This window comes from Ancylobacter sp. TS-1, assembly GCF_009223885.1.
In the GTDB taxonomy this organism is placed as follows: domain Bacteria; phylum Pseudomonadota; class Alphaproteobacteria; order Rhizobiales; family Xanthobacteraceae; genus Ancylobacter.
This window is the reverse complement of record NZ_CP045144.1, coordinates 2,499,401-2,610,269: the sequence shown is the minus strand read 5'-3', so window position 1 is coordinate 2,610,269 and position 110,869 is coordinate 2,499,401. Positions and strand designations below refer to the sequence as shown.

General features: G+C 69.1%; 106 protein-coding genes and 3 tRNA genes (1 of these 109 only partly in view). 33 read left to right on the top strand and 76 right to left on the bottom strand.

Annotated elements, in window-relative coordinates:
- Together GBB76_RS12300 and GBB76_RS12295 are read left to right on the top strand one after the other, a co-directional pair.
- Positions 1-784, top strand: the 3' portion of a protein-coding gene (locus GBB76_RS12300) for a site-specific integrase (protein ID WP_152303566.1). The gene continues 446 nt to the left of window position 1, outside the view; only the last 784 of its 1,230 coding nucleotides appear in the window; the start codon falls outside the window, past its left edge; its stop codon occupies positions 782-784.
- Positions 785-879: 95 nt separating this feature from the next.
- A complete protein-coding gene (locus GBB76_RS12295) occupies positions 880-1,071 on the top strand; it encodes a hypothetical protein (RefSeq protein WP_152303565.1) in 192 nt (63 codons plus the stop codon).
- Positions 1,072-1,411: 340 nt separating this feature from the next.
- Here GBB76_RS12295 and GBB76_RS12290 read toward each other — a convergent pair whose 3' ends face one another.
- On the bottom strand, positions 1,412-1,960 hold the full coding sequence (locus tag GBB76_RS12290) for a hypothetical protein (protein WP_152303564.1): 549 nt from the start codon (positions 1,958-1,960) through the stop codon (positions 1,412-1,414).
- Between the two features lie 58 nt (positions 1,961-2,018).
- Positions 2,019-2,795: a hypothetical protein gene (locus tag GBB76_RS12285; protein ID WP_152303563.1), complete on the bottom strand. Its 777-nt coding sequence runs from the start codon at positions 2,793-2,795 to the stop codon at positions 2,019-2,021.
- 109 nt (positions 2,796-2,904) lie between these two features.
- Here GBB76_RS12285 and GBB76_RS12280 point away from each other — a divergent pair, with 109 nt between their 5' ends.
- Positions 2,905-3,129 carry a helix-turn-helix domain-containing protein gene (locus tag GBB76_RS12280; protein ID WP_152303562.1) on the top strand — a complete coding sequence of 75 codons (225 nt, stop codon included), beginning with the start codon at positions 2,905-2,907 and terminating at the stop codon, positions 3,127-3,129.
- A gap of 210 nt (positions 3,130-3,339) precedes the next feature.
- Here GBB76_RS12280 and GBB76_RS12275 read toward each other — a convergent pair whose 3' ends face one another.
- The 13 genes from GBB76_RS12275 to GBB76_RS12215 form a co-directional block, all read right to left on the bottom strand.
- Entirely contained in the window at positions 3,340-6,336 is a 2,997-nt protein-coding gene (locus tag GBB76_RS12275; protein ID WP_152303561.1) for a type I restriction endonuclease subunit R, read from the bottom strand.
- A complete protein-coding gene (locus GBB76_RS12270) occupies positions 6,323-7,681 on the bottom strand; it encodes a restriction endonuclease subunit S (RefSeq protein WP_152303560.1) in 1,359 nt (452 codons plus the stop codon). Before GBB76_RS12270 ends, GBB76_RS12275 begins: the two co-directional genes overlap by 14 nt.
- Positions 7,678-10,044, bottom strand: a complete 2,367-nt coding sequence (locus GBB76_RS18850; protein WP_152303559.1) for a class I SAM-dependent DNA methyltransferase — start codon at positions 10,042-10,044, stop codon at positions 7,678-7,680. Before GBB76_RS18850 ends, GBB76_RS12270 begins: the two co-directional genes overlap by 4 nt.
- Before the next feature lie 551 nt (positions 10,045-10,595).
- A tRNA-Gly gene (locus GBB76_RS12260) sits at positions 10,596-10,670 on the bottom strand.
- Positions 10,671-10,849: 179 nt separating this feature from the next.
- On the bottom strand, positions 10,850-11,743 hold the full coding sequence (locus GBB76_RS12255) for a Pnap_2097 family protein (RefSeq protein ID WP_246668907.1): 894 nt from the start codon (positions 11,741-11,743) through the stop codon (positions 10,850-10,852).
- Positions 11,740-13,005, bottom strand: coding sequence for an MSMEG_0569 family flavin-dependent oxidoreductase (locus tag GBB76_RS12250; RefSeq protein ID WP_152303558.1), 1,266 nt, complete (start codon positions 13,003-13,005; stop codon positions 11,740-11,742). The genes GBB76_RS12255 and GBB76_RS12250 overlap by 4 nt, the downstream gene beginning before the upstream one ends.
- A gap of 16 nt (positions 13,006-13,021) precedes the next feature.
- Positions 13,022-13,309 (bottom strand): MSMEG_0570 family nitrogen starvation response protein, encoded by a 288-nt coding sequence (locus GBB76_RS12245; RefSeq protein WP_152303557.1) that lies wholly within the window; start codon positions 13,307-13,309, stop codon positions 13,022-13,024.
- Positions 13,302-14,471: an MSMEG_0565 family glycosyltransferase gene (locus GBB76_RS12240; RefSeq protein ID WP_152303556.1), complete on the bottom strand. Its 1,170-nt coding sequence runs from the start codon at positions 14,469-14,471 to the stop codon at positions 13,302-13,304. The genes GBB76_RS12245 and GBB76_RS12240 overlap by 8 nt, the downstream gene beginning before the upstream one ends.
- A complete protein-coding gene (locus GBB76_RS12235) occupies positions 14,468-15,493 on the bottom strand; it encodes a sll0787 family AIR synthase-like protein (RefSeq protein WP_152303555.1) in 1,026 nt (341 codons plus the stop codon). The genes GBB76_RS12240 and GBB76_RS12235 overlap by 4 nt, the downstream gene beginning before the upstream one ends.
- 1 nt (position 15,494) lies before the next feature.
- Complete coding sequence (locus GBB76_RS12230; RefSeq protein ID WP_202911094.1) at positions 15,495-16,040, bottom strand: MSMEG_0567/Sll0786 family nitrogen starvation N-acetyltransferase; 546 nt, start codon at positions 16,038-16,040, stop codon at positions 15,495-15,497.
- Complete coding sequence (locus GBB76_RS12225; protein ID WP_152304862.1) at positions 16,037-17,179, bottom strand: MSMEG_0568 family radical SAM protein; 1,143 nt, start codon at positions 17,177-17,179, stop codon at positions 16,037-16,039. Before GBB76_RS12225 ends, GBB76_RS12230 begins: the two co-directional genes overlap by 4 nt.
- Positions 17,097-18,158, bottom strand: a complete 1,062-nt coding sequence (locus GBB76_RS12220; RefSeq protein WP_152303554.1) for a Nit6803 family nitrilase — start codon at positions 18,156-18,158, stop codon at positions 17,097-17,099. Before GBB76_RS12220 ends, GBB76_RS12225 begins: the two co-directional genes overlap by 83 nt.
- A 160-nt stretch (positions 18,159-18,318) precedes the next feature.
- Complete coding sequence (locus GBB76_RS12215) at positions 18,319-18,801, bottom strand: MSMEG_0572/Sll0783 family nitrogen starvation response protein (protein ID WP_152303553.1); 483 nt, start codon at positions 18,799-18,801, stop codon at positions 18,319-18,321.
- 375 nt (positions 18,802-19,176) lie between these two features.
- Here GBB76_RS12215 and GBB76_RS12210 point away from each other — a divergent pair, with 375 nt between their 5' ends.
- Complete coding sequence (locus GBB76_RS12210; RefSeq protein WP_152303552.1) at positions 19,177-20,562, top strand: PLP-dependent aminotransferase family protein; 1,386 nt, start codon at positions 19,177-19,179, stop codon at positions 20,560-20,562.
- Positions 20,563-20,666: 104 nt separating this feature from the next.
- Here GBB76_RS12210 and GBB76_RS12205 read toward each other — a convergent pair whose 3' ends face one another.
- Entirely contained in the window at positions 20,667-21,725 is a 1,059-nt protein-coding gene (locus GBB76_RS12205) for a low specificity L-threonine aldolase (RefSeq protein WP_152303551.1), read from the bottom strand.
- A gap of 166 nt (positions 21,726-21,891) precedes the next feature.
- Between GBB76_RS12205 and GBB76_RS12200 the strand changes: the two genes are divergently transcribed.
- Positions 21,892-23,466, top strand: a complete 1,575-nt coding sequence (locus GBB76_RS12200; RefSeq protein ID WP_152303550.1) for a bifunctional aminoglycoside phosphotransferase/ATP-binding protein — start codon at positions 21,892-21,894, stop codon at positions 23,464-23,466.
- 29 nt (positions 23,467-23,495) lie between these two features.
- Here the strand turns inward: GBB76_RS12200 and GBB76_RS12195 are convergent, their stop codons facing one another.
- Together GBB76_RS12195 and rutR are read right to left on the bottom strand one after the other, a co-directional pair.
- A complete protein-coding gene (locus tag GBB76_RS12195) occupies positions 23,496-24,170 on the bottom strand; it encodes a DsbA family protein (protein ID WP_152303549.1) in 675 nt (224 codons plus the stop codon).
- Between the two features lie 36 nt (positions 24,171-24,206).
- The gene (rutR, locus tag GBB76_RS12190) at positions 24,207-24,884 is read right to left on the bottom strand and encodes an HTH-type transcriptional regulator RutR (protein WP_371717116.1); all 678 of its coding nucleotides are present in this window, start codon (positions 24,882-24,884) and stop codon (positions 24,207-24,209) included.
- Positions 24,885-25,086: 202 nt separating this feature from the next.
- On the opposite strand from rutR, the gene GBB76_RS12185 reads away from it, so the two are divergent.
- Positions 25,087-25,563 carry a cytochrome b gene (locus GBB76_RS12185; protein ID WP_152303547.1) on the top strand — a complete coding sequence of 159 codons (477 nt, stop codon included), beginning with the start codon at positions 25,087-25,089 and terminating at the stop codon, positions 25,561-25,563.
- A gap of 28 nt (positions 25,564-25,591) precedes the next feature.
- Positions 25,592-26,608 (top strand): esterase-like activity of phytase family protein, encoded by a 1,017-nt coding sequence (locus GBB76_RS12180; protein WP_152303546.1) that lies wholly within the window; start codon positions 25,592-25,594, stop codon positions 26,606-26,608.
- Between the two features lie 27 nt (positions 26,609-26,635).
- Here GBB76_RS12180 and GBB76_RS12175 read toward each other — a convergent pair whose 3' ends face one another.
- Positions 26,636-27,208 (bottom strand): queuosine precursor transporter, encoded by a 573-nt coding sequence (locus GBB76_RS12175; protein WP_371717115.1) that lies wholly within the window; start codon positions 27,206-27,208, stop codon positions 26,636-26,638.
- A gap of 62 nt (positions 27,209-27,270) precedes the next feature.
- The gene (rpmB, locus tag GBB76_RS12170) at positions 27,271-27,567 is read right to left on the bottom strand and encodes a 50S ribosomal protein L28 (protein WP_152303544.1); all 297 of its coding nucleotides are present in this window, start codon (positions 27,565-27,567) and stop codon (positions 27,271-27,273) included.
- Between the two features lie 253 nt (positions 27,568-27,820).
- Between rpmB and GBB76_RS12165 the strand changes: the two genes are divergently transcribed.
- The 6 genes from GBB76_RS12165 (at position 27,821) to GBB76_RS12140 (ending at position 35,098) form a co-directional block, all read left to right on the top strand.
- Positions 27,821-28,675, top strand: a complete 855-nt coding sequence (locus GBB76_RS12165; protein ID WP_246668906.1) for a DUF3108 domain-containing protein — start codon at positions 27,821-27,823, stop codon at positions 28,673-28,675.
- Between the two features lie 105 nt (positions 28,676-28,780).
- Positions 28,781-32,251: a helicase-related protein gene (locus GBB76_RS12160; RefSeq protein ID WP_152303543.1), complete on the top strand. Its 3,471-nt coding sequence runs from the start codon at positions 28,781-28,783 to the stop codon at positions 32,249-32,251.
- Positions 32,252-32,269: 18 nt separating this feature from the next.
- Positions 32,270-32,605, top strand: a complete 336-nt coding sequence (locus GBB76_RS12155) for an RNA-binding S4 domain-containing protein (protein WP_152303542.1) — start codon at positions 32,270-32,272, stop codon at positions 32,603-32,605.
- 101 nt (positions 32,606-32,706) lie between these two features.
- Positions 32,707-33,042, top strand: coding sequence for a ferredoxin FdxA (gene fdxA / locus GBB76_RS12150; protein ID WP_152303541.1), 336 nt, complete (start codon positions 32,707-32,709; stop codon positions 33,040-33,042).
- A 386-nt stretch (positions 33,043-33,428) separates the two neighbouring features.
- Positions 33,429-34,037 (top strand): CarD family transcriptional regulator, encoded by a 609-nt coding sequence (locus GBB76_RS12145; protein WP_152303540.1) that lies wholly within the window; start codon positions 33,429-33,431, stop codon positions 34,035-34,037.
- 182 nt (positions 34,038-34,219) lie between these two features.
- Positions 34,220-35,098 carry an RNA polymerase factor sigma-32 gene (locus GBB76_RS12140; RefSeq protein WP_152303539.1) on the top strand — a complete coding sequence of 293 codons (879 nt, stop codon included), beginning with the start codon at positions 34,220-34,222 and terminating at the stop codon, positions 35,096-35,098.
- Between the two features lie 55 nt (positions 35,099-35,153).
- Here the strand turns inward: GBB76_RS12140 and GBB76_RS12135 are convergent, their stop codons facing one another.
- Both GBB76_RS12135 and GBB76_RS12130 read right to left on the bottom strand, forming a co-directional pair.
- Positions 35,154-36,605 carry a M48 family metalloprotease gene (locus tag GBB76_RS12135; RefSeq protein ID WP_152303538.1) on the bottom strand — a complete coding sequence of 484 codons (1,452 nt, stop codon included), beginning with the start codon at positions 36,603-36,605 and terminating at the stop codon, positions 35,154-35,156.
- Between the two features lie 101 nt (positions 36,606-36,706).
- Positions 36,707-37,600, bottom strand: a complete 894-nt coding sequence (locus GBB76_RS12130; RefSeq protein WP_152303537.1) for a thermonuclease family protein — start codon at positions 37,598-37,600, stop codon at positions 36,707-36,709.
- Positions 37,601-37,889: 289 nt separating this feature from the next.
- Between GBB76_RS12130 and GBB76_RS12125 the strand changes: the two genes are divergently transcribed.
- From GBB76_RS12125 to GBB76_RS12100, 6 genes are all read left to right on the top strand, one after another.
- Positions 37,890-37,966, top strand: a tRNA-Arg gene (locus GBB76_RS12125).
- 311 nt (positions 37,967-38,277) lie between these two features.
- Positions 38,278-39,246 carry a tripartite tricarboxylate transporter substrate binding protein gene (locus tag GBB76_RS12120; RefSeq protein WP_152303536.1) on the top strand — a complete coding sequence of 323 codons (969 nt, stop codon included), beginning with the start codon at positions 38,278-38,280 and terminating at the stop codon, positions 39,244-39,246.
- Between the two features lie 35 nt (positions 39,247-39,281).
- Positions 39,282-39,734, top strand: a complete 453-nt coding sequence (locus GBB76_RS12115) for a tripartite tricarboxylate transporter TctB family protein (protein WP_152303535.1) — start codon at positions 39,282-39,284, stop codon at positions 39,732-39,734.
- Positions 39,735-39,765: 31 nt separating this feature from the next.
- Complete coding sequence (locus GBB76_RS12110; RefSeq protein ID WP_152303534.1) at positions 39,766-41,274, top strand: tripartite tricarboxylate transporter permease; 1,509 nt, start codon at positions 39,766-39,768, stop codon at positions 41,272-41,274.
- A 101-nt stretch (positions 41,275-41,375) separates the two neighbouring features.
- The gene (locus tag GBB76_RS12105; protein WP_162375575.1) at positions 41,376-42,269 is read left to right on the top strand and encodes an aminopeptidase; all 894 of its coding nucleotides are present in this window, start codon (positions 41,376-41,378) and stop codon (positions 42,267-42,269) included.
- A 58-nt stretch (positions 42,270-42,327) separates the two neighbouring features.
- Positions 42,328-43,092 (top strand): GntR family transcriptional regulator, encoded by a 765-nt coding sequence (locus GBB76_RS12100; RefSeq protein WP_152303532.1) that lies wholly within the window; start codon positions 42,328-42,330, stop codon positions 43,090-43,092.
- Between the two features lie 170 nt (positions 43,093-43,262).
- Here the strand turns inward: GBB76_RS12100 and GBB76_RS12095 are convergent, their stop codons facing one another.
- A complete protein-coding gene (locus GBB76_RS12095) occupies positions 43,263-45,608 on the bottom strand; it encodes a bifunctional diguanylate cyclase/phosphodiesterase (protein WP_152303531.1) in 2,346 nt (781 codons plus the stop codon).
- 422 nt (positions 45,609-46,030) lie between these two features.
- Between GBB76_RS12095 and GBB76_RS12090 the strand changes: the two genes are divergently transcribed.
- A tRNA-Ser gene (locus tag GBB76_RS12090) sits at positions 46,031-46,120 on the top strand.
- A gap of 182 nt (positions 46,121-46,302) precedes the next feature.
- Here the strand turns inward: GBB76_RS12090 and GBB76_RS12085 are convergent.
- The 4 genes from GBB76_RS12085 to GBB76_RS12070 form a co-directional block, all read right to left on the bottom strand.
- Positions 46,303-46,827: a phenolic acid decarboxylase gene (locus GBB76_RS12085; RefSeq protein WP_152303530.1), complete on the bottom strand. Its 525-nt coding sequence runs from the start codon at positions 46,825-46,827 to the stop codon at positions 46,303-46,305.
- 96 nt (positions 46,828-46,923) lie between these two features.
- On the bottom strand, positions 46,924-47,406 hold the full coding sequence (locus GBB76_RS12080) for a cupin domain-containing protein (protein ID WP_152303529.1): 483 nt from the start codon (positions 47,404-47,406) through the stop codon (positions 46,924-46,926).
- 52 nt (positions 47,407-47,458) lie between these two features.
- Positions 47,459-49,261 (bottom strand): CocE/NonD family hydrolase, encoded by a 1,803-nt coding sequence (locus GBB76_RS12075; protein WP_152303528.1) that lies wholly within the window; start codon positions 49,259-49,261, stop codon positions 47,459-47,461.
- A gap of 37 nt (positions 49,262-49,298) precedes the next feature.
- Complete coding sequence (locus tag GBB76_RS12070; protein WP_152303527.1) at positions 49,299-50,906, bottom strand: thiamine pyrophosphate-binding protein; 1,608 nt, start codon at positions 50,904-50,906, stop codon at positions 49,299-49,301.
- A gap of 322 nt (positions 50,907-51,228) precedes the next feature.
- On the opposite strand from GBB76_RS12070, the gene GBB76_RS12065 reads away from it, so the two are divergent.
- Together GBB76_RS12065 and GBB76_RS12060 are read left to right on the top strand one after the other, a co-directional pair.
- Positions 51,229-52,182, top strand: coding sequence for an AraC family transcriptional regulator (locus GBB76_RS12065; protein WP_152304860.1), 954 nt, complete (start codon positions 51,229-51,231; stop codon positions 52,180-52,182).
- A 78-nt stretch (positions 52,183-52,260) separates the two neighbouring features.
- Positions 52,261-53,010, top strand: a complete 750-nt coding sequence (locus GBB76_RS12060) for an SDR family NAD(P)-dependent oxidoreductase (RefSeq protein WP_152303526.1) — start codon at positions 52,261-52,263, stop codon at positions 53,008-53,010.
- Here GBB76_RS12060 and GBB76_RS12055 read toward each other — a convergent pair.
- A complete protein-coding gene (locus tag GBB76_RS12055; RefSeq protein ID WP_152303525.1) occupies positions 53,007-53,789 on the bottom strand; it encodes an alpha/beta fold hydrolase in 783 nt (260 codons plus the stop codon). The genes GBB76_RS12060 and GBB76_RS12055 overlap by 4 nt on opposite strands.
- Before the next feature lie 186 nt (positions 53,790-53,975).
- Here GBB76_RS12055 and GBB76_RS12050 point away from each other — a divergent pair, with 186 nt between their 5' ends.
- Both GBB76_RS12050 and GBB76_RS12045 read left to right on the top strand, forming a co-directional pair.
- A complete protein-coding gene (locus tag GBB76_RS12050) occupies positions 53,976-54,542 on the top strand; it encodes a sigma-70 family RNA polymerase sigma factor (RefSeq protein WP_152303524.1) in 567 nt (188 codons plus the stop codon).
- Positions 54,539-55,201 (top strand): NrsF family protein, encoded by a 663-nt coding sequence (locus GBB76_RS12045; protein WP_152303523.1) that lies wholly within the window; start codon positions 54,539-54,541, stop codon positions 55,199-55,201. The genes GBB76_RS12050 and GBB76_RS12045 overlap by 4 nt, the downstream gene beginning before the upstream one ends.
- A 34-nt stretch (positions 55,202-55,235) precedes the next feature.
- On the opposite strand, the gene GBB76_RS12040 is transcribed toward GBB76_RS12045, so the two are convergent.
- Genes GBB76_RS12040 through GBB76_RS12000 form a run of 9 tightly spaced genes read right to left on the bottom strand, consistent with a single transcriptional unit; the run spans position 55,236 to position 63,966 of the window.
- Positions 55,236-56,384: an NAD(P)/FAD-dependent oxidoreductase gene (locus GBB76_RS12040; RefSeq protein WP_152303522.1), complete on the bottom strand. Its 1,149-nt coding sequence runs from the start codon at positions 56,382-56,384 to the stop codon at positions 55,236-55,238.
- A complete protein-coding gene (locus tag GBB76_RS12035) occupies positions 56,381-56,785 on the bottom strand; it encodes a RidA family protein (protein ID WP_152303521.1) in 405 nt (134 codons plus the stop codon). The genes GBB76_RS12040 and GBB76_RS12035 overlap by 4 nt, the downstream gene beginning before the upstream one ends.
- Positions 56,786-56,787: 2 nt before the next feature.
- Positions 56,788-58,239, bottom strand: coding sequence for an FAD/NAD(P)-binding protein (locus GBB76_RS12030; protein ID WP_152303520.1), 1,452 nt, complete (start codon positions 58,237-58,239; stop codon positions 56,788-56,790).
- Entirely contained in the window at positions 58,239-58,559 is a 321-nt protein-coding gene (locus tag GBB76_RS12025) for a 2Fe-2S iron-sulfur cluster-binding protein (RefSeq protein ID WP_152303519.1), read from the bottom strand. The genes GBB76_RS12030 and GBB76_RS12025 overlap by 1 nt, the downstream gene beginning before the upstream one ends.
- A 7-nt stretch (positions 58,560-58,566) precedes the next feature.
- Positions 58,567-59,391 carry an ABC transporter ATP-binding protein gene (locus tag GBB76_RS12020; RefSeq protein WP_152303518.1) on the bottom strand — a complete coding sequence of 275 codons (825 nt, stop codon included), beginning with the start codon at positions 59,389-59,391 and terminating at the stop codon, positions 58,567-58,569.
- On the bottom strand, positions 59,391-60,323 hold the full coding sequence (locus tag GBB76_RS12015) for an ABC transporter permease (RefSeq protein WP_202911092.1): 933 nt from the start codon (positions 60,321-60,323) through the stop codon (positions 59,391-59,393). Before GBB76_RS12015 ends, GBB76_RS12020 begins: the two co-directional genes overlap by 1 nt.
- Positions 60,320-61,570 carry a DUF1116 domain-containing protein gene (locus GBB76_RS12010; RefSeq protein ID WP_202911091.1) on the bottom strand — a complete coding sequence of 417 codons (1,251 nt, stop codon included), beginning with the start codon at positions 61,568-61,570 and terminating at the stop codon, positions 60,320-60,322. Before GBB76_RS12010 ends, GBB76_RS12015 begins: the two co-directional genes overlap by 4 nt.
- On the bottom strand, positions 61,567-62,823 hold the full coding sequence (locus GBB76_RS12005; protein ID WP_202911090.1) for an NAD(P)/FAD-dependent oxidoreductase: 1,257 nt from the start codon (positions 62,821-62,823) through the stop codon (positions 61,567-61,569). The genes GBB76_RS12010 and GBB76_RS12005 overlap by 4 nt, the downstream gene beginning before the upstream one ends.
- A gap of 60 nt (positions 62,824-62,883) precedes the next feature.
- A complete protein-coding gene (locus GBB76_RS12000; RefSeq protein WP_152303516.1) occupies positions 62,884-63,966 on the bottom strand; it encodes an ABC transporter substrate-binding protein in 1,083 nt (360 codons plus the stop codon).
- Between the two features lie 231 nt (positions 63,967-64,197).
- On the opposite strand from GBB76_RS12000, the gene GBB76_RS11995 reads away from it, so the two are divergent.
- On the top strand, positions 64,198-64,791 hold the full coding sequence (locus tag GBB76_RS11995) for a TetR/AcrR family transcriptional regulator (protein WP_152303515.1): 594 nt from the start codon (positions 64,198-64,200) through the stop codon (positions 64,789-64,791).
- A gap of 36 nt (positions 64,792-64,827) precedes the next feature.
- Here the strand turns inward: GBB76_RS11995 and GBB76_RS11990 are convergent, their stop codons facing one another.
- The 4 genes from GBB76_RS11990 to GBB76_RS11975 all read right to left on the bottom strand — a co-directional run bounded on the left by GBB76_RS11990 (position 64,828) and on the right by GBB76_RS11975 (position 67,435).
- Positions 64,828-65,316: a DoxX family protein gene (locus tag GBB76_RS11990; RefSeq protein ID WP_152304857.1), complete on the bottom strand. Its 489-nt coding sequence runs from the start codon at positions 65,314-65,316 to the stop codon at positions 64,828-64,830.
- Positions 65,317-65,321: 5 nt separating this feature from the next.
- The gene (locus GBB76_RS11985) at positions 65,322-66,137 is read right to left on the bottom strand and encodes a DNA-binding domain-containing protein (protein WP_152303514.1); all 816 of its coding nucleotides are present in this window, start codon (positions 66,135-66,137) and stop codon (positions 65,322-65,324) included.
- On the bottom strand, positions 66,127-67,041 hold the full coding sequence (locus tag GBB76_RS11980) for a DUF692 domain-containing protein (protein ID WP_152303513.1): 915 nt from the start codon (positions 67,039-67,041) through the stop codon (positions 66,127-66,129). Before GBB76_RS11980 ends, GBB76_RS11985 begins: the two co-directional genes overlap by 11 nt.
- Positions 67,042-67,129: 88 nt before the next feature.
- Positions 67,130-67,435: a DUF2282 domain-containing protein gene (locus GBB76_RS11975; protein WP_152303512.1), complete on the bottom strand. Its 306-nt coding sequence runs from the start codon at positions 67,433-67,435 to the stop codon at positions 67,130-67,132.
- A gap of 288 nt (positions 67,436-67,723) precedes the next feature.
- Here GBB76_RS11975 and GBB76_RS11970 point away from each other — a divergent pair, with 288 nt between their 5' ends.
- Positions 67,724-68,299: a sigma-70 family RNA polymerase sigma factor gene (locus tag GBB76_RS11970; RefSeq protein ID WP_152303511.1), complete on the top strand. Its 576-nt coding sequence runs from the start codon at positions 67,724-67,726 to the stop codon at positions 68,297-68,299.
- A complete protein-coding gene (locus tag GBB76_RS11965) occupies positions 68,289-68,924 on the top strand; it encodes an NrsF family protein (RefSeq protein WP_152303510.1) in 636 nt (211 codons plus the stop codon). Before GBB76_RS11970 ends, GBB76_RS11965 begins: the two co-directional genes overlap by 11 nt.
- 27 nt (positions 68,925-68,951) lie before the next feature.
- On the opposite strand, the gene GBB76_RS11960 is transcribed toward GBB76_RS11965, so the two are convergent.
- The gene (locus tag GBB76_RS11960; RefSeq protein WP_152303509.1) at positions 68,952-69,758 is read right to left on the bottom strand and encodes an SDR family oxidoreductase; all 807 of its coding nucleotides are present in this window, start codon (positions 69,756-69,758) and stop codon (positions 68,952-68,954) included.
- Positions 69,755-70,477, bottom strand: coding sequence for a glutathione S-transferase family protein (locus GBB76_RS11955; RefSeq protein ID WP_152303508.1), 723 nt, complete (start codon positions 70,475-70,477; stop codon positions 69,755-69,757). Before GBB76_RS11955 ends, GBB76_RS11960 begins: the two co-directional genes overlap by 4 nt.
- Before the next feature lie 56 nt (positions 70,478-70,533).
- Here GBB76_RS11955 and GBB76_RS11950 point away from each other — a divergent pair, with 56 nt between their 5' ends.
- Positions 70,534-71,181, top strand: coding sequence for a TetR/AcrR family transcriptional regulator (locus GBB76_RS11950; RefSeq protein ID WP_371716942.1), 648 nt, complete (start codon positions 70,534-70,536; stop codon positions 71,179-71,181).
- Between the two features lie 30 nt (positions 71,182-71,211).
- On the opposite strand, the gene GBB76_RS11945 is transcribed toward GBB76_RS11950, so the two are convergent.
- From GBB76_RS11945 to GBB76_RS11850, 20 genes are all read right to left on the bottom strand, one after another.
- On the bottom strand, positions 71,212-71,943 hold the full coding sequence (locus GBB76_RS11945; RefSeq protein WP_152303507.1) for a DUF1028 domain-containing protein: 732 nt from the start codon (positions 71,941-71,943) through the stop codon (positions 71,212-71,214).
- A 13-nt stretch (positions 71,944-71,956) separates the two neighbouring features.
- Positions 71,957-72,655 (bottom strand): ABC transporter ATP-binding protein, encoded by a 699-nt coding sequence (locus tag GBB76_RS11940; protein ID WP_152303506.1) that lies wholly within the window; start codon positions 72,653-72,655, stop codon positions 71,957-71,959.
- Entirely contained in the window at positions 72,652-74,499 is a 1,848-nt protein-coding gene (locus GBB76_RS11935) for an ATP-binding cassette domain-containing protein (RefSeq protein ID WP_152303505.1), read from the bottom strand. The genes GBB76_RS11940 and GBB76_RS11935 overlap by 4 nt, the downstream gene beginning before the upstream one ends.
- Entirely contained in the window at positions 74,492-75,328 is an 837-nt protein-coding gene (locus GBB76_RS11930) for a branched-chain amino acid ABC transporter permease (protein ID WP_152303504.1), read from the bottom strand. The genes GBB76_RS11935 and GBB76_RS11930 overlap by 8 nt, the downstream gene beginning before the upstream one ends.
- A gap of 105 nt (positions 75,329-75,433) precedes the next feature.
- Positions 75,434-76,609 carry a substrate-binding protein gene (locus GBB76_RS11925; protein WP_371716941.1) on the bottom strand — a complete coding sequence of 392 codons (1,176 nt, stop codon included), beginning with the start codon at positions 76,607-76,609 and terminating at the stop codon, positions 75,434-75,436.
- A 51-nt stretch (positions 76,610-76,660) separates the two neighbouring features.
- Positions 76,661-77,491, bottom strand: a complete 831-nt coding sequence (locus tag GBB76_RS11920) for a nitrilase family protein (RefSeq protein WP_246669124.1) — start codon at positions 77,489-77,491, stop codon at positions 76,661-76,663.
- Positions 77,492-77,760: 269 nt separating this feature from the next.
- Entirely contained in the window at positions 77,761-78,372 is a 612-nt protein-coding gene (locus GBB76_RS11915; protein ID WP_152303502.1) for an ANTAR domain-containing response regulator, read from the bottom strand.
- Positions 78,373-78,420: 48 nt separating this feature from the next.
- Positions 78,421-79,578 (bottom strand): transporter substrate-binding domain-containing protein, encoded by a 1,158-nt coding sequence (locus tag GBB76_RS11910; protein ID WP_256366626.1) that lies wholly within the window; start codon positions 79,576-79,578, stop codon positions 78,421-78,423.
- A 118-nt stretch (positions 79,579-79,696) separates the two neighbouring features.
- The gene (locus tag GBB76_RS11905; RefSeq protein ID WP_152303500.1) at positions 79,697-80,695 is read right to left on the bottom strand and encodes a YncE family protein; all 999 of its coding nucleotides are present in this window, start codon (positions 80,693-80,695) and stop codon (positions 79,697-79,699) included.
- Positions 80,692-81,231 carry an SRPBCC family protein gene (locus GBB76_RS11900; protein WP_152303499.1) on the bottom strand — a complete coding sequence of 180 codons (540 nt, stop codon included), beginning with the start codon at positions 81,229-81,231 and terminating at the stop codon, positions 80,692-80,694. Before GBB76_RS11900 ends, GBB76_RS11905 begins: the two co-directional genes overlap by 4 nt.
- A 14-nt stretch (positions 81,232-81,245) precedes the next feature.
- The gene (locus GBB76_RS11895) at positions 81,246-82,265 is read right to left on the bottom strand and encodes a vWA domain-containing protein (RefSeq protein ID WP_152303498.1); all 1,020 of its coding nucleotides are present in this window, start codon (positions 82,263-82,265) and stop codon (positions 81,246-81,248) included.
- The gene (locus GBB76_RS11890) at positions 82,262-82,822 is read right to left on the bottom strand and encodes a hypothetical protein (RefSeq protein ID WP_152303497.1); all 561 of its coding nucleotides are present in this window, start codon (positions 82,820-82,822) and stop codon (positions 82,262-82,264) included. The genes GBB76_RS11895 and GBB76_RS11890 overlap by 4 nt, the downstream gene beginning before the upstream one ends.
- Entirely contained in the window at positions 82,819-83,916 is a 1,098-nt protein-coding gene (locus GBB76_RS11885; protein ID WP_152303496.1) for a vWA domain-containing protein, read from the bottom strand. The genes GBB76_RS11890 and GBB76_RS11885 overlap by 4 nt, the downstream gene beginning before the upstream one ends.
- The gene (locus tag GBB76_RS11880; protein WP_152303495.1) at positions 83,913-84,833 is read right to left on the bottom strand and encodes a nonribosomal peptide synthetase MxaA; all 921 of its coding nucleotides are present in this window, start codon (positions 84,831-84,833) and stop codon (positions 83,913-83,915) included. The genes GBB76_RS11885 and GBB76_RS11880 overlap by 4 nt, the downstream gene beginning before the upstream one ends.
- Entirely contained in the window at positions 84,834-85,748 is a 915-nt protein-coding gene (locus GBB76_RS11875; RefSeq protein ID WP_246668905.1) for a DUF58 domain-containing protein, read from the bottom strand.
- Positions 85,745-86,776, bottom strand: coding sequence for a MoxR family ATPase (locus GBB76_RS11870; protein ID WP_152303494.1), 1,032 nt, complete (start codon positions 86,774-86,776; stop codon positions 85,745-85,747). Before GBB76_RS11870 ends, GBB76_RS11875 begins: the two co-directional genes overlap by 4 nt.
- A gap of 252 nt (positions 86,777-87,028) precedes the next feature.
- Complete coding sequence (locus GBB76_RS11865) at positions 87,029-87,346, bottom strand: methanol dehydrogenase [cytochrome c] subunit (RefSeq protein WP_152303493.1); 318 nt, start codon at positions 87,344-87,346, stop codon at positions 87,029-87,031.
- A gap of 45 nt (positions 87,347-87,391) precedes the next feature.
- Positions 87,392-88,000 (bottom strand): cytochrome c(L), periplasmic, encoded by a 609-nt coding sequence (moxG, locus tag GBB76_RS11860; protein ID WP_152303492.1) that lies wholly within the window; start codon positions 87,998-88,000, stop codon positions 87,392-87,394.
- Positions 88,001-88,096: 96 nt separating this feature from the next.
- Positions 88,097-88,990, bottom strand: a complete 894-nt coding sequence (gene moxJ, locus GBB76_RS11855; protein ID WP_152303491.1) for a methanol oxidation system protein MoxJ — start codon at positions 88,988-88,990, stop codon at positions 88,097-88,099.
- A 164-nt stretch (positions 88,991-89,154) separates the two neighbouring features.
- Complete coding sequence (locus GBB76_RS11850; protein ID WP_152303490.1) at positions 89,155-91,056, bottom strand: methanol/ethanol family PQQ-dependent dehydrogenase; 1,902 nt, start codon at positions 91,054-91,056, stop codon at positions 89,155-89,157.
- 462 nt (positions 91,057-91,518) lie between these two features.
- On the opposite strand from GBB76_RS11850, the gene GBB76_RS11845 reads away from it, so the two are divergent.
- The 3 genes from GBB76_RS11845 to GBB76_RS11835 are packed head-to-tail and all read left to right on the top strand — an operon-like array spanning position 91,519 to position 94,240.
- Positions 91,519-92,112 carry a hypothetical protein gene (locus GBB76_RS11845; RefSeq protein ID WP_202911089.1) on the top strand — a complete coding sequence of 198 codons (594 nt, stop codon included), beginning with the start codon at positions 91,519-91,521 and terminating at the stop codon, positions 92,110-92,112.
- On the top strand, positions 92,109-93,581 hold the full coding sequence (locus tag GBB76_RS11840) for an ATP-binding protein (protein ID WP_152303489.1): 1,473 nt from the start codon (positions 92,109-92,111) through the stop codon (positions 93,579-93,581). The genes GBB76_RS11845 and GBB76_RS11840 overlap by 4 nt, the downstream gene beginning before the upstream one ends.
- Entirely contained in the window at positions 93,578-94,240 is a 663-nt protein-coding gene (locus GBB76_RS11835; RefSeq protein WP_152303488.1) for a response regulator transcription factor, read from the top strand. The genes GBB76_RS11840 and GBB76_RS11835 overlap by 4 nt, the downstream gene beginning before the upstream one ends.
- Positions 94,241-94,242: 2 nt before the next feature.
- On the opposite strand, the gene GBB76_RS11830 is transcribed toward GBB76_RS11835, so the two are convergent.
- The 7 genes from GBB76_RS11830 to GBB76_RS11800 all read right to left on the bottom strand — a co-directional run bounded on the left by GBB76_RS11830 (position 94,243) and on the right by GBB76_RS11800 (position 100,968).
- The gene (locus GBB76_RS11830; RefSeq protein ID WP_152303487.1) at positions 94,243-94,998 is read right to left on the bottom strand and encodes a sulfite exporter TauE/SafE family protein; all 756 of its coding nucleotides are present in this window, start codon (positions 94,996-94,998) and stop codon (positions 94,243-94,245) included.
- A gap of 36 nt (positions 94,999-95,034) precedes the next feature.
- Positions 95,035-95,802: an SDR family NAD(P)-dependent oxidoreductase gene (locus GBB76_RS11825; protein WP_152303486.1), complete on the bottom strand. Its 768-nt coding sequence runs from the start codon at positions 95,800-95,802 to the stop codon at positions 95,035-95,037.
- Positions 95,799-97,172: an MmgE/PrpD family protein gene (locus tag GBB76_RS11820; protein ID WP_152303485.1), complete on the bottom strand. Its 1,374-nt coding sequence runs from the start codon at positions 97,170-97,172 to the stop codon at positions 95,799-95,801. The genes GBB76_RS11825 and GBB76_RS11820 overlap by 4 nt, the downstream gene beginning before the upstream one ends.
- Complete coding sequence (locus GBB76_RS11815; protein ID WP_152303484.1) at positions 97,169-98,665, bottom strand: tripartite tricarboxylate transporter permease; 1,497 nt, start codon at positions 98,663-98,665, stop codon at positions 97,169-97,171. The genes GBB76_RS11820 and GBB76_RS11815 overlap by 4 nt, the downstream gene beginning before the upstream one ends.
- Positions 98,662-99,156, bottom strand: coding sequence for a tripartite tricarboxylate transporter TctB family protein (locus GBB76_RS11810; RefSeq protein ID WP_152303483.1), 495 nt, complete (start codon positions 99,154-99,156; stop codon positions 98,662-98,664). The genes GBB76_RS11815 and GBB76_RS11810 overlap by 4 nt, the downstream gene beginning before the upstream one ends.
- A gap of 78 nt (positions 99,157-99,234) precedes the next feature.
- Positions 99,235-100,194, bottom strand: coding sequence for a tripartite tricarboxylate transporter substrate binding protein (locus tag GBB76_RS11805; RefSeq protein ID WP_152303482.1), 960 nt, complete (start codon positions 100,192-100,194; stop codon positions 99,235-99,237).
- Positions 100,195-100,260: 66 nt separating this feature from the next.
- Positions 100,261-100,968 (bottom strand): FCD domain-containing protein, encoded by a 708-nt coding sequence (locus GBB76_RS11800; protein ID WP_152303481.1) that lies wholly within the window; start codon positions 100,966-100,968, stop codon positions 100,261-100,263.
- A 199-nt stretch (positions 100,969-101,167) separates the two neighbouring features.
- Between GBB76_RS11800 and GBB76_RS11795 the strand changes: the two genes are divergently transcribed.
- Together GBB76_RS11795 and GBB76_RS11790 are read left to right on the top strand one after the other, a co-directional pair.
- On the top strand, positions 101,168-103,513 hold the full coding sequence (locus tag GBB76_RS11795; protein WP_152303480.1) for a Tex family protein: 2,346 nt from the start codon (positions 101,168-101,170) through the stop codon (positions 103,511-103,513).
- Positions 103,514-103,581: 68 nt separating this feature from the next.
- On the top strand, positions 103,582-103,974 hold the full coding sequence (locus tag GBB76_RS11790; protein WP_152303479.1) for a GFA family protein: 393 nt from the start codon (positions 103,582-103,584) through the stop codon (positions 103,972-103,974).
- A gap of 18 nt (positions 103,975-103,992) precedes the next feature.
- Here the strand turns inward: GBB76_RS11790 and GBB76_RS11785 are convergent, their stop codons facing one another.
- The 6 genes from GBB76_RS11785 to GBB76_RS11760 all read right to left on the bottom strand — a co-directional run bounded on the left by GBB76_RS11785 (position 103,993) and on the right by GBB76_RS11760 (position 110,777).
- Positions 103,993-105,555 carry a PLP-dependent aminotransferase family protein gene (locus tag GBB76_RS11785; protein WP_246668904.1) on the bottom strand — a complete coding sequence of 521 codons (1,563 nt, stop codon included), beginning with the start codon at positions 105,553-105,555 and terminating at the stop codon, positions 103,993-103,995.
- A 93-nt stretch (positions 105,556-105,648) separates the two neighbouring features.
- Entirely contained in the window at positions 105,649-106,479 is an 831-nt protein-coding gene (locus GBB76_RS11780) for an ABC transporter permease (protein ID WP_152303477.1), read from the bottom strand.
- The gene (locus GBB76_RS11775; RefSeq protein ID WP_152303476.1) at positions 106,479-107,339 is read right to left on the bottom strand and encodes an ABC transporter permease; all 861 of its coding nucleotides are present in this window, start codon (positions 107,337-107,339) and stop codon (positions 106,479-106,481) included. The genes GBB76_RS11780 and GBB76_RS11775 overlap by 1 nt, the downstream gene beginning before the upstream one ends.
- Positions 107,336-108,406: an ABC transporter ATP-binding protein gene (locus GBB76_RS11770; protein ID WP_152303475.1), complete on the bottom strand. Its 1,071-nt coding sequence runs from the start codon at positions 108,404-108,406 to the stop codon at positions 107,336-107,338. Before GBB76_RS11770 ends, GBB76_RS11775 begins: the two co-directional genes overlap by 4 nt.
- Positions 108,407-108,493: 87 nt before the next feature.
- On the bottom strand, positions 108,494-109,711 hold the full coding sequence (locus tag GBB76_RS11765) for a PotD/PotF family extracellular solute-binding protein (protein ID WP_152303474.1): 1,218 nt from the start codon (positions 109,709-109,711) through the stop codon (positions 108,494-108,496).
- Between the two features lie 124 nt (positions 109,712-109,835).
- Positions 109,836-110,777 carry an aminotransferase class IV gene (locus tag GBB76_RS11760; protein WP_152303473.1) on the bottom strand — a complete coding sequence of 314 codons (942 nt, stop codon included), beginning with the start codon at positions 110,775-110,777 and terminating at the stop codon, positions 109,836-109,838.
- Positions 110,778-110,869 lie beyond the last annotated feature (92 nt).

Sequence of the window (110,869 nt, the reverse complement as noted above, 5' to 3'; positions counted from 1 at the left end):
TCGTACCTGGCATCGCAGCGTCGTCGAGCAGTGCGGACAGTACACAGCGAACCGGGCGAAGTCGCACCTGCAATCCGCGCTGGCGCTCGCCGAAGAAGACTTCCGTGTCCGTGCGCCGTCGATGCCGACCGGGCTTGGCCGACAGCGTCATAAGGCCAAGAAGGCAATCCTCACCTCAGACGATATCCGTACCCTGATCGCCGCGGCGCGGGAGGACTCCGAGTGCGGGATCTTCTACGCCTTCCCCTTCCTCGCTGGAACTCGGCCGTCCGAGCAGTTGGGCCTGCTGTGGTCTGAGGTCGACTTCGACAAGAACATCATCAGGATCCGCCGCGTTCAGGAGCGCGATGGCAGCCTCACGGAGATGACGAAGACCGAGGCGGGCACGCGGGACATTCCCATGAGCGCCGTGCTCCGCGAGATGCTGCTGGCTTGGCGCCTTCGTTGCCCGCGGCTCGGCCACGAACTGCACCGCGTATTCCCCGGCCCCGGCAGGCTCCAGCCATGGCCGCTGCCTCGTCTCGGCGGTGGTGGGGCGATGCTCTACCAGAACTACCGCGTTCGCTACTGGGTGCCGGCCTTCGCGAAGCTCGGACTGCCCTACGTCACGCCGCATTCGGCACGGCACTCGTTTATCTCCACCTTGCAGGCCCAAGGCATCGAGGTTGGTCTGGTGGCGCAGATTGCCGGCCATGCAAATCCCAACGTGACGCTTGGCTATTACACCCAGGCCGTTCGCGGCGGGTCGGCCGCCATTGCTGCTCTGGAGCAGGTCTATGGTTAGGCTGATAGCACCTGTTATAGCGTTGATATTATTGCAGATAATTGTGTGGGGCGTGCAGGCATGTTGTGATTTTCTGTTCGAAGTGGGAGGATCTCATGCGCTATCTCGCCGTCATCGACAACGCTACCGGCGCCACCGTCCTCATGACACCTGAGGAGGCCGAGGCGCTTACCGCCATCGACGCCCACGAGATAACCTGGGCGATAGAAGAGTGCGGCGTGTGTCACTCCCTCGATCACACGATTCTCGACACCCGCTCGGAACAAGACATCCTCGCGGTCGGGTGATCGGTCTGCTTCGTGGCTGCTGGCTGCGGGAGGGCGTTACCGGCGCCCGCCGTGGCCCGCAGCTATGTATGTAGCCGCACGCCCACGCGGCGCCGCGCGCGTATGCGCCCTGGGCTGCCGTCCGCCTGCCACTGGGCATAGGCAGCCGGCGGTGCGGAATCGTTCACATCCCCCTTCAACGGGTCCCCTGCCCATGCCTGTCGGGGAACTCCAGCCCTCCGACATATTTCGGGGGTATCTGCCCCACTTGGAGCCGAACGGACGGTCAAGGGCTGTGATACCTTTCATGCCACCCTTAAGACATTGGGACGGCATCCACCGGGTCTGAGGTCGATGAGCCTCAGTCGATCCGATACTCGACCGAGCTTCCGGCGATACCGATGACGGTCAGGCTGCGGCCCTCAATGCTCACGCTCTCACCGGGGCGCAGTGCGATTCCGAGAGGTCGTGACGCCGTCGCATAGCTCGTTGTCGGGCGCGGCCCGACATAGGAGTAGGATGTCGACGTCGCGTTGCCCGACACCGGCGTGCCGCCGACCATGCCAGACACCCGCGTCTCCGAGGTCTGCGGGATCATCATCGGGGTCTGGTTCATCGTTGTGGCATTGCTCTCGACGGAGACGTCGGAGCGCTCGAACACCGCCCGCCCGTCCTGGTTGCCCAGGTAGCGGACGCTGACCTTTCCGGCGTTGGTGGTGCGGCCGAAGATGTCGGCCTGCCCGAAGGCGTTTGGCAGCGGCTTGGTAACGCGGAAATCCATCACTGTGTCGCCGGGACCGGCCATCCGGGCAGCACCAGCGCTTATTCCGCTCAGCTCGACCTTCTTGTCGATCGGCGAGCACGCCCCGACCATCACCGCCAGAATGGAAACAATTGCAGTCGAGTGCATTTTTCACCTATCCATTTGAAATAATACAATAAAATCACGCCGATATCGGCACCGACAATTATCCGCGTACACTCGCGGCATCGCCTTCCAGCTCGAAAAGCAGTTGCACCAGCGTGTCAGGTGATGGGGAACTGACGGGGTAGCCGCGTACGAAGTCGCTGGGCCAACGGTTACATGTTGCGCGGCCCGCCTTCACGAGTGATGTCGGGCTCGACGGGTGAAACAGCAGGAGAAACACGACGTGAGCGGTTCTGAACGCCCATAGGTCGGCATCGGGTACGACAGCGCGGAGCCGCGCGGCGCATTCTGCGATGAAGGCTTCGCGCTCGATACGTGGGAAGTGTTGGTAGATAAGGAGCGACTTTCCGGCGGCATAGAAGGCGGCGACCTCGTCGAGATAAAGGAACTTGGACGAGCCCTTGCGACCCTTACGCAAAGCCACTTCAAGGCCGTTGTCCGGGTCGAAGAAGATCAACTCGGCGGTAGCAAGCGCCGCCTTGCAGGCGACCATATAGGTCGCGCGGTCGCGCACGTTGTCGCTCAGCACCGTATTGAAATAGGTCGCGCCGGGTACGGCCCCACTTGCCTCAATAGATTCCAGCCGGCGCCGGTCCGGCTCGGCGGCCACGTGGGCCAGTATGTCGAATAGATTCGGGTCGAAAGCCCGGTGACGCTCGGGTTGCTGCAGGTAGGCAAGCTTGCCGCCGTCGGTGCGTCCGTCGGGTGCCGTCAGCATCCAGCACACGCCGATCCTGTTCGCTCCGCCCGCCGCTAAGGCGCGCAATAGGGCATACTTCCGGTAGTCGCTGATGTCACCGACGTACTGCTCTTTCATGCCCCGCCGCTCCGGAATCTGACCGAGCGATAGGCATATCGAAATACCCCAATTTGGGGTATCCGAATTTCGGGTTTCTTTGGCGTGCTGGCTCACACGCTGGCGACCCGTGGCTTCGATATATCTCGAACAGTATCAGGCGATCGTTGCGCGGCTGGTTCAGGCCCGGAAAGATGCCGGCCTCACACAGGTTGAGCTGGCTGAGCGTCTCGGCCAGCGGCAGACGTTCGTCTCAAAGTACGAACTGGGCGAGCGCCGGCTCGACGTCGCAGAGTTCATTGAGATTTGCCGGGCGATTGGTACGGAGCCAACGCGACTGCTGACTAGCTATTGATCACCTGCGCCACAGAATAGACATTCGTAGCGCTCCAGAAACCCGACCTTGCGGACGTCGCCCTGTCAAATCGAAGTTGGGTGCCAACGGCCTACCGGACAGCCAGATCGAGGGGGTGGCGCCGCGCATCAGGGCCTTCCATGAGTGTGGCCTCGTCTGTCACATTGCAGAGAAGGCGCCCGTTCAAGTGCTTGAAGCGGATGCCTTGAGCTAACGCGAACTTGCTGCCGATGGGGCGCGCGCGGCCGCAAACAGCCGCTCTTGGAGCCAAGCCTTAAAAGCTCGATCGGTATTGTAAAGGGCATATAATTCTGTGTGATCGGCTAGGCTTCCAAGAAGTTCGTCATCAACTGCCCGATCATGTTCAATCTTTGCATTCTGACTGTCGCTATTTTGTAGTGCATTCCGCACGCGTTCATTAGCGCCAATTTTCGCCGGGAGTTCCTCAAACAAGAAGCGAGTTACACGATCTTGGTCGCGGAAATCCGTTGCCCCGAAACGCTCGTTGAATTCACGAACGACGGAACTCAGCTGATCCATTTCGGGTTCGAGGCGCCCCCCGGCCGCTCCGGTCGGGACGGGTTCGATCTCTGCGTCGACGTCGTTGAGGGCAATTTCCATCGCCGCTTCGATCTCGACTCGGTAGCTGTCCATGTCGATCGTCTCCAACACGTCGAGCGGCCCGTCGTCGCCGTTCGGGCTGGGCAATTTCGGGATAAGCAGCGACAGGAAAGTCGACAGCTTTTCCCATTCCGGCACTGCGTAAGGCAGGATCGCGCCGAGGAAAGCGTAGGTTCGAACGAACGCCTTGGCGGCACCCTTGAACGCGATCTGTTCATCCTCGGTCAGCGCCTCATAGTGCGCCGAACAAGCGTCCAAAATGGGGTCAAGTCGGTCGCGTGGCGCTGCGGCAAGGAACAGCGAAACGACCGTTTCCATGTCTTCGGCAGCATAAACTCGGGCATCGTCGAGCGTCCGTTTCAGGTCGTGAAGTTTGTTCGGATCGGTTTCGCCTGACAGGATCGTGGCGCGATAGAAATCGGAAAATGCTGCCTCGATCACTGCCGGATCGTTGCGGAAGTCGAGCACGATCGGCTCGCTTTTTCCCGGCCGGGCGCGGTTCAACCGTGACAGGGCCTGCACAGCTTTGACGCCCGCCAGCGTCTTGTCGACATACATCGCGAAAAGCTTGGGCTGATCGAAACCGGTCAGATACTTGTCCGCGACGACGAGGAAGCGATACGGATCGGCATCGAACTTGTCCTCAAGATCGCTGCTAGGAAAACCGTTGAACGAAGCCTCGGTCCGCTGCTCGCCGGCATCGTCGACCGCGCCCGAAAACGCGATGATAGCTTTGTAGGGCGACCCGCGTTTGGCGAGTGCGGCGTTGATCGCACGCCAGTAATCGATAGCGCGTTCGATGCCATCGGTGGCCACCATGGCGCGCGCCTCCCCGCTGACCTTCTTGCGGGCAACCACATGGTCGAGGAAATGATCGACGATGATTCCGGCCTTGGTCGCGACGGCATGGTCATGACCTTCGACGTAGCGGCGCAACGTTTTCAGCGTGCGCGACACGTCGACGTCGGGGTCGTCCTCCGCCGTTTTGGCGAGGCGATACCAGCTCGACACCGGCGTGTAATGCGCCAGCACGTCGAGAATGAACCCCTCGTCGACGGCCTGTTTCATCGAATACAAGTGGAAAGGACGGTGCTTGACCTCGCCGTCGTGCTCATAGCGCCCGCCAAACAGCTCCAGCGTCTTGTTCTTGGGCGTCGCCGTGAAGGCGAGATAGCTCGCGTTGTCGAGCATCCGGCGACCTTCGATCACCGCCAGGATCCGATCCTCGGTCGTCGCTTCGTCGTCGATTTCCGCGCCGCCGAGCGCGGTGTTGAGCGCGCCTGCCGCGCGGCCGCCCTGGCTCGAATGCGCCTCGTCGATGACGATAGCGAAGCGGCGGCCTCGAGGGACCGACCCGATATCGTCGAGGATGAAGGGAAACTTCTGGACGGTGGTGACGACGATCTTCTTGCCGCTCTCGATGAAGCCGCGCAGGTCGCCCGATCGCTCGGCATGGCCCATCAGCCGTGCCGTCTGGGCAAAACCACCGATCGTGTCCTTCAGATTCTTGTCGAGCACCTGGCGGTCAGTGACGACAATCACCGTGTCGAACACGGGCACGCCGCCAACTTCCAGCCCGACCAGCTTGTGCACCGTCCAGGCGATCGAGTTCGACTTGCCGGAGCCTGCCGAGTGCTGGATCAGGTAGCGCCGCCCCGCGCCATTCGCGGTCGCGTCAGCGCAGAGCGCGCGCACCACGTCGAGCTGGTGATAGCGCGGAAAGATCGGCTTGCGTGCAACGATACGACCGCGCGCGTCGCGCTCCTCGACGATGCCGGCGAAGTTTTCGATGATGTCCGCCAGGCTGCGCTTGGCGAGCACTTCGCGCCACAGATAGTCGGTGCGGATGCCGTATGGGTTGGGCGGGTTGCCCGCGCCGTCGTTGTGCCCCTTGTTGAAGGGCAGGAACCAACTCTTCTGCCCGGCGAGCGCGGTGCACATCCGCACCTCGCGGTCATCCATCGCGAAGTGGACCGCGCAGCGGGTCGGGCGGAAGATCAGCTCCTTGGGGTCACGGTCGGTCTTGTATTGCGCCTCGGCATGAGCGGCGGTCTGGCCGGTCAACGTGTTCTTCAGCTCAAAGGTGGCGAGCGGCAGCCCGTTGACGAACATCGCAAGATCGAGCGCGCGGCGCGCGGTATCGAGCGAATAGCCTAGCTGGCGCGTGACCGAAAAGCGGTTCTGTGCGAAGCGGACGGAAGCCTGCGGATTACCGGGTGAAGGCAGCGGGAAATACAGCGTCACCGCGTGCGGCCCGTGGCGGACGCCCGAGCGCAGCACGTCGATGATCCCGCGATTGGTGATTTCGTCGCGGACGCGGGCGAGGAAAGCGCGGCGCGGCGGTGTGTCTGCATCGAGCGAAAGCGGCCCGATCAGCTCCGGCTGGGTGGCACGTATGAAGGCGATGAGCTGGATGAGGTCGAGCGCATGGACGCGGTCGAAATCGTCGCGGTGCCCCTCGATATAGTCGTCGGGACCGGCGAAGGGCGCGGGCTCCTCCGCGACGCCGGTAGCGACCGGCGCGCCGGTCAGTGCGGCGACGATCAGTGCCTCCAGCCCGCCCTCGCTCACATCAGTCGACCGCATCGAGCGCATCCTCCATATCTTCGCCGTCGGTCGCGGTGTCGTCGGCGAGGCCGTCGCTTTCGACAACCGGGATCACGGCGTCGCGCACGTCGAGCCGTCCGGTGACGACGGCAGCGATCAGGCTGTCGCGGTATTCGAGGATAAGGTCGATCTGGCTACGCTCCTTTGCGATGGCTTCGTCGAGATCACCGGACGCCGCGGCGAAATGCTCGCACAACCGATCCTGCTGCATCAGCGATGGAATTGCGACCGGTATCGCGGCAATAGCTTCCCATTCCGTTCTGGGCATCTTAGCTCCGACACTGTGACTAGCCACGTAGTCGATGAAGGGCTTTGATCGAAGTAACAGCTCAAGAAAAATTGGCCGAAAAATATCGGGCTTGGAGCGGAGAACAAGGAACTCGGTTCCAGCGAGGCCTACTTCATTCGTCCGCATCACTTTGGCCAAATAGGGACGAAGTTTGCCGAATAATACATCGTCCTTCTCGAACAATTTTCCTGTGAAAGTATCACTAGTCACTGGCGAGCCATCCAGCACTCGCCCGGACCAACTCTCCACACGATCAAGCGTGATGATCGATTCCGACGGTTCGGAAACCGTACCCAATGCGGTGATGTTCCTGACGAACGGCTTGAGACGGTTTACGCGCCAGTCGCCGGGTCGTTGGTCGATCCATGGTAGGTCGCCCGTTATGATAGTTGCTCCATCCAGCCCGCTGCGAAGCAAACCCGTTAGGATCGCTTGCTTTCGCTCGATCAGCGCGGCGATGGTGCGGCGCTTGGCGGCGATGAGGCGGTGGACCTGGGCGGTGTAGGCGTCGAGGAAATCGGCGATCCGCCGCTGCTCCTCGGACGGGGGGGCGGGCGACAGCAACGGCTTGAAATACTGCCAATAGAGACGGTTCCGATCGGGCACGATCCCGCGAGAGGCAAAATCGACCTCGCGCATATAGGCGGTTATTCGGAATAGGTAGGTATAGAAGCGAGGCTCGATATCATCGAGCGGTTGGGCGACGACATAGGCGGGGCTGATTAGCCCATCGCAAGGGGCAATGCCAACCGAGCCCTGCCACATCCGCATGATGTTGTAGGCGATATCGCCCTTAGCGGCCCGCTTGTATTTGGCACGGTCGGCCATCTGTTGCTTGCGCCCGCCCTCCATGTCTCGGACGCGGACACCGGTTCGCAGCGACACCTCTAGGATCGGCAAATCCGGAAACCCCGTTTCGTTGCGCTCCGCAAAGAGCCGTCCATTGCGGACGAAATCCCAATGGGCTGGTACGGTTGGCAACCAATCAACGCCGCTGTCGCGATACTGGGGATAGGGTTTCAGCGCCGCGTTCATGCGTCCGCCTCAACCAGCACGGCGTCGAGCAGCGCCTGGGTCTGGCGTTCCAGCGCGTCGATTTCGGCCTTAATCTCGGCCAGCGGGCGCGGCGGCTTGGGCTTGTAGAAATGCCGCGCAAACGAGATTTCATAGCCGATCTTGGTCTTGTCGCGATCGATCCAGGCGTCGTCCGCGTGCGGCAGCACCTCGCGCGCGAAGAACGCCTCGATCCCGCCCGGCTCGTCGAACGCGACGATCTCGGTGTCCGACAGCGCCTTGTCAGGCTCATAGGCAACGACCGCCGCCTTGCCTTTCACGGTTGCCGCAAACAGCCCGCCGCGCGGATCGGCGGCCTTCTTCGACACCGATTTCACGATCGGTTTGGCATCGGCCGCGCGCCAGCTCATCGCCCGCGCGATCATCCGCACCTCGGCGGGTTTCAGCGCCAGCTTCTCTGACTTGATCGCGGCCGTCACCTTCGCCTCGAACACCGCGTAATCGTCATGCTCAGCATCGCCGATCACCGCCATCAATCGCTCGGCGGCGCGGTGCAGGCGGCGGTCGCGTGCCCAGGTGGCGGGATCGAGCAGCTTCTTCACCGTCTTGCGCGGCAGCTTCGGCGTGGTTTCCTCGGATTCAACGGCGGCGTCCTCGCCCTCCGCGCCCGCCTCGTCCTCACCCTCGGCGGCGTCTTCCACCTCCGCCTCAGGGGGATCGAGATGCGCCTTTAGCCGTTCCGCGACACTGGAGAAATCGTCGAACAGTGTATCGCCGAACTCGGAGTGCAGCGCCTCGCGCAAGGCACGGTGCCCGCTCTGGAAACGCAGCGCATCGACCGCCTCGCGAGTGAAGCGTGAACGCAGCCGCAGCGGTCGCTCGACGACGATCTTCCAGTAACCGAACGCGCTGTTGGACAGTACGATCGACGTGTCGCTCGGCGCCATCGCCCCATAAGCGTCAAGCACCGCCTGGATATGCTCCGGCGTCATCTCGCAATTGCGCTTGCCGAGGTTGCGGCGGAGCGGCCGGAACAGGCCGGTCGCGTCGATCAACTGCACCTTGCCCTTGCGATGCTCGGCCTTGCGGTTGCTGAGCACCCAGACATAGGTGGCGATGCCGGTGTTGTAGAAAATGTTGAGCGGCAGGGCGACGATCGCCTCCAGCCAGTCATTCTCGATAATCCAGCGGCGGACGTTGCTTTCGCCCGATCCCGCCTCGCCGGTAAACAAGGCGGACCCGTTGTGGATGTCGGCAATGCGGCTGCCGAGCGGCGTATCCTTCATCTTGCTAAGCTTGTTGACGAGGAACAGCAACTGCCCGTCCGACACGCGCGGAAACAGGCGCAGGCGCTTGTCCTCGCCATCCAGGCCGGGATGCTCGACGACGAACCGCGGATCGAGCGCCCCGGCCTTGCCACCCATCGCCGCGAGATCGACCTTCCACGTCTTTCCAAATGGCGGGTTGGCCATCATGAAGTCGAAGCGCAGTCCTTGGCGGCCATGCGCGTCGGCGGAGAGGGTGGAACCGGGCGCGATGTTGCGCGCCTCCGCACCCTCGCCCTTGATCAGCAAGTCGGCCTTGCAGATGGCGTAGGTCTCGGGATTGCTCTCCTGGCCGTAGAGATGAATTTGCGCCGCCTTGCCCGCGCTGGCAGCAAGGCGCGCCAGCTTGTCCTCGCCAACCGTCAGCATCCCACCGGTGCCGCAGGCGTCGTCGTAGAGCAGATAGGTGCTGTCGCCGATCCGGTCGGCGACGGGACGGAACACCAGTTCGGCCATCAGCTCGATGATGTCGCGCGGCGTGAAATGCTCGCCCGCTTCCTCATTGTTCTCTTCGTTGAACTTGCGCAGCAGCTCCTCGAACAGCGTGCCCATCGCATGGTTGTCCATCGCGGGCAGGCGGATTCGGCCATCATCATCGCGGACCGCCAGTGGCGACAGGTTCACCCGATCGTCGCAGAACTTCTCGAGCAGGGCGTGGAGAATGCCTGCTTGTTCCAGCTTGTCGATCTGCTTCCGAAAACCGAACTGTTCGACGATTTCGCGGACATTGGCCGAAAAGCCATCGAGATAGCTCTCGAAGTCGGCCCGCTGCGTCGCCGGATTCGGCCTTGACAATAGTTGTTTCAGCGTGAAGGGCGATCCATTGTGGAAAGCCTGTGTCGCCGCCTTGTTCAACGCGGGCTCCTGCGCGGCGGGCGGCAGGTCGAGCGCGTCAAGCTCGGCCTTGCGGGCCAGCACCGCCGCCTTGGTAGGCTCCAGCACGGCATCAAGCCGCCGGATGACGGTCATCGGCAGAATGATGTCGCGATACTTGCCCCGCGTATAGACACCGCGAAGCACATCGTCGGCAATGTTCCAGATGAAGCTACCGATGTTCATTGGAATGCCAGTTGCGCGGCAAGCGTTAGGCTACTCATTTTCATCCATTCTTGACGTGTTGCGTTTGCGCGCAGCTCGTGCGCCGGGTGCATTAGAGCGTGTTCCTCAGGCGAAAGCGACCACCACTAAATGCTCCGGCTCGCACGATAACGCTCAGAAGCTCGCGACATTCTGGGGACATGACGATGTAGCGAACCCACCGCAGGGATTCCCCGATAATGTACATATGCAGGCTCTATCGCGAGGCAGATCTGGCTTGCGACGGCGCCACCATCCACACGCAGACCTTGCCAACGGTCAGCAGCGATCTGGCCTCGGAAGCTGATGGGACGATCGGCCATGCCAACCCCAAGGCCTGTTGTCAGTTGGTCACGTCCAGAAGGCGCCAGCGCGCTCCCGCGACACCACGACTTCAAATCACCTGTGCGCGCTGACCATGTAACCGGCGTGTAACCGCGCGCCTCGCCGGTCGCTGCATCACGCGTGGAATCGCCAAGGCCCAAAACGACAAAAGCCCCGCTGGCGCGAGGCTTTGTGTCTGTTCGGAAAATTGGAGCGGGCGATGGGATTCGAACCCACGACCCCAACCTTGGCAAGGTTGTGCTCTACCCCTGAGCTACACCCGCTCGCTCCGTGTCCGGGGGGCGTCTCGCGCCGATCCCGAACGGGCCGTCTCTATGCCCCAGCCTCGCCGGGAATGCAACGGGCTTTCGCAGCTTTTCTCACAGGCCGATGACGGTCGCTTCCCGCACCGGCTTCGCGACGGGCCGCGCCGGTCGACGGCCTGCGGTGCGGCGGCTTGGATCTAGACCGCGCGCAGGGTGAAGGCCTCGGCCAGCCGGGCGCCGTCGCCGGCGCGCTCCAGCCGGCAATGGTGGGCGAGCGTCCCGTCTTCGCGCCGCGCCGCCAGCCAGCGCACGATCAGCCGCTCGCCGGGGTCGATATTGCCGGAGAAGAACACGTCGCGGCGCCGCGTCGCCGGACGCGCGGCCCGACGCCCGTCGAAATGCCATTCGGCGCGGTCGACGAAGGCGACGAAGCTGGCGAAGTAGAGGAAGCCGGCGCCGTTGAAGTCCTGCACCGGGCAGAGGTCGATCTCGATGGCGGCCGGCCCTCCCGCGCTCCCGCCCGGCCGCAGATCGAAGCCGAGATGATCGGTCCGCCGGCCGGCCCGTAGCGCCGCGGCGAGCCCCGCCAGCCCGTCCTGCGCCGGCGCGTCCGGCGGCGGGAAGCCCTCCAGCGCCACGCGCGCCACCGTGTGGTTGCCCCCGCCCGGCGCCCGCCGCACGAAGGCGGAGACCAGCTCGACGCTGCCCACCGGCCGGCCGGCGAGGCTGAGCGCGTGATGACTGGCGCATTGGGTGCGGGAGACGCGGGCGATGCTCGAGCGGATGGTGAGGCGGTCATTCTCGCCGAGGCCGCCGAATTCGGCGTCGCGGATGGAGAGGGCGGAGAAGGCGGCGTAGACCGGGGCGCCGTCGGCATCGCGGAAATCGGGCACGTCGCGCCCCGCCATGCGCGCCAGCAGCATCCAGTGGCGGTCGCCGAGGTCCTTCAGCAGCCAGCTTTCCGACAGGCCACCGAGCGCGAGCTGCGGCATGCCGAGGCGCACCGTCTCCTCCATGACCGGGGCGGGCGCCGCCGCGTCCCGCAGTAGCTTCTCGGGCGCGAAGGCGGTGTTGGGCAGCGCCATGTTCATGCCGCGCTTCCCCGCTGGGACTGCCGCATCCGCGCGGCGATGTGGTCGACGATGTGCGCGGCGTCGCGCCCCACGCTGCCGAAGCGCCCGGAGCCCCAGGTGTGCAGCCAGGGCAGGCCGACGAAATAGACGCCCGCGCTGCCGGTGACGCCGCGCCGGTGCTGAGGGTGGCCGGCGCCGTTGAAGACCGGCGCGTCGAGCCAGCGGAAATCCGGCCGGAAGCCGATGCACCAGACGATGGCGGCGATGCCGGAGGCGGCGAGGTCGAGCGAAGGGCGCTCGCCCGCCGGCTGCCAGACCGGCTCGTAGACGGAGGGCGGCGGCGCCTCGATGCCTTTCTCGGCGATGAATTTGTCGATGGCGGCGTTGATGCCGTTATAGGTCCGGTCGGCCTCGTCGAGCGCGGCGGTCAGGTTGGTGTCGAAGACGAGGCTGGCGCCGTCATAGTCGCGCAGCACGCCGTAAAGCTCCATGCCCTCCCGCGCGAAGCGGCGCAGGTCGATGTCGCGCCCGCCGTCCCGGCCGGTGACGTAGTGATTGGTGTTGTCGCGCACGCCCTCGCGCAGCGGGTGCTCGTCCACCGGCATGTCGTAATAGCCCATGTCGGCGAGCCAGGTGACGACGTCGCGGCCGCGATAGAAGCGGGCGCAGCGCGGGGCGTTTCCGACGGCGAGGAACACCTTGCGGCCGGCGAGGTGCAGGTCCTCGGCGATCTGGGCGCCGGACTGGCCGGAGCCGACCACCAGCACCGGCCCGTCGGGAAGCTGGCCGGCATTGCGGTACTGCGCCGAATGGATCTGCGCGATGGAGGCCGGCAGCCGCTCGGCCATGCGCGGCACGATCGGCTCGTGATAGCCGCCAGAGGCGACCACCACATGGTCGGCGCTGACATCGCCCGAGGTGGTGGAGACATGGAAGCCGCCCTCCGCGCGCGGCGTGACGCGGCGCACACTCACGCCCTCGCGGATCGGCGGATCGACCTTGGCGCGGAAGGCGTCGAGATAGGCGAGGATCTCCTCTTTCACCATGAAGCCGTGCGGGTCCGGCCCGTCATAGGGATGGCCGGGCAGGTCGCACTGCCAGTTGGGGGTGACGAGGCAGAAATTGTCCCAGCGCTGCGTCGCCCAGGCGTGCATCGCCTTGTTCTTCTCGATTACCAGATGGTCGATGCCCTGCCGGGCGAGATGGTAGCTGGTCGACAGGCCGGCCTGTCCGCCGCCGACGATGACCACCGGGTAGTGCTGGATGCGGTTCTCGTTCATGTCGTGTCTCCGGGGCTCACTCGTCGAAGGCTTCGACGGCGACGCGGGCATTGGAAAGGCTTGAGAAATTGCGAGCCGCCGCCTCGATGCGGGCGAGCTGGCCCATGGCGCGCGAGCAGGGGAAGCCGTAGCGCGCCTCGACGCGCTGGCTGGCGATGGTGAGCGCCTCGCGGCTTTTGCCGAGGAAGTCGGCGAGCGGGTAGCTCTCGCCCGGCGTGAAATAGTCCTTGATGACCAGCGAGGGCGAATAGCAGCCCTCAACCGTGCCGTCGGGCCAGCGGACGGTGAAGCGCATCTCAGGCATGAACGGCCTCCGCGAGGGATTGGTAGATCGGCAGATGCGCCCGGGCGGTGGTCGCCCAGTCGTGGCGGGCGGCGACCCCGGGGCCGAGCGCGGCAAGGCGGGTGGCGTTCTCGGGCTTGAGCGCCAGCATCAGCGCGTCGGCGATGGAGGCGGCGTGGAGCGGGTCGCACCAGACCGTCTCGCGGGCGCCGATATGCTCGGTGAAGGGCGCGATGGCCGAGACGACGGTGGGCACGCCGGACGCCATCGCCTCCAGCGCCACCAGCCCGAAGCCCTCCGTCACCGAGGCGAAGGCGAGCACGTCGGCGAGGCGGTAGAGCGCCGGCATGTCGTCCTGCGCCAGCGGGCCGGTGCGGATCACCGCCTCGGAGGGCAGACCGGAGGCGGCGAGCGCGGCGTCGAAGTCGGCCTGGTAGACATGATGGTCGAGCACCGAGGCGCCGCCGGCGATGACCAGCTGTGCGTGCGGGTGCATGGCGCGGAGCTGCGTGAAGGCTTCCAGTATGCGCCGCGTGTTCTTGCGCGCCTCCACCCCGCCGACGCTGAGCACCACCGGACCGGGCCCAAGGCCGAGCCGGCGCGCCAGCGCGGCCTCGCGCCCGTCCGGGGCCGGCGAGAAGCGGGCGAGGTCGACGCCGTTGCCGACGATGGTGGCCTCGCGCCCGAACATCTCGCCGAGCAGGCGCTGCCAGAGATGGCTGACCACGAAATGCCGGTCGGCGCTGACAATCGCCCGGCGCTGGAGCGCCTCCAGCGCCGGGTCGGCGAAGGTGTCGACATGGTGCACGGTGCGGGCGAAGCCGGCGATCAGGCCGCGTTCGCGCAGCGTGGCCAGCGCGTTGCCGGAAATGCCGTCCTGCGCGTGGAAGACGTCGAAGCGGCGCTGCGCCGGGTTCTCGAAATGGCGGACATAGTCGGCGGCGCGGATGCGCACCATCCCGGTCACGTCCGTGCCGATGGGCGAGGCGGGCACGCTCACCGTTTCGCACAGGCTCGGGCGGAAGAAGCCGGCGCCGCGAGGATCGGGCGCGTGCACCACGGCCTGATGGCCGAGGCGGGTGAGCGCGTCGCCCAACTCCAGCGCGTGGACGACCCCGCCGCGCGGATTGGTGGAATGGGCGAGAATGGCGATGCGCAGGGCGCGATGCGGGGGGCTCTTCATGCCGCATCCTCCGCCGCCGACGCCGGGGCTCCCGCGAGGGGCCGCGCCGGGCCGCAGCCGAGCAGCGGCGCGCGGGCAAAGTCCCAGATCGTCTCGCGCGCCCGACCGCTCACCACCTCGATGCGGCCACCGGCCGTGACCGTGCCGATGGCGGCCGCCGCGATACCGCGCGCCTGGAAGGTAGAAAGAATAGCCGGCACATTATCGCCGCTGGCGGCGAGCAGGTAGCCATAGCTCGGGAAGCTCATCAGCCAGCGCGCCGGGTCGACGCCTTGCGGCGCGGGCACCCGATCGAGGTCGATCGCCAGCCCGACGCCGGAGCATTCCGCCAGCATGGCGCCGGTGCCGACCAGCCCGCCCTGGCTGATGTCCTTGGCGGCGCGGGCCAGCCCGGCTTCGGCGATGAAGGGCAGCAGGTCGAGGTCGCCGCGCAGCCGTGCCGCCGGGGCTTCCACCGCCGCTTCCCAATTGGCGAAGGGTTCGCGGTAGCGCCCGCGCAGGTCAATGGCGGCGACCAGCGTCTCGCCGGGGCGGGCGTCGAAAGAGGTGAGCAGGCGCTTCGCCCGCCCGAGCACGGCGACGGACAACTGGCCGCGGTCGGTCTTGAGGTTGGTGTGGCCGCCGACAATGGGCACGCCGTAGCGGGCCGAGGCGGCGCGCAGTCCCTCCAGCACCGGCGCGGCGCCGGCCTCGCCCTGCGCCCAGAGCGCGTCGACCACGGCGGTCGGGCGCCCGCCCATGGCGGCGATGTCGGAGAGGTTGACCATCACGCCGCACCAGCCGGCGAACCACGGGTCGCCGGCGACGAACTCGTTCATGAAGCCCTCGATGGCGAGCAGCAGGAAGCCGTCGCCATCCGGGATCGCGGCGCAGTCGTCGCCGACGGGCACCGCGTCGGCCCCGCTCAGGCCGAGCCGCGCGGCGGCCACGCCGATATCGGCCTTGGCGGCCATGCCGGTGGAAGCGCGCAGCCTTGCCGCGACGTTCTCGAAGGTGGAGGCGGAGAAAGCGAGCCCGCCCATGTCACGCCGCCCTGCGCAGGGAGGGCGTGCGGAAGCCGGTCTCGGCATCGAGGATCGGAGGGTAGAAGGCGAGGTCGGCCTGCATCAGCAGATGTGGGCGCCCGTGCAGTTCCTTCTCCTCCACCACGTTCCAGTGCAGGCGGCGGAACAGCAGCCCGTTCTGCGCCTGCACATGGGCGAGGAACCGGGTGCAGCCGCGCGCATGGGCGGAGGAGACGGCGAGCCGGATCAGCGCCGCGCCGAGCGCCCCGACCTTGCGGTAGTCCGGCGCCACGGCGAGGCGCGAGCCCCACCAAAGGCCCGGCTCGGCCTCGTGGATGCGCACCGTGCCGACCACGTCGTCGGCCAGCAGGCCGAGCATGGAGACGGCGACGATGGGGATCGCCGTATCGTCGATGCCGTCGCGGTCGTCGCCGTCGAACAGGCCCTGCTCGTCGCAGAACACCTCATGGCGCAGCCGCGCGGCGCCGCGCTTCTCCCAGGTCTGGGTCGCGAACTTCACCTGGAAATCGGCGGCGAGGAAGGGGCGGAAGGTGCCGTACATCATGCGCAGCCCCCCGGTCCGGTCCTGCCGCGCTCATAGGTGGACAGCGCCGAGCAGGCCCCGCATTTGGCGCAGCCGGCCTTCACGTCGATGGATTTCAGCCCGGTGGCGAGCAGCATCCCCGACAGCGGGCCGAGGATGGAATTCATGAAGGTGGGCGAGGGGGTCGGGTGGCTTTCCAGCGGCGTGCCGGAGATCGGCACGAAGGGCACCACGAAGGGATAGACGCCCATCTTCGTCAGCCGGTCGCAGACGGCGAGGATGTCGTCGCGCGTGTCGCCGAGCCCGGCGAGAATATAGGTCGAGACCTGCCCGCGCCCGAACACCGGCACGGCGGCGGCAAACGCCTCGAAATAGCGCTCCACCGAGACCTGCGCCTTGCCGGGCATGATGCGTTGACGCACCTCTTCGGTGCAGGCTTCCAGATGCATGCCGAGCGCGTCGGCGCCGGCCGCGAACATGCGGGAAAACCACGCGTCGTCATCGGGCGGCTCGCACTGCACCTGGATCGGCAGGTTCACCGCCGCCTTCACCGCCGCCGCGCTCTCCGTGAGCAGCGCCGCGCCGCGGTCCTTGCCGGGCGGGGTGCCGGTGGTCATCACCATGTGCTTGACGCCATCCAGCTCGACGGCGGCCTTCGCCACTTCGGCGAGCTGGGCCGGGGTCTTGCGCTCGATGGTGCGGCCGGCGGCGAGCGACTGGCCGATGGCGCAGAACTGGCAGGTCTTGGTGCGGCTCTGGTAGCGGATGCAGGTCTGGAGAACGGTGGTCGCCAGCACGTCGCGCCCGTGCAGCACGGCGATCTTGGAATAGGGAATGCCGTCCGCCGTCGAGAGCCCGTAGAATTTCGGCTGGAGCGGAAACGACACCTCCCCCAGCACCAGCCCGTCGCGGCTGATGCGGCTCCGGCCATAGGCGTCGGGCTTCTCGACCAGATACGGGCTCTCGAAGGCCGGCGCGGTGTGCACCGGCACCATCACCGTCATGCCGTCAATGGTCATCGCCTTGTGGTCGGAGGGACCGGCGCCGCCCCGGCGCGAATCCGCGCCGGCCTTCGGGTCAACCAGCCGCACCCCGTAGGACTGCAACTCGTTGATCAGATGTTCCGTCGGCAGCGGCCGCAATTCGCTCGCGAGATCCATCGGCTTCATCGGAAACGCTCCCTGTCTGGACGGGGAAGGGGACCCCGGCGTGGGTGTGGACGGGCACGGCCGGGCGGGTGTCGTGGTTGAGGCTGAGCAGTTCCGGGCGGGCGTAATGGCCGACCGAATCCATCATCCGCTTGCGCTTGGTGATGAGCGCCATGTCGAGATCGGCGATCAGGATGCCCTCGCCCGAGGTGAGCGGGGGCACGACATGGCTGCCTTCCGGCGAGACGATCGCCGTCATGCAGCCGCCGGTGAGCGCGCGGCGCAGCTTCTCGTCGGGGCAGATGCGCGCGACCTGTTCCTCGGTGAGCCAGCCGGTCGAGTTGACGACGAAGCAGCCCGATTCCAGCGCGTGGTGGCGGATCGTCACCTCGATCTGCTCGGCGAAGATCGGCCCCACCAGCGCGCCGGGGAACTGGGCGACGTGGATTTCCTCGTGCTGGGCCATCAGCGCGTAGCGGGCGAGCGGGTTGTAGTGCTCCCAGCAGGCGAGCGCGCCGACCTTGCCGACGGCGGTGTCGACGGCGCGGATGCCGGCGCCGTCGCCCTGGCCCCAGATCATCCGCTCATGGAAGGTCGGGGTGATCTTGCGGCGCTTGAGAAGCAGCGTGCCGTCGGCGTCGAAGATCAGCTGGGCGTTGTAGAGCGAGCCGTGGTCGCGCTCGTTGACCCCCAGCACCACGACCACGCCGAGCCTTCGGGCGGCGGCGGAGATCGCCTGCGTCACCGGGCCGGGCACGGCGACGGCGTTCTCATAGAGCCGCATATGCTCGGCCCCGGTGAGAACGGGGGGCAGGATGAAGGAGAAATAGGGGTACCAGGGCAGGAAGGTCTCGGGGAACGCCACGAGGCTCGCGCCCTTGCCCGCCGCCTCCTCCAGCGCGGCGAGCACGCGGGTGAGCGTGCCCTCCAGGCTGTCGAGGGACGGGGCGATCTGCACCGCGCCGACGCGGACGATGCGTTTTTCGGTCATTGCGGCCTCCCGGTTAGTTGTCATCCCGGACGGTGGCGCTGCCGCCGATCCGGGATCGCTCTCCCATCGGGGAGCGGCCCCGGCTCTCGCTTCGCTCGGCCGGGATGACGGAAAGACCGTCACCCTCGGGATGACGGCAGAATCTGTCACGGCGCGCCCGTCACAGCGTCCAGGTGTCGAGGATGAAGGCGTTGTCGCGGCGGTGGAGCAGGACGATGTCGAGCACGTCCAGCGGGCTGACCGGGACGATGCCGGGGATCAGCGCGCCCTCGCCATGGCCGTAGAGCGCCTGCAGGGCGAAGCGGCAGGCATAGACCTTGCCGCCGTCGTTCAGGATCTTCTCGATGCGGCCGTTGAAGTTGAGATGGCCGGGGAAGGCCTCGTCGCCGAGCTTGGGAAAGCCGCGCTGCACGCCGAGCGTGACGCCGGGGCCGTAGAGCAGCACAGAGGTCTCGAAGCCCTTCTGGATCAGGCGCGAGGCCTGCAGCAGGTTGACGAGGCCGATCGAGCCCTCGAAGGCGACGGTGTGGAAGGTGACGAGCGCCTTCTCGCCGGGAGCGGCCTTTACGTCCTCGAACTTCTTGTCCTCGTAGTCGACCAGGACGTCGCCCTTCTGGTGGGCCGGCACGGTGATGGTGGCCATGTCGCTCTCCTTGACTGGATGGGTCCGGCGGCGTGCCGGCCCGTGCCAGAGGGAACTGCAATCAATGTGCCAATTGATGGATTGAACAAAGAATCATCAAAACAGTCATTTTACATTCAAGAATACATTCAATCAGGCAGGACCGATTGATTCCGAACTGTTGAAAACAAAGGCGGGCGCTCAAGGAAAGAGCGGGAAAATGCCCGCTCGCTGCGCAGGCGGCAGAAGGCCCTACGTACAAGAGCGTATGCAGCAAATTGTGGACCAGTGGTGACACGCCACCTCTGCAACATTATACAGTCAATCGCGTCGTGCTAGAGAAGGACGGCCCGGCGGGTGCGGTGCGCACGCGGGCCGAAGATGGGACTGAGAAGAATGGCCGACTGGATTCCCGATCTCACCCGCTCCGACAAGCCGCGCTATCTCGCCATCGCCGACCTGATCGCCGAGGACATCCGCGCCGGCCGCCTCGCCATCGGCGACCGGCTGCCGCCGCAGCGCAAGCTGGCGGCGAAGCTCGACATCGACTTCACCACCGTGGCGCGCGGCTATGTCGAGGCGCAGAAGCGCGGCCTCGTCGAATCCCGCGTCGGGCAGGGCACCTTCGTCACCGGCGCGCCCCGCGCCAAGCTGCGTCCGGCGGCCGCCGCCGCGCGCGCGGGCGTCGACCTCTCGATGAACCTGCCGCCCGAGCCGGACGACCCGGCGCTGATCGAGCGCATGCAGGAGGGGCTGGCCGAGGTCGGGCGCGATCTCGTCGGGCTGCTGCGCTACCAGGGCTTCGGCGGCACCCGCGCCGACAAGGACGCCGCCACCGCCTGGCTGAGCCGGCGCGCGCTGGTACCGGCGCAGGAGCGCGTCTTCGTCACGCCGGGCGCGCATCCCGCGCTGCTCGGCATTCTCGGCCTGCTGGCGAAGCAGGGCGACGTGGTGCTGTGCGAGGCGATCACCTATCCCGGCGCGCGCGCCGTCGCCGCCCAGCTCGGCCTGCGCCTCGTCGGCCTGCCGATGGACCGTGACGGCATCGACCCGGACGCCTTCGCGAGCGCCTGCCGCGAGCACGCCCCCAAGGCGCTCTACCTCAACCCGACCCTGCAGAACCCGACCACGCTCACCATTCCCGAGGGACGGCGCGCCGCCATCGCCGCGGTGGCGCGGCGCTTCGGCGTGCCGATCGTCGAGGACGACGCCTATGGCTTTATTCCCGCCCACGGGCCGCCGCCTCTGGCCGCCATCGCGCCGGACCTGACCTGGCACATTGCCGGCCTTGCCAAATGCATCGGCGCCGGCCTGCGCGCCGCCTATGTCGTGGTGCCAGATGCGCGCTCGGGCTACCCCTTCGCGGCGGCGCTGCGCACCGCCTGCGTCATGGCCTCGCCGCTGACCAGCGCGCTCGCCACGCGCTGGATCGAGGACGGCACCGCCGACACGCTGCTGCGCTTCATCCGGGCGGAGACGGCGGCGCGGCAGGCGCTGGCGGCCGAGCTGCTGCCGGCCGGCTCGTTCCGTGCCGATCCGCTGAGCTTCAACCTCTGGGTCGAGCTGCCGGCGCCGTGGACCCGCTCGGCCTTTGTCGGCCACATGCGCACGACCGGCATCGGCGTGGTCGCCAGCGACGCCTTCACGGTGTCCGGGCCGGCGATCGAGGCGGTGCGCGTGTGCCTCGGCGGGCCGGCGAGCCGGGCCCAGATCCGCTCGGCGCTCGACTACATCGCCCACGCGCTGGAAGAATCACCCGAGGTGGTGTCCTCGGTGATGTGACCGCCAGCCGTCATCCCGGACGGCCGCAGGCCGATCCGGGATCGCGTGAAGTCGGCGAGCGATCCCGGCTCTCCGCTACGCTTCGGCCGGGATGACGACGGGAGTTAAGCCAGCTTCGCCGCCGCCTCCACGAGCCGGTCGACGTCCTCCTCGCTGGTCGCGAAGGAGGTGACGAGGCGCACCACGCCCTCGCCCCAGCGGTCGGTGTAGAAGCGGAAGCCCTGCGCCAGCAGGCCGTCGATCATCGGTTGCGGCAGGCGCACGAACAGCATGTTCGCCTCCACCTCGCCCTGCACCGCGACGCCGGCAATGGCGCGCAGGCCGGCATCGAGCCGGGCCGCCATGGCGTTGGCCTGCCGGGCATTGGCGAGCCAGAGGTCGCCTGCGAGATAGGCGTCCATCTGCGCGGCGAGGAAGCGCATCTTGGACGAGAGATGGCCGGCCCGCTTGCGGCGGAAGGCCAGCTCGTCCGCCCATTTGCGGTCGAACAGCACGATGGCCTCGACGCCCAGCGCCCCGTTCTTGGTGGCGCCGAAGGAGAGGATGTCGACCCCCGCCTTCCAGGTCAGCTCGGCCGGGCTCGCCTTGAGCGCGGCAACCGCATTGGCGAAGCGCGAGCCGTCCATGTGCAGGGGCAGGCCGGCCTGCCGGCACACCGCGCCGATGGCCGCGGTCTCGGCGACCGAATAGAGCGTGCCGAGTTCGCTCGCCTGCGTGATCGAGACCACCGATGGCTGCACGCAATGCACGTCGCCCCGGTTGCGCCGCGCCGCCTCGGCGAGCGCATCGGGGTCGATCTTCGCCGCCGCACCTGGCACATGGACGAGCTTCGCCCCGCCGGAGAAGAATTCCGGCGCGCCGCACTCGTCGTTCTCGACATGGCTGTCCGCATGGCAGAGCACGGCGCCCCAGGGCGGGGTGAGCACGGCCAGCGACAGCGCGTTTGCCGCCGTGCCGGTCGAGACGAGGAAGACGGCGACCTCGCGCTCGAACAGGGCGGAGAGCCGGGCCTCGACCCGGGTGGAAATCTCGTCGGCGCCATAGGAGGGCGCGGGTCCGTCATTGGCGGCCGCGAGCGCCGCGAGGATGGCAGGCGAGACGCCGGCCACATTGTCGCTGCCGAAGCCGGGCGGCCGGCGGTTGGGGGGCGTGGGTGCGGTCACGGGAGATCCTGTCGAACCGGAGATGGTTCCCTTTACGGCGAATCCGCGCCCGCTCCCATCCACAAATGCACGGGCACCCGGCCCGATTATGACGCTTTCCCCCGCGTCTTGCCGTATGGCGGCGTCCGGCGGCTGTTGTAGATTGGCGGCACACAGGTGCCGCAGAATGAACGCCGCTGATCATGTCGTCGCCGACCAGGAGCCGGTGTTCCGCCTGCTGGCCGATCCTGCCACCCACGGTCTCGGGGAGGGCGAAGTCCGGCGCATCGACACGCACGGCGCCGCCGTCTTCCTCGCCGGCGCGGACGTGTACAAGGTGAAGCGGGCGGTGCGCTTCTCCTTCATGGATTTCTCCACCCTCGAAAAGCGCCGCCGCGCCTGCGCGCGGGAGCTGGAACTCAACCGCGCCACCGCACCCGATCTCTATCTCGGCCTTGTGCCGGTGGTCCGGCGCGCCGGCGCGCTGCATCTGGGCGACGTCGGGGAGGCAGGGGGCGAGGTGGTGGAATGGGCGGTGCACATGCGCCGCTTCGACGAGGAGGCGACGCTCGACCGGGTGGCGGCGCGCCAGGGGCTCTCCCCGCCCGTGCTCGCCGCACTTGCCGCGACGGTGGAGGGCGCTCACCGGCAGGCCGCGCGGGTGCAGGGGCAGACGGGGCGCGAGCTGCGCGCGGTGGCGCGCAATGTCGTCGCCGGGCTGGAGGAAGCGCCGGACGTGCTGGCGCCGGCCCGGGTCGTCGCGCTCGACGGCGCCTTCGCCGAGGCGTTCGACCGGCTGGAGCCGCTGCTCGCCCGGCGGGCCGCCGCCGGCGAGGTGCGCCGCTGCCATGGCGACCTGCACCTTCGCAACGTCGCCCTGATCGGCGGGCGGCCGGTGCTGTTCGACGCGCTGGAATTCGACGAGGCGCTGGCCACCACCGACCGGCTCTACGACCTCGCTTTCCTGTTGATGGATATCGGCGTGCGCGGCCTCGCCTTCGAGGCCAACTACCTGCTCAACCGCTACCTCATCGCCTGCGGCGACGCCCCGCCCTATGACGGCCTCGCCGCGCTGCCGCTGTTCATCGCCCTGCGGGCGGCGATCCGCGCGCAGGTGGCGGTGGCGGCGCGGGCGCAGCGCACCGGGGCGGCGCGTGCCGAGGCGGCAAGCGAGGCGCGGGCCTATCTCGCCTTCGCCGAGGCGGCGCTGCGCCCCCGCCCGGTGCGGCTGGTGGCGGTCGGCGGACTGTCCGGCTCGGGCAAGAGCACACTGGCCGCGCATCTGGCGCCGCTGGTCGGGCCGGTGCCCGGCGCTGTGCATCTGCGCTCGGATATCGAGCGCAAACGCCTCAACGGCACCCCGGAGACCGAGCGGCTGCCGCCCGAGGCCTATTCGATGGAGGCGACGCAGGTTGTCTACGACACTCTGCGCATGCGCGCCGAGGCGATCCTCGCCATCGGCCACGGGGTGATCGTCGACGCCGTGCACCAGCGCGCCGACGAGCGCGCGGCGATCGCCGAGGTCGCCTGGGAGAGCGGAGTCGACTTCCTCGGCCTGTGGCTGGAGGCCCCGGTGGAGGCGCTGGAGCACCGGGTCAGCGCGCGCCGGGGCGACGCCTCGGACGCGACGGCGGAAGTGGTGCGCTGGCAGGCCGGGCGCGAGATCGGCCCGCTGGACTGGGTGTCGCTCGACACCTCCGGCCCGCGCGAGGCGGTACTGGCCCGTGCCGCGACGCTGCTCGACGTGGAGACGGAGGGTTAGCGCAGGGGATTCGCCGGGGGGGATTCGCGCTAGCGCTCGGCCGCGCGCTCGCGAGCGTCCTTGACCACCTGCTTGAAGCCCTCATAGTCCAGCGCGGCGGCGACCTTGTAGGGGCCGACCAGATAGACCGGCGTGCCCGGCAGGCCGAGCGCCTCGGCCTGCTCGTTGTTGCGGTGGAGCAGGGCGCCGATGTCGGCGGCATGCGCCGTGAGATCCTTCGCCAGCCGCTTGCGGTCGAGGCCCGCCGCACCGAGCGCCTCGCTCATGCGCTCGGTCGAGGCGCGGCCGGGGACCTTCATCAGCACCTTGTGGGCGGCGGCGTACTTGTCCTGGTAGCTGGCGGCGAGGGCGAGCTGGGCGGCCACCACGGAGGATTCCGACAGGATCGGCCAGTCCTTGTAGACGAGACGGATATTGCCGTCGTCGGCGACGAGCTTTTCCAGCACCGGCATCGACTTGCGGCAATAGCCGCAATTGTAGTCGAAGAAGGCGACGATGGTGACGTCACCCTTGGGATTGCCGGCGGTCGGCGCCTGCGGGTCGTTCAGCAGCGCCTCGACATCGAGCGGCTTGGCCTGGCGGCCGGTGTCGGCGGGCATGTCGGGGGTCGCCGCGCGCAGCGGGGTCGGCGCAAGGCCGGCGGCGAGAAGGGCGGCGGCAAGCGACAGGCCGGCGGCGGACAGGAGCAGCGCGCGGCGCTTCATCACGGAAATCCTTGTAGGGGTAGGGGCGGCGAAGGCTCAGTCGCCCTCCCTCACGCGCAGCCCGTCGAGGACGATGCGCTGCACGTTGCGCGTAGCCTCTTCGACAAAGCGGTCGTCGTCCAGCCCCGTCTTGAGCAGCGCGTCGATCTGCGAGGCGAAATCCGCGTAGTGTTGCGTGGTCGCCCAGATCGAGAAGATGAGGTGGTGCGGGTCGATGGGCGCCAGCTTGCCGGCGGCGGTCCAGGCGCGGATGACCTGCGCCTTGGCGTCGACCAGCTCCTTCAGCGAGGTCTCCAGCTCGTGGCGCAGCAGCGGCGCGCCTTGCACCATCTCCAGGCAGAATAGCCGCGAGGCTTCCGGATGGGTGCGCGAGAACAGGATCTTGCGGCGGATATACTCGCCGATGCCCTGGATCGGGTCGGTGTCGAGCTGCAGCTCGCGCAGCGGGTCCAGCCACTGGTCGAGCAGGCGGCTCAGCACGCCGACATAGACCTCCTCCTTGGAGGCGAAATAGTAGAACAGGTTGGTCTTCGAGACGCCGGCGGTGCGGGCGATCTCCTCCACCGTGGTGCCGTGGCGGCCATAACGCGAGAACAGCGAGAGCGCCGCGTCGAGGATGGCGTTGCGCTTGGCTTCGATGCGCTTGAGGCGGGTCGGGGTCTTCGGGCGGCCGAGGCGCGTGGCCTCCGTGCCGGCGGCACCGGGTGCCGGCAGGCGGGCGGCGACAGGCCGCGCCGGGTCGCCCGTGCGGGCCGGCCGGGGTGCGAGCCGACTGGTGGAATCCGCACGCGTCAACGCCTGCTCCCGAACAATTCGACCTTTCATGACATGGCATGGAAACGAAACGCGCCGCAATATGCGTTCTTCCCCGCCATCCGATTCGATCAACCGATTCGACGATCCGAAGGGACGCCCGATGCCGAGCCGCTACGATCGCGTCGCCCGCCTGCTGCACTGGCTCGTGGCTGCTCTGGTGCTGGTCCAGTTCGCGACCGGCTGGAGCTGGGGCGCCTTCGAGCGCGGCTCGCCGCCGCGCTTCTATCTCTTCCGCACCCATCTGTTCGCGGGCTATGCCGTGCTGGCGCTGGCGGTGCTGCGCATCGGCTGGCGGCTGACGCACGCCGCCCCGCCGCTGCCCGAGGGCATGTCCCGCCTCACGGCCCTCGCCGCGCATGCCACGCACGGCCTGCTCTATCTCGCCATCCTTGTGCAGCCGGTTCTCGGGGCGGTCACTACCACCGCCTTCGGCAAGAGCCTGGGCACCGGGCGCGTGCATGTCGCGCTCGCCTATGTCATCGCGGCCCTCGTGGCGCTGCACGTCGCGGCGGCGCTCTGGCACCAGTTCGGGCGGCGGGACGGCCTGCTGCTGCGCATGCTGCCGGCCCGGCGCTGAGATGCGGCTCCTGACCGGAAGATACGACATGGCCCCGCGCCTCGCTCCCAGAATTCCGCCGTGCCTTGCGCTGGGCCTTGCTCTCGGCCTTGCACTGCTCGCCACTCGGGAAGCGGCGGCGCAGCCCGTGCCGGTCGAGATCGCGGCGACCCCCATCGAGCGGTTCGATGCCGGCGGCGCCACGCGCTTCGGGGTGCTGGAGTTCCGCGGGGGGCTGGTGCTGACCTCGCCATCCGCCGAATTCGGCGGCCTCTCAGGGCTGACGGTGGATGCCGACGGGGCCGGCTTTGTCGCCATCACCGATCGCGGTTACTGGCTCACTGGCCAGATTCTCAGCGAGGGCGACCGCCCGACCGGCATCGCCGGGACGCGGCTGGCGCCGATGCTGGCGCAGGGCGGCGGCACGCTGGCCGCGAAAGGGTACGGCGACGTGGAATCGCTGGTGCGCACCAGCGCCGGCTACCTCGTCGGCATCGAGCGCCGGCAGGAGATATGGCTGTTTCCCGGACCGGATCCGGTGAGCGCGGCCGGGCGCCGGCTGATCGCCGACCCGGCGCTGTCCCGGCTCGGCAATAATGAGGGGCCGGAGGCGATGCTGGCCCCGCCCGGTGGCGATCCGGCGGCGGTGATCGTGATCGCCGAGGAGAGCCAGGACGCGCCGGACCGGCTGCCCGGCTTCCTGTTCGGTCCGCTGGCCCGTCCGGTGCCCACCGGCCGCTTCGCCATCGTCCGCACGGATGAGTTCAACGCCACCGACGCGGCGCTGGCGGATGACGGCACGGTCTATCTGCTGGAGCGGCGCTTCGACCTGCTGCGCGGCGTCGCCCTGCGCCTGCGCCGCTTTCCGCTCGCCGCCATCCGCCCGGACGCGCTGGTCGAGGGCGAGGTATTGCTGAGCGTCAACCGGCTCGCCGCCATCGACAACATGGAAGGGCTCGCCCTGCACCGCAACGCGGCGGGCGAGCTGATCCTGACGCTGGTGTCGGACGACAATTTCTCCGCGCTCCAGCGCACGCTGCTGCTGCGCTTCGCGGTGGTCGAATAGGCGTGCGGGAGAGGTGAGGCGCGGGGCTCAGCGCGCCGGGGCGCGGGAGCCGGCGGTGCCGGTCCAGGGCTTCAGCCAGCCCATAAGCGCGCCATAGGGCACCAGCGCCAGAAGGGCGCAGCTAAGCTTCACCAGGAAGTCGAAATAGGCGAGGCCGACCCAGAGCGGCACGGTGATGCCGGTCGAGGCGTAGGTGACGGGGAAGGACATGTCCGCGTCGCCGGCGAAGGCCAGCGTGAAGAACAGCGCGGTGTCGAGCGCCGAGCCGAACAGGCTGCCGGCCAGCGGCGCCTGCCACCAGCTCATGCGGCGCAGCCGGTTGAACACGCCGATATCGAGAAGCTGGCCGAACAGGAAGGCCGTGCCGGAGGCGAGCGCGATGCGCGGGGTCGCCAGATAGATCGACAGCAGCACCGCGAGCGCGAAGCCGCCATAGACCACCTGCCGCGCCACGGCCGGGCCGAAGCGGCGGTTGGTCAGGTCGTTGACGAGAAAGGCCAGCGGGTAGGTAAAGGCACCCCAGGTAAGCACTTCGTGCAGGCCGAAATGCTCGACGGGGTACTGAACCAGCACGTTCGAGGCCGCCACCACCGCCATCATGGAGATAACGGGAACGGCGAGCCTCGCGATCGTGACTTCGGTGCCGGCGATCTTCATCGCGCTCAGGCGGCAGCGGCGGCTTCGTTCGCCTTGAGAAGGGCGCGACGCAGATCGGCGGCCTTCGGCGACAGTTCCTCGGTGCGCGCCTTGATCAGGAACGCGTCGAGGCCGCCGCGATGGTCGACCGTCTTCAGGGCATTGGCGCTCACGCGCAGCTTCACCGACCGCTTCAGCACGTCGCTGGTGAGCGTGACGTTCACCAGGTTCGGCAGAAAACGCCGACGGGTCTTGCGGTTGGAGTGGCTCACGAGATTGCCGGTCAGAACCGCCTTCCCGGTAAGTTCGCACCGACGCGACATCGTGGACTTCCTTGTCTTCGCAGCCGATGCGTCGCAGGACGAAGTGCCCGACGATCCCGCATGCGGCATCCGTGGAAATTAAGAGTGCGCTCCTATAAGGAACGGCCCCCGCCCCGTCAAGGCCGGCCGTGCGCGGCGGACGCTGCGGCAATGCCGGTTTCGTGAGTCGCGCGAGTCACAGTTCCGCCGCCTTCCAAGGTCATCGCAAACACGGATAAATGGCGCCCTTATGAGTGTGTTCGGGCGATTCGGGGTGTCGGCCTCCATGCTGCGGGTCTGCCTCACGGCAGTTTTGGCCCTTGCCGGGGCCGGTACGGCGTTGACGGGCGCACAGGCGGATGGCCGCCTCGAGGCGCGCTACCGCATGTCGATCGGCGGGCTGGAACTCGGCCGCGCCGCGCTCATCATCGAGATCGACGACAAATCCTATGTCGCCTCCGGCAGCGGGCGCCTCACCGGCGTCGCCCAGGCGGTCGCGCCCGGCAAGGGCACGGCCGGGGCGCGCGGCACCATGGAGCACGGGGCACCGGCCCCGCGCAGCTTCGCCATGGAGGCCGAATCCGAGAAGAAGTCCGAGGCGATCCGCATCGTGATGAATGCCGTCGGCGTCACCGACATGCGCGTCGAGCCGCCGGTGAACCCCGCGCTGGACCGGGTGCCGATCAGCGACAAGGACAAGAAGGGCGTGCTCGACCCGATGACGGCGGCGCTGATCGCGGTGCCCGCCGCCGCCGATCCGTTCTCGGCCAAGGCCTGCGACCGGGTGCTCTCGATCTTCGACGGCCGCCAGCGCTACGATCTCGAACTCAGCTTCGAGCGGGTCGAGGAGGTCAAGGCGGAGAAGGGCTATGAGGGCCCCGCCGTGGTGTGCCGCATCGCCTACCGCCCGGTCTCCGGCCATCGCCCCAACCGCAGCGCGGTGAAGTACATGATGAAGAACCGCGACATGTTCGTCTGGCTGGTTCCCGTCGCGGGCACAAAGGTGATGGTGCCGTTCCGCGCCGCCGTGGCCACCGCCATCGGCGTGGCCCGGCTCGACGCGGAGAGTTTCGAGACCGAACCGATGGTGCCCCGGCGCGCCGCTCCCGCCCGGGCGGGCGCTCCCTAGGGCCGGCAGAGATGCCGGTGCGGGCAATCGGCGGGCGGCGTCCCCATATCCGCCTTTCCTGTGCTACAAGGGCCGTCCCCGCCGGCCCGACCAGTTGATCGGCTCATGAACATTGCTACCCCGCCGGGCCATGGGCGCCCGGATGGCCGTCTCGATGCCCGCCCCGTCGCCGGACCGCTGCCTCCCTCGCTGCGCGCGCGCGGGGTCACGGCGGTGCTCGGCCCGACCAATACCGGCAAGACGAGCCTGGCCATCGAGCGCATGCTCGGCCATTCCTCCGGCCTGATCGGCCTGCCGCTGCGCCTGCTGGCGCGCGAGGTCTATGGCAAGCTGGTGGAGCGCGCCGGCGAGCACAATGTGGCGCTGATCACCGGCGAGGAGCGCATCAAGCCGGCCAATCCGCGCTACTGGGTCTCCACCGTCGAAGCGATGCCGCGCGACCTCGACGTCGCCTTCGTGGCGCTGGACGAGATCCAGATCGCCGCCGATCTCGACCGTGGCCATGTCTTCACCGACCGCCTGCTCAACCGGCGCGGGCGCGAGGAGACGCTGCTCCTGGGCGCCGCCACCATGCGCCCGCTGGTGGAGAAACTCATTCCCGGCGCCAGCATTCTGGTGCGCCCGCGCCTGTCCAACCTCACCTTTGCCGGCGAGAAGAAGATCACCCGCCTGCCGCGCCGCTCGGCCATCGTCGCCTTCTCGGCCGACGAGGTCTACGCCATCGCCGAGCTGATCCGCCGCCAGCAGGGCGGGGCGGCGGTGGTGCTGGGCGCGCTCTCCCCGCGCACCCGCAACGCGCAGGTCGCGATGTACCAGAATGGCGACGTCGACTATCTCGTCGCCACCGACGCCATCGGCATGGGCCTCAACCTCGACGTCGATCATGTCGCCTTCGCCGGCGACGTGAAGTTCGACGGCTGGCAGTTCCGCAAGCTGAACCCGGGCGAGATGGCCCAGATCGCCGGCCGCGCCGGGCGCGCCCAGCGCGACGGCACCTTCGGCACGACCGGGCGCTGCCCGTCCTTCGACGCCGAGATGGTGGAGCGGCTGGAGGCGCACAGCTTCGAACCGCACCGCGTGCTGCAATGGCGCAACTCGGCGCTCGACTTCACCTCCATCGAGACGCTGCACCGCTCGCTCGCCATACCGCCGCGCGAGGACGGGCTGACCCGCGCGCCCACCGCCGACGACGTGCTGGTGCTCGAGCGCGTGGGCGGCGACCCCTCCATCCGCCGCCACGCCACCAGCGCGCGGGCGGTCGAACGGCTGTGGGAGGCGTGCCAGCTTCCCGACTACCGCAAGGTGTCGCCGGCCTCCCATTCCGACCTCGTTTCGACCGTCTATGACGATCTGATGCGGCACGGACGGCTTTCGACCGACTGGTTCGCCAAACAAGTGGCCTTGGCGGACCGAGCGGAAGGTGACATAGACACGCTGTCGGGACGTATTGCGCAGATCCGCACCTGGACCTTCGCGGCGAACCGGCCGGACTGGCTCGACGACCCGGAACACTGGCAAGGCGTCACGCGACGTGTGGAAGACAGGCTTTCCGATGCGCTTCACGAGCGGTTGGCCCACCGCTTCGTCGATCGCCGGACCAGCGTGCTGATGAGGCGCCTGCGAGAGAACGCGATGCTCGAAACTGAAATCACCAAGACCGGCGATGTCGTCGTGGAAGGCCATGTGATCGGCCACCTGCTCGGCTTCCAGTTCGCGGCGGACGCTTCCGCCGGCGGCCCCGAGGCGAAGGCGCTGCGCGCCGCCGCGCAGAAGGCGCTGGCCGGCGAGATCGAGGCGCGCGCCGCGCGGCTGTCGGAGGCCGGCGACGATGCCTTCGTGCTCTCCGCCGACGGCACGCTGCGCTGGATCGGCGACCCGGTCGCCAAGCTGATCCCCGGCGAGGAGGTGCTCGCACCCCGCCTCAAGGTCATCGCCGACGAGCATTTGACCGGCACCGCCCGCGACGGCGTGCAGGCCCGTGTCGAGCTGTGGCTGAAGTCGCATGTCGAGAAGCTGCTCGGCGCGCTGCTGGCGCTCGGCAAGGCCGAGGACGTGGCCGGCATCGCGCGCGGCATCGCCTTCCAGATCGTCGAGTCGCTCGGCGTGCTGGAGCGCCACAAGGTGGCCGAGGAGATGAAAAGTCTCCCGCAGGAGGCGCGTGCCGTTCTGCGCAGCCACGGCGTGCGTTTCGGCGCGCACCACATCTATATCCCGACCCTGCTGAAGCCGGCGCCGCGCGCGCTCGCCGCCCAGCTCTGGGCGCTCAAGCATGGCGGTTTGCAGCAGAAGGGGCTCGACGAGCTCCCGCACCTCGCCGCCTCCGGCCGCACCTCGATCCCGGTCGATCCCGAGATCCAGAAGGGGCTCTACCGTGCCGTCGGCTTCCGCGTCGCCGGCGACCGGGCGGTGCGCGTCGACATTCTCGAGCGCCTTGCCGACCTGATACGGCCGGCGCTGGCGTGGCGGCCGGGCGCGGCGGGCGACAAGCCGGCCGGCGCCTTTGACGGCTCCGGCTTCATCGCCACCGTGGCCATGACTTCGCTGGCTGGCTGCGCCGGCGAGGACTTCGCCTCGATCCTGCGCTCGCTCGGCTACCGCATGGAGCGCCGCCCGGCGCCGGTGGAAGCCGCGCCCGCCGAAGCGGTTCCGGTGGAGACGCCGGCCGCCGAGCCGGTGGCGAGCGACGCCGCCGTGGAGGAGGCGCCCGTCTCCGAGGTTTCCGCTTCCGAGACACCTTCGGAGGTTTCTTCCGTGGCTGCGGCCGAGGTGCCGGTGGGCACCGACGTCGCCTTCGACCAGACGGTCGAGCCGGCATTGGAAGACGTGCCCGCTTCCGAGCCGGCGCCCGAGGCGACCCTCGCGGTCGATGTCGCCACCGTCAGCGGCGAGGTGTTCACCGACCCGGTGTTCGACCATACGGTCGAGCCGGCGCTGGAGGAGGCCGCCCCGGAGGCCGCGCTCGATACCGCCGAGACCATTGTCACCGAGGACGGCGCGACCGAACTCGCCGCGACCGAGACCGCCGCTGAGGTTGCGCCTGTCGAGGCCGCGCCCGCCGAGCCGGCGATGATCGAGATCTGGCGGCCCGGCCGTCCGCCCGGGCAGAACCGCCCGGCGCATCAGCATCGCCGGGGCGGCCAGCCGGGCGCGCCCGGCGGTGGACGCGACGGCAACCGGCCCGCCCCGCGCGCCGACGCTCCTCCGGCCGAAGGCGGGCGCCCCGATGCCCGCCGCGACCGTCCCGAGGGCGAGCGCGGCCGCCGGCCGCCGCCGAACGAGAATCGCCGCGACGACAGCCGCCGCGAGCCACGGACCGACCGTCCCGAGGGCGAGGCCGCCGGCCGCCCCCCGCGCCGCGACGACAACCGGAGCGGCAACCGTCCGCGTCCCGAGCGCGGCGAGCGGCAGGAGCGGTTCCAGGGCGGGCATCAGGGCGCACGCCAGGATTCGCGCCATGACTCGCGCCACGAGCCGCGCAACGATACCCGCCGCGACAAGCCGGTGGACCCGGATTCGCCCTTCGCCGCCCTGCTCGCGCTGAAGGCGCGGATGGAGGCGGAGAAGAAGGGCGGCTGAGCCCGTGGCGAGGCCCGCGTGAGCGGCGACGGGCGGGCGGGCGATGCCGCTCCCGCCGGGTCGCCGCCCGGCCGGCAGCGTCTAGACCTCTGGCTCTGGCATGCGCGCTGCGGACGCACCCGCACCGCCGCCGCCGATCTCGTGAAGGCGGGACGGGTGCGCCTGAACGGCGTGCGCGTCACCGCGCCGAGCCAGCCGGTGCGGACCGGCGACGTTCTGACCATTGCTCTCGACGCGCGTGTGCGCCTGTGGCGCGTCACCGGCTTCATCGAACGGCGGGGGGATGCGCAGGCGGCCGGCACTACCTATGTGGAGGTGGAGCCCGACAACGCGCCGGGCAGCCATGCGCACTAGGGGTGCCATGCTTGTTGCGCCCCGTCGGCAGGTGCGCTACGGAGCCTCGCTGACGCCTCGCCGCGCGCCTAATTCACGTGTTTTGCACGGAGACTGGATTAATGACCTACGTAGTCACGGATAATTGCATCAAGTGCAAATACACCGACTGCGTCTCCGTATGCCCGGTGGACTGCTTCTACGAGGGCGAGAATTTCCTGGTCATCCACCCGGACGAGTGCATCGACTGCGGCGTGTGCGAGCCGGAATGCCCGGCCGAGGCGATCAAGCCCGACACCGAGCCGGGGCTCGACAAGTGGCTCACGCTCAACGCCGACTTCGCCAAGGTCTGGCCGAACATCACCGACCGCAAGGACCCGCTGCCCGAGGCCAAGGAATGGGACGGTGTGCCCGACAAGCTACAGTATCTGTCGCCCGAACCGGGTAAGCAGGACTGATAAGGCGCCCCTGCGGAACGCCCAGAATCGAGTACCTCGCCGGCCGCTGCACGATTCAGCGGCGACGGCGCGGCTCGCGCTGCATTGCGGCAGCATTTTGATTCTCACAGGATTTGTGCTATAAGGCCCTTCGTGCAGTCGATTGGGTTTGCCATGGCGCAACGCTCCCGTACCGGAGCGCCCCTCCCGGAATTTATGTCGGGCCTTCGTCTTTCGCGCGGAAATGGCGCGACGGGCTTCCCTGAGTTTTCCGTCGACGGCTGAAGTACGGCTCCCGCACCCGCTGGAGCCGGGGTGTTTCTTTTCCCCCGTGGCCGGGCCGCGGGCGGCAGCGCGCCGAGGGCGACGCGGCGCCGGATGAACCGAGACCCAGGAGCAGGCACAGCATGACGTCGACCAAGAAGCCGTCCAACAATATCCGCCAGGGTTTCAAGACGGGCGAGCACATCGTCTATCCGTCCCACGGTGTCGGACGCATTATGTCGATCGAGGAACAGGAAGTCGCAGGCTTCAAGCTCGAGCTGTTCGTCATCCACTTCGAGAAGGACAAGATGACGCTGCGCGTGCCTGTTCCGAAGATCGTCTCGGTCGGCATGCGCAAGCTCTCCGAGCCCGCCATCCTCAAGAAGGCGCTGGAGACCCTCAAGGGTCGCGCCCGCGTGAAGCGCACCATGTGGAGCCGCCGCGCGCAGGAATATGAGGCCAAGATCAATTCTGGCGATCTCGTCGCCATCTCCGAGGTGGTGCGCGATCTCTACCGTTCCGAGGCGCAGCCCGAGCAGTCCTATTCCGAGCGTCAGCTCTACGAGGCCGCGCTCGACCGCATGGCCCGCGAGCTGGCCGCCGTCGACAACCTGACGGAGACCGAGGCGGTCAAGCTGATCGAGCAGAACCTGCTCAAGGGCCCGCGCCGTAACGGCAAGGCCGATGGCGAGGCCGAAGCGGTCGAGGATGAGGCCGATACCGACACCGCCACCGAGGAAGCTGCCGCCTGAGCGTGCGTCGCCTCCGCGAGATCTGAAAAGGCCCGGCCCTGCGCCGGGCCTTTTTCGTGGCGGGTTCCCTGCGTTGCCGGTGTCCGCGCCGGAACTTTCCGCCCCCTTGCGCGTTTTTCCCGGGTTCGGGTCCGCGCCAGCTGTGCCGCCGCGCGGTTCCCGCCTGTTCGGGGGATTGGCGCATGAGCATCGAGGCCGGTCGCAGTACCCAATTGGCGCGCGCCGCGAGGACGGCGCCGCTTCTGGATCGCACGCAGGAATACGAGCTGGCGCTGCGCTGGTCGCGCGAGGGCGACGAGAAGGCGCTGCATGCGCTGATCCACGCCCACATGCGCCTCGCCATCGCCATCGCCCGCCGCTTCCGCAATTACGGACTGCCCATGTCCGACCTCGTGCAGGAGGGCCATGTCGGCCTGATGGAAGCTGCCTCGCGCTTCGAGACCGCGCGCGAGGTGCGCTTCTCCACCTATGCCACCTGGTGGATCCGCGCCGCCGTGCAGGACTATGTGCTGCGTAACTGGTCCATCGTGCGCGGGGGCACCTCCTCCGGCCAGAAGGCACTGTTCTTCAACCTGCGGCGCCTGCGTGCGCGGCTGGAGCGCGCCGCCGCCGACGCGCCGACCAGCCGCGAGGAAATGCACCGGGTGATCGGCGCCCGGCTCGGCGTCAGCCCGGTGGAGGTGGCACGGATGGATGCGCGCCTCGGCGTTCCCGATCTCTCGCTCAACGCGCCGCTCGCCTTCGACGAGGAGGACGGCGCCGGGCGCATGGACCTGCTGGTGGCGGACGATCCGCTGCCCGACGAGCAGGCGGTGCGGGAGATTGACGGCGAGCGCCGCCGGCGCTGGCTGCTGGGCGCGCTGCGCGGCCTCAACGAGCGCGAATTCCGCATCATCAAGGCGCGTCGGCTCGACGAGGAAAGCGAGACGCTGGAGACCATCGGCGCGCGCCTCGGCATCTCCAAGGAGCGGGTGCGGCAGATCGAGAGCCGCGCCATCGAGAAGCTGCGCATCGCGCTGACCCGCAGCCCCGACGTGCCGATGGGCGCCTTCTCGGCGTGAAATCCGGATCGTCATCCCGGACGGCCGAAGGCCGATCCGGGAACACTCTCCGCCCCTATTCCGCGATGATCTTGTACTGCTCGCCATAGGCGAGCTTGTCGCCGCGATTCAGCCCGTTGAGGACGAGGAAACGTTCCAGCGCTTTGTCCTGTACGTCCATCTTGCCGGCCAGCTTCTCCGTGGTGTCGGTGAGCCCGGCGGTGACGATGCGCAGGCGCAGCGGCTTGACGTTGTCGGCCTCCTCGATGGAGACGCGGCGGAAGGTTTCGGCCGCCGCGCGGAAGGCGCGGTCGAGTTCAGGCGTCAGCTCGCGCGCGGCGAAGATCAGCCGGTAGACGTCGCTGCCGAAGCGGATGGCGAACATGCGGAAGGACCACTGCTCGCCGCGCGCCACCGCCGTCGCGGCCGGGAAGCCGTTGAGCACCAGGCTCTCGACGGTGGAAATTTCCACGCCCTCGATCCAGCCCGACGACAGATATTGCGCCAGGCTCTGGTCGCCGGCGACACGCACCGCGTCGAGGCGCAGCGCCTCGCGCCCGGACCCGCTGGCGCCGAGCACCGCCTGCGAGGTGTTCTCCAGCGTGAAGCCTTCCGGCGCGGTGAAGGTGAAGCCGAGCTTGGGGTGGAAGAAGCGCCGGCCGCGCACGAAGCCTTCCTTCGGGTCGTCGCCATAGACGAGACCGTCGATGGAGACGAGGTAGGGCTTGCGGTCGCGCTCGCCGGGCTTGTCGGGCGCCGCGTATTCGCGCGCATTGGCCATCACGATGGAGATGCGCTCGGGCGTCGCCGGGTGGCTCGACAGGAAGTCCGAGGCTTCCGTGCCGACGCTCTGGTTCATCGAGGTGGAGCGGATCGCCGCCTGCCGGCCCATGGTGGTCAGGAAACGCTCGGCGCCATAGGGATCGAAGCCGGCGCGGGCGCTGATGCCGACGCCGATGGCGTCGGCCTCCAGTTCCTGCCCGCGCGAGAAGCTGGCGAGCGAGATGCGGCTTTTGGCCAGCGCCAGCGCCCCGAGATCGGAATCGTTGACGACGTCGGAGATGACGCGGCTCACCAGCACCGCCTGCTTCATCTGGTCCTCGCGGGTCGCCGCATGGTTGGCGATGACGTGCGCCATCTCATGCGCCAGCACCGAGGCGAGTTCCGAATTGTCGGAGGCGAGGGCGAGCAGGCCGCGCGTCACGTAGAGCGAGCCGTTGGGCAGGGCGAAGGCGTTCACCGCCGGGGAATTGAGGATGGTGACGCGGTAATGCAGGTCCGGCCGCTCCGAGGCGGCGACCAGCCGGGCGACGATCCCCTCGATCTGCTTCTGGAGCTTGGGATCGGAATAGGCCCCGCCATAGGAGGCGACGAGGCGCTCATGTTCCTGCCGCTGCGCCGGGGTCAGCGCCTCCTCGATCCGCGGCGGCGGGGACGGCGCGCGGGCGGTGCCGGGCTCGTTGAGCGCCGCGCAGGCGCCGAGCAGCAGCACGCCGCCGAGCAGTCCGGCGAGGGGCATCGCGCGCATGAGCGCGTGCACAAGCCGGCGCACGAACACGCGCGCGGACGCGCTCGCGCGTGCCTCGCCCTGCGCGGTGCCCCGACAGCCCCTTATGCCCACCGCTCCGATCACTCGTCCCCTGCCTGCCTTGCTCCCGCGTCGCCCGAATCGGCGCCGCCCGTAACCGTTCCGGGTGTCCCGGCCCGCTCCGCTCGTCCGGTCCAGCCGATCTGCTCGGCCCAGACCAGTTCCATCGCCGGTCCGCCGGCCTCGAAGACCGTTCCGCGCAGCGTCACGTGCCGTCCGGCCAGATCCGTCGCCGGCATGCCGGCCGCCTCCAGCGCGGCGTGTCCCGCCTGGGTCAGCCTTCCCGTCATGTCCTGCCGCCAAACCGGGCCGAAATTGAGGTAATGCAGCGTGCGCGTATTTCCAACCGACAGAACGCGACCTTCGACGATTGTGAAGCGTCCCTGACGGGCGCCGATCGCGGCCACGTCTCGCGTGCGCAGCGGCAGTTCGCGCCAGACCCCGCGACGCGCCCGTCGCGCGGTGTCTTCCGCCGCGTACCATCCCGCCATGCAGCCGAGCAGCCCGGCCTCGGGACGGGCGACCGCGAGGCCGCGCGCGAGCAGGCGCTCCTGCAAGGTCGTGGCCTCCCCCGCGCGGCGGACCAGGCTGGGCTGGCGGGCGTAGCGGTCGCGCCCGGCGGCCGGAGCGATCTCGACTTCCCGCCCGACAGCGAGTTCGGTCAGCGCGGCGCGGAGCGCCGGGCCCTGCTGCGTGCCGGCAAGCGAGAGACCCGCGAGGCGCAGCACGCCGCCATCGGAGAGGACGAGGTCGCCGCCCTCGTCGACGGAGGCGACCCGGCCAGCGGGCGCGAACGAATCGGGGCAGCGGGCCGCCGTCGCGGGGCGCGCGTCGCCGGCCGGCGTGGCTGCGCCCGCCGCACCGGCGCCGGGCAGCGACAGGGCAAGGGCGAGAGTTGCAAGGAAGGATGCCGGGACGGGCGCGTAAAGGCGCATGTGATTACGGCGCCGGAAGCCGGGGCTCGACGCAACGGGCAGGACAATCGGCACGCTCACACTTCCCGGCATGATCGTCTCCATCCGCCGACGCCGGAAAACACCATCACGTCCCGGTGGCTCCACCCGGGCGGCTGCGCTCCCGATCGTCGCGATCGATCATCATCGCGGTGGCGCATGATAGCGCAAAGCCGCCGCCCCGCCCACCCGCGCTACGCGCAGCCGTACTTCAGGCGCGCGCGGGGGGCCTTGATCCGGAAAGGCGATTGGGTTCATGTACGCGCGGTCACTCCCGGTAGCTCAGCAGGATAGAGCACAGGTTTCCTAAACCTGGGGTCAGGGGTTCGATTCCCTTCCGGGAGGCCACGGCCTCGCCAGTCGATTTCCAGATCATTCCCAATTGCGTCCCGGCGGGCTGCCTCATACGTGCGGCATCAGCTCCGTTCCCGGCCTGTGCGCCCGCGGGACCGCCCATCGCGCCTGCATGCCCGTACGCCGGGTCTCCCCCGCGCAGGGCTGCGACATGCCGCGCTTGCGATCGACGAAAGCGGCGGGATCTGCCCGCTGTCCGGCCCGCGCGATGCGTGCAGGGTTGACGCGCCGGCTTCAAGGCGCGTACAAGAATTCCTGTATACAAGAATGCAAAGCCCCTTAAGGGGCGCATCTGGGAGAACGCCATGCTCACCAAGATTCCCCATTCTCTGTCTCGCCTTGTCCTGTCGGTTGCCGCGATGTCGGTCCTTTCCTTCGGTCCCGCCAAGGCCGAGGACTATCCGACCCGCGACATCCAGTTCGTCGTCCCCTTCTCGGCCGGCGGCGGCAGCGACGTGCTGGCCCGCAACATCGCCGGCGCCATCAAGGAGCTGAAGCTCCTTCCCGTGAACATCCTGATCGACAACCGGCCCGGCAGCGGCGGCGCCGTCGGCTACAATTTCCTGGCCGGCCGGAAGGGCAATCCCGACTATGTCGGCACGGTCAGCATTGCCTTCTTCACGACGCCGCTGATGGGCGGCTCGCCCGTCAGCTACAAGAACTTCCAGCCGCTCGCCGCTATTGCCCGCGATCCCTACATCATGGCGGTGGCCGCCAATTCGCCGTTCAAGACGATGAAGGATCTCGCGGCGAAGGGAACATTCATAGCCGGCTCACCTGCGGCGGTTTCCGATTCCACCCTGCTGGCCCGGCGCCTCGCCGCCGACATGAAGGCAAAGGTGCAGGTCGTGCCCTTCGACGGCGACGGCGAGGCCCTCAGCGCGCTGCTCGGCGGCCATGTCGACGTCATGTTCGGCAATCTCTCCGAGATCATCGCCCAGGTGAAGGGCGGGTCGATCCGCGCCATCGGCATCACCACGGAGGAACGCATCGCCGCCCTGCCGGATGTGCCGACCTTCAAGGAGCTGGGCTACGACATCCAGCTCGCGCAGCTGCGCGGCATGGTGATGCCGCTCGGCACGCCGCCGGAAACCGTCGCCTACTGGGAGGCGCTTCTGAAGAAGCTCGCGGAGAGCGATTACTGGCGCGAGCACTATCTCGAGCGCTTCTCCGTCCTGCCGGCCTATCTCGACAGCAAGGCGTTCGGCGCCGAGATCGTCAAGATCAACGACCGTTACGAGATCCTGATGCGCGAGCTCGGGGTCATCAAGTAGCACCGCCGGCCGATCAGGCGAACGGGGTCGCGGACATGAATATCAAGCTGCTCGACAATATCGTTTCGGTTGCACTTCTTCTGGCAGGAGGCGGCATATTATTCGCAGCCATCGGCTACGAATACATGCCGGACTCTGTTCCCGGTCCCGGGTTTTTTCCGTTCTGGGTCGGCCTGCTGCTGGTCGGGTGCGTGATCTGCGACCTCGTCGGCCGCTTTCGGCGGCGGGAGTTGGTGACGGACCGCATCGGAGGCGCGGAAATCGCCCGCGTCGGCGCCATCGTCGCCGTGTTCGGCGCGATGTGCCTGGCGGCCGAACATGTGGGGCTCGTCATTCCCACGGCCGCCATGATGGTGCTCGCGGGCTTCATCATGGCGGAGCGGCCGATCACCCCGCGCTTCATCGGCAAGCTGCTCGCCGTGACTGCCGCCACCATAGCCGTCGGCTACTACGTCTTCGCTCATCTCCTGGGGGTGCCGCTCGCCTGAGGCGGCGGCGCGCGGAAGAGGAAGCAGTTCCATGGACACCTTGTCCCTACTCGCGGGCGGCCTGTCGTCCGCCCTCACGCCGACGATGCTGCTCGCCGTCCTGTTCGGCACGGTGGTGGGCCTCGTCATCGGCGTGCTTCCCGGTCTGGGGCCGGCGGCCGGCGTGGCCATTCTCCTCCCGGTGGTCGTCGGCTTCGACGGCACCGCCGCCATGGCGGCGCTGGCCGGCGTCTATTACGGGGCCATGTTCGGCGGTGCCGTCACCTCCATCCTGCTGGGAATTCCCGGCGACGCTCCATCGGTGATGACGGTGATCGACGGCTATCCGCTCGCCCGCAAGGGAATGGCGGGTCCGGCGCTGGGAATGAGCGTGTTCGCCTCGTTCATCGGCGGGCTGATCGGCCTCCTGCTGCTCACCGTGCTCAGCCAGCAGGTCGCTCGCGCCGCCCTGTCCTTCGGGCCGGCGGAAATGACGGCGTTGATGATCCTGGCGCTGTCGCTGGTGACGGTGCTGGGGGGAAACAATGTCTGGAAGGGGTTTGTCGCGCTCGCCCTCGGGCTGTGGATCGGCATGATCGGGCTCGACGCCATTGTCGGCCTGCCGCGTTTCACCTTCGGCAGTTCGCATCTGCTCGACGGCATCGACTTCTCGGTGATCGCCGTCGGCGTGTTCGGTCTCGGCCAGATGTTCGCCTCGCTGACCGGCGATGGCGAGGCCGCCACGCTGCGCGGCTACAGCCTGCGCTCGCTGCTGCCCCGCTGGTCGGACATCGTCGTCAGCAAGTGGGACCTGCTGCGTGGATCGCTGATCGGTTTCGTCGTCGGCATCCTGCCAGGAGTCGGCGCGACGGCGGCGACCATTCTCGCCTATGCCAGCGCCAAGCGCCTCTCGAAGACGCCGGAACGCTTCGGCCACGGCGCTATCGAAGGCGTGGCGGCGCCGGAGGCCGCCAATAACAGCGCTTCCTACGCGGCGATGATCCCGCTCTTCACCCTGGGTATTCCCGGCTCCGCCACCACGGCGGTGCTCATGGGCGGCCTGCTGATGATCGGCCTCCAGCCGGGCCCGCTGCTGTTCCAGCAGAATCCGGAATTCATCTGGACGCTGTTCGGCACCTTCTACATCGGCAATCTGGTGCTGGTGTTCATCACCATCCTGCTGACGCCGCTTCTGGCCGCGACCGTTCTCATCTCGCGGGCGCTGCTCTACCCGATCGTCTTCGCGATCGTGAGCTTCGCGGTGTTCTCGCTCGGGCTGAGCGTGACGGACGTCGCGCTGTCGCTGCTGTTCGGCGTGCTCGGCTACGTGATGCTGCGGCTCGACTATCCCTGCGTGCCGCTGATCCTGGGCGTCGTGCTGGGGCCGATGCTCGAGCGGGGCGTGCGCCGCACGCTGATCGCCTCGCAGGGCGACATGAGCGTCTTCTTCGAGCGCCCCATCACCCTGCTGATCCTCGCGGCGACGGTGGCGCTCCTCGCACTCTCCGCGCTCCGGGCCTTCCGGCAGCGTCGGGAACGACTTCTCAAGGCGGCTACCTAGCGACAAGAAAGGACAAGAACATGGACTCCTGGCAGATGATGCCGACCGCGCAGAGGATTCTCAGCAAATCCCTGGCCCTGAGGCCCGATGAGGTTCTCACGGTGATCACGGATACCGAGGTTCCGCGCAGCGTGACCGAGACGCTGGCCTGCGCGGCGACGGCGCTCGGGGCGACTCCGGTGATCCTCACCATGCTGCCGGCGCCGGTCGGCGGCATGGAGCCGCCGGCACCCATCGCCCATGCGATGGCGGGCTCGCAGGTGATGGTGTTCCAGACCTCGGCCGGCATGATCCACACCGAGGCCGCGCGCAACGCGGTCAAGAACGGCGCGCGTTTCCTCGACATGTGGGGCGTGACCGAATCGATGATGGTGCGCGGCGGGCCGACGGCCGACTTCAGCGAAGTCGGGCGCGTGACCAACGCGGTCTATGACGCGATCGTCGGCGGCGCCGAGATCCGCGTGACCACCGAGAAGGGCACCGACTTCCGGCTCAGCATGAAGGACCGGCCGCTGTTCAAGTTCTCCGGCCAGGCCACCGAGCCCGGCAGCTTCAGCGCCATGCCGGAAGGCGAGGTGACCGTGTGCCCGGAGGAATGGGAAAGCGAGGGCGTGCTCGTCGATCCGGTCGTGCTGGAGCGGCGCGACATCGCCTTTCCGCGCCAGCCGATCAAGGTCGTGGTGGAGAAGGGGCGCATCTGCGCGGTGGAGGGCGGCCGCGAGGCGAAGGCCATCGCCGCCATGCTCGATGAGCATGGCGAGACCTCGCGCAACATCGCCGAGTTCGCCATGGGAACCAACAAATGGTGTCCGCTGGCAGTTACGCTCCGGGATTCGAAGAAATCCTATGGCAGCTTCCACATCGGCATGGGCGACAACCGCTCGTTCGGCGGCAACGTGCTCAGCCCGTTCCACATGGATATGATATTCGAGAATCCGACGGTTACGGTCGATGGCCGCACCGTGCTCGAGAATGGCAAGTATACCGTTATCTGAACCCAACATCGGGGGGCGCCGCCGGGCGCCCTCCGGTCCCTGAAGAAGGACGCACTGCTTGTCTGCGCAAAGGCTTGCGGCCATTGGAGCCGAGACCTCCTCTGCGGCTGACTGGGCCTTCTACGAGCTCTGGCGCCGTATCGTTCGCCGCGATCTGGCGCCTGGAGCCCGTGTTACCGAGGAGACCCTGGCGAAAGAGCTCGATGTGAGCCGGACCCCGCTTCGCGACGCCATTCGCAAGCTGGAGGAATACCGGCTGCTCTCGCGCCACCGGAACCGGACCATCTATGTGGCGCCGATGTCGGTGGCGGAGGTGCTGGAGCTGACCGCGATCCGCGAACAGTTGGAGGCTCTGGTCGTCCGTCTGGCCGCGCAGCGCGCCTCGCAGTGTCCGGGCGATGTCGCCAAGGCGCTGCTCATGGTCGAGCAGATGAGCGCGCTCGAAGGGACCGACTTCGGCGCGGGAACGCTGCTGGAGCTCGGCGACCGATTTCATGAGCAATTGGTGGCGATAAGCGGCATGCCGCGCCTCGGCGCGATGCTCACCAGTCTGCGGTTCAGCATCGAGCGCTACCGCTACCTGCTCAACGAGACCGACGACCGGTCGCGGACGATCGCGGGCGAGCACCGCCGCGTCATCGAGGCCATTGCCGCGGGCGATGCCGATGGCGCCGAGGTTGAAATGCGTGCGCACATCGGCAAGGCCCGCGAGCTCTATGTGAGAAGCGTCGCGCGTCTGCTCGACGAAACGACGTCCGTGGCGCGGCCCGGGAGCGAGCCGGGGCTTTCCGTGGTCCCGGGCGTTCAACCCGGCATCGGCTGAGCGACGCGCAGCAGGCCCGTCGCTTCGCCATCAGCGGCATGGCCTGGCGGACCGATGCGCTCGCCGACGCGTGGCAGGGATCGGTCGATGCCGCCCTTCTCGCTGGGGGATGAGCGCATGTGCCCGCAGGGCGCGTGGATGCGGGAAACTATGTGTCGATCCGAATGTTATTAGCCGGATAAAGAGTCGCGTTGACCGGGCGCGGGGCCCGGGCGCCCAGTCAGGAAACCCTGCACCAGCGGGCAGCCATGGATGGCCAGCCAGGCATATTGCGGCTCGGTCTCCACGCCCTCGGCGACCACCTCGATATCGAGCCGGTGGCAGAGCGAGAGCACCGACTCCACCACTGCCTGGGTGCGCGCGTTGCGGTCGACGTCGAGCGCGAAGCTGCGATCGAGCTTGATCTTGTCGATGGGCAGCCGGTGCAGATAGCCGAGCGAGGAGTAGAAGGTGCCGAAATCGTCGATCGACACCGCGACGCCGAGGTCGTGCAGCCGGTTGATGACGCCGATGGCGGCGTCGTAGCGCTCGATCAGGATGCGCTCGGTGATCTCCACCTGCAGGCGGCCTGCCGGAAAACCGGTGGTCTCCAGCACCTGCCAGACGGCCGAGACGACGTCGCCGATCTCGAACCACGCGGCGGAAAGGTTGACCGACAGCCATGGCTCGCCGGCCCAGTGGCGCGCCTCGGTGCAGGCGCGGGTGAGCACGAAGCGGTCCAGCGCCGCCCACAGGCCGGTCGCCTCGGCGCGGGCGACGAACTCCCCTGGCGGTACCTCGCCCAGCGTGGGATGGGTCCAGCGCACCAGCGCCTCGAAGCCGACGACGGACCGCTCCGTCGTCGTGACCACCGGCTGGTAGACGAGGGTCAGTTCGCCCGCGGCGATGGCGGTGCGCAGCGCGTCGTCATAAAGGCGCTGCTCGGCGCGCTCGCTCTCCATGGCGGGGGTGAAGGCCGCCACCATGTAGCCGGCGCCGTCGCGGGCGGATTCGAGCGCGATGGAGGCCGCCCGGAACAGGCGCGGGCCGTCCGTTCCCTGTTCCGGCCCGTAGGAGATGCCGATGCGCACCGCCATCGGCATGCCCTGCCCGTCGCGCACAAGCGGGGTGGCCATGCGCTCGGCGATGGACTCGGCGATGCGCAGGGCGTGGGCGACGTCCTCGTCGGGCAGGCCGGCCAGATAGACGGCGAAGCTGTCGCCGCCGGTGCGCGCCACGGCGGCATCGGCGGGCGCAATGGCGACGAGCCTCTGCGCCGCCTCCCGCAGCCGGTCGTCGCCGGCCTCGGCGCCGAAGAACTCGTTGACCAGCGCGCTCTGGCTGAGGTCGATCAGCAGCAGCGCGGCGTGCGGGCTCGGGGAGGCGAGATGCGCGTCGATGCGCTGCAGCAGCGCGTGGCGATTCAAAAGGCCGGTCAGCATGTCGTGGGTGAACAGCCATTCGTGCCGCTGGCGCGCCTCCAGCGCCGCCTGCTCGGCCTCCTTCTGCGCCGTGATGTCGAAGGCGATGCCTTCGGCGACCATCTCCTTGTCCTGCGTCAGCCGGTCGCGATGCGTGAGCTGCGAGCGCACCCGCAGCCAGCGGACCTGCCCGTCGGGGCGGATGATGCGGTATTCGTTGTCGAGCGGCTCGGTGCCGCCTTCCGCCGCCTTGGCGATGGCGGCAAGCAGGATCGGGCGGTCCTCCGGGTGCACCAGTTCGAGGAGCCGTCCCGGATGGGCCACGAGTTCCTCGGCCGGGACACCCAGAACGTCGCGCGCCCGCGAGCTCACATATTTGAAGGCAAGCTCGCCATTGGGCCCGACGGCGCGCTGGTAGAGCACGCCGGGCAGATTGTCGCCGATGGTCGACAGTCGCGCCTGGGTGGCGGCGAGCGTCATGCGGGTCCGCCGCTGCTGCTCCTCGAAGATATAGAGCATGCCGAAGAGCAGGGTGGCCAAGGGCGTGGTCAGGGCCAGGAAGACATAGGTGGCGAGAGCATGCTCGCTCAGTGAGGCGATCTGGCGGTAATGGCCCCAATAGGCACCGCCGGCGACGGCGAGCGCCAGCGCCGCGAGAATGAAGGCATGGCCGCTGGCAAAGCGGCGCGTGGGCGAGCGCCACGGGTCGAACCGCCAGCCGAGCCGCCACGCGACCAGTGCGCCGGAGACCGTCGCGCCGCCAATGGCGATCAGGCAATGCGCGGTGACCCCGAACAGAAGCGCGCGCGAGGCGATGGCGATCGCTCCGGCTACGGCGGCGGCCGGGGGGCCGAAGATCGGCCCCACCAGGATCAGCGGCACGATCTTGAGGTCGAGGACCTGGAGCCCGTCCTCCCAGATCGGGAAGAGCAGGCTTGCCGCCGCGGTGCCGCCGGCGAGGACACCGCCGGCCAGGGTCCGCGGCAGCGCCGGCATGGCGCGCAGCATGTTGCCGAACAGCACGAGCAGCAGGGCCGCAAGCGCCAGCAGCAGCAGGTTGCGTTCGAGACCATCGCCGAGCGAATGGAGCGACAGATCATAGACTTCTGCCGACATGGGCACCCCTGCACCAGCTTGCGGCCCACTATCGCCGGTTCCGCAGCGCCAAGACAATCTCCGATGCCGGCTTAGGACTCATTTTCATACACTTCGGACCTCGTGAGCCGGATATACGTTGTTCTCCCTATGCAGACTTTACGTCAGCGGGTTGCCGCCGGGATGCGGGGGACGCCTTCCATCCGTCCGGCCCTGTCCCTCGCCACGTGCCCCTTGCCGCATGCCCGGCATTGGTCCGGCCGCCTGCCGGCCACCGCGTCCGTCATCCGCGGGATGCGCGGCGGAGGCCCTTTCCGGTGCTGGCGGCGCCCGGCTCATCGGGCCGGAATATCCGCCTGTGCGATCAGCGGGACTTGTGCGTGCGGCGCGGCTCGGCTATTGAGCCCCCGCTCCAATGCGCGGCTGACCTCCGCGCCACGCGCGGAGAGGTGCCGGAGTGGTCGATCGGGACGGTCTCGAAAACCGTTGTGCGTGCAAGCGTACCGTGGGTTCGAATCCCACCCTCTCCGCCATCTTCCTCGGAATCGAGTTGAACTCTCTCAAAACTATCGAAGCGCGTCGGCGCGGCCGTGCCCGCTGATGGGCGTTCCGGCCCATCGCGTCGGCGCGAATGCGGAGCCTTCGTCGCGGGACGACGCGGGCAGGCACCGACCCGCCTTGCCGGGAACAGCGGCTCGGATCGGCCGGCCGCCGCTCACCCGACATTGCGGCGCGTGGCGTAGCCCGGCGGGAGATCTTCCGGCGCGCAGGCGATGACCTCCTCATTGTCGCGTCCGCAATCCTCGACGAAGGTGATCTGCGCGAATTCGTCGACGAGGAGGATCGGATAGGTCGGCCCGGCATCGCGGTACTGGCGCATCAGGTCGATCTTCTCGTTCTGGAAGCCGATGATCTTGCTCGGCTCCTCCTCGATCCAGCGCGGGAAGAAGGTCGCGCCATGGGCGAGGTTCTCATTGAGATTATAGGCGACGCTGACGCAGGTGCCGGTCGGCTCGTTCCACGACACCTTGTAGACGCCGTCGGCGAGGCGGACGATGTGGACCTCCTGACCCTTCACCCAGCGCCCGCCGACGAGGCCGCCATGCACGCGGTAGTCGATGGTGCGCTCATTCTTGAAGTACATCTCGTACAGCCAGCCATTGGCATAGGTGTAGATGATGTGCTTGCCGACGAAGGCGGCGATCTCCGCCGGACGCGTGGATTCGAAGGCGTCGGACATGGGTGTCTCCATGGATGTCGCGGCCGTCGTGTCTTCACGGGAGCGCGGCCTGGTGTGTGAACGCAGGGGCCGAGGCCGGCGGCAGCCGGAGGCGCCTTATTCGGTCGGCAGTTCGTGGGGTCCCACCGGCGGGCCGAGGAACTCCACGTGCCACTTCAGCCCGAAGGCATTGAGCGCAACCTGGTCGGGGATGCCGTCATGCATCACGCCGGCCAGCTCGGTGAAGAAGGTCGCCGCATCGAGGGCGGGCGCCATGAGGATATACTGGCGGGCGGGCTTGTCGGTCACGTTGCAGAAGCCGTGCTCGACCCCGCCGGGGATGCTGACCACGTCGCCTGCCTCGGCATAGAAGCGCCGGCCGTCCGCCTCGTAGAGATAGCGGCCCTCGATGACGCGGAAGATCTCCGCTTCGCGGTGGCGATGCCGGGGCGGACCGGCGCCCGGGGCATTGATGGTCTCGATGAAGCAGAACTCGCCCGAGCTCGCCGCCGGCGGCATGCGCACGAACAGGTCGAGCCCGATGGCCGGGATCTTGATCGGAAGCTCGGTCCCGCTTGAGTGGAGGAAGGTGATGGTCATCGGCTGGTCCTCGGTGGAGACGGCGTCAAAAAAGGGTTGGCAAACGCGGCACTCAGGCAATGGCGCCGGAAGCCGCGCGGCGCAGCTCGACATAGCTGTCCGGTCCGTAATGGAGGGTGTTGCGGGCGTAATAGGGCGGCACCTGCATGTCGAACTGCGCGTGCCCGTGGCTCACATCGCTGCGCAGAAGGTCGGTCCGGCTGGCGATGTCGAGGCGCAGGCGCTCGCCCGGCTTCAGCACCACGGGCTGCGGGGTGAGGCTAAAGCGCAGTGTCACCGGCTCGCCCGGCACCAGAGGTTCGGGCCGGTCGATGTCGAGGGCGATTTCCGTGGCGGTGGCGCGCGCCGCGTCGATCCGGCGGCAGGCGGGACGCATCGTTCCCATGGAAAGGATCCGGTAGCCGCCATCGGCGGAGACCAGGCCGGTGCGGGCCACCACGTGGGAATCGATCTCGTTGCAGCTGAAGGAGAGGCTCACCGTGACGGGCCCGGTCAGTTCCATCTCCTCCTCCACCGGCATCTCGAAGGTGAGGCGCTGGCTTTCCACCTCGTCGAAGCCGGCGGGCAGGATGGCGCCGAGAGGCACCGCCGCCCATCGGTTCGTTCCGGCCTCGCCCGGCGTGGGCTCAAGACGGTGCGTCGCGCGATCAGGGCCACTGGAGGCGAGATAGAGGCGCAGCGGAGCGCTGCCGGGCAGCGGCCAGTCCGGCGCGCTGCGATAGTCCCTGACGCCCTCGGTCCAGTAGCGCACCCGTGCCTGCGCCGCGTAGCCGTTGTTCGCGCCGTAGACGAGATGGTCGAAGAAGGCCAGCGCCTCCAGCTGCCAGGCGTAGACCGGCAGGTCATAGGCGGCCGGGCCGATGATGAGCCAGCGTTGGTCTCTCGGCGTGCCGGCATTCTCGAACAGGTCGTAGGCGCCGAACTGGTGCAGGTTGAGATAGCCGGCATTCTGCACGACGACGAACGGCACCTCGATGTCGCCGAGCGCACCGGACGGCCCGGCCGGCAGCACGCTCGTCGCGCGCGTCTTGCCGTCGAGCATGAGGCCGGCGAACCTCTCCCGCGTCTGGCGCGTCGGCACCTGCCGTTGGAACGCCTTCATGATCCGCGCCATGCGCTTCTTCAGCTGCGGCCACCACAGGCGCTTCAGGGGCGAGTTGATAATGTGGCTCGCCAGCGCGCGCAGCAGCGGCGGCACGTGCAGCCGGAACTGCAGGGGCGTGAAGTTCGCCCCCATCCACAGCGCGAAGAAATCGGGCTGCGGCGCGCCGCCGAACATGGCGATGTGGCGGAAGAAATCCGTGCACATCTCGTTGGCGAAGAAGCCCTTCAGCGCCGGCGGGCGAAGGCGGGCGACCTGCGGCTGGGTCAGCCCGTAATAGGAGGTGCCGAACAGCACCACCTGCCCGTCGCACCAGGGCTGGGCGGCGGCCCATTGGATGACCCTGGCGTGGTCCTCCACATCCGTGTCGTTGAGATAGACCGCATCCTCGCCGCCCGAGCGCCCCATGCCGCGCCGGGCGACGATCACATGGGCATAGCCGCGATCGGTGAAGACCGGCGGGCTGCCGGTCTCGTTGTTGCCGGTCGGTGCGCCGGCGGCCTGCAATTCCTTGGAATAGGCGGCAAAGGAGACGATTGCCGGGTAGCGGCCCGGCGCCTTCGGCACATAGACATCAGCCGCAAGGCGGATGGAGGGAGCGACCTCGACCATCTGGTCCGCGAGGATGCGGCAGCCGAGCCCCGATCTCGCGGGCGGACCCGGCGTCCAGCCGGCCAGTTGCACGCCGGACAGCCCGCCCTTCAGCGGGATCAGATTGTCCCAGAAGCCCGGCTTCCCGCTGCTGGCGCTCATGCGTCGCTACCCCTGTACCGGCATATCGTTGCCACGATCAGGGCTCGCGGTCGATGATCAGGAAGCTCGGGCCGGCATGGCCGAGCGCGCGGGCGAGAACATCGCCGACCGTCTGAAGATCGTCGATCGTCTCCACGCGCGCGCCGAACCCCTCGGCGATCTTTTCCATGTCGACAGTCGGATCGCTGAAGTCGAGGCCGACGAAGTGCGTGGTCGCGATGGTCGTTCCCATCACGTTGCACCACAGATCCTTCAGCAGCCGGTATTCGTGGTTCACGAAACAGATGAAGATGGAGGGGATGGCGTATTTCGCCGCCGTCCACAGCGCATGGATGGAGAACAGGCTGCCGCCGTCGCCCACGAAGCAGGCGGCGTGGCGCCCGCTCGCCAGCCCGATGCCGACGCCGAGCGGCATGGCCCAGCCCAGACCGCCGCCGCGCGGCGAGAAGTGGACGTCGCGAAAACCCAGCCGGACAGCCATGTCCTGCACGATGGCATCCTCGGACGAACCTTCGGTGATGATGTGGGTGGAGCGGTCGAGATGGCGCAGCACGGCGAGGATCAGCGCATCGCTCGCCCGGGCTCCCGAGGCGGGGTATTTCGCATCGAGAGCGGCCTCGTCGACCGTCCGCACGGCGGCACACCCGGCGTCGGCGCCGAGCGCCGCCGCCAGCGCGTCCAGCGTTGCCTCGATGTCGCCGAGCACCGCCATGTCGCAGGGAAAATCGAAACCGAGCTGGCTCGCCGCCGGCGCGATCTGGATGACCTGCAGCTCCGGCGGCAACGCCGGGACGCCGTCATAGGTGAAGCTGTCCACCTTTTCGCCGATCAGCAGCAGCGTGTGGTAGCGGCCGAGCGTCTCGTGGATTTTCTTCGTGGAGGGCGGAAGCTGGCCGCGGAAATTCGGATGCAGCGGATCGACCGTGCCCTGCACGTGGAAGGGGGCGGCATAGATGTCGGCGCCGAGCGCGCTGGCGATCCGGCTGATCGCGTCGATGCCGTGCGCCGCGCCCACCGCATAGTCGGCGACGATGGCGAGCTTGCCTTTGGGCACCGCAGCGAGGGCGGCGGCCGCCTCGCCGATGCCGTGCGGCACCGCGTCCTCGATGACGCGGGTCTTTTTGAAGGTCGTGTGCCCGGTCTCCTCCAGCATGAAGTTCATTGGGATGGAGAGGAAGACCGGACCGGTCGGCTGGAGCCGTGCCTGCAGGTAGCCGCGTTGCAGGGCGATGGCGAGATCGTCCGTGCGGGTCACTTCATAGGCGTATTTGGTGGCGGTCTCGGCGAGCTGGACATTGGGCGCGCCCAGCACCGGATTGTGGATGAGGAAGCGCGAATCCTGCTGCCCGTTGATCACCAGCAGCGGGATGCCGGACATGAGCGCGTTGCGCATGTTGAACATGCCGTTGGCGAGGCCTGGATAGGTGTGCAGGCTGACGACGGCCGGCTTGCCCGTGATGAGCGCATAGCCGGCGGCGATGCCGACCGCGCTCGATTCATGCAGGGACAGGACATAGGTGGCTTTTGACGCCGCCACCGCCGCGAGGAAGGTGGTCTCCGTCGTCCCGGGATTGCCGAAGACGAAGGGGATGTCATAGGTCTCAAGAAAATCCTGGATGAGCTCGCCGCCGGTCCGGGTCGTCATGTGTCCCCCCAATCATCGCGACGGCGCCGGTCGGGAGCCGTCTTCGAACCCGATGCCGACGCCAGGGCGCCGTGTCGCCGCAGCGATCCCCGGCATGTGCGGCACACCGACGATATCCCGAAACGCGCGGATGAAATCGTCATTCTTGCCCGATTCGCGCCGGGCCGCTTCACCTGCGAATCCGCCCCGGTGGAGGCCGGTCCTTGCGGCGATGCGGCGCCGCGCCCGGTGGACCGGCGGCCTCCGGCGCCGAAGGGGATGGTCAGAGATCGCCCGGACCATCTATAATCAGAACCATGACATTCATTACGATCTGTCCGGCATGGATCCGCTGAGCGACATCATTGCGCTGCTTCGGCCGCACACGGCCATCTCCAAGCCCATCTCCGGGCGGGGCCGCTGGGGCGTGCGCTACGCGGCGCATGACGCGCCCGGTTTCACCCTCATCCTGAAGGGCGTGTGCTGGATTTCCCTCGAAGGCCGGGAGCCCCTGAAGTTGAGCGCCGGGGACTTCCTGCTCCTGCCCTCCACGCCGGCGTTCACGCTGAGCAGCCACCCCGGAATCGCCTGCGAGCCGCGCCGTCCGATGGACGTTCCGGTCCGGCACGGCGACCCGGAGGACGAGGCGGAATTCGACTCGCTGGGCGGCACCTTCCACATCGAGCCGGCGAACGCGCCGCTGCTGCTCGCGCTGCTTCCGCGCATGGTCCATATCCCCGCCTCCGAGGGCCGGGCCGGGCGGCTGGGCCGCGTGATCGAGCTTATCGGGCAGGAGTGCGCCGAGGAGGAGCCCGGCCGGGAGATGGTGCTCCAGCGCTTGCTTGAGGTGCTGCTGGTGGAGGCGCTGCGCTGGCGTGCCGTCGCCGTCGATGAGGCCCGGGCCGGCCTGCTTAACGGCCTGCGCGATCCGGCCCTTGCCCGGGCGCTGCGGGCCATGCACGCGGATGTGCGGGCCGGCTGGACGGTGGCCGGGCTGGCGAAGCTCGCCGGCCTCTCGCGGTCGGCCTTCGCGGCGCGCTTCGGCGAGGCGCTCGGCTGCGGCGCGATCGAATATCTCGCGCGCTGGCGCATGGCGCTGGCGAAGGACGCGCTGATCCTTGGCGCGAAGAGCCTCGACAGCATCGCCGACGAGATCGGCTACGAATCGGCCAGCGCCTTCAGCACGGCGTTCCGAAAGCGGCTCGGCTGCCCGCCGGGCCTGTATGCGCGCACCGGCGGCGCGGCCGGCATCCGCCCCGCCGGGCGGTCGGTGCCGGAATTGGACAGTTGGGCATAAAATCTGGACAACGGATTATGGTCCGTCCAGAAGCGTCCACCTATCAAGGGGGCATCCGAAACCAGGGGATGCCCTTCCATGCGAACGATCCTGATCACCGGCACGTCGTCCGGCTATGGCCTTGAGACGGCACGTCATTTCCTCGCCAAGGGCTGGAACGTCGTCGCCACCATGCGCACGCCCGACGCGGACCTGCTGCCGGCCTCGCCGCGCCTGCGCATCCTGCCGCTCGACGTGACGCGGGAAGAGAGCATCGCCGCCGCTATCGAAGCCGCTGGCCCGGTCGATGTGCTGGTCAACAATGCCGGCATCGGCGTCGTCGGCGCCTTCGAGGCGACCCCGATGGCCCACATCCGCGCGGTGTTCGACACCAACACCTTCGGCGTCATGGCCATGTGCCAGGCCGTGATCCCGCAGATGCGCGCGCGCGGCTCCGGCGTCATCGTCAACGTGACCTCGACCGTCACGCTGGCGGCGATGCCACTGGCGGCGGCCTACACCGCCAGCAAGCAGGCCATCGAGGGGTTTACCGGCTCGCTCGCGCACGAACTTGGCCATTTCGGCATCCGCGCGAAGCTGGTGGAGCCCGGCTACAGCCCGGCAACCCGCTTCGCGCAGAATTCCGGCGTGCGGATCGAGGATCTCATCCCGCCGGCCTACGCCGATTTCGCGGGCCCGATCTTCGCGGGCTTCGCCAATCCGGCACTGACGACGACCCCCGGCGATGTCGCCGAGGCCGTATGGGCGAGCGTCTACGACACCTCCGGCCGGCTGTGCTTTCCGGCCGGAGACGATGCGGTGGCGCTCGCTCGGACCCGTGCCGCCTAGGCGCCCTGGCCGGCCGCCTCGATCACCAGCGCGGCGATGTCGTCGGGCCGGGAGATCAGCGAGAGATGGCTGGCCGGCAGCTCGACGGTCCTGGCGCCCATGCGCTTGGCCGTGAAGCGCTGGAGATCGGGGTTGATGGTGCGGTCCTCGGTCGAGACGGCGTAGAAGCTCGGCCGGGACCGCCAGGCGGCCTGCGTCACCCTGCCGGCCAGCAGCGGTTTGTTGAAGGGCTGCTGCACGGCATGGAGCACCCGTGCCCGGGCCGCCGGCAGATCGCCGGCGAAGTCGCGCAGGAAAGCCTCCTCGCCCAGCCGCCCCTCGTCGCCGTCGAACACGATGCCGGCGCTTGCCGGTGGCGTCGGATAGGTCTTGGCCAGCGCGGCATAGTCCTCATTGGCATCGGGTGCGCGGGCGGCCACATAGACCAGCGCTGACACGTTCGGATGCACGCCGGTTTCGGTCACCAGCATGCCGCCGAAGGAATGGCCGACCAGCACCGTCGGCCCCTCCTGCCGCGCCAGAACGCGCTGGACCGAGGCCACCGCCTCCGGGAAGTTCGTCAGCGGGTTCTGCACCGAAGTGGTCTTCAGCCCCCTTGCCTGGAGGCGGGCGATCACCTCGCTCCAGCATGAGCCATCCGCGAAGAGGCCGTGGACGAACACGATGTTGCGGGCGGCAACCGGTTTGTCGGTCCCGGCCGCCGCCGCGTGGCGCGAGGCGGCGAGGGAGGCGGCGGCACCGGCGAGGACGGCTTTGGAGAAATTACGACGGTTCATCATGGCGATTGTCCCAGGGTTGTTCGGTCCGGCAGGCTGAACGCCGTGCATCCGGTGGGCGTCCGCTGGGAATTTCGCCCTCACCAGCACGCCCGTTACGCTGGCGGGCGGCCATCGCCGTGCAAACCGCGAAGAAAAAAGAGGCGCCGCCGAGGTAACGGGCATCGAGGCGGGAGCGAAGAGATCGATATGGATGTGCGCGAGGCGACATGGAGCGAGGCGATGCGGGCGGAGCGGCGCGGCGACGCCCTCGCCTATGAGGCGTTCCTGCGCGACTTCGCCGCCTCGATGCGCCGGGTCGTCACGATGCAGCTGCGCCGGCTGGGCTTCGGCCCCGACGAGGCGGAGGACGTGGTGCAGGAAGTGCTGATCGCGGTGCATTCGCGGCGCGGCCAGTGGGACACGGCCCGGCCGCTGCTGCCGTGGCTGAACGCCATCGCGCGCTACAAGACCATCGACGCCCTGCGCCGGCTGCACCGGCAGGCGCGCGGACGGGTGGATCTGTCCGACGAGGAATGGTCGACGATGTTCGTCTCCGGCGAGAGCGAGCGCGCCCGTGAGGCGATGGATGTCGACAGGCTCATCGCCACCCTGCCTGCCGGCCAGCAGGCGGCGGTGCGGGCGGTGGCCATCGAGGGTGTTTCCCATCGCGAGGCCGCGGATCGGCTGGGCACCACCGAAGGCGCCGTGCGCGTGGCGTTCCATCGCTCCCTGAGGAAACTGATGACCGCCGCACGGCAGGAGGACAGGCAATGACACGTGACGCAACGGCCCGCCGGCCTGTGACGGACGATCTGGTGCGCCGGCTCGCGCAGGAGGCCGGCCGCTCGGGTGCCCGGCCCCTCTCTTCCACCCTCGTCATTGCCGCCGTCGCCGTCGCCGCAGTTCCGGTGTCGCTCGCGGTCGTCCTCACGCTGCTCGGTGCCCGGACCGATCTGCCGGCAATCCTCGGCAGCTGGATCTTCCTGTTCAAGGTTGCGGCGATGCTGCTGCTGGCGGGTGGCGGCCTGCTTCTGGTGCGTGCCGCGACGATCCCGGGCTCGGTGCCGAAGCCGGCCCTTGCGCTGGCGCCGGCCCTTCTCTTTCTCGTTGCGAGCGCGCTTGCCGACCGCTCCGGGCTACCGCTCGCCGGGGCCCGTCCGCCCTTCTCCGTGTTTGTCTGCGTCGGCTCCATCGTGATGGCGTCGCTGCCCGCGCTGGCGCTGGTTCTGGTCGGGATGCGACGCGGCATCCCCACCCGTCTGCGCCGCGCCGGCTTCTTCGCCGGCCTTCTCGCGGGCGCTGTCGGCGCGCTCGCCTATACGGTGGCCTGCGTCAATGACGGGGCCGCCTTCGTCGCCCTGTGGTACCTGGTGGCGGTGGTCCTCGTGGCGGGCCTGGGGGCGGCGGCCGGGCCTCGGGCGCTCGCCTGGTGACGCGCCCGTCGACCTAACCGACGAACCCGACCTCTTATCGCTCGGCGGCCTCCATGGTCCGCTTGGCCGCGATATAGGCGTCCGGCCTGTCGAGGCATTCCACGGCGCAGATGCGGCCGGCGCGCTCATGAAGGATGGAGAGGCCGCCAGTGTCGGCGCTGTCCTCCACCACAAGACGGTCGGCGCGCATGGGAAGTCCCGCCATCTGCAGCTTGTGGCCATACTGGTCCGACCAGAACCATGGCAGTTCCTCGGGCGGCGGTTCCTCGTCGGCCAGCACGGCGGCGAGCACCCGCGCCTGCGCCTGCGCGGCGCCGATCGATTCATGGCGGATGCGCCGCCCATAGCGCCGGCTGGGCACGCTGGCGCAGTCGCCAAGGGCGAAGATGTCGGGCGTCGAGGTGGCGTGACTGGCGTCGACGCAGATGCCGTCCGCGCAGGTGAGCCCCGCAGCCTCGGCAAGCCCGGATGCCGGCTCGGCGCCGATGCCGACCAGCACGCAATCGCACGCGATCGCATCGCCCTCGCTCGTGTGCACAGTGCGGACGGCCCCGTCGCCGGCGAGTTCGCTCACCGTGCGCCCGAGACGAATGTCGACGCCGTTGGCGCGGTGCAGCGCCTCGATCCGTGCGGCGAAGTCGGGTGAGGCGGAGCGCGCCAGCACGCGCGCGGCGCGTTCGATGAGCGTGACCTCGCAGCCCCGCTTGCGCGCCGAGGCGGCGACTTCGAGGCCGACATAGCCGGCGCCGACAATCACGAGACGCGCGCCGGGCGCCAGAGCTGTGGACAGTCTTTCGGCATCGACGACGCTGCGCAGATGGAACACGCCGTCCCGCCCGGCACCGGGCACGGCGAGACGGCGCGGCCGGGAGCCGGTGGCGAGGACCAGACGGTCATAGCCGAGGTGCTCGCCACTGCCGAGCATGACGGTGCGCCGGACCGGCTGGATGGCCCGGGCGCCCTCGTGGCGCAGCGAAATCTCGCCCGAATAGAAGCTCTGTGGCCGCAGGGCCGGCGGCCCGGCGCCATCGGCCGCCAGCACGCCCTTCGACAGCGGCGGACGGTGATAGGGCAGCCGCTCCTCGTCGCTCACCAGGGTGATGCTGCCCTCGAAGCGCCGCCGTCGCAGATTGTCGGCGAGTGCCACGCCCGCATGGCCGGCACCGACGATGACGATCCTCATGCGGTGCTCCGCGCCAGGATGAGGTCGATCTCGACGAGAGCACCACGGCCGAGCGTCGCCACGCCGACCGTCGTGCGGGCGGGCATGCGCGCATCGTCGTCGAAATAGCCGTGATAGACCGCGTTCAGCCCGGCATAGTCGCGGTTGAAGTCGCTGAGGAAGATGCGGGCGAACACGGTGTCGGCAAGGCTGTAGCCGGCCGCGCCGACGATCAGCGCCAGATTGCGGAAGGCGAGGTCGGTCTGCGCCTCGATGGTCGGCGGCAGCGGAGCGTCCGGCCGATCGGGGTCGATGGGCAACTGCCCCGTCACATAGAGCATTCCCCCCGCCTCGACCGCATGGGAATAACGGGCGGTGCGCGGGGGTGGGGCGGCGGCGGGAACCTTGATGTAACGCGCCATGATCATGCACTCCCATCGGCTGAGAAACGGAAGGGCACGGTCCCTTCCGTCGATAGCGTCGTCGCGAGCGCGCGGGCGACGAGACGCGCATGGGCGGCGGCTTCCGGCACGCCGGTTGCCTCGCCGACCACGGCGCGCGCCGCCGGGCCTGCGGCCCACAGGCCGGGGACGGGCTCGCCCGACGCGCCGATGACCCGGCCATCGGCGTCGGTGTCCAGGCCGATGCGCAGGGCATCGGGCCGCACCCGTCCGTGCGCCAGCGCATCGACCAGCAGCGGGTTGGTCGATCGGGCGATGTCGCCGTCGGGGCCGGTGCAGTTGACGAGCGCATCGGCGCCGAGGATCCGACGCTCGCCACCACGCGGCGTCCAGTCGAGCGCGAAGCTGTCGCCGTGTCGGCCGACGGCATGGATGCGGCCGGCCGACACGGTCAGCCATCCCTCGCGCCGGCCGCTCTCCATGAGCGCGGCGACCTGCGGCGCGATGCGAAAGCGGTGCACGTCCCAGAAGGAGCGGAGCCGGTGGGCGATCCTGCGCTGTTCGGAAAGCGGCAGGGTTCTCCAGTAGGTCGACAGGTGCCGCCGCAGCGAATCGATGACGATGTGCCAGCTGCGCCCCTGCTGTTCCACCTCCCGCACGCGGGAGCGAACGAGCCGGAGCAGGCCGAGCGCGGTGGCGGGGCGGGGCGCGCCGGCGAAGAGATCGAAGTCCGTATTGAACTCGCCATGGAGGCGCGGAGTCAGCGCCCGCCGCGAAATCGCGTGGATCGGGCCCGTGTGGCCGTTCGCCCGCAGCGAGACGACGACGTCGCAGGTGGTGAGGCCGGTGCCGATGAGGACGACGCGGGCCTCCGGGCGGATCGCCTTTATCGCCGCCCAGTTCCATGGATCCAGAACAAGGTGGTCGAGAGCTTCGGCGCCCTGAATCAGCGGCCAGTGGAAGCGTGGCGAACCATAGGTGAGCGACAGGACGACCCGGTCATAGCGCGCGGGCCCGGCATCGTCGCAACGCACCCGCCAGTCCCTGCCGGTCGGCTCGATCGCCAGCGCTCCCGCGCGCCGGTGGCGGATGGTCGATCCGGACGGATTGGCGGCGGCCGTATCGGCGACGACATCGGCGATGTAGGCGGCGAAGTCCCGGCGCCTGGAATAGTGATCCCCGTTCTCCACGAGGCCGAACGGATCGTCGTTCCACACCCCGCTTTTCCTGAGCCATCGGGTGAAGTGGTCCGGCTCATCGGGAAAGACCGTCATCCGGTCGCTCGGCACGTTGATCCGGTGTTCGGGCTCGCAGGAGCCATAGGCAAGGCCCGCGCCGACGGTCGCGCGGGGCTCGATGATGTCGATCGACAGCGGTTGCCCGGCCGCGCGCGCCAGCTCGATGGCGCAGACCGCGCCGGTGAAGCCGCCGCCGATGATGGCGACGCGAGGGCTCTCCGGGGGCTGTGCGTCCATCAGTACTGGCTTTCGGGAAGAAGGACGGTGAGCCCGTCGAGGCCGGGCCCAAGCACGATCTGGCACCCGAGCCGGCTGTTGGGCGCGAGATCCTCGCGTCCCGTGAGCAGGGCGCGCTCGGAGGCCGATGGCGCGCCCAATCTCGGCTCCCATTCCTCCGCGACGAAGACGTGGCAGGTGGCGCAGCTGCATCCACCACCGCAATCGCCGAGAATGCCAGGCACGCCATTGTCGATGGCGGCCTGCATGAGGCTGGTTCCGTCGGGGGCGTCGACGAAGAAGAGTTCCTCGTCATGGGTGCGGAAGGTGATTCTGGGCATGCGGGGCTCAATCGGTCGGAAGCGTCATGAATCGGGAAAGCGCGGCCAGTTCGGTGGGACTGAATTCGCCCCGCGCCACCTCGGCTTCCAGATGGGTTTCAAGGCGGCGCGCGACCTTCCGCAGCGCGGGATCGGACGGGTCGCGCGGGCGCGGCGTGTCGAGGTCGATGACGCCCGAGATCGAGCCGGGCGATCCGGAGATCAGCACCACCCGGTCCGCCAGCGCGAGCGCCTCGCCCAGATCGTGCGTGACCATCAGGACGGTGGCTCCCGAATCCTGCCAGGTGGTGAGCAGATAGGCCTGCATCATCCGGCGGGTCTGGTGATCGAGCGCGGCGAAAGGCTCGTCGAGCAGCAGCAGGCGCGGCTTGAGCGCGAAGGCCCGGACCAGCGCCACGCGCTGTTTCATGCCGCCCGACAGTTCCGCCGGCACCTTGGCGGCATAGGCGGCCAGGCCGACCTTGCCGAGCAGCCGGCCCGCCTCGGCGCGCGCCGCCCGCCAGCGCAGGCCGGTGTTCCGCAGCGCGAAGGCGACATTGTCGAGCGCGCTCATCCAGGGAAACAGGTTGTAGTCCTGGAACAGCAGCGCCGCGCCGGGCGTCGGTCCGTCGGTTTCGCGGCCGTGCACGAACACATAGCCCTCGCTCGGCGCGTCGAGGCCCGAGGCCATGTTGAGGAGCGTGCTCTTTCCGCAGCCGCTCGGCCCGACCAGAACGGTGAAGCTTCCCTGCGGCACCTTGAGCGAGATGCCGGCCACCGCCGACCGCCCCTGAAAGACCTTGGAGACGGAATCGAACTGAATGGCGGGAACATTGGGGGGAAGGATCACCATCAGCGCCGCTCCCACCACAGCAGCCGGCGCTGGGCCAGCAACAGCAGCCGGTCCATGGCAAAGCCGATGACGCCGATGGTCATGATGCCCACCATGACCAGCTTCATGTTGTACATCTGCTGGCCCATGATGATGAGATAGCCGAGGCCCGAATTGATGCCCGCCATCTCGCCCGCCAGCACGGCCATCCATGCCGCGAAGAAGCTGAGCCGCGTCATGGTGAGCAGGGCCGGCAGGGCGCCGGGAAACAGGACGCTGCGCCAGATCCGCAGGCGCGAGGTTCCCAGATTCTGCGCGACCTTCAGATATTCCTTCGGTACCGCCTCGAAGGCGGAGACCGCCGAGACGGTCATCGAGCCGAAGATGGCCATGAACACCACGAAGATCGCCGCCGGCGCGCCGATGCCGACAATGGCGATGGCGAAGGGAATCCAGGCCACCGGTGACACCGGCGCGATGGTCTGGACGATCGGCAGGGCGAGCCAGCGCAGCGGCGCGAACTCGACGATGAGCGCCGCCAGCAGCAGCGAGCCGACGAGGCCGGCGCCGAGGCCGATGGCGATGCGCGACAGCGTGATGGCCACGGATTCGAAAAGGCCGGTGCGCTGGACGCCGAAGCCGACCGAGGCCGCGCCGCTGAAGAGATACGGTATCGTCTCGCTCGGCGGCGGCAGGATGCGCGGATTGAGGAAGCCCTGCGCCGCCCCGATCTCCCAGAACACGACGAGCAGCGCCCAGGCGCACAGGAAGGAGCCGCCCGCCGACAACCGGCCAAGGACCGCGCGCGACAGAGGCTGCCCGGGCCGGGGGCGAGTGGCGGGGTCGCGCGGGGGAGCGAGAGCCACCGTACCGTGCGGCGCCGTCTCCTTCAGAACGTCATCCGGCACGGTGGACGGACGGGCCGGCGGATCGGCAAGCTTGAGCATGGTCATGCCGTGACGGCCTCCCGCATCGTGTCGAGCCGGGCCACGGCCCGCGTGAAGCAGGCGAGCGGCGCATGGGCGACGCCGACGCCGATCCATCCCGCGGCCCCGTCGCGATGCGCGATGCCGGTATGGATGCGCACGCCCTCGCCCTGAAGGGCGACGCGGCGTGCGTCGAGGCCGAGCCCGACACCGTCGGCGCCGGCCAGAGCCGGGGCGATGGCCGGGTTGCGCCCCGCGAAGAAGCAACGCATCCGCGCGCCGGCGGACTGCGCCTCGCTCCAGGGGCGCTGCATCGTGTGAGCGATCTGAGGCGAGACATGCGCGATGCAACCGCCGAGGCCATATGCCTCCATGATCGCGCTGTCGCCGAGATCGGGATGGGCGTCGTCGAGGCCGAAGGGCGGGAAGAAGCCGCCTTCCGGCCGGTCGGCGGGGGCGTTGAACCATTCGTCGCCCGTCCCGGCGAGCTGAATGCCGCAGCTTACGCCGTTGCGGCTGATCGCCGTGACGATGGCCGAGCCGGCGACGCCCCGCGCACGGTCGAGCCCGAGCTTGGCGGCGGCCATCGCGTAGTTGAGGAAGTGCTGGGGATGATCGGCCAGCCAGCCGCGCGTCGGCCCCGACAGCTCCGGCAGCGCCGCCAGAAAGGCCAGCATGCCGCCAATGTTGCGCTGGTGAACGTCGTCGCCAAGTTCGACGCCGCGCGCGACCACCGGCAGAAGATCGAGCCCGCCCGCCGGCAGGGCCGCCGCGATGGCCTCGGCCACCGCGGTTTCGACATGGCGTAGCCCTTCGGCGACCGTCGCATCGTAGTAGCCGAAGCGCAGCACGTGGCGTCCCTTCTCCGCCAGTGTGGCGAAGGTGCTGGCCCCGCTCACCCGGTCCTCGATCCGGAACAGGCGCTGGCCGGGACGCACCACGCCGGACATCGGCGAAACCGTGCCGAGCGCATGGTTGGACCGCAGCCGGATTCCGCCGTCGAGAACCATGGCCCGACCCGCCTCCATGTCACCGGCCCAGCCTTCATGGACCGCCGCGCCGGCCAGCGCGTTCAGCACCACAACCGGCGGAGCCTCGCCCGGAGCAAAAGGCGGGCCGGCATGGCCAAGCTCGCCCTCCGCGAGGCCGAGCGCCTCGCGCGCGCTCACCAGTTCGCGGACCACCGGCACGCAGGCCCGTATCCGCTCGATGGCCGTGGCATCGGGTCCGCGGGCCGCGTCCGGCATGGCCGCACTGTCCGTCACCGCGCTCATGCCGATGCCGCCGCGTCGACAGGAGGCATTTCGAACGGCGCAAGCACGGCATCGATGGACGCGCCGGCGATCCTGTCCATCCCCGCAATATGGGGAATGACGTCGACCCAGGGCCGCGACGTGCGCGACCAGACATCCACCATGCGGCGGGCGAGGTCGGCGTCGCGGATCAGTATATCCATGGTGCGGCGCAGGCCCTCGTCGCCCGGCGGCTCCGCGAGGTGCTTGGAGAAGGCGTAGAATTCCCGGCTCTCGCGGTCCCGCCAGGCGGGATAGCTCTCCATCCAGTCGCCGGCGAGGAGGCCGTCGGCGAGGACGCGGGAGGATTCGAAGGCGTCCCAGATTCCCTGCGCGCCGGCCGGATGCTTGAAATGGGCGGCGTCGCCGATCAGCGCCCAGCCCGGGCCGGTGTGCTGGCGGTAATAGCCGTCAAGCCGCGTGGTGCCGAGCACGCGGCTCACCTTGGTCGCGCCCTCGAGACGCGCCCACAATTGCGGAACGGACCGGATCTTCTCGAGATAGAACGCTTCGAGGTCGCGGATGCCGGCGCGTTCCGCCACCGGCCCGTTCATGGTGACGACGTGATGGCCGTCATCGGCGGGGAAGTGGGCGCAGACCCAGGGCGGCTCGAAGAAGAAGTCCTGGGTGTTGCGGATCTTCGCTCCGGTCCAGTAGGCGAAGTACAGCATGGTTTCGGTCGGCATCACCTTCGTGCGCGCGGCACCGACCAGGCTGGCGACGGTGGAGCTTACCCCATCGGCGCCGATGACCACTGAGCCAAGGACGGTGATCGGGCCCGCCGGGGTCGTCGCCACCACGCCGCGCACGGGATCGCCCGCAGTGCCGGCGCCGATGAGGCTGTCCACCTGGGTGTTCTCGAACACCGTGGCGCCGGCCTCGCGTGCCCGCTCGAGAAGGATCGCGTCGAGCGTGATCCGCCGCACGCAGATCGCCCAGTCGCGCCCTTCGATCGGCTGGTGGGGGGCGACGAACATGCGCCCCTCATGGTGCCAGGCCGTGTAGAGGGGCGGGGGGCGGTGCGCCATCACCCGGTCGAGGACGCCATAGGCGTCGAGCCGGGCGATGGTGTTGGGATAGATCACATGGGTCGACATGGTGTCGGAAGGAAAGCTTGCGCGGTCGATGAGGGCGACGCGCCATCCGGCCTTGGCGAGGAGAAGGGCGAGCGAGGCACCGGCGGCGCGCGCGCCGACAATGACCGCATCGAATGCGAGACCATTCGCAGGTGTCACAGCTGACATGCTCCGTCTGACAGGAAGGGACCCGGAGCACGCGGCTCCGGGGAACAGGCGTCACGCCGCCGTCGGCTGGAGAGACAGGTCGAGCACCTGATCGGCGAAGTTGTCCTTGAAATAGCCGAGCTCGATCAGGTACTTCATGCCGCCCCGGATGCCGGAGGCGCCGGCGTCGCCGATGATCGGATTGGGCGACTGGCGCTTGAGCGCGATGGCGAGCACCTCGCGCGGCGCGCCATAGATCGGCTGCAGGTCGTCGAGCGCGGAATCGAAGTTGCCGTAGAACTCCCGCGCCGCCGCCTTCAGCACGCCCATGTAGCGCGTGAGCAGCGCGCCCTTGGCGCCGATCGTGCCGCTCAGCGTGTTGATCACGCAGTCGGGCGCCTCGGGACCCCAGACGTCGTTGGAATTGGCGAGATAGATGCCGTTCGCCTGCTTGACGACGCTTTCGGCATAGGGCTGCGCCAGCGTGCAGACATCGACCGCGCCGCTTGTGAGCGCCTCGCCCATGCCCACCATGCTCGGGAAGAAGGTCATCGCGTAGTCGCCATAGGACTTGCCGTTCTGCGACATCGTCCCGTAGCCGACCAGTTCGAGCGTATCGAGCTTGAGCGTGCCAACCCGCAGGCCCTTGCCGGCAGCCGCCACGAACTCGTTGACGTTCTTCACCGACCCCTCGCGGGCGACGAGCTCGATGCCGGCGAGGCCGGACCCGCCAATGATGCGCAGGTCCTTCGTCCCCTCGCCATAGGCCGCCATGGTGGTGGTCCACGGGTTGTGCATGACGTCGATGCCGCCGGCGACAAGGGCCTGAAGATTGTCGGCCGGGCCGTTGAACTGCGTCATCTCCACCGTCAGACCGGCCTCGGCGAACATGTCGCGCTTCTTGGCGAGCAGGAGGTGCGACACGCAGCCGGCCGGCAGGTGGCCGACCTTGAGCACGGCGCCGCCGGCCTCTGCTTCCGCCCTCGTGGTGCTGGCGATCATCGCGGCGCCGGCCGCGCTCACCGCCAGCGTGGCGCAGCCACACGCCAGAAAGCCGCGTCGCGACAGGCCGGCCGGCTGTGCCGCCTCGCCCGCCTTCTCCCGCCCCTCGCAGCAGCCCGAACCTTCGATATGCCCGTGATGAAACAGCTTCATCTGCACCGCTCCCTGTTCTGGCCCTGCGGACCGTTGAGTAGACCGATCAGTCTCCTGCAAGGCACGTGCCAGCAGGAGACCGACCGGTCTACGCAGTTTTCCGCAAGGGTGGCCGCCCGAAAAAGCAGCACGCGCATAGATTTCGGGCGGCGATTGAACGGGGATGGCGCGGAATCAGCGGTAGGCGACGAGCCCGAAAGCCTGATATTCTAACGAAAGGGGACCAGACGCGTGCTCGATCAGCCACATCGCACATCGCCGGAGGCAAAGCTGCTGAACGCGGCCCGGCGCCTGTTCTGCAACGAAGGCATCCATGCCACCGGCGTCGCCCGGATCATCAAGGAAGCCGGGGTCGCGCGCAAAACGCTCTACGACCGCTACGGCTCGAAGGACAATCTGCTGCGCGCGGTGTTCATCGCCGAAGCCGACATGTGGTTCCACTGGTTCGACCACGACATTCCGAACCGGGGCGAGGAGCCGGTCGCGCGCATCCTCGCCTTGTTCGATCTGCTGGAGCGCTGGTTCGCCAGCAGCGACTTCTTCGGCTGCGTCTTCATCAACGCGGTTGCCGAGCACGAGAAGCGTGACGGCTGGATCCGCGACATCGCCATGGCCCATCGCGACCGCATCAATGGGCGCCTGTGCGATCTCGCCATTGCCGCCGGCGCGCGCGACCCCGGTCTGCTCACCGAGAAGATCGGGCTGGTCGTCGACGGCGCCATCGTCAATGCCATGGTCACGGGCGATCCGCGCATCGCCGCCGTCGCGAAGGCGGCGGCGAGGGACATTCTCGCGGGAGCGCTGGAGCCGGCCGCCCGGCCGTGAGCCGGCCGCGCGCGGGGCGACGCGGACGGTGCCTGTTCACCGCCGGGAGACAAGGGCGTCGAGGGAGATGCGTCCCGCGCCGCCGGCCATGACGGCGAGGGCCATCGCCGCCCAGGTGAGGTGGATCGGCCAGCCTTCCGGCACGGTGAGCTGGACCACGGCCGTCATGAGCAGCAGGCCCAGCGCGGCGAAGCGGGTTCCCAGCCCCAGCACCAGCAGAACCGGCAGGACGATCTCGCCGCAGCCCGCCAGGAACGCCGTCAGCATCGGCGCCGGGAAGGGATAGGGGCCGCCGGGCAGGTGCAGCATGAACTCGTCGGTGAAGAGCGTCACCGCGATCTCGTTGAGCTGAAGGAACCCGTCCCATTTCAGCACGCCCGAGCGCCAGAACGGCACGGCGAGCGCGAGGCGCAGGGCGAGCTGGACGAGGGAGGGCGTCGCGAGCCGGCGCACGAGGTCCTCGGCCCGGCCGACGAGGCCGGCGAGGCCGCCGCAGTGGGTCCCGGTCTCCATCGGTCGTTCCATCGCCGTCATGGCAAGTCCTCCAGTTCCAGTGCGGTGAAGGCGCCCGCCTCGATCATCGCGGCGATGGCGGCGCCGATGTCGAAGCCGGGCGCGGCGTCCAGCGCGGCCTGTGCCGCCTCGTCGAGGCGGTGGCCGTCGACGAGGCGACCGAGAAAGGCGGCGGCGCCCGGCGGAAGCTGACGCAGGGCGACGTTGGCATCGGGCCGGGTGATGAGGACATCTTCGGCCATGCCGGCATCGATGGTGCCGTCATGTCCGTCGCCGCGATTGGCGGCGAAGATGGTGCCGCTCGCATAGACCGAGCGGACGATGCGCGTCGCCGGATGGGCGCGGAACGTCAGCCCGGCCAGACGGTCTGCGGGCACGCGCGCGAGGGCGCCGGCATCGAGCGGATCGGCGTCGGCGGCGTGGTAGGCGTCGAGCCAGGCACGCTCGATGCGCGCCACATCCGCCAGCCAGGGTATGTCGCGCGCATGCTCATAGGCCGCGATGAAGGCGGGGAAGTCCCGGCCATACTCGAACAGCAGCGGCGAGGTCGGTGGCGTCTGGCGGACATGGAACCGGGCCATGGCGCGGAAGAACGCGGCGCCGGTGAGCCGCTGCACCGCCGGGTAGATCGCGGCGAGGGCCTCGATCAGGCTGACGGTGACGTTGTTGCGATAGACGTCGTAGCGCCGCCCGGCCGCCTTGCCGCGCGGGCCGGCGACCAGATCCGGCGTGGCGCGGGCGGGATCGGTGAGGGCCGGGGCGAAGCGCGCCGCGAAATCCGCCGGTTCCGCGCCGGCAAACCCTCCGGCGACTTGAATGACATCAGGCGGCATGGCTCGCCCTCCGTCCCGCATGGCGGTCGAGGATCGCCTGCGCCGCCGCGGCCTCCGCCTTCAGCACCGGCCAGTCGGGGATGTTGCTGTCCCATTCGATGAGCGTCGGCACCGGCCCGCCCCGGCCGATGACGATCTCGTAGAGCTTCCAGACCGCATCGGCGACGGGGCCGTCATGGCTGTCGATGAGAAGCCGATCGCCCTCGTCGTCGGCCTGCTCGGCGTGGCCGGCGAGGTGGATCTCCCCGACCGCCTCGAGCGGGAAGTCGGCGAGATAGTCGAGCGCGGCAAAGCCGTGATTGACGGCCGAGACGAACACGTTGTTGACGTCGAGCAGCAGCCCGCAACCCGTGCGCCGGGCGATGGCGCGGATGAACTGCGTCTCGCTCATGGTGGATTCGGGAAAGACGACATAGGTGGAGGGATTCTCGAGCAGCATCGTCCGCCCGATCGCCTCCTGCACCTCGTCGACATGCTCGCAGACCCGGCGCAGCGTCGCCTCCGTATAGGGCAGCGGGAGCAGGTCGTTGAAAAAGGTCGTCTCATGGGTCGACCAGGCGAGATGCTCGGAAACCAGAGCCGGCTCATAACGCTCGACCAGCGCCGCGAACCGGGCGAGATGCGCCGGGTCGAGCGGCTGGGGGCCGCCGATCGACATGCACACGCCGTGCAGCGAGACGGGGTTGTCGCGGCGCATGGCTTCGAGGGCGCGGTGCGGCGGGCCGCCGGCCCCCATGTAGTTCTCGGCGTGCACCTCGAAGAAGCCCTTCGGCGTTCCGTCGGCGAGGATCGCCGCGAGATGCTCGTGCTTGAAGCTGGTGCCGGCCAGACCGGCGACCGCATGTGCCGGAAGGCGGGGAGGAAATGCCGCGGACGCAGCGGCGAAGCGGGGCGTTGCATTCATGGCAAGCTTCCTCGGCAGTTCCCTGCCTTCCGGCAATGGTCGGGTTTTGGAGCGGTGGGCGTGGAATGGCGGGGCCGAAGCGGCGGGATCAGGTCGCCTTCAGCGAGCCGTGCTTGCCGTTCGGCAGGACGATGGAGGTGCAGGTGCCACCCTGGACGAACTTCCACGCATTGCCCTGGAAATCGATCGTCGAGGTGCCCTGGCAGGTGGTGCCGGGACCGGCGGCGCAGTCGTTCTGGCCCTTGAGGGCGACGCCGAAGCACTTCTCCTTGTGGGCGGCGGCAGCGGCCTCGCCTTCGGCCTTGGTCAGCGGGCCGGCGCCCGCCATCGAGGCGAGGGCCGTGACCATGGCGCTGGCGAGGACGGCGGAGCTCACGACGTTTTTCACGGACATTGGATCTCTCCATGCTGGATTTCGAAGTGCCCATATTGGACACGCCAGCACTACGGATCGTGGTCGGGGCCCGTTACAGCGCCGCGCCATGTTTTTTCCGGACGACCCGGCCGCGCCCGCCGGGCCGTCTGGTCATCGACACCCAGAATATATAACAAATGTTCTAGAATCTTGGGATTGCGGGGAGGGCACGCGGGTGAGATCAGTACGCGCACGGGCCGCCGGTGCGAGCCGATGGCGCCGGGCGCGCTGTAACGAATCCGGCGCCGGTTTCGTAAGGGATGGCAGATGACCGCCACGTGTCGGGAGCCCAGCCGGGAGAGCGAATGGGCGACGTGGATGCGTGCGGGCATCGCCGGCGACGGCGCCTCCTATCGACGCTTTCTGGCGGCGGTCACACCGCATATCCGCTCGGTCGCCCGCGCGCGGTGCCGGACGCTCCATGTCGCGGGAAACGAGGTCGAGGACATCGTGCAGGAAGTGCTGCTGACGATCCATCTGAAGCGGGAAACGTGGGACGGTACCCGTCCCATCGGCCCCTGGGTCTCGGCCATCACGCGCAACAAGCTGATCGACATTCTCCGGCGCAATGGCCGACACGCGGCGATCCCGATCGAGGATGTCATGGATGTGCTGCCCGCCGAGGACAACACGCCGGAACTTTCGGCGCGTGATATCGACATGCTGCTCGGGCATCTGAAGGCACAGCAGGAAGAGATCGTCCGGTCCATATCGCTGAATGGCCAGAGCATCCGCGAGACGGCGGCACGCCTCACGATGAGCGAGGGTGCCGTGCGGGTGTCCCTGCATCGCGCGCTCAAGGCGCTGGGCGCCCTCTACCGGAGCAGGTTCCGTGAGGACTGACGATTTCATCCGCACGCTGGCCGCCGATTCGCAACCGCGCTGGCGGTTCGGCCGGGTGCTGCGCGCCGCCACCGTCGCCGGGGTGCTGACCGCAGCGGCGCTGTTCTTCGCGGCCATCGGCTTCCGCCCCGATATCGCGGAGGCGCTGGAGAGTGTGCGCTTCCTGTTCAAGTTCGCGGTGACAATCACGCTGGCGGTCATCGCCACCGTGGCGATGGGGGCCCTCGGCCGGCCCGGGACGCCGGTGGCGGCGCGGCTTCTGCCGCTTGCGCTCGTTGTCGCCCTGCTCGCCGGCGGCGTCGGCCTGGAACTGATCGCGCTGCCGCAGACGCAGTGGATGGCGGACATGATCGGCCATAATGCGCGCTTCTGCCTGACGCTCATTCCCCTGCTCGCCATCGGCCCGCTGGCCTGCTTCATGGCGGCGCTGCGCCGGGGGGCGCCGTCCAATCCGGGCCTCGCGGGCGCGCTGGCCGGCCTCGCCGCGAGCGCCATCGCGGCGAGCTTCTATGCGGCGAACTGCGACGACGACAGCCCGCTCTTCGTGATGCTCTGGTATTCGATCGCCATCGCGATGGTGACAACAGCCGGCTACCTTCTGGGCCGCCGGCTGCTGCGCTGGTGAAGGGCTGGCCCGAGGCGACCCTTCCGGCTACAGCGCCGAGTGATCCTTCACCGCCTCCTCCAGCGCCGGCTTGAGGCCAAGGAAGCGCTCGTCGACGGCGGCCGGATCCTCGCGGTTGAGCGCGATCATCTTTGCGCGCGTCTCGCCGCCCCGGATCACCTCGAAGGCGCCCGCCTCGACCCCGGCGACGATGGCCTCGGCGACATCGGAGGCCGGCTCCCGGGAGAAGCCGAGTTCCGGCCCGGCGCGGTTGGACTTCATCATCGGCGTGTCGGTGCCGCCCGGATAGGCCGTCAGCACATGCACGCCCTCGCCCTTCAGCTCGCGCCGCAGTGACTCGCCGAAGCGGGCGAGGCCGGCCTTCACCGCCGCATAGGTCGCGTAGAACGGCGCGCCGACGAGGGCGATGCCGGAGGCGATATTGACGACCGTCGCCTCGCCGCTGGCGCGCAGTTCGGGCAGGGCCGCGCGCGTCAGCAGGATGGGGGCGAGGAGATCGACATCGATCATGGCCTGAAGGTCGCGCTCGGGCACGTCCTCCAGCCGTCCGGCGCGCACGCCGCCGGCATTGTTGACGAGAATGTCCAGCCCGCCGAGGTGAGCGAGCGCTTCGCGCAGGGTCGTCGCGCGGCCCTCGGCGGCGCCGATGTCGGCGGCCACGCCCAGCACGTCGCCGCCCGTCTCCCGGAGTTCCGCCACGGCGGTGGCCAGCACGTCCGGGCGCCGGCCGGTGACGACCACGCGCGCGCCACGGGCGAGGAAGGCACGGGCGAGCGCAAGGCCGATGCCGCTCGAACCGCCGGTGATCAATATGCGCTTGTTGGCGAGGTTCATCGGTCGTCTCCCTGCGGGGTGGCGGGCGGGTAGTTGGAGGGGAACAGTGCGCGTCGCGTCTCCTCGTCGTTCACCCGCTTGAAGGGGTGGTCGGCGCCGACCGCGCGGGCACGTGCGGCAGCGGGGCGCGCGTCGACGGTCTCGAACAGTCGCTTGAGGTCGGGGTAGGGCGCGAGCGGGTCGTCGGCGCCCTTGCGCACGCGGGAGGCGCGGTCGAGCCAGCCCCAGGCGGAGATGTCCGCGATCGTATAGGTGTCGCCCAGTATGTAGGGCCGTCCCCGCAGATGGTCGTCAAGGACCTGGTAGTGGCGCTCCGCTTCGCGGCGGTAGCGGTTCACGGCATAGTCGAGACCCTCCGGGGCCGCGTGCTGGAAGTGAACCGACTGGCCCGAGAACGGGCCCAGCCCCGAGGCGATGAACATCAGCCAGGACAGGAGTTCCGGCCGGTCCTGCGGCGCGCCGAGAAACGTGCCGGTCTTCTCGGCGAGATAGAGCAGAATGGCGCTGGAATCGAAGACCCGCGCCTCGCGCCCGCCCGGCCCGTCGGTGTCGACGATGGCCGGGACCTTGCCGTTCGGATTGATGGCGCGAAATTCCGGGCTGTGCTGCTCGCCCTTGCTGGTGTCGACGGGAACCAGCTCGTAGGGCAGGCCGGTCTCCTCAAGCAGCAGCGCGACCTTGGCGGGGTTGGGCGTGGGGTGGAAGTAGAAGCGGATCACAAGGGGTTCCTCCCGGCGGCGGGTTGCCGTTTCATTTTTAGTACGACTGTTCTAGAATGCGCGACAACGCCGTTCGTGGCAAGGTGCCATCGGATCGCAGACGCGGGGACGCCATGGCCAGGCCCAGGGAATTCAGCGAGGCCGCCGTGCTCGACGCGGTGGTGCACTGCTTCTGGAGCCGCGGCTACGAGGCGACGTCGATGCGCGAGCTGATGGAACGCACCGGGCTCACCGGGGCGAGCCTCTACAACGCCTTCGGCGACAAGCGCGCGCTGTATCAGAGGGCGCTGGACCATTATGTCGAGGCCAGCATCGGCGACCGGATCCAGCGTTGCGAGGAGATGGCGCCGCTGGACGGGATCGCGGCGTTTTTCGACGAGATCATCGCCCGCTCGATGGCGGACCCGGATCACAAGGGCTGCATGCTGGTGAACGCCGCTCTCGACGTGGCGCCGCACGATCCCGAATTTCAGGAGATTGTCGCCGGCGTGCTGGCGCGTATCGAGGCTTTCTTCCTTGGCCGTGTGCGCCAGGGCCAGGCCGACGGGTCGATCACCTCCGCGCTGGCGGCCGAAGACCTCGCGCGGCATTTGCTCGGCGTTCTGATGGGCATCCGCGTGCTGGCGCGGGTGCGGCCCGAGCGGGCATTGCTGGAAGGCGTCCTCGCGCCCGCGCTGACGCAGCTGCGCGCGGCGGACGCTTAGCCTTTCGGTTCGGCCCTCGCCGAAGGGCGATCAGGCCGGGCCGCTGCCGCCGCCGCCCGGCCGGTCCGGCGGTGCCAGTGCCAGCATGGCGGTGACGGCTTCGGGAGCGGGTCCCGGCGGTTCGCCGCGCTTGGGCATGCCCTCGACGAAGGGCACGAGCTGGAGCCGGGCGATCTCCAATACGCGGCGCAGCTCGCCCACCGGGGCGGCGTGTTCGTCGACGCGCAGGTCGAGCGCGGGATAGTCCTCGGCGCCCTGTAGGCGCAGGCTTGCCGACTGCCGCCCGCGCCGGTCGCCGCCGGCGGCGTCGCCCGCTTCCATCGCCCGCATCAGCCGCTCGTCGAGCGGGGCGCCGGCCGAGGCGCGGAAGGCGCTTGCCATGGCGGCGATCACCTCGGGCCCGGTGAGCATGTTGCCCTGCACGGCGAAACCCTCGCCGGTCTCCTGCCCGCACCATTGCGTGCACGCGGCGCCGGTGAAGGCGCTGGCGCGGCCTGAGGCGTCCACTACGCCGATCTGGCGCAGCTCGCGCGCCGCGTCCTGCGCCAGTACGGCTATCAGCGCCTCGGGCGCGGGCATGCCGCCGGCGATGAGGTCGAGCACACCGAGGGCGAGATAGGGGTTGACCCAGGATTGGGTGGAGACCGCCCCGGTGCCGGCGCGGGTGAAGGGGCACATGGAGCCGACCGCCGGAACGGCGGTGGCGACCGCGACGCCGAGGCGTCCGCTCAAGGGGCAGCGGGCGACGATGGAGAAGGTCATGCGGCGCCCCCCTTCACACGCTCAGATGCTTCAGCACCCGCGCGCGGGCGTCCGGATCGGCGGCGGCGCCGGTCTCGGCGATCTCGCCGCGGTCGAGCACCGCCCAGCGGTCGGCAACGGCCAGCGCGAAGGGCAGATGCTGCTCGACGAGGAGCATGGTGGTGCCGTGGCGCTCGCGCGAAGCGCGGATGACACCGGCGAGGCGGTCGATGACGGAGGGCTGGAGCCCCTCGGTGATCTCGTCGACCAGCAGCAGCTTGGCCCCCGTCGCCAGCGAGCGGGCCATGAGCAGCATCTTCTGCTCGCCGCCCGACAGCGTGCCGGCGCGCTGTTTCAGCCGCTGCAGCAGGAAGGGGAAGGAGGCCTCCACCTCGGCCAGCGCGGCCTCGAAATCCGGCCGGCGCACGGCGAGGCGCAGATTGTCCTCGACGGTCAGGTCCTGGAACAGCGCCTTTTCCTGCGCGACATAGCCGACGCCCAGACGCGCCACGCGGTGCGGGGAGAGCCGCGTCGCCTCGGTGCCGGCGATGGCGACGGTGCCGGCCATCTTGGGCAAAAAGCCCATCATGGCCTTGAGCAGGGTCGACTTGCCCATGCCGTTCTTGCCGAGCACGGCGAGGATCTCTCCTTCCGCTATGGCAAGGCTGACATCCCGCACCACCACGGCGCCGGCATAGCCGCTCGACAGGGATTCGATCTGGAGCGTGTTCATGCCGGCACCTCCTGCGCGGCGGAAGGATCGGAGCCGGGCCGGCCGGTTTCATGGGCGATGCCGGCATGGCCGGAGCCCGCATAGACCTGCTTCACCAGTTCGGAGGCGACGACCTCCTCCACCGAGCCGTCGAGCACGATGCGGCCCTGATGCAGAACGATGACCCGCGAGGAAATCTCGCGCACGAAGTCGAGGTCGTGCTCGACGAGGAGCACGCACAGCCCCTGCTTCCTGGTCAGGTCGATCAGGATGGCGCCGATCTGCATGCGCTCGGTCTTGGTCAGGCCGGCGGTGGGCTCGTCCAGCAGCAGCACGCGCGGCTCCAGCGCCAGCACCATAGAGAGTTCGAGCGCCTGCTTCATGCCGTGCGAGAGCAGATGCGCCGGGGTGGAAAGCTGCCGGTCCAGCCCCGTCGTGGCGATGACGTGCATCGCCGCTTCCGGCAGCGGCAGTTCCCGCGCGCGGCGCCAGAGCGAGGGGCGCGCATGGCGGGCGCGGGCGATCTGCAGGCATTGCGCGACGGTCAGCGTCTCGAACACGTTGGCCATCTGGAACTTGCGGCCGACGCCGAGCGCGACGCAGGCTTCCGGCGGTTTGCGGCCGATGTCGTGGCCGTTGATGACGATGGTGCCGGCCGAGCGCTCGGCGCCGTCGGCGATGCAGCGCATCAGCGTGGTCTTGCCGGCGCCGTTGGGACCGACGAGGCTCACCAGCTCGCCGGCGCGGGCCTCGAAGTCGATCGCCTCCAGCACGTTGAGGCTGCCGAAGCGGCGGGCGACGCCATGCACCGCCAGCGCCGGGCCATCGTCGCCGACCTCCTCGCCCTGCGTCTCGGCGGGGTCGAGCGTCGACAGGCGCACGGCCGCGCGGGGCGCCGGGGCACGCTTGCGCACAAGCCCGATCAGCTTGCGCGGCACGTCGAACAGTACCGGCAGCAGCCCGCGTGGGAAGGCGATGATGACCAGCACGAACAGCGTGCCGATGATGAGCTGCCAGACGAAGGGGTAGTCGCCGGCAAGCTGCGCGCTCTCATAGTCGACGATCAGCGCGCCGAAGACCGGGCCGAGCAGCGTGCCGCGCCCGCCGAGCGCGGTCCAGATGACCAGCTCGGTGCCGAAGACGAAGCCGGCGAGTTCCGGCGCCACCACCATCGCGTAGCCGGCATAGATATAGCCGGCCACCGCGCCGATGACGGCGCAGGCGAGATAGACGAGGATCTTCAGCCGCGAGGTGTCGAGGCCGAGATATTTGCAGCGCTGCTCGTTCTCGCGCACCGCCACCAGCAGGCGGCCGGCGTCGCTCTGCACGACGATGTAGGCCAGCGTCGTCACGCAGACGAGGAATCCGCCGGCCAGCCAGAACCACGCCTCCATGGACAGGTCGAAGCTCGTGAAGCCGGACAGGCCGCTCGACGAGCCGGTGAAGGTGCCGCCGGAATAGAGCAGCTGCGTCGCCACGATGGGCAGCACCAGCGTGATCACCGAGGCATAGAGCGCCGAGGCGCCGTGCCAGAAGGCGAGCCAGCCGACGATGGCGGCGGTGAGCAGCGCGGCGCCGACGCCGAGGGCGAGGGCGAGGACGGCGTTGCCCTCGGTGAAGTCCATATGGGTGAAGACGAGGCCTGCGGCATAGGCGCCGCAGGCGAAGAACACCGACTGACCGAAGGTGAGGATGCCGAGATAGCCCCACAGAAGGTCCACGGTCAGCGCCACCGCCGCATAGAGCAGCGAGCGGGTGAGCACGTTCACCGAATAGGTGTCGAGCACATAGGGGCCAACACCGATGGCGGCCAGGGCGAGGGCGGCGACGGCGAGGATGAGGGACAGGCGGCGCGCTTCAGTCACGGGCGAACCCCTGCGGGCGGATGCGCAGGATGACGGCGGCGAGCACGGCGATGGTCAGCCCGCCCAGCACCGGGCTGAGATAGGTCGCCACCAGAACCTGCGCGCCGCCCAGCACCAGGCAGGCCGCCAGCAGGCTGGCGAGCGAGGCGCCCGAGACCAGCACCAGCATGAAGGCGTTCACCAGCCAGGGCACGCCCATGTTCGGGTCGACGCTCGACAGCGGGGTGATGAGCGCGCCGGCGACGCCGGCCAGCGCCGAGCCGAGGGTGAAGGTGATGAAGCGCACCAGCGCGCTGTTGATGCCGAGCCCGCGCGCGAGGTCCTCGTTCATGATGACCGCGCGGGTTTCGAGGCCGAGGCGGGTGCCCTGCAGCAGCGCGGTGAGCGCGATGCCGAGCGCGGCGGCGATGCCGACCAGCGCGAGGCGATAGGCGGAATAGCTCTCGCCGAACAGGTCCAGCGTGCCTTCCAGCGGGGCCTGCGTGAACTGCACGCCGCGCCCGAAAACGAGGGTGATGACCTGCCCGATGATGATCGACAGGCCCCAGGTGGCGAGAATGGCGTCGAGCGGGCGCGCATAGAGCGGGCGCACCACGAAGCGTTCGATGGCCATGCCGGCGACGCCGCCGAACAGCGCGGCCAGCGGGATGGCCAGCCACGGATTGAGCCCCGCCTGGGTGGCGATGAGCGCGGCATAGCCGCCGAGCGTCATCAGCCCCCCATGGGCGAAGTTGATGATCTTCATGACGCCGAACACGAGCAGCAGCCCGGTCGCCACCGCATAGAGGATGGCGGCGGTCGTCACGATGTCCAGCGTCTGGGCGATCATGCGAGGATCCTTCGGGTCGATAAGGCGACGTTCTGCAGGGCGACGTCACAAAAGACGTGCCATCCCCGGACGTGGCCGGGGATGGCTTGGCGGAGCGTCAGGCGCTCACTTCAGCTTGGGGCACTGCTCGCCGGGATCGACATTCTTGAAGGTGGAGATGATGCCGACCGAGCCGTCGCCCTTGACCTGACCGAGATACATGGTCAGCGGCGCGTGGCGCTGCTTGTTCATGGTGATGGCGCCGCGCGGCCCGTCCACCGTCACCTCGGCCAGCGCCGGGATCACCTTGGCGGCGTCGGTCGTGCCGGCCTTCTCCACCGCCGCCTTGTAGGCGTAGACGGCCTCGTATTCCGGCACGGAGAGGTCGTTCGGGGTCTTCAGGTCCTTGCCGAACTTCTTTTCCATCGCGGCCAGGAAGGCCTTGTTGGCCGGGGTGTCGATATTGGTGAAGTAGGAGCCGGCGATGTAGATGCCCTCGGCATCCGGGCCCATGGACTTGGCCGTGCCCTCATCCACGGCGAGGTTGCCGTAGAGCGACTTGATGCCCGCCGCGCGCAGCTGCTTGGTGAGCGTCACATTCGGCGCGCCGCCGGCGGTGGAGGTGATGATGGCGTCGGGATTGGCCGCCTTCACCTTGGAGAGGATGGCGGTCCAGTCGGTGGCGTCCATCGGGGCGTATTCGTCGCCAACGATCTTGCCGCCGGTCTTCTCGATGTACTCCTTGGTGAAGGCGAGCATGCCGCGACCGAAGGCGTAGTCCGAGCCGATCAGGAAGTAGGTCTTGGCGCCCTTCTCCTTGAAGAAGTCGACGATGGGGGCGACCTGCTGGTCGGGCACCCAGGCGTTGACATACATGAAGGGCGAGCAGGAGCGGCCCTCGTAGAACGAGGTGTAGATGTAGGGGACCTTGCCGCGGTTGACGATCGGCAGGCCGGCATTGCGGGCGGCCGAAGTCTCCATGGAGATCAGCGCGTCGACCTTCTTCTGGAAGATCAGCGAATCGAAGGCCTTCTGCGCGCCAGCGGCGCCGGAGGCGTCGTCGGCGACTTCGAGGACGACCTTCTTGCCGAGGATGCCGCCCTTGGCGTTGATCTCCTCGACGGCGAGTTCGGCCGACTGCACCACCGAGGGGGCGACGACGGAGTTGGCGCCGGACAGGCCGACCGGGATGCCGATGGTGATGGTGTCGGCGGCAAGGGCCGGGCCGGCCAGCAGGCCGGCGGCGACGGTACCGGCCAGAAGCAGCCGGCGGCGTGAAAGACGCATCAGGGACAGGGACATGGCTTTGTTCTCCGGAAGGTTATCGTTGTGTCGCAGGCGGACGCGGCGGGCTCAGTACCAGCCGCGGGTGATGTCGGAGCCGAGCATCTCGGCGTAGACGTCGGTGCGGCGGTCGCGCAGCACCTGGTTGAAGGCGTTCCAGTTGCGGTCGCGCCGCGCGGCGCCGAGGTCGATTTCGGCGGAGACGATTTCCTCGCTGTCGCGGCTGGCGGGGCCGGCGGCGGGCCAGCCGGTGTGGCCGACGATCAGGCTCTGGCCCTCGAAGGGCTGGCCGCGCTCGGTGCCGATGCGGTCGGCGCAGGCGATGTAGAGTGAGTTCGAGTGGGCGGCGGCCATGGCGAGGATGTTGGCCATCGCCTCGCGCCCCTTCGCCTGACCGGGGATCGGCACCCAGTTGGTCGGCACGCACACGATGTCGGCGCCCTGCAGCGCCTGCAGCCGGTACACTTCCGGGAACCAGCCGTCGTAGCAGATGGCGACGCCGATGCGCCCGATGGAGGTCTGGAACACCGGGAAGCCGTTATTGCCCGGCTCGAAGAACAGGTTCTCGTTCCCCCACAGATGCATCTTGCGATAGGTGCCGACATGCCCCTGCGGGCCGATGACCACGGCGCTGTTGTAGAGCGCGTTGCCCTCGCGCTCGGTGATGCCGGCGACGATGATGAGGCCGCGCTCGGCGGCGATCTTCGCCCAGGCGAGGCAGGTCGGGCCGTCGGGAATGGTCTCGGCCAGCGCGAAGGCTTCCTCGCGGGTCTCGAAGACGTAGCCGGTGTTGGCGAGCTCGGGCAGCACGACCAGCCTGGCGCCGTCGTCCGCCGCGCGGGAGATCAGGTCGAGCGTGTGGGCGACATTGGCCGAGGTGTCGCCGAAGCGCGGCTCCATCTGGATGCAGGCGACACGAACAAGACTCGAACTCGGCATCTGGGCACACCCCTCCGGGCGCCGCGGTCGCCCGCGTCGCGAAAACAAAAAGCCCCCGGCAGCGCCTTCCGGCGCCAACGAGGGCTGCACAGCCTGAATGTGAAGCGGCAACGCTGCCGCCAACGCTCCCCATGGAGCACCGCGATGGAAACGCAGCCGGCGGACTGAGTCAAGCCCGATCTGCCGTCGAGAGTGGCAATTAATCCGGTGCCCAGAAAATGGGCGACCGCTCAGCGCTCGCCGTCGCCCTCGCGGCCGAGCTCGGCCAGCATGGCCTGCGCGTTGATGATGGAGCCGGCGACGGTGCCGATCGGCACACGCCGCGCGGTCGCCTGCTTGCGGATGAACTGGTAGGCCTCGTCCTCGCTGATGTTGCGCAGGCCCATCAGCAGCCGGGTCGCCTTCTCGACGTCGCGGCGGGTGCGCAGCGTGTCCTCCAGCTTGGCGATCTTGGCGAGCAGCCGGCTCTCGTAGCCGCGCATGGACAGCGCCAGCACGAGGTTCGACAGCACGCCCGAGGCCCGGATCGGGCGCACCAGCACGCCATGCGCGCTCGAATCGAGCAGAGCCTTCAGGACGGTCGGGTTCTCGTAGTCGACGATGGCGATGTGGGCGATGCTGAGATCCGCCATGCGCCACGGCATCGAGCTTTTCGTGTCGCGGTCGAGCAGGAAGAACACCGCGTCGAGCGGCAGCGGAAGCTGCGTCGGGGGTGGCCAGACGACCTGTACCTGGCAACCGATGCGCTGGAGCTGGCGCACGAGGTCGTCGCCGTCCTGGTCGCGCGGATGCACGACGGCGACGCGCATGTTGCGCAGGTTCTGGATGACCGACGCGTTCACCGGGCCGCCCGCGCGGCCGCCGCCGCCCGCCTCACCTGCCCGGCGGCGCTACGCATGGTCGTACACATGGTCGACGAGATAGGGGTCGGGCTTCACCGGCGCCTTCGACTCCCACACCACGTCGAAGGTGCCGTGCTCGTTCACCACGCCGATGCGCGGGTGCAGATAGGTGTGGTTGTTGTCCGGGTCGATGCGGATGCGCCCCTGCGGCGCGTCGTATTCGGTGCCGAGGGCGGCGTCGACGAGGCGCTGGGTGTCGAGCGAGCCGGCGCGCCGCAGCGCATCGGCGAAGAGGTGGATCTGGAAATAGGCCGCCTCGGCATACATCGTCACCGGCGCGTCGCGGCCGAAGCGGGCGCGGTAGGCGGCCACGAAGCGGCGGTTGGCCGGCGTGTCGACGGTGGAGAAATAGGGGGCGGCGGTGATGTGGCCGACGCACAGTTCTGGGCCGATGGCCGCCACCTCGCCCTCAGCGGTGGTGAGGCTCGCCACCGGCATGGTGTGCGGGTCGAGCCCGGCCTCGCGGAAGATGCGGTAGAAGGCCTGGCCGCCGGTGCCGACCACGGTGGAGAACACCACGTCCGGCGCCTTCCGGCGTATGTCCTCGACCACGCGGCGGATCTGGTCCTCGTGCGGGGTGACCGGCACATAGGCCTCGGCCACCACCTCGCCGCCCTCGCGTCCCACCACGTCGCGCATGATGCGGTTGGATTCGCGGGGGTAGATGTAGTCGGAGCCGACGAGATAGAAGCGCCGTCCATAGCCGGCGAAGAGATAGCGCGCGAGCTGCAGGCTGTTCTGGTTCGGCGCCGCCCCGGTGTAGATCACGTTGGGCGAGTACTCGAAGCCCTCATAGAGGGACGGGTACCAGAGCAGCGCGTTGCGCCGCTCGACCGTGGCCAGGATCGCCTTGCGGCTGGAGGAGGCGCAGCAGCCGAAGATGGTGCTGATGCCGTCTTCGGTGAGCAGGCGCTCGGCATAGCGCCGGTAGAGCTCGGGGCTCGATTCGGGATCGTAGCAGACCGGCTCGATGGCCCGGCCCCGCACGCCGCCGGCGAGGTTGATCTCCTCGATGGCGAGCGCCGTGCCGCGGAAATGCTCGGTCTCGGGCATCTGCATGTGCCCCTTGCGGGAGAACAGCACGCCGATCCGCCAGGTGCCTGACCCGGCACCCGCATTGGCTTCGCTCCTGTCGAGACCCGTCACCGCTTCTATCCGCTGGCCCGCTTGCCGCCGTTTCTGCCCGCCGCCGTGCGATCCGGACATCCCGCGTTTATTGGCGCGGGGGCGGGGAAAACGCAAGCTGCGCCGCCTTGCGGGCCGCTCAGGGCGGGGCGGGCGCGCGCGCCGGCAGGAGGACGAGATTGCGGGGGCCGGCGGCGACCGGGAGCCGGCTGGTGCAGGGCGATGCCGCGCCGATTCCGGCGACGCACAGGCTATCGTCGGCCCAGTTGGCGACGACGAGCCGGCCTTTCGGCGTGACGACGACACCTTCGGGGTAGTCGCCGACGCGCCGCTCGGTGCCGACCGTGCCGGCGGCGCGGTCCAGCAGGGCGAGCTTGCCGCTCTGCTGGTTCGTCACCGCCACCCGCGCGCCGTCGGCCGTCACCGCGACGCCATAGGGCATCAGCCCGATGCGCAGGCGCGCGGTCTCGCGCAGTGCCACCGTGTCGATGATCGACAGGTCGTTGCTCTGCACATTGGCGACGTACAACTCCCGTCCGTCCGGCGACAGCGCCAGCGCGAAGGGCGCGCGGCCGGTGGGCACGGTGGCGAGGCGGGTCAGGGTGGCGATGTCGACGACGCTGATCTGGTCGCTTTCGCGGTCGGCGACATAGGCGCGGCCTGCCGCAAGATCGACCACCAGCCCGGCCGGGGCGCGGCCGATGGCGACGCGGCCCGTCTCGCGCCCGTCGACGGCATCGACGCGGATCAGCGCGTCGGCGCTCCAGTCGCTGACGAGGAGCGCGCGCCCGTCCTCGATGACGGCGATGCCGAACGGCTCGCGGCCGACCGGAAAGCTCGTCTCGACGCGGCGGCCCGCCACATCGAGCCGGCTCACCAGGCCGAGGTCGGGATGCGTCACATAGAGGCGCTTCCCGTCCGCCGAGGCGGCGAGGGCGGCCGGCACGCGTGGCACGGCGACAGTGGCGAGGATCGTCGCCGCGCCGGCATCAATGAGCGTGACGATGCCGGCCTGCTGGGAGACCACCGCCACGATCTCGGGCGCCTCCTGCGCCTCGGCCGGGGCGGCGGCCAGCAGGAGAAGGGCGGCAAGCGTCTTCCGCCACCGCCGCGCCCGCCACCGCCAAGCGGGGGTCACTTGCCCCCCGCCTTCGCCTTGAGCCCTTCCAGGCCCTGCTTGATGAAGTCGGTCATCGCGGCGATGGCGGCCGCGTCGTTCAGTTCCTCGGGCGGCTCGTTGGTGGTGTCGGCGCGGTAGAAGCGCGCGCTCCAGGCGACCTCGCTGCCGCCGCCGGACGGCTTCACCTCGATGGTGGCGGTGTAGAAGCTGACCGGGATCGCCTCCACATTCTCCTTCAGCAGCCGGTAGGAGATGCGTTTGGCGGCGGGGTCGACCTCGTCGAGACCCTCGGTGATCTCGCCCTTGGCGAGTGTAAGGGTGCGCTCGGCGCCGGCGGCGTCGCCCCCGGTAAACGCGACCTTCTTCACCAGCGGGTTCCAGTCGCCGATGCCGCCGAAGCTCGACACCAGCTTCCACACCTGATCGGCCGGCGCCTCGACGACGATGCTCTCATCCGCGCGCTGGGGCGTGGGGCCGTGTGCGGTGGCGGGCAGCAGGCCGGCGAGGGAGCTTGCAAGCAGCAGGCCGGACGCGAGCAGGATTCGTCGAAGCATCGTCTCAGTTTCCTTCATCGGGCAGGAAGCCGCTCGGGCCGGCGACCGGAAAAGGCGCCGATGCCGAACAGCAGGGAAAGGCAGGCGAGCGCCAGCGCCGCCGGCACGGCGGCGGTCTCGACGCGGGTCTCGACCGGCCGCACGCGCGTGTCGGCCTCGACGGCGGCGAGAAAGCCGGCGGGCGGGTCGAGCGGGGCGAAGCCGAGCCCGGTCTGCGCGGCGAGGGCGCGCAGATGCTCCTCGCGCATCGAGCTCAGATGCTCGGTGCCGCCGGCCGGTTCGCCGCCCCAGGGCGCGTTGCGCGGGTTCCAGCCGGCGCGTGTGGGCGCGTCCTCCGGCGGCGGGCCGAGGCGGTTCTCCTGCGGCACGTCCTGCTCGTCATAGAAGCCGATCTCGCGCCCGTCGGCGTCGTATTTCGGGATCGGTGCCGGCGCGGCGCCGCCGATACCGACCAGCAGCCCCGCCACCTTGCCCGGCTCGCCGTCGAAGGGTGGCAGCGCGCCGCCGGCGAGCGGGGGCGCCTCGTGGCCGTCGGTCATGAAGACGAGATCGGCGTCGAGATCGGTGGCGATGGCGAGGCCGGAATGCACGCCGCGCGCGACATAGCTGTCGCCCTCCCACGCCATGCGCCAGTCGAGACTATCGATGGCGCCCTCGATGGCGGCGAAGTTCCCGCACAGCTCCGCCGGCTCGAAGAGCAGGAAGGTGCGGCGCTCGGTGAAGATGCCGAGCCCGACCCGCGAGCGGCAGGGCAGGGCGGCGAGCAGTTCCCGCGCGCCCTGCCGGGCGGCGGCGAGGCGCGTCGCCGGCCGGCCGTCGAGAAACGCGTCGCGCACGTTCATGCTGCCGGTCACGTCCACCACGAGGAGGATGTCGCGGGTGGGGCGGGTGACGGCGACGCGCGGAGCGACCAGCGCGGCGAGCACCGCCAGCAGTGCCGCCGTCAGCAGCCAGAAACGCCAGTCGCGCGCCGGGATGAGCGGGCCGCGGCCAGCCGCATCCTGCGCGGGGGGGCGGGCCGCGAACCGGCTCATGGCAATCCCCTAGGGATGCCCGGCAGGTCGGTCCAGAGCTTCTTGGCGGCCTCTGGCGGCATTTCCTCGCCCTCGACGTCGAGCTGGGGAAAGTCGCGCACCAGCCGCATGGCGATGTCGAGATTGTACTTCGCGTCCCAGAAGCCGGGTTCGATGACGAGGGCGCGCCGGTAGCCCTCCTTGGCGAGCCGCACCAGCGGCACCGCCGGGTCGATCCGGTTGGAGCCGAGATGGTCGATGGCGAGCCGCAGCCGGGCATTGGCCATGTCGTAGAGCGCGGCCACGGCGAGCCGACGGTCGGGGTCGGCGGCAAGCCGGTTCAGCAGCGGCTGGGCCTCGTCGAGCCGGTCGCGCACGGTGAGGAAATGCAGGCGCGCGAAGGTGAGTTCGGCCGGGTCCTGCGGGCTTGTCGCGAGGTCGTGGCCCGACACCAGCGCGGCGATGAGCGCGTTGTCGTGGCGATCGACGAAAAGGCGCGCGGCGAACCAGCCGGCGGCGATGAGGCCCGCCGCAAGGAAGGCGGTGCTGGCGAGGATGACGAGGCGTGCCGGGTTCATGCCGCCCTCCGTTGCGCCGGCGGGGTCGCGGTTTCGCCGGCACGGTTGGCGCCATGCCCGGCCGGCGCGTGCCCGGCGGGCGACAGCCGCCGTTCGGCGAGCTTGGCCGCCATCAGCAGCGCCAGCGCGGCGCCGGCCACCGCGAAGGCGGGGCGGGCGAAGTCGCGGCGCGGGATGCGCTCGACATAGCGGATCGGCCGCGTCTCCTGCCGGTCGATCTCGGCGATGGCATCGGCCACCGCCTGCGGGCTCGTCGCCTCGAAGGCGCGATAGGGCACGCCGAGCGTCTGCAGGAACAGATGCAGGTGGCGTTCGGGGTTGGCCTGCGGCGTGTCCTCGCCCGGCGGGGGCACCTCGAAGATGCTTTTCGCGCCGCGCGAGCGCAGGAACAGCCAGTAGAGATGCACCGGCGTGCGGGTCGCCGCGTCGCGCAGGGCTTCCTGCACCCGCCGGTCGACCAGCGCGGCGCCGTCCGACACCAGCAGCACCGCGCGGGAGGTCTCATCGGTGTCGCCGGCGAAAGTGGAGAAGGCCAGCGCGAGGCCGCGCCCGACATCGGTGAAGGCGAGGCCCGGCCGGTCGATGGCGTCGATGGCGGCCTCGACCACCTCGTGATGGTCGGTCAGCGGCAGCACCGGCATGGGCGAGGTCGAGAAGGCGGCCACCGCCATGCGGTCATGCGGGCGCCGCCCGACGAACTCCGCCAGCAGGCGCCTGGCGGCAGCGGATTTGGATTCCTGGTCGCCGGTCGGGGCGCGGTCGGCGAAGCTGTTGTCCATGCTCGACGAGCGGTCGAGCAGCAGCACCAGATGGGCGCCCGTGCCCTCGCGCTCGATGCCCTGCTCGCGCCGGTGCAGCCCGGCGAGGCCGAGCACGAGGGCGAGCACGGCGACCGCCCCGGCCAGACGCAGGACAAGGGCGACCGCGCGCGAAAGCGGGTCGGCTGGCACCAACTCGAGCGCGGGCAGGCCCCGGCGGGCGAACACGCCGGCAAGCAGCGGCAGCACGGCGAGGACGGCGAGCGCCAGCACGAGCGGGTAATCGACGCCCCAGTTGCGCGTCAGCGCCTCGATCGTGCCGCCGGCCCCGCTCATGCGCTCCCCCGCTCGACCGCCCGCAGGCGCCGGGAAAGCGCGACCAGCGCCTCCGGCGGCAATTCGCGCCGGGCGCCGTCCATGTCGCCGCCGAAGAAGGCGCGGCGGGAGGCGTTGAAGAGCCGTCTCACCTCCGCCTCGGCCGCGTGGAAGGCCGGGTACGCCCGGAAGAAGTCGGGCAGGTCCTCGGCGAAGACACCCTTGCCCGCCGTGGCGTCGAAGGCGCGGTGCAGGGCGCGCAGCGCGCCGCCATAGGCGGCTGGCGACGGATCGGCCGTCGTGCCGAGACTGGTAGGTACCGCCCGCGCGGCCCGGGCGAAGGGGCGCGCCGCGCGTCGCCCGAACGGTCCCCAGCCCATCTGCCAGGCGAGCACGAGAAAGGCGAGGAGCGCGACGGCCAGAGCGGCGAGCAGACGGCGCAGCGTCGTCCCGGTCGGGATCGGGGCCGGCGCAATATCGGGGCGCAGCGCCATTGCCGGCCCCGCGCCGGTGGCGACGATCTCGCGCAGCGGCGACATCAGGAACGACCAGGGCGGCACCTCCACCGGCACCCGGCGCCCCTCGGCGACCGCCGTCAGCGTGAGGCCGGGAAGGCTCATCCGGCGCGGCTCCAGCGGCGCGTAGAAGGTCTGGTAGACGAGATCGAGCGTGTAGCGGCGCACGCCGTCCGCTACCCCCTCGTCGGTGAGCGTCACCCCGCGCAGGTCGAGCCAGTAGTCGAGCGCGCGCGGGGCCGGCAGCGAGGCGGGATCGAGGACGAAGGGCGCGTCGAGCGCGATCTCGGCGGTCAGGGTGACGACATCGCCAATGACATAGCCGAAGGGGCGCGGGGCGTAGAGATCGATGCCGCGCAGCTGCGCGTGCGCCGGCGAGGTCAGCAGGGCGAGCAGCAGGACAAGGCGCGCGAGCCCCCGCATTCACCCCTCCATCAGCCGCTGCGCCAGCGCATCGGCGTCGAGCGCGTCGCCGAGCTCGACGGGGCGCAGGCCGCGCCGGGCGAACAGGGCGGCGAGCGCGCGCCGACGGGCGGCGGCGGCCTCGATCCAGCGCGCGCGCAGGCCGGGGCGCATGACGACGAGGCGGGCGCGGCCGGTTTCGAGGTCGCCGAGCTCGATCAGCCCCCAGCGCGGCAGGCGCTCCTCCACCCCGCCGTCGCGCAGGATTACGGGCACGACATCGTGCCGCCACAGCGCGTCGAGCAGCCGTTCGAGCGCCACGGGCGGCATCAGGAAATCGGAGATCAGGAAGACCAGGCCGCGACGTCCCGGCAGGCGTGCGGCGGCGTCCATCAGCCCTTCGGTGCCAGTGCCGCCGGGGCGGGCGGTGAGCAGGCGCTCGCGCACCTCCTCCTCCAGCCCGCGCCGGCGGGCGAGGGGAAGCGTCACCTCCTCGCGCAGCCGGGCGTCGGCGCCGAACAGGGCGAAGCTGTCGCCCGCGCGCACGGCGGAAAGCGCCACCAGCGCGCACAGATCCGCCACCCGTCCGGCGACGGCGCCGCCGAAGCGCATGGAGCCGGACAGGTCGACCAGCGCCGCCACCGGCACGGTCCGGCGCGGCGCGAACTGGCGCACATGCAGCTCGCCGAACGGGTCGCGCAGCGAGACGCGCAGGTCGATGCGGCGCGGGTCCGGCTGGCGGAGCAGCGGCACATGGCGGCGGAACTGGCCCTCGGCGCCCTCGCCATGGCCCGGATGGGCGCCGGGGAGGATGCCCTCCGGCCGCCAGCGCAGCCGGTAGGCAATCGGCTGCCACTCGGCGCCCGCATTCCCGCCCGCGCCCCGCGCGGCGCCACCCCGGGCGTCCGTCACGGTGTCGTTCAGGGTGTCTTTCATGGCGCCTGCACCTTCTCGAACACCCCCGCAATAAGGGCGGAGACGATGCGCTCGCGGCGCAGCTCGTAGATCGGGTCGATGAAGATGCGGTGCGCCATCACCTCGGGGAACACGGCGCGCAGGTCCTCCGGCACCACCATGTCGCGTCCGTCGAGCCAGGCCCGCACCCGCGCCGCCCGCACGAGATAGCTCACGCCGCGCGGGCTGGCGCCGCCCTGCACCAGCCGGGCGGTGTCCACGCCGTCAATGTCGATGCCGAGCGAGGCCGGCTCGCGCACGCCCGCCCACAGGGCCAGCGTGTAGGCTTCCAGCGTCGGGCTGGTGCGCACGCCGATCTGGATCGCCCGCGCCACCGTGCCGAGCGCCTGCGGGTCGAGCACTCCGGGCTCGACCTCCATCAGCAACGCGTCGACATCGTGGAAGCGCGGATCGAAGACGAGGGAGCGCCGCGCCTCGTCCTGCGCCGGCATGGCGACCTGCACCTCCATGAGGAAGCGGTCGCGCGCGGCGGCGGGCAGTTCGAAGGTCTCCTCGCGCTCGACCCGGTTGCGGTCGGCGAAGACCTGCACATGGGGGAAGCGGTATTCGCGGTTGAAGGCCGACACCGACCGCTCGGCCATGAGCCGCAGAAGCAGCGAGTGCACCTGTGGGCGGGCGCGGTTGATCTCGTTGAAGAAGAAGATGGCGAGTTCCTCGCCCTGCCGCAGCAGCGGGCCGGGGTCGATGCGCGGGCGCCCGTCCTCGCCGAGATGGGCGTGGTAGATGAGGTCGGCGGGCATCAGGTCGATGGTGCCCTCGATCCGCTCGAAGGCGCCGCCGATGGCGCGGGCCATGGCGCGCAGCAGCGTGGTCTTGCCGACGCCGACATCGCCTTCGAGCAGCACATGGCCGCGCGCGAAGGTGGCGATGGTCAGCAGGCGGATGACGCGCTCCTGGCCCAGCACCACCTTGCCGATCTCGCGCTCGAAGCGCAGTGCCTGGGCCCGCCAGTCCGAAAGGGCGAGGTCGGTTTCGCGCGCGAGATGCATCCCGGTTCCCTTCGTGCCGGGCGGCGCTGCGCGGCCGGGCCCGGAAAGGGCGCGGCCCACGCCCCGGGGCGGTCATCCCCGGGGCGTCGGCCGCGCCAGTTGCCCACAACTCGGACGGCTAGCCCGGAGGATCGCGGGGCGGACAGGAGAATGACGTCCGCCCGCAAGTGGGTTCGTGAAAGAGGCGGGTTCCAGCACTCCGGCCTTCCCCGCGCGCGCCGTCGAAGGCGCACGCGGGGGCCGGTGGAACCGTCAGTTCGCGCTCGGGATCTTGCTCACGTCGTAGACGAACTTGCCCGTCTTCTTGAAGTTCGCGATGCGCTGGGCGTTGCGCGCTTCCATCGCCTTGAGCGACTCGGACTGCTTGTTGACTTCCTTCGGGTCGTGCTTGGGATCGTACTTGGAGCCGGCGACCTTTTCGGGGAAGCCGGGCTTGGGTTCCCAGCAATTGCCGGGGGCCTTGCAGTTGGTGCCGTCATAGGCGCTGGCGCCGCCCGCCATGGCGAGGGCGAGAGCCCCCGCGCCGGCGAGGGCAAAGGCGAACTTCACGCTGCGATCGATCATGCTCATGTTACGTCTCCTCGTCGTTTCCACCCGTTCTTCGGCCGATGGGGTTCAGCCCGCCGGCCCGCCACAAGCCGCGGTCAGCTCTTCGGCTGGCTCGATGTGCTTGGCGTTCGCGTCGAAGGGTTTGAAGGCGGCGCGCTGAGTGTCGTTCAGCCACGTCGCTCCCTTCGGATCGTCCTTGTAGAGGTGCCGGACCCAGGACATGACGAGCAGCATCTCGTTCATGTTCAGCGCGCCGTACATCGGGCCCATCTGGCCGTTGGCGCCGCCGAAGACGGTCTCGAACAGGCCCTGATCGGTCTCGTTCTTCGGATAGGTCCAGTAGGAATCGTTGAGGCCCGGCCCGATCTTGCCCTCGCCATAGTGTCCGTGGCAGCCCGAGCACATGGAGAGGAAGAGCTCGTGCGCTTTGGGCAGGCAGGCCTTGTCCTCGTTGTAGATGTTGACGCCGGTCTCGAGGAAGGTCTTCACCGCCTTGGTGTCGCGGCCTTCCTCGGGCGCCTCCGCGAGGTCCAGCGGCTGGCCGGTCACGGTGTTGGTCAGCATGATCGCCGCGCGGGCACCGAACCCCACGACACCTGCTCCGAGGGCTCCGGCGAGAAGGAGGAGCGCCGCCTTCCGGCTGACGCTCATCTTGCTAAAGATCGGCTTGGTCATCGAACCTTGTTCACTTCGCGAGGTCGGGGGCGGTGCCGGCGGCGCCTGGGGCGCGCCGGCGCTCCGCGTCGGGGTTCAGTCGAGGCCGCGATCGGCTCAGGTGTTGGGATCGAGCAGGGGGATGCCTTCCTGCGTCAGGATCTGCTCGATCTGCGGACGGGCCTTCTCGATCGCCGTGTTGATCTCGGCCAGCAGCGCCGGGTCGTTCTTGCGCACGCCGATGGCCTGGTCGTAGTGCATCGGGATCGGATTATCGTTCGGCCGGTCGATGTCCCTGGTGATCACCGTCATGCGCAGCGGCGTCGAGGAGGACTTCACATAGCGCGCGACCTCGGGGGCGAAGGCGATGCCGACATCGGCCTCGCCGCTGGCGACCTCGGTCACGATGCGGTCGCCGGGCACCTGGACCCACTGGTTGCGGCGCGACTTGAAGTTGACCAGCGAGTACATGTAGGCCGCATTGTCCTCGAAGCGCCCGATGCGCTTGAGCATGGTTTCCGCCGGCGAGTAGAAGCGCACGGCAAAGCGCGTCTGGTCCTTGATCTGCTGGTCTTCCCAGTCGCCGGTGGTGATGTTGCGGTCTGCCTTCGTCACCAGCACATAGCCGGTGCGGTAATAGGGCTGGGAGGTGAGCAGGCGCTCGTCGCCGACATCCACGCCCATCACGAGGTCGCAGTTGTTCTTGTCGAGCTGGTCGCGCACCAGATAGATGCCCGGCTGGTCGGAGCGCACGAAGACCGGCTTGCGGCCCATGGCCTGCGCCAGCACGGTGGCGATGCGGTCCTCGAAGCCGGTGGAATCGGCGGCCGAGAACGGCGCCTCGACATTGGACGCGCAGATGCGCAGTTCGTTCGGGTTGCGGCCGCCGGCCTTGTCGGCCTCGACCGTCGCGGCTGTGGCGAGGGAACCCTGGGCAAGGCCAAGGGCGAGAGCGGAGACGGCGAGGCCGGCAAGGATGCTGAGCCGGCTCATGGAAAGCGCCTTCGACATGATGGATCCTCCTGGACCGGATGACGCCGAACCGCTTCGGGTCCGCGTTTGGGGGGAGATCTGGGGAAGTGACGGCGCCGCGGCGCCGTCAGGCCGGTGTCGGTGACGGGACCGCCCGCCGCGTCAGGAGGGGCGCGGCGGGCGGCCGTCAGCCGGGACGGAGGTCAGCCGCCCTGGATCACGGTGGTCGAGTACTCGCCCACATTCGGATCGTCGTAGGGGCCCTTGCCGTCGAGCGAGAACACCATCACGCCGCCACCCATCTGGGTGTAGTGCTGGAGCTGCTTGAAGGCGCCCACCGAGCCGAGGCCGGCGGTCGGGTCGTTGAGGTCGAACACCAGGCCGACGCCCGGCCAGCCGCCGACGCCGTAGTAGATGGCGACGTACTGCGTGCCCTTGTGGGTGTAGGTCATCGGGTGGCCGATCACGCCCGAGGGAAGCTTGAACTTCCAGAGCAGTTCGCCGGTGTCGCTGTCACGCGCCTTGATGAAGCCGTCCAGCGTACCGTAGAACATCACGCCGCCAGCGGTGGCAAGCGTGCCGCCCCAGGCCGCGAAGCGTTCCATCACCTGCCACTTGTACTTGTTGTTGATGGCATCGTAGGCCTTCACCTGACCGAGACCTTCATAGGTCTGGCGGTCACCCTTCGGGCCCGGATACATCCACAGGGTCGCGCCGACGAAGAACTGGCCGGCACGGTAGGGAAGCATGAAGGGCTCCCAGTCCATGCAGATGTGGTTGATACCCATGAAGAAGGACTTGCGCTCCGGATCGTAGGAGTCATGTCCCTGGTTGTGGTAGCCCATGGCCGACGGGCAGATGTCGCGGCCACGATGGTCCATGCGAGTGCCGAATTCCGGGTCGCGCTGCGGCAGGCCGGTCTTGAGGTCGACCTGCTTCACCCAGTTCACCGTCTCGTCGAGCTTGTCGGCCGACACGAGGTCGCCGTTCTCGCGATCGAGCGTGTAGACGATGCCGTTGCGGTCCGGGTGGGTGAGGAGCTTCCTCATCTTGCCGGTCTTGTCCTTCTGCTCGGAGAGCATCATGACGTTGACGCCGGCATAGTCCCACTCGTCGTGCGGGGTCTTCTGGTAGCCGAACTTGGCGTTACCCGTGTCGATGTCGCGACCCCAGATGGTCATCGTCCACTTGTTGTCGCCCGGACGCATCGTCTCGTTCCACGGCGCCGGGTTGCCCGAGCCGTAGTAGAAGAGGTTGGTGCCCGGGTCGAAGGCGTACCAGCCCCAGTTGGTGCCGCCGCCGATCTTCCACGCCTCGCCTTCCCAGGTGGCCTGGCCGAGGCCCTTCTGGCCGTAATGCGGGTTGGCGCTGTTGAAGTCGTCGGCGAGGCGGACCTCGTCATCCGGGCCGGTGGCGAAGGCGCGCCACTTCTGGGTGCCGGTGGCGATGTCGTAGGCGGTCACGTAGCCGCGCACGCCGAGCTCGGCGCCCGAGGAGCCGATCAGCACGGTGTCCTTGACGACGTAGGGCGCGATGGTGAGCGTCGAGCCGACCTTGATGTCGGAGTTCTCGAGCTTCCAGTATTCCTCGCCGGTCTTGGCGTCGAGGGCGACGACATGGCCGTCGAGCTGGGTCTTGATGATCATCGGGCCGACCGTGCCGTTGCCGGGCCAGTAGGCGAGGCCGCGGTTGACGACGTCGCAGCAGGCCACCGCGCGGGCGGTCGGGTTCTGCTTCGGCTTGTGCTGCCACAGGATCTTGCCCGGGTCGTCCAGCCCGACCGCGAAGGTCGTGTTGGGGAACGGCGAGTGAATGTACATCACGCCGTCGACGACGAGGGGAGTGCCCTCGTGGCCGCTCAGGACGCCGGTGGAGAAGGACCAGGCCGGACGCAGCTGCTTGACGTTCTGCTTCGTGACCTGGTTCGCTTCGCTGTAGTTGTTGGCGCTGTAGTTCTTGCCGGTCATCGGCCAGTTGTCGGTGTTCTTCGACAGCTCGACGAGCTTGTCGTTGGCCACCGCCGGCGCCGTGGCGCCGAGACCTACCACCGTCGCCAAGGCGGCGGCGACGGTGAGCGCGGACACCGAAGTGTGCAGTCGGCTCATTGGACGTTCCTCGCGTTTCCTAATCCCAGGACGTTCCGCGTCGCCCTCCGGCTTTCGCCGCAGGAGGCGCAGACTTCTTCGCTCTTCCGGTGCCCCGCATCGGGTGATGGCGTCGCCGATGGCTTTATTTGGGTGCGCCGAGAAGAATTCTTATGTTTCTTTAAGGTTGTAGTTATTCACGCCAATATTGTTCGCCGTGACCGCTTTTGATGTCTGTAGGCAAGATGGAAATTGTGGGCGGGAACTTTTCCCTGTTTGACAAGAGAAGTCGCCGCCGCGAACCGGAAACCTTGTCAGGGAGGCAGAAAACTGTTTTCCTGTCAGCGCCTTGATGCGGTTCGGAGGCGGCGCGGTGCCGTCGGCGCGGCATCGCCGCGCGGCAGTCGCCCGTGCACCTTTCCGGCATCGATGCATGAAGGCATTCGCTCGACGGTCCGCCTTATAAGAAGTTCATAAGTATAGATGAAGCTCGCTCTCAACCCGTTCGCCCGCGCCCTCCCCGGCGCTGCCCTCGCCGTCGCGCTCGCCGTCGCCCTTGCCGGCTGCTCCGATGAGCGGGCGGATGAGCGCGCGCAGGAGACGCGCGAGCGCGTGGCGGCGCCGGCCGGGGACGATCTGGCGAAGCGGAAATGGCTGACGCAGACCGACGACACGGCGCCGGACCTGTGGCTCGCCAGCCGGGAGACGGGCCACGACATCGGCCAGAACGATCCGGCGGTGGCCGGCTGGCGCGGGGTGCTGGCGGATGCTGGCGCGCGCTTCGGGGAGACCGACCGCATGATCGCCAACCGCGCCGTGCAGCTCGAGGGCATGCTGCGCGAGATCCGCATCGAGGAGGGCGCCCGGCAGATTCTGGCGGACTTCTCCGCGCTTGTCCCGAAGGGTGCGCGGGCGGGCTTCAGCGATCTGTGCCAGCACTACTATAATCTGCGTGCGCAGGGTGCCAGCCGCGCGGCGGCACTGGAGCGCCTGCGGGCCGAGGCGCCGGCTGGGGCTCCGGCAGTTTCGCCGGCGGCGGCCGCGACGGGAAGCACGGGCGGAAAGGTCTCGCCATGAGTGCCTTCGTTCCAGCGCCTCCCGGCCCTCCGGCGGCGGGCTTCAGCTTCTGGCACCGGCGCTCGCTGCGCTGGCAGATGATGGCGGCGGTCATCGCCATCAACCTCGGTGCCGCGCTGCTGGCGCTGGTGGTCATCATCGCCAATGCGCGCCGGGCGACCGAGGTCGAGATGAACGCCTCGCTCGTGGTGGCCGAGCGCTTCGTCGAGGAGACGGTGGAGCGCCTCGCCGGCACGCAGGATGCGGCGACCTCGCTGAAGCAGCTGCCGCTGCATGTCAGCGGCCTGCGTCATGTGCGCATCCGCATCGAGGACGCGCAGGGCAATGCCGTCGAACTGGTCCCCTCCTCCGGCGAAGGGGCGGGCGAGGAGGACGAGCACGAGGCCGAGGTGCCGGGCTGGTTCGCCGCCCTCGTCGCCGTCGAGGGCGCGCGACGCGATATTCCGGTGACGGAGAACGGGCTGGTCATCGGCAATGTCCGCCTCGTCGGCGAGGCGTCGGACGAGACCGCCGAGGTCTGGAACGACACGTCCGACCTCGCGCTGCTGGCGCTGGCCGTCAACATCGCCGTGCTCGGCGCCCTCTATCTGGTGCTCGGGCGGCTGCTGATGCCGCTGAGGACGCTCTCCGCCGGCCTGTCCGAGCTGGAGGCGGGGCGTTTTGAGCACCGCCTGCCGCTGCCGAAGGTGCGCGAACTGGCCGTGATCGCCGACCGCTTCAACGCGCTGGGCGCCGCGCTGGACAGTGCCCGCGAGGACAATGCGCGGCTCAACGAGGACATCATCCACATCCAGGATGAGGAGCGCCGCCAGATCGCCGCCGACCTGCATGACGAGCTCGGCCCCTGCCTGTTCGGGCTGCGCGCCAATCTCGAATCGATCGAGCGCCTCGCCGGGCGCACCGAGCCGGAACTCGGCCGGCGTATCGGCGAGCGCGCCGGCACCATGGCCGATATTCTCGACCGCGTGCAGGATCTCAACCGGCGCCTGCTGCGCAAGATACGCCCGATGGCGCTCGGCCATGTGCCGCTGGCGGCACTGATCGCGGACCTCCTCGCCGAGTTCGAGCGCCACTCGCCCGGCCGTACCTTCGCCCTCTCCGCCGACGGGCTCGCCGAACGCTATGGCGACAGCGTGGACATCACGGTCTATCGTTGCATCCAGGAAGCGGTGACGAACGCGCTGCGCCATGGCGGGGCCCGCCACATCGCCGTCTCCCTGCATGTCGATCTGCGCGCGGGCCGGCTCCATCTCGTGGTGGAGGATGACGGGCTCGGCGTGCCGGCGGGTGCGGCGCGCGGCTACGGCCTGCTCGGCATCGAGGAGCGGGTAGGTGCGCTCGGGGGAAGCTGGCGGCTCGTGCCGGCCCGGCCGAGCGGCACCCGCGTCGAGATGAGCGTCCCGCTGCGCGGGGAGGCCGGGGCTCGGCCAGCCGAGAACCGCACCACTGAAAGGACCGCCGCGACATGACCAGCGCGCTCGTCATCGACGACCATCCGATCGTGCTGCAGGGCTGCCGGCGCCTGCTGGAAGATGCCGGCGTCGATCGCGTGCTGGAGGCGAGCACGGTTCTGGCGGGCTACCGCCTGTTCCGCCGCGAGCGGCCCGACGTGGTGATCGTCGACCTGGCGCTGCACGGCAACGGCCTGAGCGGGCTGGTGCTGGTGCGCCGGCTGCGCATGCAGGACGCGCGCACGCCGATCCTCGTCTTCTCCATGCATGGCGATCCCGTCATCGCCAGCCGCGCGCTGGAGGCGGGTGCCAATGGCTATGTGCTGAAGGACACCTCGTCCGGCGCGCTGCTGGAGGCGTTCGACAAGGTGCGGCGCGGCCAGCCCTATATGAGCCACGACCTCGCCATGCAGGTCGCCATGCTCGGCACCCGGAAGGCCACCATGCTGGCCGACATCACCCCGCGCGAGTTGCAGACGCTCTCGCTGCTGGCGGAAGGCAAGGACTACACGCTGATCGCCCATGAGCTGGGCATCAGCTACAAGACGGTCGCCAATACCTGCTCGGCGCTGAAGTCCAAGCTCGGCGCCAACAGCCTGCCGGAACTGGTGCGGCGCTCGATCCAGTTCCTCTCCAGTTCGCCGGTCGGCGGGGGCGGGCGCATCCGCCCGCTCTGAGTTCAGCCGGGCATCGCCCGCAGCCCCTGCACGATCAGGATCACCCCGCCAATCGACACGATGACGTCGAGAATGCGGATATGGGCGCGGTTGGAGAGGGTTCCGAGCAGCTTCTTCGCCAGAAACACGCCGGGCGTGGCGGAGACGCCGATGAGCAGCGCCATGATCCAGGACGCCAGCGGCAATGAGCCCGCCGCCTGGAACACGGCGACCTTCACCACGCTGAGGACCAGCGAGATACCGGCATCGGTGGCGATGACCGCGGCGCCGTTCAGCCCTGTTGCCAGCAGGATCGAGAGCAGCACGACGCCGGTTCCCGCCGTGCCGCCCATCAGGAAGCCGAAGCCGGCGCCCGCCGCCATCAGTCCCCGCGTCGACAGGTGCCTGCGCAGTCTCATGAGCGCGTGCCGGGTGGGGACGGTGATCAGCAGCACCGCGCCGATGATCACCGAGATGATCCCGCCCGACAGCATCGTGTAGCCCCAGGCGCCCAGCGCCGAGGCGGGCAGGGCGAGCGCAACCACGATCAGCGCCCGTCGCAGGTCGAGATCGCGGCGGAAGGCGACCAGCCGCGAGGCGTTGGAGAAGATGGAGGAAACGCCGATCACCGGCACCACCGCCTCCGGCCCGACGATGGGCAGCAGGATGGGTGGCAGGAGCAGCCCAGGTCCATAGCCGGTGACGCCGCCCAGCGCGCCGGCAAAGAAGGACATCAGCGCCACCAGCGCATACTGCGTCAGCGTGACGTCAGCCAACATGGCGTGCTCCCGGGAGGACCGGCGGCGCGGCCCGCCTCAAGGCAGGAAGGCGCCGCCGTTCACATGGACGGTCTGGCCGGTCACGAATCGCGCGGCCGGCCCGGCAAGATAGGCCACCATCGAGGCGACGTCCTCGGCGCTGCCCTCCACGCCGGACAGCGTGCGGTTGCGGGTGTGGTGGGCGGGGTTCTTCTCGGCCCCGGCATGGCTGCGGTCGGTGGCGATGCGTCCGGGCGAGACCAGATTGACCGTGATGCCGCGCGGCGCAAGCTCCACCGCCAGCGCCTTGGTCAGCCCGTCCAGCCCGGCCTTGGCGGCGACCACATGGGCGCGGTTGGGCGCGCCGGTATAGGCGGTCAGCCCGCCTATGTTGACGATGGTGCCGGCCGGCGAGGCGGAAAGATGCGGAATGGCGGCCCGCGTCAGCAGGAAGGCGCCGTCGAGACAGATACCGAGGATCTCGTGCCACTCGGCGAAGCTCATCGCCTCCACCGGCTTCTCGCGCCGCACGGAGGCGTTGTTGACCAGTATGTCGAGCCGGCCGAAGCGTTCCAGCGCGTGGTCGACGATGATGTCGGCGGAGGATTCGCGCGCCACGTCGGCGAGGACCACGCTCGCCTCGACGCCGGCCGCTTCCACCTCGCGGGCGACCGCCTCCGCGCTCTCCCGGTCGCTGCGGGCGACGATGACGACCGAGGTTCCGGCTCCGGCCAGCGCCAGCGCGATGGCGCGCCCGATATTGCGCGAGGCGCCGGTGACGATGGCGACCGGGCGGGAATGGGGTTCGCGGGAGGGTGTGTTCATGCGCCGGCTCCCAGGGTGACGGTGGCCGCTCCGGCGGCGATGCGGTCGATGGCGGTCCGCAGCGCCTCGGCGGTCGCCGCGTCGCCACCGCCGAAGATCACATTGGCGGTGAACTTGGCCACCAGCTCGGCGTCGGAGAGCGGCTCGCGGGCGCCGCCGCGCATGTGCGGCTGGCGGATCTCGCGCACCGAGCCGTCCTTCAGCGTCGCCCGCAAATGGCCGGTGAAGTTGCTCGGATACTCGTCCTTGGGGTCGATCTCGTAGGAGATGCGGGCGGCCAACGCCCGCACATCCGCGCGCTCGGTCTGGTCGTTGCCGAACTGGCGCAGCCCGGCGGCGCCGTCGAGGAAGCCGACCGCCATGCAGTAGGGGGTGGAGAATTTCGCGGCGTAGCCGTTCGGCACCGCCTGCTTGGCGGCGAGCGGCTCCCACAGCCGGTGCACCGTGCCCTCGCCGACCTTGCACACCAGGCTGACGATATCGTCGGCCGCCACGCCCTGGCGGGCGAGGGCGATGGCGCAGTCGATGAAGGGCTGGGTCATGGTCCCGCAGGCATAGGGCTTGAAGGCGATGGTCGGCATGATCCAGTTCTCGCCGAGCCCGTCGAGCAGGGGAGCGAAATTCGCCGTCTTCGAGGGCGCGAAGGCGCGGAAGAAGCCGTGGTCGCCCTCGAACACCGTGCCCGGGCCCTTGAAGCCGGCCTCGGCGAGCAGCGCCGCGCGCAGCCCCGCCTGCGCCGCCGCGCCCGGATGCAGCCGCTTGGTCCAGGAACCGTCGGACAGATACTCGATGATGCCGGAGGCCAGGCTGCCGGCGGTGCCGAGCGCATGGGCGGTGCGCGCGCGATCGAGCCCGATGGCGACGCTCACGGCGGCGGCGGCGGCGAGCGCGCCGATCACCCCCGTGGGGTGGAAGCCGGCCTTGTGGATCGCCTGCGGCGTGACCAGGCTGAGCCGGCTCATGAGCTCGGCGCCAATGCCGAGGGCGCGCATCACCGCCGCGCCATTCAGCTTGCGGTGCTGGGCGATGGCGAGCGTCGCCGGCACCAGCACGGCGCCGGCATGTACCGGGCCGCCCTCGAAGGTGTCGTCATAGTCCTCGCCATGCGCCGCCGTGCCGTTGATCAGGGCGGCGTCGTAGAGCGAATAGCCCTGCGCGTGGCCGATGGCGGTGCAGGGGCCGGTGCCCGCCGCGCTGGCGAGCGCGGCGCGGGTGTAGGGCTCATGCCGCGCCGAGTAGGCGAGGCCGACGATATCCAGCAGCAGGCGCCGGCTCACCGCGTCGGCCGCCGGCGGCGGGACGGCGCTTTCGGCGAAGGCGGCGAGGCGGTCCGCGACGGTCGGGCCGGAGAGGGGGCTGTGCTGGTTCACTGGTGGGCTTCCTGCAGCTTGGTCCGGCGCGCATCGCGATATTCGCGGGCCAGGGAGAAGGCGATGAAGAACAAGGCGGCGCCGAGCAGCCCGAACGCGATCGGGTCCTCGACGAAGATGTGGAAGTCGCCGCCCGAGAGCACCAGCGAGCGGCGGTAGCTGGATTCGACCATGTGCCCGAGCACGACGCCGAGGATCATCGGCAGTACCGGGAAGCGGGCGATACGCATGAAGTAGCCGACAAGCCCGAGCGCGAGCGCGAGGCCGAGGTCGAACGAACTGTTGTTGAGCGTGTACAGGCCCGAGAGAATGAGCGCGAAGATGAAGCCCGAGCGGTAGGGACGCGGGCGGTTCACCAGCCACACGCAGGCCGGCAGGATGATCACGCCGATGCCGATCTGGGCGATGATGGCGATCAGCGAGCCGACATAGAGGCTGTCGATGACCTGCGGGTTCTGCTCGAACAGGCGCGGGCCGGGCAGCAGGCCGTGCATCAGCAGCCCGCCGAGCAGCACGGCGGTGGAGTTGGAACTCGGTATGCCGAAGCTGAGCAGCGGGATCAGCGCGGTGGAGGCCACCGTGTTGTTGGCGGTCTCCGGCGCGGCGATGCCTTCCTCGGAGCCCTTGCCGAACTTCTCCGGGGTCTTCGACCAGCGCCGGGCCTCGTTGTAGGACATGAAGGCGGCGACCGAGCCGCCGCCGCCCGGCGTCAGCCCCTCGAACAGGCCGAGGATGCAGCCGATGATCTGCGAGCGGCGCAGCCGGCGCATCATCTCCCAGCCCGGCAGGCGGATGCGGATCGAGTTGCCGAGCTGGGTGACGGAGGTGGAGCCGGACTGGCTCATCAGCTCGGTGAGCGCGAACAGCCCGACCATCACCACCACCGGCTCGACGCCGCCGAGCAGGTCCGGCACATCGAAGGTGAAGCGGGTGACGCCGGAGATCGGGTCGGTGCCGACGGTGGCGATCATCAGGCCGATGACGGCGGCGGCGAGGCCCTTGAGCAGCGAATCCCCGCCCATGGAGGCGATGACGCTGAGGCCGAGTATGCCGAGCGCGAAATAGGAGGTCGGCTTGAAGGCGAGCGCCAGCCAGGAGAGCGGCTCGGTCAGCAACGCCAGCATGACGAGGCCGAACAGGCTGCCGACGACGCCGGACATCAGCGAGATGCCGAGCGCCTCGCCGGCGCGACCCTGCCGGTTCATCTCATAGCCGTCGATGACGGTGGCCGCCGAGGAGTTGGTGCCCGGCGTGCGGATGAGGATCGCCGGGATCGAGCCGCCATATTCCGCGCCGATATAGACGCAGGCGAGCAGCGCGATCGCCATGGCCGGGTCCATGGTGTAGGTGAAGGGCAGCACCAGCGCCATGGTGATCGAGGCCGAGATTCCCGGCAGCGCGCCGCCGAGGATGCCCCAGGTCAGGCCGAGAATGGCGATCGGAATGAGCGGCGTGCCGGTGAGCAGATGCACGATGTCCCAGAAGGTGGTCACGAGAGCCATCCCTGAATGAGGATGCCGGCGGGCTGGTGGACGCCCAGCAGCTTGACGAAGATCGCCCAGTACAGCGTGGCGCCGCCGATGGCCGCGGCCGGGATCACCCAGCTGCGCGCGGCGCCCTCATAGAGCGCGACCGCTGCGATGAGCAGGGCGACGCAGACCACATAGCCGGCGAAGGGAAGCAACACGACATAGCCTGCGCCGATCAGCAGCAGGCCGGCGGCGCGGGGCACCGAGGCGTTCTCCTCCTCGTCCTCGTCCGAGGCGCGCGGGGCGGCCACCGCCTTGCGGGACTTGCGGACGGCGAGCAGGGCGCGCGCCATCATCACGACGGCGATGAGGGCGAGCAGCCCCGCCAGCAGGCGCGGCAGGCCGGCGGCGCCGACCTCGTCGGAGAGGGTGCTCTCGGCGATGTTGCCGATGGTGTTGTAATAGGCGCCGGCGATGGCGAGCAGCACGGCGCCGGCGACCAGATCGCGGTTCATGGAACGATCCTCGCGGGGGGACGTGGATAGGAGCGGCGCCGACGGCTCGCGCCGGCGCCGTTTCGGATCGGCGGGTCGTTACTTGACCGCGCCGGTCTCCTTGAGGAACGCCTCGGTGGTGTCGGCGAAATTGGTGATGAAGGCCGGGTATTGCGCGTGCGGGATGAAGTTCGGGACCAGAACTTCCTCGGTGTAGCGCTTCTTGTACTCGGGGTCGTCCAGCACGGCCTTGATGGCAGTGTCCCAGATCTTGGTCACGTTCTCCGGCAGGCCCTTGGGGCCGGCGAGGCCACGGAACTTGACCAGCGTGACGTCGTAGCCGCTTTCCTTGACGGTGGGCACATCAGGCTTCTCGGGAATGCGCTGCGGGTTGAAGGTGGCGAGCAGGCGCACCTTGCCGGCGGCGATCTGCGAACGCAGTTCCTGGATCTCGCCGATGCCGATGTCGAGCGTGCCGTTGAGCACGTTGAGCATCATGTCGCCGCCGCCCTCATGGGTGACGATGGCGGCGTTGACACCGGCGGCGCGCTTGAGCTGCTCGGCGGCCTGGCGTTCCAGCGAGGCGGGGTTGGCGGCGCCCCAGCGCCCGCGCTCCTTCTTCGCCTTCTCGATCACGTCCTTGAGCGTCTCGAAGGGACCGTCGGCGCGGGTGTAGATGACCTCGCTGTCGGCGAACAGGTTCACCACCGGCTCCAGGTCCTTGTAGGTGGCCGAGGGCTTGGAGAGCAGCGAGGTGTAGATGTAGGTCGGCGTGGTGGCGTAGAGCACGCTGCCGTCGGCCGGGGCTGCGGCGACACGGGCAACCGCCTTGGCGCCGCTGCCGCCCTGCACGTTCTCGACCACGAAGGTCGCGTCGATATACTTGCCGAGATACTTGCTCAGCTCGCGCAGGAACACGTCGCTGCCGCCACCGGGGCTGGAGTGGGTGACGAGGGTGACGACCTTCTGCGGGTAGGCGAGCGGCTCGGCGTGAAGGGCGAATGTCCCGAGAGCGACGGTCATGGCCGTCGCAAGCAGGCCGGTCAGGGTCTTGCGCATTGTTTCCTCCCATAGTGCGGGGCCGCCTCTGGCGGGCGGTCTCCCAGTGACGAGTTCAGGCGGTGGTCACGCGGACTTCTCCTGCGGCGGGGCGCCGGCGGAGGCGGAGCGCGCGAGAAGGCGCTCCTTGCCGCGTTCGACATGGTCGAAGCAGGCCCGGTAGGCGGCGTCGCCATCGCCACGGGCGATGGCGTCCACCATGCGGGCATGTTCCTCGTTGGAAAGCTCCAGCGTGTTGCCGGTCATCAGGTTGCCGGCGCGGTAGAGCCGGAGCTGCTTGACGAGGCCGCGATACTGGGCGGCCAGCACCGTGTTGCCGGTGCTGGCGACGACAAGGTCGTGAAAGGCGAAGTTCAGCGGGTAGTAGCGGTCGAAATCGTGCACCTGCGCCGCCGCCGACATCTCGTCGAGCATGGCGCGCAGCCGCGCGATCACATCCGGGTCGGCCTGCTCGGCCAGAAGCCGCCCGGCATAGCCGAACAGCGCCGCGCGCACGCCGTAGACTTCCACCACCTGCTCGATCTCGAGCCGGCGGATGAACACGCCGCGATTGGGCAGCAGCTCGACCAGGCCGAGCGCCTCCAGCGAGCGCAGCGCCTCGCGCACCGGTCCCCGGCTGACGCCGAAGGTGGCGGCAAGCTGGTTCTCGTTCACCCGACCCCCGACCGAGAGGCGGCCGTCGAGGATCATGCTCTCGATCTCGCGCTCCAGCAGCATGGGCAGCGAGTTGAGGCGCAGGAAGGTGACATCGCGGGCGGTCGTGGATGCTGACATGCCGGTGAGCCTACGCCTCGATTGTCAAGTGTCAACAATTTAATGTCCTATGTCGAATGTCTGTCAGGGGCGTTGCCCGGCCGGGCGGCGTCATCAACAGGTGGGGAGACGTGGGCATGGGGGCGTGGCGCCGGGCGGCGCGGATGAATATGGTCTCGCCCTCGCGCCTGAGTGCCCTTCGAAGGAAATCCGGTTCCGCATGACTGCCGCCGCACCCGCCGCCGCCCGCATCGCCCAGCAGATCGCCCAGGAGATCGGCGCCCGGCCGGCGCAGGCCGCCGCCGCCATCGGGCTGCTCGACGAGGGGGCGACGGTTCCCTTCATCGCGCGCTACCGCAAGGAGGCGACCGGCGGGCTGGACGACACCCAGCTGCGCCTGCTGGATGAGCGGCTGGTCTATCTGCGCGAGCTGGAGGCGCGGCGCGGCGCGATCCTCGAGTCGATCCGCCAGCAGGAGAAGCTGACCCCGGCGCTGGAGGCCGCCATCGCCGCCGCCGGCACCAAGGCGGAGCTGGAGGACATCTATCTTCCCTTCAAGCCCAAGCGCCGCAACCGCGCCGACATCGCCCGCGAGCGCGGCCTCGGCCCGCTGGCGGAGGCCATCCTCGCCGACCGCGCCCTCGTGCCGGCGGAGATCGCGAAGGACTACCTCACCGACGAGGTGCCTGACGCCAAGACGGCGCTGGAAGGGGCGCGCGACATCCTTTCCGAGCAGTTCGCCCAGAACGCCGAGCTTCTGCGCCGGCTGCGCGCCCATCTGCACGCGCACGCCTTCCTGCGCTCGCGGATGGTGGAGGGCAAGCAGGAGGCCGGCGCCAAGTTCTCCGACTATTTCGACCATGTGGAGCGCTGGTCGGGCGTGCCGAGCCACCGCGCGCTCGCCATGCTGCGCGGGCGCAACGAGGATGTGCTGACGCTGGAGATCGAGGTCGATGCCGACGATCCGCGCCCGATCAAGCCCGTGGTGCGGATGATCGCCGACGCCTATTCGATCGGCGACAGGCTGCCGGGCGACGCGTGGCTGATGGAGGTCGCCGGCTGGACCTGGCGGGTGAAGCTCTCCCTGCACCTCTCGCTCGACCTGATGACCGAGCTGCGCCTCAAGGCCGAGACCGAGGCGATCAACGTCTTCGCCCGAAATCTCAGGGACCTGCTGCTCGCCGCCCCCGCCGGCTCGCGCGCCACGATGGGGCTGGACCCGGGCATCCGCACCGGGGTGAAGGTGGCGGTGATCGACGGCACCGGCAAGCTGCTGGCCACCTCGACGGTCTATCCCTTCCCGCCGAAGAACGACGTGCGCGGCACGCAGGGCGAACTGGCCCGCCTCATCCGCCAGCACGGCGTCGAGCTGGTCGCCATCGGCAACGGCACGGGAAGCCGCGAGACCGAGAAGCTGGTCGCGGAGATGCTGGCGGACCTGCCGCCTCCCAAGCCGATCAAGGTTGTGGTCTCGGAGGCCGGCGCCTCGGTCTATTCCGCCTCGGCGCTGGCGGCGGCCGAGTTCCCCGGCCTCGACGTCTCGCTGCGCGGGGCGGTCTCCATCGCCCGCCGCCTGCAGGACCCGCTGGCCGAGCTGGTGAAGATCGAGCCGAAGTCGATCGGCGTCGGCCAGTACCAGCATGATGTCGACCAGTATCACCTCGCCCGCGCGCTCGACGCGGTGGTGGAGGACGCGGTGAACGCGGTCGGCGTCGACCTCAACACCGCCTCGGCCTCGCTGCTGGCGCGGGTCTCGGGCCTCGGTACCTCGCTGGCCGAGGCCGTGGTCGCCCATCGCGACGCCAACGGCCCCTTCGCCAGCCGCAGGCAATTGCTTGATGTCGCCCGGCTCGGGCCGCGCACCTTCGAGCAGTGCGCGGGATTCCTGCGCATCCGCGACGGCAATGAGCCGCTCGACGCCTCCGCCGTGCATCCGGAGGCCTATGGCGTCGCGCGCAAGATCGTCGCCGCCTGCGGGCGCGACCTGCGCGCCCTGATGGGCGACAGTGCCGCGCTGTCCGGCGTGGACCCCCGCGCCTTCGTCGACGAGCGCTTCGGCCTGCCGACCGTGCGCGACATCATCGCCGAGCTGGACAAGCCCGGCCGCGACCCGCGCCCCGCCTTCAAGACCGCGACCTTCGCCGACGGCATTGACGAGATGAAGGACCTCAAGCCCGGCATGGAGCTGGAAGGCACGGTGACCAATGTCGCCGCCTTCGGCGCCTTCGTCGATATCGGCGTGCATCAGGACGGGCTGGTGCATGTCTCCCAGCTCGCCGACCGCTTCATCAAGGACGCGCATGAGGTGGTGAAGGTCGGCGACGTGGTGAAGGTGCGGGTGCTGGAGATCGACCTCAAGCGCAAGCGCATCTCGCTCTCCATGCGCCGCGACGCGGGCGCGGGTGCGGGGACGAGCGGCGGGCGGCCCCCGGTGGCGGGCGAGCGCGCGCCCCGCCCCGAGGCGAAGGCCGGTAGTGTGCCGGCTAAGGATAAGCGCCCCGAGCGCCGCCCGGAGCCGCAGGGCGCCCTCGGCGCCGCGCTCATGGACGCGTTCAAGCGCCGTTAGCGGACAATCGCGGCGGCCGGGCGCCGGGTGTAGGCTTGCGCCTGCCGGAATGCAGGGGAGGGCGCGGAATGGAGCGGTTTACGGGCGGCTGCCTGTGCGGGGATGTGCGCATCGTGGCGACGGGGCGCCCCTATCGGGTCGGCCTCTGCCACTGCCTCGACTGCCGCAAGCATCACGGCGCGCTGTTCCACGCCTCCGCCATCTTCCCCGAGGGCACCGTGACGGTGGAGGGCGAGACGCGCGACTATGGCGGGCGGCATTTCTGTCCCCGCTGCGGCTCCTCCGTCTTCGGGCACAGTGGCGACGAGATCGAGGTGAATCTGGGCGCGCTCGACGCCCCCGACCAGTTCGTGCCCACCTACGAGCTGTGGACCGTCCGCCGCGAATCCTGGCTGCCGCCGTTTCCGCTGGCACGGCACTACCCGCGCGACCGCGACGGCGCCTCGCGCCGCGAGGAATAGGCCGGACGAACGCCGCGTTCAGGAGGCGATGGGCGCGCGCGGCAGGTTCTCGGCGACCCGGCGCAGCGTCTCCACCGCCTCGTCGATCTGGCGGGCGGTGAAGGGGCTGAAGCCGAGCGTGATGCGGTCGTCGACATCGACCTCGCCGCTGCGGGCGAGCAGCGAGAGCGGCATGATCTCCAGCCCCTCGCGCGCCGCCGCCTTGGCCAGCGCCCGCGCGCTGATGCCCGGCGCCAGTTCGGCGACGATTTCCATGCCGGTGTCGGTCGGACGTGCGGTCATGCAGGCGCCGAGCCGGCGCGCCACTGCGTCGAGAAGGTATTCCTGCCGCTGGGCGTAGAGCTTGCGCATCTTGCGCACATGGCTGGCGAAATGCCCCTCCTTCATGAAGCGGGCGACCAGCACCTGCTCCAGAATCGGCGAATAGCGCCCGACCACGGTGCGGGCGGAGACGAAGGCTTCCACCAGCGGCTCCGGCACGATGGCGAAGCCGAGCCGCAGCGCCGGGAACAGCGTCTTGCTGAAGGTGCCGAGATAGATCACCCGCCCGCCGCGATCCATGCCGTAGAGCGAGGGCAGCGGGCGCCCGGAATAGCGGAACTCGCTGTCGTAATCGTCTTCGACGATCCAGCCGCCGGAACGGTTGGCCCAGTCGACGAGGCGGTGCCGGCGCTCCAGCGAGAGCGCCATGCCGAGCGGGAACTGCTTGGAGGGGGTGACATAGATCATGCGCCCGTCCGGCGCCCGGCGTAGCGCCTCCTCGATGTCGAGCCCGTCCGTGTCGACCGGTACCGGCACCGGCACGGCGCCGGTGGCAATGGCCGAGGCGTAGATGCCGTCATAGCCGGGGTCCTCGCACACCACCTTGTCGCCGGGCATCAGCAGCAGGCGGCAAGCGAGGTCGACGGCCTGCTGGGCGCCGGCGAAGATGATGACGTTGCCGGCCGTGCAGTCGATGCCGCGGCCGAGCGAGACATGCTCGGCGATGGCCTCGCGCAGCGGCGCGTAGCCCTGCGGGTCGCCCTCGCCCATCAGATGGTTGGCGGTGTCGGCGTCGAGCTTGCGGTAGAGGTCGGCGGCGAGCTTGGCCCAGAGCTGCACCGGGAAGGCGTCGAGCGCGGGGAAGTTGGAGCGGAACGGCACCGGCCGGCGCATGTGGCGCAGCGTCTGCGGCGCGTGGGCGAGCGCCCCGCCGAGGTCGGCGTCGGGGTCGATGCCGAGCGCGGCGTCGAGATCGACGGCGAGGTCGAGGCTGCGGTCGAGGCTGCCGGCGGCGCGGATCGCCGGGTTGATGCGCGGCGCGCCGGGCTCCACCACTTCGGCCGGCGGCTCGCGCGAGACATAGGTGCCCGAGCCGGACAGCCCTTCCAGATAGCCTTCGGCGGCGAGCTGCTCGAAGGCGAGCATGATGGTGTTGCGCGAGACGCCGAGCGCCTGGGCGAGATCGCGCGTCGAGGGCAGGCGCTGCCCGGGCCGGATCGCGCCGCCGACGATCTCGGCCGCCAGCCCCTGATAGATCTGGCGATAGAGCGGCGCATCCGGCCGGCGTTCGAGAGTCAGTGCCAGCCCATCGAGCAACACGTCCTGCACTCCGCGGTCAAAGCCCCCCTGCGGAGCCACGCAATGAGCATGCCACATTGCGGGCCGGACCACAGCGCGCCGGCCCTCTCCGCCTCAGACCGCCCGCTCGCGCTCGGGCCGGTGGCCGAAGGCGACCTTGCCGGTGAGCATCAGCACGAACATCACCGCGAGCCCGACCACGACGACGAGGTTGACGGCGGTGGCCAGCGCGTAAAGCTCCGGCTTCACGCCGTAGCGCAGCGCGCCCCAGGCGACCGAGGGCAGGGTCGGCGTGGCGCCGAGCAGGTAGAAGGAAATCTCCAGATTGTTGAACGCCATGATGAAGGTGACGACGAAGGCGCCGAGCAGGCCCGGCCAGATCAGCGGCAGCGTCACCTCGAAGAAGGTGCGAAGGGGCGAGGCGCCGAACACCATCGCCGCGTCGTCGAGCCGCCAGTCATAGCGGTAGAGCTGCGTCGCCATGATCAGCAGCGCATAGCTGAAGCAGTGCACCGCATTGGCGAGGATCGCCGAGACGAGATTGCCCTGAAGCTCCAGGAACAGCCCGTTGAAGATCAGCGAGGCGATGCCGAGCAGCACCTCCGCCACGAAGAGCGGGGCGACGAAGAGCACGAGATAGAAGCCGGTGCGCCGGCCGGCATGGCGCATCAGCCCGAGCGTGGCGGCGGCGGCGAGCGCGGTGGAGAGCGCGCCGGCGCCGATGCCGAGGATCAGGCTGTTGGCGAAGGCGCTCTGGTACAGCGAGTTGGCGAACAGCCGCCCGAAAGTGTCGAGCGTCCAGCGCGGCGGGTAGGGGAAGGCGTGGTTCCTGGCGAAGGCGCCGAGGCCGATATGCACGATCGGCAGATAGAGGAAGAGATAGGAGACGGCGAGCGTCGCCAGCAGCGCGTATTTGCTCAGGAGCCGTGTGAGGCGGCGGGCCATCATCCCCTCCCCAGGCCGGTGAAGCCGGTGCGGCGCAGATCGACCTTGAGGCAGACCGCGAGCACGGCGAGAATCGAGGTCAGGAACAGCACCACGCCCATCGCCGCGCCGAGCGCCCAGGTGCCGGATTCGCCGAATTGCTGCGCCATCGCCATGCCGTAGAGCGTGCCGTTGGGCCCGCCCAGGAAGCGCGGCGCCAGCGTGGCCGACAGGCACGGGATGAAGCACAGCGCGAAGCCGATCAGCGTGCCGAACAGGTTCAGCGGCCAGGTGACCTCGAAGAAGGCGCGGGCCGGGCTGGCGCCGAAGATCTTGGCGGCGTCGATCAGCCGGGCGTCGAAATTGAGCAGCGACAGGTAGATCACCGTCACCACGATCGGCAGGTAGAGATAGACGAGGCCGATGGCGCTGGCGACGTTGGTGTACATGATGAAGCGCAGCGGCGCCGCGCCGAGCGACATCAGCACGCCGTTGATCAGCCCGAGCGGGCCGAGCAGGCCCTGCAGCGCGATGACGCGCAGCACCTCGCCGGTGAGGAACGGCACGGCGAAGGCGAGGGTGAACAGCAGCCGGTAGCGCCCGCCATACAGGATGATGGCGTAGCTCACCGGCCAGGCGATGACGACCGACACCATGGAGACGATGCTCGCCATTACCAGCGAGCGGATCAGGAAGGTGACATAGGCGCCGCCGGTCGCCAGCGTGATGTAGTTGCCGAGATTCCAGTCCTGGACGATGTGGTAGTTCTCGGTGCGCCAGAAGCTGAGCACCACCATCGAGACCAGCGGCAGCACGAACAGCGCCAGCAGGAACGCCGTCGGGATGCCGAGCAGGAGCGGGCCGGCGAAACGTCGCTTCATGAGGGCCGCTCCCCCGCGCTGTCGAACACGTCCACATCGGCAGGGTCGAAGCTCGCCGTCACCGCCTCGCCGGCGAGGAAGGCCCGTTCGGAGCGCGGGCGGCTGGCGTTCAGCTCGCGCGCGCCGAAGGCGAGGATGTAGTCGGCATAGGCGCCGCGCAGGATAACGTCCTTGACCGTGCAGGGCAGGCACGTGGCACCGGCAGGCGCCATGCCGGCCGGATCGAGGCGCAGCTTCTCGTTCTTGACGAAGACCACCGCGCGGGACCCGCCGGCAAGGCCGGAGGCGGGAATCGCGAGCCGCGCGCCGCAGTCGCTCGCGACCGTGCCGTCGGCTTCCACCACTCCCTCGAAGCGGTTCGAGCGGCCGACGAACTGGGCGATGAAGGCGGTGCGCGGCGTGTCGTAGATCTGCGTGCGCGGCGCGAAGTCCTCCACGCGCCCCTTGCGCACGACCGCGATGCGGTCGCTCATCGAGAGCGCCTCTTCCTGATTGTGGGTGACGTAGATGAAGGGGATGCCGAGCGCGATCTGGTGGCGGCGGATCTCCACCTCCATTTCCTGGCGCAGCTCGCGGTCGAGATTGGCCAGCGGCTCGTCGAGCAGCAGGGCCTTGGGCCGGCCGACGAGGCCGCGCCCCAGCGCCACGCGCTGCTGCTGGCCGCCGGAAAGCTGGTTCGGGTAGCGCTTCTCCAGCCCGGACAGCGACAGGATGCCGACCACCCAGGCCACGCGCTCCTCGATCTCGGCCCTGGGCAGCTTGAGCATGCGCAGCGGGAAGGCGAGGTTCTCGTAGACGGTGCGGTGGGGGAACAGCAGGAATTCCTGGAACACCATGGCGACGCCGCGCTTGTGCGGCGGCAGGTCGGTGACGTCGACGCCGTCGATCAGCACGCGGCCCTGCGTGGGCTTCTCAAGGCCGGCGATGATGCGCAGCAGCGTCGTCTTGCCGGAACCGCTGGGGCCAAGCAGCGAGACGAACTCGCTCCTGCCGATCCCCATGTCCACGCGGTCCACGGCCCAGATGTCGCCGTACTGGCGCGAGACCCCGTCGAGGGTGATGTACACGTTGTCAGGCTCCCGGATTCAGGACGTAAGGGTCGACGTGGCGGCCGGGCGAGGGCGGGCTGCGAGACCGCCCGGCCGCCGGCGCGCTCAGGCCGCCTGCATCCGCGACCAGACCCGCTCCCACTTCTCGGTCGAGGAGGGCTGGTCGAACATGTACATCTTGGACAGTTCGCCGGTGCGGTCCATCAGATAGAGCTTCTGCTCCTCCGGGGTGGACAGGCTGCGTATGTCGATCGTGGTCGAGCAGCCGCTGGCCAGCGCGATCTTCTTCATGGTCTCGGGCGTCGTCATCAGGTCGATGAAGCTCTGGCATACATCGAGCCCGGCCCCGTCCGGCACGCCGGAGGAGACCAGCCAGGTGTCGACCCAGCCGAGGCCGCCTTCCTTCGGCACCAGCGTATGGGCGAAGGTGGTGTCGATCTCGCCTTTCGCCTTCTTGGCCAGCAGCAGGCGGTAGACCTGCGCGAATTCCGGCGCGGCGACCACGGCGCCGCTCGCCAGAAGCTGCTCCAGCGTGGCGTTGTCCTGATAGCGGGTGAGGAGAAGCTTCTTCTGCTCGATCAGCAGCTTCTCGACGCCTTCCAGCTCCGCGTCGGTGAGCACGTAGGGATTGAAGGACTTGCCGTCCGGGCGCGGCTTGTCGATCGTGCCCATGCGGGAGGCGACGAGGATTCCGGTGAGGGCGATGTTTTCCTCGAAGCGGGCGCTGGTCGACAGCCGGCCGCCGAATGCGGGATCGAACAGCAATTCGATGCTGGCGGCCTTCTCGGCCGGCACCTGGTCGGCATTGTAGGTGGTGCCGTAGCTGCCCCAGCAGAAGGGCACGCCGAACTGCACGCCGGTCTTCTCGTCGGTCAGCAGCTTGTACTGGTCCGGCTTGAACACCGGGAACAAATGCTGCGTGCTCGGCATCTTGGCGTAGTCGACGGTGCGGATCAGCTTCTCGCGGAAATACAGGCTCGGCCAGAAGCCGTCCGCCTGCACGAGATCGAAATCCTTGGTGCCGCCGACGCGCAGCTTGTTGTAGGCCTCGGAATTGCCGTCGAAGAAGGTGGGCGCGAACTTGACCTTGTGGGTCTCCTCGAAGCCGGCGATCACGTCCGGCAGCAGGTAGCCTTCCCACATCAGCGCGCGGAGCTGGCCGGGGGCGGCGGAGGCCGGGCGGATATAGGGCGCGGCGACGGTGGCCAGCGCGCCGGCGGCCATCACCTTGAGGGCCTGGCGGCGGTCGACCGACGATGCAGCCGGAGCGGCGGCCGGAGCGGCGGGCGAGGCGGCGTCGGAATGCGGCTCGTGCGGTTTCATCTTCCTGTCCCCTGGTTCGTTGTGGCGTTGAGCATCGGCGGGAACCGCCCGACCTGTGGTCTCTCCCGCATTCCGGCCCCGGGCTGCATCGGCCCGGGGTCCGGCGTTCATCGGCGCGTCGCGTTCAGGCGGCGACGGCGAAGGGATTGTCGGCGTCGGCATAGTTGACCGGCGTCATGTGCCAGCCCTCCTTGTGCTTGCGCCAATAGGTTTCCTTGATCTTCGCGCTGATCGGGCCGGGCCGGTCATTGCCGTAGATGCGTTCGTTGACGCGGGCGCAGGGCATGACGCCGCCGGCCGTGGTGGTGGTGAACACCTCGTCGGCGTCCATCAGCTCCTCGAAGGTGATCGGCCCGACGATCGGCTCGAGGCCCAGTTCCGGGCAGATGTCGAGCACGGCGAGGCGGGTGATGCCGCGCAGCGCGCCGCGATCGGGCGTGATGACCTTGTCGCCCTTCACGATGAAGACGTTGAAGCCGGCGCCCTCGGTCAGATAGCCCTCGGAATCGAGCAGGATGGCGGTGTCGAAGCCCTTGTCCTTGGCCTCGAACATGCCGCGCGTGAAGTCGCGCCACATGTAGTTCTTCAGCGTCGGGTCGAGCGAGTTCTGCGAGATGCGCGGAACCTGGGCGACGAGCAGATGCGCGCCGCGCTCCTGCACGTCCGGCTTGATCACGTCCACCCATGGCACCGCATAGGCGATGAAGGTGTTCTGGCAGTCGGCCGGGTCGCGCGAGCCGTAGACGCGCGGCACGCCGCGGGTCGAGATCATGGCGACGAAGGCGTCCTTCAGGCCGGACAGGGCGACGACCTTGCCGAGGATCGCCCGCATCTCCTCGCGGGTGACGCCGGGATCCAGCCGGTAGCCTTCCAGCGAGCGGTGGAAGCGGTCGAGATGATCCTCGAGGCGGAAGAAGCCGCCATCGGTGACGTGGACGACGTCATAGGTCACGTCCGAATGGGTGAAGCCCCAGTCGCCGACCGGGATCTTGGCCTCGGAGATCGGAACGAACTGGCCGTTGATGTAGGCGGCGCCTTTCGAGAAATCGGGTTTCGCCTCGCTCATCGCATGCACTCCAGGCAGTAGGGTTGCGCCATTGCGGAGCGGAGGTTGGCGCAAGCGGCCCTCTCCAGAAAGTGCCGTTTGCCTGAAAAGTG

What these genes read in the sequence shown, in the direction of transcription:
- GBB76_RS12295 (WP_152303565.1), top strand. Translation starts at nt 880, where the DNA reads ATGCGCTATCTCGCCGTCATCGACAACGCTACCGGCGCCACCGTCCTC.
- GBB76_RS12290 (WP_152303564.1), bottom strand. Translation starts at nt 1,960, where the DNA reads ATGCACTCGACTGCAATTGTTTCCATTCTGGCGGTGATGGTCGGGGCG.
- GBB76_RS12285 (WP_152303563.1), bottom strand. Translation starts at nt 2,795, where the DNA reads ATGAAAGAGCAGTACGTCGGTGACATCAGCGACTACCGGAAGTATGCC.
- GBB76_RS12275 (WP_152303561.1), bottom strand. Translation starts at nt 6,336, where the DNA reads ATGCGGTCGACTGATGTGAGCGAGGGCGGGCTGGAGGCACTGATCGTC.
- GBB76_RS12270 (WP_152303560.1), bottom strand. Translation starts at nt 7,681, where the DNA reads ATGAACGCGGCGCTGAAACCCTATCCCCAGTATCGCGACAGCGGCGTT.
- GBB76_RS18850 (WP_152303559.1), bottom strand. Translation starts at nt 10,044, where the DNA reads ATGAACATCGGTAGCTTCATCTGGAACATTGCCGACGATGTGCTTCGC.
- GBB76_RS12255 (WP_246668907.1), bottom strand. Translation starts at nt 11,743, where the DNA reads ATGAACATGGCGCTGCCCAACACCGCCTTCGCGCCCGAGAAGCTACTG.
- GBB76_RS12250 (WP_152303558.1), bottom strand. Translation starts at nt 13,005, where the DNA reads ATGAACGAGAACCGCATCCAGCACTACCCGGTGGTCATCGTCGGCGGC.
- GBB76_RS12245 (WP_152303557.1), bottom strand. Translation starts at nt 13,309, where the DNA reads ATGCCTGAGATGCGCTTCACCGTCCGCTGGCCCGACGGCACGGTTGAG.
- GBB76_RS12240 (WP_152303556.1), bottom strand. Translation starts at nt 14,471, where the DNA reads ATGAAGAGCCCCCCGCATCGCGCCCTGCGCATCGCCATTCTCGCCCAT.
- GBB76_RS12235 (WP_152303555.1), bottom strand. Translation starts at nt 15,493, where the DNA reads ATGGGCGGGCTCGCTTTCTCCGCCTCCACCTTCGAGAACGTCGCGGCA.
- GBB76_RS12230 (WP_202911094.1), bottom strand. Translation starts at nt 16,040, where the DNA reads ATGATGTACGGCACCTTCCGCCCCTTCCTCGCCGCCGATTTCCAGGTG.
- GBB76_RS12225 (WP_152304862.1), bottom strand. Translation starts at nt 17,179, where the DNA reads ATGGATCTCGCGAGCGAATTGCGGCCGCTGCCGACGGAACATCTGATC.
- GBB76_RS12220 (WP_152303554.1), bottom strand. Translation starts at nt 18,158, where the DNA reads ATGACCGAAAAACGCATCGTCCGCGTCGGCGCGGTGCAGATCGCCCCG.
- GBB76_RS12215 (WP_152303553.1), bottom strand. Translation starts at nt 18,801, where the DNA reads ATGGCCACCATCACCGTGCCGGCCCACCAGAAGGGCGACGTCCTGGTC.
- GBB76_RS12210 (WP_152303552.1), top strand. Translation starts at nt 19,177, where the DNA reads ATGGCCGACTGGATTCCCGATCTCACCCGCTCCGACAAGCCGCGCTAT.
- GBB76_RS12200 (WP_152303550.1), top strand. Translation starts at nt 21,892, where the DNA reads ATGAACGCCGCTGATCATGTCGTCGCCGACCAGGAGCCGGTGTTCCGC.
- GBB76_RS12195 (WP_152303549.1), bottom strand. Translation starts at nt 24,170, where the DNA reads ATGAAGCGCCGCGCGCTGCTCCTGTCCGCCGCCGGCCTGTCGCTTGCC.
- GBB76_RS12185 (WP_152303547.1), top strand. Translation starts at nt 25,087, where the DNA reads ATGCCGAGCCGCTACGATCGCGTCGCCCGCCTGCTGCACTGGCTCGTG.
- GBB76_RS12180 (WP_152303546.1), top strand. Translation starts at nt 25,592, where the DNA reads ATGGCCCCGCGCCTCGCTCCCAGAATTCCGCCGTGCCTTGCGCTGGGC.
- GBB76_RS12175 (WP_371717115.1), bottom strand. Translation starts at nt 27,208, where the DNA reads ATGATGGCGGTGGTGGCGGCCTCGAACGTGCTGGTTCAGTACCCCGTC.
- rpmB (WP_152303544.1), bottom strand. Translation starts at nt 27,567, where the DNA reads ATGTCGCGTCGGTGCGAACTTACCGGGAAGGCGGTTCTGACCGGCAAT.
- GBB76_RS12160 (WP_152303543.1), top strand. Translation starts at nt 28,781, where the DNA reads ATGAACATTGCTACCCCGCCGGGCCATGGGCGCCCGGATGGCCGTCTC.
- fdxA (WP_152303541.1), top strand. Translation starts at nt 32,707, where the DNA reads ATGACCTACGTAGTCACGGATAATTGCATCAAGTGCAAATACACCGAC.
- GBB76_RS12145 (WP_152303540.1), top strand. Translation starts at nt 33,429, where the DNA reads ATGACGTCGACCAAGAAGCCGTCCAACAATATCCGCCAGGGTTTCAAG.
- GBB76_RS12140 (WP_152303539.1), top strand. Translation starts at nt 34,220, where the DNA reads ATGAGCATCGAGGCCGGTCGCAGTACCCAATTGGCGCGCGCCGCGAGG.
- GBB76_RS12135 (WP_152303538.1), bottom strand. Translation starts at nt 36,605, where the DNA reads ATGCGCGCGATGCCCCTCGCCGGACTGCTCGGCGGCGTGCTGCTGCTC.
- GBB76_RS12130 (WP_152303537.1), bottom strand. Translation starts at nt 37,600, where the DNA reads ATGCGCCTTTACGCGCCCGTCCCGGCATCCTTCCTTGCAACTCTCGCC.
- GBB76_RS12120 (WP_152303536.1), top strand. Translation starts at nt 38,278, where the DNA reads ATGCTCACCAAGATTCCCCATTCTCTGTCTCGCCTTGTCCTGTCGGTT.
- GBB76_RS12115 (WP_152303535.1), top strand. Translation starts at nt 39,282, where the DNA reads ATGAATATCAAGCTGCTCGACAATATCGTTTCGGTTGCACTTCTTCTG.
- GBB76_RS12110 (WP_152303534.1), top strand. Translation starts at nt 39,766, where the DNA reads ATGGACACCTTGTCCCTACTCGCGGGCGGCCTGTCGTCCGCCCTCACG.
- GBB76_RS12095 (WP_152303531.1), bottom strand. Translation starts at nt 45,608, where the DNA reads ATGTCGGCAGAAGTCTATGATCTGTCGCTCCATTCGCTCGGCGATGGT.
- GBB76_RS12085 (WP_152303530.1), bottom strand. Translation starts at nt 46,827, where the DNA reads ATGTCCGACGCCTTCGAATCCACGCGTCCGGCGGAGATCGCCGCCTTC.
- GBB76_RS12080 (WP_152303529.1), bottom strand. Translation starts at nt 47,406, where the DNA reads ATGACCATCACCTTCCTCCACTCAAGCGGGACCGAGCTTCCGATCAAG.
- GBB76_RS12075 (WP_152303528.1), bottom strand. Translation starts at nt 49,261, where the DNA reads ATGAGCGCCAGCAGCGGGAAGCCGGGCTTCTGGGACAATCTGATCCCG.
- GBB76_RS12070 (WP_152303527.1), bottom strand. Translation starts at nt 50,906, where the DNA reads ATGACGACCCGGACCGGCGGCGAGCTCATCCAGGATTTTCTTGAGACC.
- GBB76_RS12065 (WP_152304860.1), top strand. Translation starts at nt 51,229, where the DNA reads ATGGATCCGCTGAGCGACATCATTGCGCTGCTTCGGCCGCACACGGCC.
- GBB76_RS12060 (WP_152303526.1), top strand. Translation starts at nt 52,261, where the DNA reads ATGCGAACGATCCTGATCACCGGCACGTCGTCCGGCTATGGCCTTGAG.
- GBB76_RS12055 (WP_152303525.1), bottom strand. Translation starts at nt 53,789, where the DNA reads ATGATGAACCGTCGTAATTTCTCCAAAGCCGTCCTCGCCGGTGCCGCC.
- GBB76_RS12050 (WP_152303524.1), top strand. Translation starts at nt 53,976, where the DNA reads ATGGATGTGCGCGAGGCGACATGGAGCGAGGCGATGCGGGCGGAGCGG.
- GBB76_RS12045 (WP_152303523.1), top strand. Translation starts at nt 54,539, where the DNA reads ATGACACGTGACGCAACGGCCCGCCGGCCTGTGACGGACGATCTGGTG.
- GBB76_RS12040 (WP_152303522.1), bottom strand. Translation starts at nt 56,384, where the DNA reads ATGAGGATCGTCATCGTCGGTGCCGGCCATGCGGGCGTGGCACTCGCC.
- GBB76_RS12035 (WP_152303521.1), bottom strand. Translation starts at nt 56,785, where the DNA reads ATGGCGCGTTACATCAAGGTTCCCGCCGCCGCCCCACCCCCGCGCACC.
- GBB76_RS12030 (WP_152303520.1), bottom strand. Translation starts at nt 58,239, where the DNA reads ATGGACGCACAGCCCCCGGAGAGCCCTCGCGTCGCCATCATCGGCGGC.
- GBB76_RS12025 (WP_152303519.1), bottom strand. Translation starts at nt 58,559, where the DNA reads ATGCCCAGAATCACCTTCCGCACCCATGACGAGGAACTCTTCTTCGTC.
- GBB76_RS12020 (WP_152303518.1), bottom strand. Translation starts at nt 59,391, where the DNA reads ATGGTGATCCTTCCCCCCAATGTTCCCGCCATTCAGTTCGATTCCGTC.
- GBB76_RS12015 (WP_202911092.1), bottom strand. Translation starts at nt 60,323, where the DNA reads ATGACCATGCTCAAGCTTGCCGATCCGCCGGCCCGTCCGTCCACCGTG.
- GBB76_RS12010 (WP_202911091.1), bottom strand. Translation starts at nt 61,570, where the DNA reads ATGAGCGCGGTGACGGACAGTGCGGCCATGCCGGACGCGGCCCGCGGA.
- GBB76_RS12000 (WP_152303516.1), bottom strand. Translation starts at nt 63,966, where the DNA reads ATGAAGCTGTTTCATCACGGGCATATCGAAGGTTCGGGCTGCTGCGAG.
- GBB76_RS11990 (WP_152304857.1), bottom strand. Translation starts at nt 65,316, where the DNA reads ATGGAACGACCGATGGAGACCGGGACCCACTGCGGCGGCCTCGCCGGC.
- GBB76_RS11985 (WP_152303514.1), bottom strand. Translation starts at nt 66,137, where the DNA reads ATGCCGCCTGATGTCATTCAAGTCGCCGGAGGGTTTGCCGGCGCGGAA.
- GBB76_RS11980 (WP_152303513.1), bottom strand. Translation starts at nt 67,041, where the DNA reads ATGAATGCAACGCCCCGCTTCGCCGCTGCGTCCGCGGCATTTCCTCCC.
- GBB76_RS11975 (WP_152303512.1), bottom strand. Translation starts at nt 67,435, where the DNA reads ATGTCCGTGAAAAACGTCGTGAGCTCCGCCGTCCTCGCCAGCGCCATG.
- GBB76_RS11970 (WP_152303511.1), top strand. Translation starts at nt 67,724, where the DNA reads ATGACCGCCACGTGTCGGGAGCCCAGCCGGGAGAGCGAATGGGCGACG.
- GBB76_RS11960 (WP_152303509.1), bottom strand. Translation starts at nt 69,758, where the DNA reads ATGAACCTCGCCAACAAGCGCATATTGATCACCGGCGGTTCGAGCGGC.
- GBB76_RS11950 (WP_371716942.1), top strand. Translation starts at nt 70,534, where the DNA reads ATGCGCGACAACGCCGTTCGTGGCAAGGTGCCATCGGATCGCAGACGC.
- GBB76_RS11945 (WP_152303507.1), bottom strand. Translation starts at nt 71,943, where the DNA reads ATGACCTTCTCCATCGTCGCCCGCTGCCCCTTGAGCGGACGCCTCGGC.
- GBB76_RS11940 (WP_152303506.1), bottom strand. Translation starts at nt 72,655, where the DNA reads ATGAACACGCTCCAGATCGAATCCCTGTCGAGCGGCTATGCCGGCGCC.
- GBB76_RS11930 (WP_152303504.1), bottom strand. Translation starts at nt 75,328, where the DNA reads ATGATCGCCCAGACGCTGGACATCGTGACGACCGCCGCCATCCTCTAT.
- GBB76_RS11925 (WP_371716941.1), bottom strand. Translation starts at nt 76,609, where the DNA reads ATGTCCCTGTCCCTGATGCGTCTTTCACGCCGCCGGCTGCTTCTGGCC.
- GBB76_RS11920 (WP_246669124.1), bottom strand. Translation starts at nt 77,491, where the DNA reads ATGGAGCCGCGCTTCGGCGACACCTCGGCCAATGTCGCCCACACGCTC.
- GBB76_RS11900 (WP_152303499.1), bottom strand. Translation starts at nt 81,231, where the DNA reads ATGCTTCGACGAATCCTGCTCGCGTCCGGCCTGCTGCTTGCAAGCTCC.
- GBB76_RS11895 (WP_152303498.1), bottom strand. Translation starts at nt 82,265, where the DNA reads ATGAGCCGGTTCGCGGCCCGCCCCCCCGCGCAGGATGCGGCTGGCCGC.
- GBB76_RS11890 (WP_152303497.1), bottom strand. Translation starts at nt 82,822, where the DNA reads ATGAACCCGGCACGCCTCGTCATCCTCGCCAGCACCGCCTTCCTTGCG.
- GBB76_RS11885 (WP_152303496.1), bottom strand. Translation starts at nt 83,916, where the DNA reads ATGAGCGGGGCCGGCGGCACGATCGAGGCGCTGACGCGCAACTGGGGC.
- GBB76_RS11880 (WP_152303495.1), bottom strand. Translation starts at nt 84,833, where the DNA reads ATGCGGGGGCTCGCGCGCCTTGTCCTGCTGCTCGCCCTGCTGACCTCG.
- GBB76_RS11875 (WP_246668905.1), bottom strand. Translation starts at nt 85,748, where the DNA reads ATGAAAGACACCCTGAACGACACCGTGACGGACGCCCGGGGTGGCGCC.
- GBB76_RS11870 (WP_152303494.1), bottom strand. Translation starts at nt 86,776, where the DNA reads ATGCATCTCGCGCGCGAAACCGACCTCGCCCTTTCGGACTGGCGGGCC.
- GBB76_RS11865 (WP_152303493.1), bottom strand. Translation starts at nt 87,346, where the DNA reads ATGAGCATGATCGATCGCAGCGTGAAGTTCGCCTTTGCCCTCGCCGGC.
- moxG (WP_152303492.1), bottom strand. Translation starts at nt 88,000, where the DNA reads ATGACCAAGCCGATCTTTAGCAAGATGAGCGTCAGCCGGAAGGCGGCG.
- moxJ (WP_152303491.1), bottom strand. Translation starts at nt 88,990, where the DNA reads ATGTCGAAGGCGCTTTCCATGAGCCGGCTCAGCATCCTTGCCGGCCTC.
- GBB76_RS11850 (WP_152303490.1), bottom strand. Translation starts at nt 91,056, where the DNA reads ATGAGCCGACTGCACACTTCGGTGTCCGCGCTCACCGTCGCCGCCGCC.
- GBB76_RS11845 (WP_202911089.1), top strand. Translation starts at nt 91,519, where the DNA reads ATGAAGCTCGCTCTCAACCCGTTCGCCCGCGCCCTCCCCGGCGCTGCC.
- GBB76_RS11840 (WP_152303489.1), top strand. Translation starts at nt 92,109, where the DNA reads ATGAGTGCCTTCGTTCCAGCGCCTCCCGGCCCTCCGGCGGCGGGCTTC.
- GBB76_RS11835 (WP_152303488.1), top strand. Translation starts at nt 93,578, where the DNA reads ATGACCAGCGCGCTCGTCATCGACGACCATCCGATCGTGCTGCAGGGC.
- GBB76_RS11830 (WP_152303487.1), bottom strand. Translation starts at nt 94,998, where the DNA reads ATGTTGGCTGACGTCACGCTGACGCAGTATGCGCTGGTGGCGCTGATG.
- GBB76_RS11825 (WP_152303486.1), bottom strand. Translation starts at nt 95,802, where the DNA reads ATGAACACACCCTCCCGCGAACCCCATTCCCGCCCGGTCGCCATCGTC.
- GBB76_RS11810 (WP_152303483.1), bottom strand. Translation starts at nt 99,156, where the DNA reads ATGAACCGCGATCTGGTCGCCGGCGCCGTGCTGCTCGCCATCGCCGGC.
- GBB76_RS11805 (WP_152303482.1), bottom strand. Translation starts at nt 100,194, where the DNA reads ATGCGCAAGACCCTGACCGGCCTGCTTGCGACGGCCATGACCGTCGCT.
- GBB76_RS11800 (WP_152303481.1), bottom strand. Translation starts at nt 100,968, where the DNA reads ATGTCAGCATCCACGACCGCCCGCGATGTCACCTTCCTGCGCCTCAAC.
- GBB76_RS11795 (WP_152303480.1), top strand. Translation starts at nt 101,168, where the DNA reads ATGACTGCCGCCGCACCCGCCGCCGCCCGCATCGCCCAGCAGATCGCC.
- GBB76_RS11790 (WP_152303479.1), top strand. Translation starts at nt 103,582, where the DNA reads ATGGAGCGGTTTACGGGCGGCTGCCTGTGCGGGGATGTGCGCATCGTG.
- GBB76_RS11780 (WP_152303477.1), bottom strand. Translation starts at nt 106,479, where the DNA reads ATGGCCCGCCGCCTCACACGGCTCCTGAGCAAATACGCGCTGCTGGCG.
- GBB76_RS11775 (WP_152303476.1), bottom strand. Translation starts at nt 107,339, where the DNA reads ATGAAGCGACGTTTCGCCGGCCCGCTCCTGCTCGGCATCCCGACGGCG.
- GBB76_RS11765 (WP_152303474.1), bottom strand. Translation starts at nt 109,711, where the DNA reads ATGAAACCGCACGAGCCGCATTCCGACGCCGCCTCGCCCGCCGCTCCG.
- GBB76_RS11760 (WP_152303473.1), bottom strand. Translation starts at nt 110,777, where the DNA reads ATGAGCGAGGCGAAACCCGATTTCTCGAAAGGCGCCGCCTACATCAAC.